At 47.9% G+C, this 108,091-nt stretch carries 114 protein-coding genes, 3 tRNA genes, 1 other RNA gene, 1 pseudogene, 1 riboswitch and 2 other annotated features; of the genes and pseudogenes, 77 read left to right on the forward strand and 42 right to left on the reverse strand.

All coding sequences use genetic code 11. The features are described 5' to 3' along the window. From BUB35_RS02460 to sleB, 6 genes are all read left to right on the forward strand, one after another. Nucleotides 1-220: transposase (locus BUB35_RS02460; RefSeq protein ID WP_072848781.1), on the forward strand; the 220-nt coding region annotated here is incomplete at its 5' end. 302 nt (nt 221-522) lie between these two features. After that, nucleotides 523-1,980 carry a spore germination protein gene (locus tag BUB35_RS02465; RefSeq protein WP_242949181.1) on the forward strand — a complete coding sequence of 486 codons (1,458 nt, stop codon included), beginning with the start codon at nt 523-525 and terminating at the stop codon, nt 1,978-1,980. Further along, the gene (locus tag BUB35_RS02470) at nt 1,980-3,092 is read left to right on the forward strand and encodes a GerAB/ArcD/ProY family transporter (protein ID WP_072848782.1); all 1,113 of its coding nucleotides are present in this window, start codon (nt 1,980-1,982) and stop codon (nt 3,090-3,092) included. Before BUB35_RS02465 ends, BUB35_RS02470 begins: the two co-directional genes overlap by 1 nt. After that, nucleotides 3,079-4,149, forward strand: a complete 1,071-nt coding sequence (locus BUB35_RS02475; RefSeq protein ID WP_072848784.1) for a Ger(x)C family spore germination protein — start codon at nt 3,079-3,081, stop codon at nt 4,147-4,149. The genes BUB35_RS02470 and BUB35_RS02475 overlap by 14 nt, the downstream gene beginning before the upstream one ends. Before the next feature lie 69 nt (nt 4,150-4,218). After that, nucleotides 4,219-4,887 carry a stage II sporulation protein R gene (gene spoIIR, locus BUB35_RS02480; RefSeq protein WP_084730527.1) on the forward strand — a complete coding sequence of 223 codons (669 nt, stop codon included), beginning with the start codon at nt 4,219-4,221 and terminating at the stop codon, nt 4,885-4,887. A gap of 51 nt (nt 4,888-4,938) precedes the next feature. Then, complete coding sequence (gene sleB, locus BUB35_RS02485; RefSeq protein ID WP_330391053.1) at nt 4,939-5,622, forward strand: spore cortex-lytic enzyme; 684 nt, start codon at nt 4,939-4,941, stop codon at nt 5,620-5,622. 53 nt (nt 5,623-5,675) lie between these two features. Here the strand turns inward: sleB and BUB35_RS02490 are convergent, their stop codons facing one another. The 17 genes from BUB35_RS02490 to rsxC all read right to left on the reverse strand — a co-directional run bounded on the left by BUB35_RS02490 (nt 5,676) and on the right by rsxC (nt 20,858). Next, on the reverse strand, nt 5,676-5,981 hold the full coding sequence (locus BUB35_RS02490) for a DUF1294 domain-containing protein (protein ID WP_072848804.1): 306 nt from the start codon (nt 5,979-5,981) through the stop codon (nt 5,676-5,678). A 1-nt stretch (nt 5,982) separates the two neighbouring features. Then, a complete protein-coding gene (locus tag BUB35_RS02495) occupies nt 5,983-6,375 on the reverse strand; it encodes a methylglyoxal synthase (protein ID WP_072848806.1) in 393 nt (130 codons plus the stop codon). Beyond that, the gene (gene rodA / locus BUB35_RS02500; protein WP_072848808.1) at nt 6,372-7,520 is read right to left on the reverse strand and encodes a rod shape-determining protein RodA; all 1,149 of its coding nucleotides are present in this window, start codon (nt 7,518-7,520) and stop codon (nt 6,372-6,374) included. Before rodA ends, BUB35_RS02495 begins: the two co-directional genes overlap by 4 nt. Nucleotides 7,521-7,618: 98 nt before the next feature. Beyond that, complete coding sequence (gene minE / locus BUB35_RS02505) at nt 7,619-7,906, reverse strand: cell division topological specificity factor MinE (protein WP_022255757.1); 288 nt, start codon at nt 7,904-7,906, stop codon at nt 7,619-7,621. Between the two features lie 27 nt (nt 7,907-7,933). After that, entirely contained in the window at nt 7,934-8,731 is a 798-nt protein-coding gene (gene minD / locus BUB35_RS02510) for a septum site-determining protein MinD (RefSeq protein ID WP_072848810.1), read from the reverse strand. Between the two features lie 182 nt (nt 8,732-8,913). Then, nucleotides 8,914-9,546 carry a septum site-determining protein MinC gene (gene minC / locus BUB35_RS02515; protein ID WP_072848812.1) on the reverse strand — a complete coding sequence of 211 codons (633 nt, stop codon included), beginning with the start codon at nt 9,544-9,546 and terminating at the stop codon, nt 8,914-8,916. Between the two features lie 19 nt (nt 9,547-9,565). Further along, on the reverse strand, nt 9,566-12,406 hold the full coding sequence (locus tag BUB35_RS02520; RefSeq protein WP_072848814.1) for a penicillin-binding transpeptidase domain-containing protein: 2,841 nt from the start codon (nt 12,404-12,406) through the stop codon (nt 9,566-9,568). Nucleotides 12,407-12,436: 30 nt separating this feature from the next. Continuing rightward, the gene (mreD, locus tag BUB35_RS02525) at nt 12,437-12,949 is read right to left on the reverse strand and encodes a rod shape-determining protein MreD (protein WP_022255761.1); all 513 of its coding nucleotides are present in this window, start codon (nt 12,947-12,949) and stop codon (nt 12,437-12,439) included. Beyond that, nucleotides 12,946-13,947 carry a rod shape-determining protein MreC gene (gene mreC / locus BUB35_RS02530; protein WP_072848817.1) on the reverse strand — a complete coding sequence of 334 codons (1,002 nt, stop codon included), beginning with the start codon at nt 13,945-13,947 and terminating at the stop codon, nt 12,946-12,948. Before mreC ends, mreD begins: the two co-directional genes overlap by 4 nt. A gap of 32 nt (nt 13,948-13,979) precedes the next feature. Beyond that, nucleotides 13,980-15,008 (reverse strand): rod shape-determining protein, encoded by a 1,029-nt coding sequence (locus BUB35_RS02535; RefSeq protein ID WP_072848819.1) that lies wholly within the window; start codon nt 15,006-15,008, stop codon nt 13,980-13,982. A 209-nt stretch (nt 15,009-15,217) separates the two neighbouring features. Further along, complete coding sequence (locus BUB35_RS02540; RefSeq protein WP_022364474.1) at nt 15,218-15,475, reverse strand: DUF4321 domain-containing protein; 258 nt, start codon at nt 15,473-15,475, stop codon at nt 15,218-15,220. Nucleotides 15,476-15,818: 343 nt separating this feature from the next. After that, nucleotides 15,819-16,730 carry an RnfABCDGE type electron transport complex subunit B gene (gene rnfB / locus BUB35_RS02550; RefSeq protein ID WP_084730529.1) on the reverse strand — a complete coding sequence of 304 codons (912 nt, stop codon included), beginning with the start codon at nt 16,728-16,730 and terminating at the stop codon, nt 15,819-15,821. A gap of 19 nt (nt 16,731-16,749) precedes the next feature. Next, nucleotides 16,750-17,328 carry an electron transport complex subunit RsxA gene (rsxA, locus tag BUB35_RS02555; protein WP_022255766.1) on the reverse strand — a complete coding sequence of 193 codons (579 nt, stop codon included), beginning with the start codon at nt 17,326-17,328 and terminating at the stop codon, nt 16,750-16,752. Nucleotides 17,329-17,341: 13 nt separating this feature from the next. After that, nucleotides 17,342-17,941 carry an electron transport complex subunit RsxE gene (rsxE, locus tag BUB35_RS02560; RefSeq protein ID WP_072848823.1) on the reverse strand — a complete coding sequence of 200 codons (600 nt, stop codon included), beginning with the start codon at nt 17,939-17,941 and terminating at the stop codon, nt 17,342-17,344. Next, nucleotides 17,941-18,480: an RnfABCDGE type electron transport complex subunit G gene (locus BUB35_RS02565; protein ID WP_072848825.1), complete on the reverse strand. Its 540-nt coding sequence runs from the start codon at nt 18,478-18,480 to the stop codon at nt 17,941-17,943. The genes rsxE and BUB35_RS02565 overlap by 1 nt, the downstream gene beginning before the upstream one ends. Then, complete coding sequence (locus tag BUB35_RS02570; protein ID WP_072848827.1) at nt 18,477-19,445, reverse strand: RnfABCDGE type electron transport complex subunit D; 969 nt, start codon at nt 19,443-19,445, stop codon at nt 18,477-18,479. Before BUB35_RS02570 ends, BUB35_RS02565 begins: the two co-directional genes overlap by 4 nt. 18 nt (nt 19,446-19,463) lie before the next feature. Beyond that, entirely contained in the window at nt 19,464-20,858 is a 1,395-nt protein-coding gene (rsxC, locus tag BUB35_RS02575; RefSeq protein WP_022255770.1) for an electron transport complex subunit RsxC, read from the reverse strand. 494 nt (nt 20,859-21,352) lie between these two features. Between rsxC and rpoN the strand changes: the two genes are divergently transcribed. Together rpoN and pdxR are read left to right on the forward strand one after the other, a co-directional pair. Then, nucleotides 21,353-22,711, forward strand: a complete 1,359-nt coding sequence (gene rpoN / locus BUB35_RS02580; RefSeq protein WP_072848829.1) for an RNA polymerase factor sigma-54 — start codon at nt 21,353-21,355, stop codon at nt 22,709-22,711. A gap of 81 nt (nt 22,712-22,792) precedes the next feature. Further along, nucleotides 22,793-24,211: a MocR-like pyridoxine biosynthesis transcription factor PdxR gene (gene pdxR / locus BUB35_RS02585; protein ID WP_072848831.1), complete on the forward strand. Its 1,419-nt coding sequence runs from the start codon at nt 22,793-22,795 to the stop codon at nt 24,209-24,211. Between the two features lie 433 nt (nt 24,212-24,644). Here pdxR and BUB35_RS02590 read toward each other — a convergent pair whose 3' ends face one another. After that, nucleotides 24,645-24,986 carry a hypothetical protein gene (locus BUB35_RS02590; protein WP_072848833.1) on the reverse strand — a complete coding sequence of 114 codons (342 nt, stop codon included), beginning with the start codon at nt 24,984-24,986 and terminating at the stop codon, nt 24,645-24,647. A 6-nt stretch (nt 24,987-24,992) separates the two neighbouring features. Next, on the reverse strand, nt 24,993-25,244 hold the full coding sequence (locus BUB35_RS02595) for a hypothetical protein (RefSeq protein ID WP_072848835.1): 252 nt from the start codon (nt 25,242-25,244) through the stop codon (nt 24,993-24,995). Nucleotides 25,245-25,394: 150 nt separating this feature from the next. Next, nucleotides 25,395-25,619: a binding site (T-box leader), on the forward strand. Nucleotides 25,620-25,688: 69 nt separating this feature from the next. Here BUB35_RS02595 and alaS point away from each other — a divergent pair. Together alaS and BUB35_RS02605 are read left to right on the forward strand one after the other, a co-directional pair. After that, nucleotides 25,689-28,331, forward strand: coding sequence for an alanine--tRNA ligase (gene alaS / locus BUB35_RS02600; protein WP_072848837.1), 2,643 nt, complete (start codon nt 25,689-25,691; stop codon nt 28,329-28,331). Between the two features lie 175 nt (nt 28,332-28,506). Continuing rightward, nucleotides 28,507-28,791 carry a hypothetical protein gene (locus BUB35_RS02605; protein WP_072848839.1) on the forward strand — a complete coding sequence of 95 codons (285 nt, stop codon included), beginning with the start codon at nt 28,507-28,509 and terminating at the stop codon, nt 28,789-28,791. Nucleotides 28,792-28,878: 87 nt separating this feature from the next. Here the strand turns inward: BUB35_RS02605 and brnQ are convergent, their stop codons facing one another. Then, nucleotides 28,879-30,168, reverse strand: coding sequence for a branched-chain amino acid transport system II carrier protein (brnQ, locus tag BUB35_RS02610; RefSeq protein WP_072848841.1), 1,290 nt, complete (start codon nt 30,166-30,168; stop codon nt 28,879-28,881). A gap of 847 nt (nt 30,169-31,015) precedes the next feature. Here brnQ and BUB35_RS02620 point away from each other — a divergent pair. After that, nucleotides 31,016-31,732, forward strand: coding sequence for a helix-turn-helix domain-containing protein (locus BUB35_RS02620; RefSeq protein WP_072848845.1), 717 nt, complete (start codon nt 31,016-31,018; stop codon nt 31,730-31,732). Between the two features lie 74 nt (nt 31,733-31,806). Here BUB35_RS02620 and BUB35_RS02625 read toward each other — a convergent pair whose 3' ends face one another. Then, nucleotides 31,807-32,235, reverse strand: coding sequence for a hypothetical protein (locus BUB35_RS02625; RefSeq protein WP_072848847.1), 429 nt, complete (start codon nt 32,233-32,235; stop codon nt 31,807-31,809). A 16-nt stretch (nt 32,236-32,251) separates the two neighbouring features. After that, the gene (locus BUB35_RS02630; protein ID WP_072848849.1) at nt 32,252-33,001 is read right to left on the reverse strand and encodes a S8 family serine peptidase; all 750 of its coding nucleotides are present in this window, start codon (nt 32,999-33,001) and stop codon (nt 32,252-32,254) included. On the opposite strand from BUB35_RS02630, the gene BUB35_RS02635 reads away from it, so the two are divergent. Next, nucleotides 33,000-33,911: a recombinase family protein gene (locus BUB35_RS02635; protein ID WP_072848851.1), complete on the forward strand. Its 912-nt coding sequence runs from the start codon at nt 33,000-33,002 to the stop codon at nt 33,909-33,911. The two genes, BUB35_RS02630 and BUB35_RS02635, sit on opposite strands and share 2 nt — an antisense overlap. 332 nt (nt 33,912-34,243) lie before the next feature. On the opposite strand, the gene BUB35_RS02640 is transcribed toward BUB35_RS02635, so the two are convergent. Further along, complete coding sequence (locus BUB35_RS02640; protein WP_072848853.1) at nt 34,244-34,918, reverse strand: GntR family transcriptional regulator; 675 nt, start codon at nt 34,916-34,918, stop codon at nt 34,244-34,246. A 481-nt stretch (nt 34,919-35,399) separates the two neighbouring features. On the opposite strand from BUB35_RS02640, the gene BUB35_RS02645 reads away from it, so the two are divergent. Genes BUB35_RS02645 through BUB35_RS02655 form a run of 3 tightly spaced genes read left to right on the forward strand, consistent with a single transcriptional unit; the run spans nt 35,400 to nt 38,367 of the window. After that, complete coding sequence (locus BUB35_RS02645) at nt 35,400-36,566, forward strand: TRAP transporter substrate-binding protein (RefSeq protein ID WP_072848855.1); 1,167 nt, start codon at nt 35,400-35,402, stop codon at nt 36,564-36,566. Between the two features lie 23 nt (nt 36,567-36,589). Continuing rightward, entirely contained in the window at nt 36,590-37,078 is a 489-nt protein-coding gene (locus tag BUB35_RS02650) for a TRAP transporter small permease (protein WP_072848857.1), read from the forward strand. After that, on the forward strand, nt 37,075-38,367 hold the full coding sequence (locus BUB35_RS02655) for a TRAP transporter large permease (RefSeq protein WP_072848859.1): 1,293 nt from the start codon (nt 37,075-37,077) through the stop codon (nt 38,365-38,367). Before BUB35_RS02650 ends, BUB35_RS02655 begins: the two co-directional genes overlap by 4 nt. Nucleotides 38,368-38,572: 205 nt before the next feature. Here the strand turns inward: BUB35_RS02655 and BUB35_RS19765 are convergent. Then, a pseudogene (locus BUB35_RS19765) lies at nt 38,573-38,767 on the reverse strand (hypothetical protein); the annotation flags it as partial. 119 nt (nt 38,768-38,886) lie between these two features. Here BUB35_RS19765 and BUB35_RS02665 point away from each other — a divergent pair. Together BUB35_RS02665 and BUB35_RS02670 are read left to right on the forward strand one after the other, a co-directional pair. After that, complete coding sequence (locus tag BUB35_RS02665; protein WP_143158926.1) at nt 38,887-39,372, forward strand: hypothetical protein; 486 nt, start codon at nt 38,887-38,889, stop codon at nt 39,370-39,372. Beyond that, nucleotides 39,287-39,541, forward strand: a complete 255-nt coding sequence (locus BUB35_RS02670; RefSeq protein ID WP_143158927.1) for a hypothetical protein — start codon at nt 39,287-39,289, stop codon at nt 39,539-39,541. Before BUB35_RS02665 ends, BUB35_RS02670 begins: the two co-directional genes overlap by 86 nt. Before the next feature lie 50 nt (nt 39,542-39,591). Here the strand turns inward: BUB35_RS02670 and BUB35_RS18985 are convergent, their stop codons facing one another. Next, nucleotides 39,592-39,732 carry a hypothetical protein gene (locus BUB35_RS18985; protein WP_159432853.1) on the reverse strand — a complete coding sequence of 47 codons (141 nt, stop codon included), beginning with the start codon at nt 39,730-39,732 and terminating at the stop codon, nt 39,592-39,594. Nucleotides 39,733-39,859: 127 nt separating this feature from the next. Here BUB35_RS18985 and prpE point away from each other — a divergent pair, with 127 nt between their 5' ends. The 16 genes from prpE (at nt 39,860) to BUB35_RS02750 (ending at nt 53,235) form a co-directional block, all read left to right on the forward strand. Next, on the forward strand, nt 39,860-40,651 hold the full coding sequence (gene prpE, locus BUB35_RS02675; protein WP_072849051.1) for a bis(5'-nucleosyl)-tetraphosphatase PrpE: 792 nt from the start codon (nt 39,860-39,862) through the stop codon (nt 40,649-40,651). A gap of 135 nt (nt 40,652-40,786) precedes the next feature. Continuing rightward, nucleotides 40,787-41,212, forward strand: a complete 426-nt coding sequence (locus BUB35_RS02680; protein ID WP_072848867.1) for a helix-turn-helix domain-containing protein — start codon at nt 40,787-40,789, stop codon at nt 41,210-41,212. A gap of 191 nt (nt 41,213-41,403) precedes the next feature. Further along, entirely contained in the window at nt 41,404-41,685 is a 282-nt protein-coding gene (locus tag BUB35_RS02685; RefSeq protein WP_072848869.1) for a hypothetical protein, read from the forward strand. A 15-nt stretch (nt 41,686-41,700) separates the two neighbouring features. After that, a complete protein-coding gene (locus BUB35_RS02690; RefSeq protein ID WP_072848870.1) occupies nt 41,701-42,045 on the forward strand; it encodes a hypothetical protein in 345 nt (114 codons plus the stop codon). 115 nt (nt 42,046-42,160) lie between these two features. After that, entirely contained in the window at nt 42,161-43,174 is a 1,014-nt protein-coding gene (locus tag BUB35_RS02695) for a deoxyguanosinetriphosphate triphosphohydrolase (RefSeq protein WP_072849054.1), read from the forward strand. Between the two features lie 208 nt (nt 43,175-43,382). After that, complete coding sequence (dnaG, locus tag BUB35_RS02700) at nt 43,383-45,161, forward strand: DNA primase (protein WP_072848872.1); 1,779 nt, start codon at nt 43,383-43,385, stop codon at nt 45,159-45,161. A 40-nt stretch (nt 45,162-45,201) separates the two neighbouring features. Next, nucleotides 45,202-46,275, forward strand: a complete 1,074-nt coding sequence (gene rpoD / locus BUB35_RS02705) for an RNA polymerase sigma factor RpoD (RefSeq protein WP_191343683.1) — start codon at nt 45,202-45,204, stop codon at nt 46,273-46,275. Nucleotides 46,276-46,353: 78 nt separating this feature from the next. Further along, on the forward strand, nt 46,354-47,043 hold the full coding sequence (locus BUB35_RS02710) for a tRNA (adenine(22)-N(1))-methyltransferase (RefSeq protein WP_072848897.1): 690 nt from the start codon (nt 46,354-46,356) through the stop codon (nt 47,041-47,043). After that, nucleotides 47,031-48,149 (forward strand): Nif3-like dinuclear metal center hexameric protein, encoded by a 1,119-nt coding sequence (locus BUB35_RS02715; RefSeq protein ID WP_072848901.1) that lies wholly within the window; start codon nt 47,031-47,033, stop codon nt 48,147-48,149. Before BUB35_RS02710 ends, BUB35_RS02715 begins: the two co-directional genes overlap by 13 nt. Nucleotides 48,150-48,173: 24 nt before the next feature. Further along, complete coding sequence (locus BUB35_RS02720) at nt 48,174-49,835, forward strand: nucleoside kinase (protein WP_072848904.1); 1,662 nt, start codon at nt 48,174-48,176, stop codon at nt 49,833-49,835. 33 nt (nt 49,836-49,868) lie between these two features. Continuing rightward, nucleotides 49,869-50,208, forward strand: an RNA gene (gene rnpB, locus BUB35_RS02725) — RNase P RNA component class A. A 122-nt stretch (nt 50,209-50,330) separates the two neighbouring features. Next, on the forward strand, nt 50,331-50,528 hold the full coding sequence (locus BUB35_RS02730; RefSeq protein ID WP_072848906.1) for a hypothetical protein: 198 nt from the start codon (nt 50,331-50,333) through the stop codon (nt 50,526-50,528). Nucleotides 50,529-50,552: 24 nt separating this feature from the next. Further along, nucleotides 50,553-51,116 carry a beta-class carbonic anhydrase gene (locus tag BUB35_RS02735; RefSeq protein ID WP_072848910.1) on the forward strand — a complete coding sequence of 188 codons (564 nt, stop codon included), beginning with the start codon at nt 50,553-50,555 and terminating at the stop codon, nt 51,114-51,116. A gap of 29 nt (nt 51,117-51,145) precedes the next feature. Then, nucleotides 51,146-51,685, forward strand: a complete 540-nt coding sequence (locus BUB35_RS02740; protein WP_159432854.1) for an SOS response-associated peptidase family protein — start codon at nt 51,146-51,148, stop codon at nt 51,683-51,685. Further along, nucleotides 51,682-52,368: an MBL fold metallo-hydrolase gene (locus BUB35_RS02745; RefSeq protein WP_072848917.1), complete on the forward strand. Its 687-nt coding sequence runs from the start codon at nt 51,682-51,684 to the stop codon at nt 52,366-52,368. Before BUB35_RS02740 ends, BUB35_RS02745 begins: the two co-directional genes overlap by 4 nt. Before the next feature lie 3 nt (nt 52,369-52,371). Then, nucleotides 52,372-53,235, forward strand: coding sequence for an N-acetylmuramoyl-L-alanine amidase family protein (locus tag BUB35_RS02750; protein WP_072848921.1), 864 nt, complete (start codon nt 52,372-52,374; stop codon nt 53,233-53,235). Between the two features lie 88 nt (nt 53,236-53,323). On the opposite strand, the gene BUB35_RS02755 is transcribed toward BUB35_RS02750, so the two are convergent. From BUB35_RS02755 to BUB35_RS02765, 3 genes are all read right to left on the reverse strand, one after another. After that, a complete protein-coding gene (locus BUB35_RS02755) occupies nt 53,324-53,944 on the reverse strand; it encodes a CatA-like O-acetyltransferase (protein ID WP_072848924.1) in 621 nt (206 codons plus the stop codon). A 238-nt stretch (nt 53,945-54,182) separates the two neighbouring features. Further along, complete coding sequence (locus BUB35_RS02760; protein ID WP_072848928.1) at nt 54,183-54,557, reverse strand: nuclear transport factor 2 family protein; 375 nt, start codon at nt 54,555-54,557, stop codon at nt 54,183-54,185. Nucleotides 54,558-54,686: 129 nt separating this feature from the next. After that, on the reverse strand, nt 54,687-55,850 hold the full coding sequence (locus BUB35_RS02765) for an AI-2E family transporter (RefSeq protein ID WP_072848932.1): 1,164 nt from the start codon (nt 55,848-55,850) through the stop codon (nt 54,687-54,689). A gap of 193 nt (nt 55,851-56,043) precedes the next feature. Here BUB35_RS02765 and gltX point away from each other — a divergent pair, with 193 nt between their 5' ends. The 3 genes from gltX to BUB35_RS02775 all read left to right on the forward strand — a co-directional run bounded on the left by gltX (nt 56,044) and on the right by BUB35_RS02775 (nt 58,465). Continuing rightward, nucleotides 56,044-57,492: a glutamate--tRNA ligase gene (gene gltX, locus BUB35_RS02770; protein ID WP_072848935.1), complete on the forward strand. Its 1,449-nt coding sequence runs from the start codon at nt 56,044-56,046 to the stop codon at nt 57,490-57,492. 225 nt (nt 57,493-57,717) lie between these two features. Then, a complete protein-coding gene (locus tag BUB35_RS19365; RefSeq protein ID WP_207647553.1) occupies nt 57,718-57,915 on the forward strand; it encodes a hypothetical protein in 198 nt (65 codons plus the stop codon). Beyond that, nucleotides 57,863-58,465 carry a C39 family peptidase gene (locus tag BUB35_RS02775; protein WP_207647554.1) on the forward strand — a complete coding sequence of 201 codons (603 nt, stop codon included), beginning with the start codon at nt 57,863-57,865 and terminating at the stop codon, nt 58,463-58,465. Before BUB35_RS19365 ends, BUB35_RS02775 begins: the two co-directional genes overlap by 53 nt. A 119-nt stretch (nt 58,466-58,584) precedes the next feature. On the opposite strand, the gene BUB35_RS18990 is transcribed toward BUB35_RS02775, so the two are convergent. The 5 genes from BUB35_RS18990 to BUB35_RS02795 form a co-directional block, all read right to left on the reverse strand. Next, nucleotides 58,585-58,758: a hypothetical protein gene (locus tag BUB35_RS18990; protein WP_022255809.1), complete on the reverse strand. Its 174-nt coding sequence runs from the start codon at nt 58,756-58,758 to the stop codon at nt 58,585-58,587. 130 nt (nt 58,759-58,888) lie between these two features. Further along, complete coding sequence (locus BUB35_RS02780; RefSeq protein ID WP_072848939.1) at nt 58,889-60,136, reverse strand: DUF1015 domain-containing protein; 1,248 nt, start codon at nt 60,134-60,136, stop codon at nt 58,889-58,891. A gap of 1 nt (nt 60,137) precedes the next feature. Next, nucleotides 60,138-61,316: a 3-phosphoglycerate dehydrogenase family protein gene (locus tag BUB35_RS02785; RefSeq protein ID WP_072848941.1), complete on the reverse strand. Its 1,179-nt coding sequence runs from the start codon at nt 61,314-61,316 to the stop codon at nt 60,138-60,140. Nucleotides 61,317-61,330: 14 nt separating this feature from the next. Next, complete coding sequence (gene serC, locus BUB35_RS02790) at nt 61,331-62,413, reverse strand: 3-phosphoserine/phosphohydroxythreonine transaminase (RefSeq protein WP_072848943.1); 1,083 nt, start codon at nt 62,411-62,413, stop codon at nt 61,331-61,333. A 446-nt stretch (nt 62,414-62,859) separates the two neighbouring features. After that, nucleotides 62,860-63,729, reverse strand: coding sequence for a LysR family transcriptional regulator (locus BUB35_RS02795; protein ID WP_072848945.1), 870 nt, complete (start codon nt 63,727-63,729; stop codon nt 62,860-62,862). Nucleotides 63,730-63,848: 119 nt separating this feature from the next. Here BUB35_RS02795 and BUB35_RS02800 point away from each other — a divergent pair, with 119 nt between their 5' ends. The 11 genes from BUB35_RS02800 (at nt 63,849) to BUB35_RS02850 (ending at nt 74,730) form a co-directional block, all read left to right on the forward strand. After that, a complete protein-coding gene (locus BUB35_RS02800; protein WP_072848947.1) occupies nt 63,849-64,760 on the forward strand; it encodes a DMT family transporter in 912 nt (303 codons plus the stop codon). A gap of 107 nt (nt 64,761-64,867) precedes the next feature. Continuing rightward, nucleotides 64,868-65,575 carry an N-acetylmuramoyl-L-alanine amidase gene (locus BUB35_RS02805; RefSeq protein ID WP_072849056.1) on the forward strand — a complete coding sequence of 236 codons (708 nt, stop codon included), beginning with the start codon at nt 64,868-64,870 and terminating at the stop codon, nt 65,573-65,575. 46 nt (nt 65,576-65,621) lie between these two features. Further along, nucleotides 65,622-66,875, forward strand: a complete 1,254-nt coding sequence (locus BUB35_RS02810; RefSeq protein ID WP_072848949.1) for a DEAD/DEAH box helicase — start codon at nt 65,622-65,624, stop codon at nt 66,873-66,875. Nucleotides 66,876-66,967: 92 nt separating this feature from the next. Next, nucleotides 66,968-67,276 carry a DUF1292 domain-containing protein gene (locus tag BUB35_RS02815; RefSeq protein ID WP_022255590.1) on the forward strand — a complete coding sequence of 103 codons (309 nt, stop codon included), beginning with the start codon at nt 66,968-66,970 and terminating at the stop codon, nt 67,274-67,276. Nucleotides 67,277-67,368: 92 nt separating this feature from the next. Continuing rightward, nucleotides 67,369-68,634 (forward strand): PI-PLC domain-containing protein, encoded by a 1,266-nt coding sequence (locus BUB35_RS02820; protein ID WP_072848951.1) that lies wholly within the window; start codon nt 67,369-67,371, stop codon nt 68,632-68,634. A gap of 314 nt (nt 68,635-68,948) precedes the next feature. Beyond that, nucleotides 68,949-69,058: riboswitch (TPP riboswitch) on the forward strand. A gap of 93 nt (nt 69,059-69,151) precedes the next feature. Further along, nucleotides 69,152-69,640, forward strand: a complete 489-nt coding sequence (thiW, locus tag BUB35_RS02825) for an energy coupling factor transporter S component ThiW (protein ID WP_072849058.1) — start codon at nt 69,152-69,154, stop codon at nt 69,638-69,640. An 18-nt stretch (nt 69,641-69,658) separates the two neighbouring features. Then, on the forward strand, nt 69,659-70,474 hold the full coding sequence (gene thiD / locus BUB35_RS02830; protein ID WP_072848953.1) for a bifunctional hydroxymethylpyrimidine kinase/phosphomethylpyrimidine kinase: 816 nt from the start codon (nt 69,659-69,661) through the stop codon (nt 70,472-70,474). Nucleotides 70,475-70,689: 215 nt separating this feature from the next. Next, nucleotides 70,690-71,721 carry an LCP family protein gene (locus tag BUB35_RS02835; RefSeq protein WP_072848956.1) on the forward strand — a complete coding sequence of 344 codons (1,032 nt, stop codon included), beginning with the start codon at nt 70,690-70,692 and terminating at the stop codon, nt 71,719-71,721. 100 nt (nt 71,722-71,821) lie between these two features. Continuing rightward, nucleotides 71,822-72,074: a binding site (T-box leader), on the forward strand. 60 nt (nt 72,075-72,134) lie between these two features. Further along, nucleotides 72,135-73,154: a methionine ABC transporter ATP-binding protein gene (locus tag BUB35_RS02840; RefSeq protein ID WP_072848958.1), complete on the forward strand. Its 1,020-nt coding sequence runs from the start codon at nt 72,135-72,137 to the stop codon at nt 73,152-73,154. Further along, nucleotides 73,147-73,806 (forward strand): methionine ABC transporter permease, encoded by a 660-nt coding sequence (locus BUB35_RS02845; protein WP_072848960.1) that lies wholly within the window; start codon nt 73,147-73,149, stop codon nt 73,804-73,806. Before BUB35_RS02840 ends, BUB35_RS02845 begins: the two co-directional genes overlap by 8 nt. A gap of 66 nt (nt 73,807-73,872) precedes the next feature. After that, a complete protein-coding gene (locus BUB35_RS02850) occupies nt 73,873-74,730 on the forward strand; it encodes a MetQ/NlpA family ABC transporter substrate-binding protein (RefSeq protein ID WP_072848963.1) in 858 nt (285 codons plus the stop codon). 176 nt (nt 74,731-74,906) lie between these two features. Here the strand turns inward: BUB35_RS02850 and BUB35_RS02855 are convergent, their stop codons facing one another. From BUB35_RS02855 to BUB35_RS02880, 6 genes are all read right to left on the reverse strand, one after another. After that, entirely contained in the window at nt 74,907-75,389 is a 483-nt protein-coding gene (locus tag BUB35_RS02855) for a GNAT family N-acetyltransferase (protein ID WP_072848965.1), read from the reverse strand. 9 nt (nt 75,390-75,398) lie between these two features. After that, on the reverse strand, nt 75,399-75,833 hold the full coding sequence (locus BUB35_RS02860) for a dUTP diphosphatase (RefSeq protein WP_072848968.1): 435 nt from the start codon (nt 75,831-75,833) through the stop codon (nt 75,399-75,401). A 24-nt stretch (nt 75,834-75,857) separates the two neighbouring features. Then, entirely contained in the window at nt 75,858-76,352 is a 495-nt protein-coding gene (nrdG, locus tag BUB35_RS02865) for an anaerobic ribonucleoside-triphosphate reductase activating protein (protein ID WP_072848970.1), read from the reverse strand. Continuing rightward, the gene (gene nrdD / locus BUB35_RS02870) at nt 76,352-78,469 is read right to left on the reverse strand and encodes an anaerobic ribonucleoside-triphosphate reductase (protein WP_096348607.1); all 2,118 of its coding nucleotides are present in this window, start codon (nt 78,467-78,469) and stop codon (nt 76,352-76,354) included. The genes nrdG and nrdD overlap by 1 nt, the downstream gene beginning before the upstream one ends. Nucleotides 78,470-78,647: 178 nt before the next feature. Further along, nucleotides 78,648-80,129, reverse strand: a complete 1,482-nt coding sequence (glpK, locus tag BUB35_RS02875; RefSeq protein ID WP_072848990.1) for a glycerol kinase GlpK — start codon at nt 80,127-80,129, stop codon at nt 78,648-78,650. 380 nt (nt 80,130-80,509) lie between these two features. Next, nucleotides 80,510-81,118: an MBL fold metallo-hydrolase gene (locus BUB35_RS02880; RefSeq protein WP_072848992.1), complete on the reverse strand. Its 609-nt coding sequence runs from the start codon at nt 81,116-81,118 to the stop codon at nt 80,510-80,512. A gap of 209 nt (nt 81,119-81,327) precedes the next feature. On the opposite strand from BUB35_RS02880, the gene BUB35_RS02885 reads away from it, so the two are divergent. Next, nucleotides 81,328-81,735, forward strand: a complete 408-nt coding sequence (locus BUB35_RS02885) for a hypothetical protein (protein ID WP_072848994.1) — start codon at nt 81,328-81,330, stop codon at nt 81,733-81,735. A 10-nt stretch (nt 81,736-81,745) separates the two neighbouring features. Continuing rightward, complete coding sequence (locus BUB35_RS02890) at nt 81,746-82,147, forward strand: hypothetical protein (RefSeq protein ID WP_072848996.1); 402 nt, start codon at nt 81,746-81,748, stop codon at nt 82,145-82,147. Nucleotides 82,148-82,348: 201 nt separating this feature from the next. Here the strand turns inward: BUB35_RS02890 and gltA are convergent, their stop codons facing one another. Continuing rightward, nucleotides 82,349-83,740 carry an NADPH-dependent glutamate synthase gene (gene gltA / locus BUB35_RS02895; protein WP_072848998.1) on the reverse strand — a complete coding sequence of 464 codons (1,392 nt, stop codon included), beginning with the start codon at nt 83,738-83,740 and terminating at the stop codon, nt 82,349-82,351. 14 nt (nt 83,741-83,754) lie between these two features. Beyond that, the gene (locus BUB35_RS02900; protein ID WP_072849000.1) at nt 83,755-84,609 is read right to left on the reverse strand and encodes a sulfide/dihydroorotate dehydrogenase-like FAD/NAD-binding protein; all 855 of its coding nucleotides are present in this window, start codon (nt 84,607-84,609) and stop codon (nt 83,755-83,757) included. A 189-nt stretch (nt 84,610-84,798) separates the two neighbouring features. Between BUB35_RS02900 and mazG the strand changes: the two genes are divergently transcribed. The 16 genes from mazG to BUB35_RS02990 all read left to right on the forward strand — a co-directional run bounded on the left by mazG (nt 84,799) and on the right by BUB35_RS02990 (nt 94,659). Continuing rightward, nucleotides 84,799-85,590, forward strand: a complete 792-nt coding sequence (mazG, locus tag BUB35_RS02905) for a nucleoside triphosphate pyrophosphohydrolase (RefSeq protein ID WP_242949182.1) — start codon at nt 84,799-84,801, stop codon at nt 85,588-85,590. Nucleotides 85,591-85,616: 26 nt separating this feature from the next. Further along, complete coding sequence (locus tag BUB35_RS02910) at nt 85,617-85,892, forward strand: HU family DNA-binding protein (protein WP_022255567.1); 276 nt, start codon at nt 85,617-85,619, stop codon at nt 85,890-85,892. Nucleotides 85,893-85,974: 82 nt separating this feature from the next. Beyond that, on the forward strand, nt 85,975-86,217 hold the full coding sequence (locus BUB35_RS02915) for an RNA-binding S4 domain-containing protein (RefSeq protein ID WP_072849060.1): 243 nt from the start codon (nt 85,975-85,977) through the stop codon (nt 86,215-86,217). A gap of 51 nt (nt 86,218-86,268) precedes the next feature. Beyond that, entirely contained in the window at nt 86,269-86,550 is a 282-nt protein-coding gene (gene yabP, locus BUB35_RS02920; RefSeq protein ID WP_242949183.1) for a sporulation protein YabP, read from the forward strand. Between the two features lie 14 nt (nt 86,551-86,564). Further along, complete coding sequence (yabQ, locus tag BUB35_RS02925; protein ID WP_072849005.1) at nt 86,565-87,071, forward strand: spore cortex biosynthesis protein YabQ; 507 nt, start codon at nt 86,565-86,567, stop codon at nt 87,069-87,071. Nucleotides 87,072-87,085: 14 nt separating this feature from the next. Next, on the forward strand, nt 87,086-87,379 hold the full coding sequence (locus BUB35_RS02930; protein ID WP_072849006.1) for an FtsB family cell division protein: 294 nt from the start codon (nt 87,086-87,088) through the stop codon (nt 87,377-87,379). 82 nt (nt 87,380-87,461) lie between these two features. Continuing rightward, a tRNA-Met gene (locus BUB35_RS02935) sits at nt 87,462-87,535 on the forward strand. 12 nt (nt 87,536-87,547) lie between these two features. Continuing rightward, nucleotides 87,548-87,619, forward strand: a tRNA-Glu gene (locus BUB35_RS02940). Between the two features lie 33 nt (nt 87,620-87,652). Next, nucleotides 87,653-87,725: transfer RNA gene (locus BUB35_RS02945), tRNA-Val, on the forward strand. A 169-nt stretch (nt 87,726-87,894) separates the two neighbouring features. Beyond that, nucleotides 87,895-88,371: a hypothetical protein gene (locus BUB35_RS18995; protein WP_159432855.1), complete on the forward strand. Its 477-nt coding sequence runs from the start codon at nt 87,895-87,897 to the stop codon at nt 88,369-88,371. A 62-nt stretch (nt 88,372-88,433) separates the two neighbouring features. Further along, the gene (locus BUB35_RS02955) at nt 88,434-88,952 is read left to right on the forward strand and encodes an ECF transporter S component (protein WP_242949184.1); all 519 of its coding nucleotides are present in this window, start codon (nt 88,434-88,436) and stop codon (nt 88,950-88,952) included. A gap of 271 nt (nt 88,953-89,223) precedes the next feature. Next, nucleotides 89,224-89,790, forward strand: a complete 567-nt coding sequence (locus BUB35_RS02965) for a manganese efflux pump MntP (RefSeq protein WP_096348608.1) — start codon at nt 89,224-89,226, stop codon at nt 89,788-89,790. Nucleotides 89,791-89,814: 24 nt separating this feature from the next. After that, nucleotides 89,815-90,366 (forward strand): phosphatase PAP2 family protein, encoded by a 552-nt coding sequence (locus BUB35_RS02970; protein WP_242949186.1) that lies wholly within the window; start codon nt 89,815-89,817, stop codon nt 90,364-90,366. Between the two features lie 99 nt (nt 90,367-90,465). Next, nucleotides 90,466-91,398 (forward strand): AEC family transporter, encoded by a 933-nt coding sequence (locus BUB35_RS02975; protein ID WP_072849016.1) that lies wholly within the window; start codon nt 90,466-90,468, stop codon nt 91,396-91,398. Nucleotides 91,399-91,864: 466 nt separating this feature from the next. Next, entirely contained in the window at nt 91,865-93,844 is a 1,980-nt protein-coding gene (locus BUB35_RS02985) for a sodium-translocating pyrophosphatase (protein ID WP_072849020.1), read from the forward strand. 131 nt (nt 93,845-93,975) lie between these two features. Further along, nucleotides 93,976-94,659, forward strand: coding sequence for a DUF2461 domain-containing protein (locus BUB35_RS02990; protein ID WP_072849022.1), 684 nt, complete (start codon nt 93,976-93,978; stop codon nt 94,657-94,659). Nucleotides 94,660-94,701: 42 nt separating this feature from the next. Here the strand turns inward: BUB35_RS02990 and BUB35_RS02995 are convergent, their stop codons facing one another. Next, the gene (locus BUB35_RS02995; RefSeq protein WP_072849025.1) at nt 94,702-95,355 is read right to left on the reverse strand and encodes an adaptor protein MecA; all 654 of its coding nucleotides are present in this window, start codon (nt 95,353-95,355) and stop codon (nt 94,702-94,704) included. A 203-nt stretch (nt 95,356-95,558) separates the two neighbouring features. Here BUB35_RS02995 and BUB35_RS03000 point away from each other — a divergent pair, with 203 nt between their 5' ends. The 12 genes from BUB35_RS03000 to BUB35_RS03055 all read left to right on the forward strand — a co-directional run. Then, nucleotides 95,559-97,169: a hypothetical protein gene (locus tag BUB35_RS03000; protein ID WP_072849027.1), complete on the forward strand. Its 1,611-nt coding sequence runs from the start codon at nt 95,559-95,561 to the stop codon at nt 97,167-97,169. Nucleotides 97,170-97,390: 221 nt separating this feature from the next. Next, a complete protein-coding gene (locus tag BUB35_RS03005) occupies nt 97,391-98,515 on the forward strand; it encodes a LysM peptidoglycan-binding domain-containing protein (protein WP_072849029.1) in 1,125 nt (374 codons plus the stop codon). A gap of 48 nt (nt 98,516-98,563) precedes the next feature. Further along, a complete protein-coding gene (gene rho / locus BUB35_RS03010; RefSeq protein WP_096348609.1) occupies nt 98,564-99,952 on the forward strand; it encodes a transcription termination factor Rho in 1,389 nt (462 codons plus the stop codon). A gap of 132 nt (nt 99,953-100,084) precedes the next feature. Then, the gene (gene rpmE / locus BUB35_RS03015) at nt 100,085-100,288 is read left to right on the forward strand and encodes a 50S ribosomal protein L31 (protein ID WP_022255551.1); all 204 of its coding nucleotides are present in this window, start codon (nt 100,085-100,087) and stop codon (nt 100,286-100,288) included. A gap of 132 nt (nt 100,289-100,420) precedes the next feature. Continuing rightward, the gene (locus BUB35_RS03020; protein ID WP_072849032.1) at nt 100,421-101,332 is read left to right on the forward strand and encodes a DUF1385 domain-containing protein; all 912 of its coding nucleotides are present in this window, start codon (nt 100,421-100,423) and stop codon (nt 101,330-101,332) included. Next, entirely contained in the window at nt 101,319-102,188 is an 870-nt protein-coding gene (gene prmC / locus BUB35_RS03025; protein WP_072849034.1) for a peptide chain release factor N(5)-glutamine methyltransferase, read from the forward strand. Before BUB35_RS03020 ends, prmC begins: the two co-directional genes overlap by 14 nt. Beyond that, on the forward strand, nt 102,181-103,257 hold the full coding sequence (gene prfA / locus BUB35_RS03030) for a peptide chain release factor 1 (RefSeq protein WP_072849036.1): 1,077 nt from the start codon (nt 102,181-102,183) through the stop codon (nt 103,255-103,257). The genes prmC and prfA overlap by 8 nt, the downstream gene beginning before the upstream one ends. A 33-nt stretch (nt 103,258-103,290) precedes the next feature. Further along, the gene (locus BUB35_RS03035) at nt 103,291-103,845 is read left to right on the forward strand and encodes a chromate transporter (protein WP_072849037.1); all 555 of its coding nucleotides are present in this window, start codon (nt 103,291-103,293) and stop codon (nt 103,843-103,845) included. After that, on the forward strand, nt 103,846-104,418 hold the full coding sequence (locus tag BUB35_RS03040) for a chromate transporter (protein WP_072849039.1): 573 nt from the start codon (nt 103,846-103,848) through the stop codon (nt 104,416-104,418). It abuts the gene before it with no gap. Between the two features lie 295 nt (nt 104,419-104,713). After that, the gene (locus BUB35_RS03045; protein ID WP_072849041.1) at nt 104,714-105,178 is read left to right on the forward strand and encodes a hypothetical protein; all 465 of its coding nucleotides are present in this window, start codon (nt 104,714-104,716) and stop codon (nt 105,176-105,178) included. Between the two features lie 141 nt (nt 105,179-105,319). Continuing rightward, a complete protein-coding gene (locus BUB35_RS03050; RefSeq protein ID WP_072849043.1) occupies nt 105,320-107,767 on the forward strand; it encodes a glycogen/starch/alpha-glucan phosphorylase in 2,448 nt (815 codons plus the stop codon). 203 nt (nt 107,768-107,970) lie between these two features. Further along, nucleotides 107,971-108,091, forward strand: a 121-nt coding sequence (locus BUB35_RS03055) for a transposase (protein WP_200777562.1), incomplete at its 3' end; no start/stop codon positions are given.

The following is a 108,091-nucleotide window of genomic DNA, read 5'->3' on the forward strand; positions in this document are numbered from 1 at the left end:
CTTAAAAGGAAAAAGTGCAATGATGATATTCAATCGTCATGCAAATCTGAAGTATAAATTCGGAAATAGGAATTTCTGGGCAACAGGATATTATGTAAGTACAGTCGGTTTAAATACAGCAACGATTCAAAAATATATCAGAGAACAGGAAAAACAAGATCAAATTGAAGATAAGTTGAATACAAAAGAGTATGAAGACCCTTTTAAGGGTAGCAGATAATCATACCACCAAGGCTTGAACGAAGTGAAAGCCAGCGTCATTTAGGCGCTGGCTCTTAATAAGCCCTTATAGGGCTAGTGCAAACCACGTCTTTTAGGCGTGGTTATGATTAGCATCTTTATAAGAAAACAAAGAAAGCCAAAATTCTTATCATCACAAAGGATTTTGGCTTTCTTGCTTTATGCAGATTTTATTTGTTATGTTTTCTGAATGGGATATTGCTTTTTTGCGTCTTTTTGGAAAAAAGGTATAATCCGCCTGCCTTTCAGCAAGACTATAGGAAAAAGGCAGGTGAGCGGATTTTGGAAATCGGGAAAAATCTGGCGGCAAACCGAGCTGCCATGAAAGAATTGTTTGCCGACTGCGGAGATATTGTGTTCCGTGATTTTGCGGCAGCAGAAGGTCAGGGACAGCTGTTTCTGGTCTATGTGGATAATATGGTGAACACCACCGCTGTGGAAGATGCCATCATGACCAACATCATGAACCGCTGTCACGATACAGAAACGGAAGAACGGCTTTTGGGGCTTATGGAAAGCGTCATTGCCAATCGTGATGTGCAGCAGGTGGATACCATTGAAAAAGCCGCTGCCGGGGTGCTGGCAGGGGATACAGTGATTTTTATGGAGGGAAGCTCTTTTGCCTTGCAGGCGTCTACGAGGGGCTATCCCAACCGTGGCGTGGGACATACGGAAACAGAAGTGGTGGTACAGGGTCCCAAGGACGCTTTCACGGAGCTTCTGGCATTCAATCTGGTGCTTATCCGCAGAAGGATACAGGATACACGGCTGAAAGTGGTGCGTACCAAGGCTGGCAGCCGCACAAAGACCGACGTTGCCCTTATGTATTTTTCTGACTTGGTGCGACCGGAAATTCTGCGTCAGGCAAAACGCCAGCTGGAACGTCTCAGAACAGACAGTATTCTGGACTGCGGCTCTTTGGAACAGCTTTTGGAAAAACGGCAGTTCTCGCCCTTTCCCCAATTACAAATGACAGAACGCCCGGATAAAGCGGCGGCGGCACTGCTGGAGGGGCGTGTGGTGCTGGTGGTGGATAATACGCCTTTTGTGATTCTGCTGCCGGTGACGCTGAATCTGTTTTTTCAGGCAGCAGAGGATTATTATGACCGCTGGGAGATCATGAGCCTCATCCGTTTCATGCGGTATGTGGCTGCTTTTGTGGCAGTGGCATTGCCGGGGCTGTATTTGGCGCTGACGGTGTATCATCCAGAGCTTTTGCCTACGTCTTTGGCATTGAAAATTGCTACAACCAGACAGAGTATCCCTTTTTCTGTGGCGGTGGAGGTTATTTCTATGGAGTTGGCTTTTGAATTGCTCCGGGAAGCAGGGGTGCGTCTGCCGTCACCCGTCAGTGCCACCATTGGTATTGTGGGTGGCATCATCATCGGTTCGGCGGCAGTGGATGCAGGTCTGGTGAGTCCGGCAGTGGTCATCATTTCCGCTTTGACGGGCATTTGTTCTTTTGTCATTCCCAATATCTCCGTGGTTTCCGGTCTGCGGCTGAGCAAATATCTGGTGATCTTCCTTTCTTCCGCATTGGGGCTGTATGGCTTCTGGGCAGGCATCCTTTTGCTGGTGGTGCATCTGGCTGGGCTTTCTTCTTACGGGATTCCTTATCTTTATCCCTTCTGCTCCGCTTCCGTGAACCACTATCGTGATTTGGAGGACAGCCTGTTCCGCCTGCCTTTGCCATGGCTGAAACGGCAGTCCATTTTCATGAAGAAAAGGGGGGAACGCTGATGTTTTCCGATAACCATAAAATTTCCCTGCGGCAGATGCAGGCGTTGTTCTGTTTTTATTTTCTGGGAACGGCATCTCTGTTTTTGCCTGCGGAATTAGCAGAGGGAAGCGGCAGAGCCTGCTGGCTGGTGATGCTGATCGGCGGTCTGCTGGCGGCGTTTTTCTCTCTGGTGCTGACTCTTTTGGGCAAAAAAGAGCCTACATGGACGGTGGTGGAATGGCTGCGCAATACCTTCGGTGGTGTGCTGGGCAGTGTGCTGGCGGTGTTTATCGCCGGAAAAATCGCTGTGGATGCCATGCTGGAAGTCCGCATTTTTACGGAAATCCTCCGCAGTACCATGCTGCCCCATACGCCCCTGTGGCTCATGGTAGGCACTTTGCTGGCGTTGTCCGCTTTTGGTGTGGCAAGAGGCATTGAAGGGCAGGCAAGGGGAGCGGAAATCCTGTTTTTCTTTGTGTTTCCCCCTTTTGTGCTGCTGCTGTTCGCTGTGGCACTGACGGCTGGGGAGGCGTATTTCCTCCCTGTTCAGCTGCCGAAGCTGGATGGACTGCGGCGGGGAACGGCTTATGTACAGCCCTTGTTTCAGGCAATGATATTCCTGCTGTTTCTGCCGCCTTTTCTGGAAAAACCGGAAAAAGGGCAGAAAAGCCTTTTTGGGGTCTGCCTGCTGACTACATTTCTCATGACGGCGGCAACTTTTCTTTGCCTGACGGTCTATGGAGCGGAATCCCTGTCCCATAAGATTTTCCCTACGGTACAGGTCATGGAGCGTGTGCGGTTTTCCGGCATTTTTCTGGGCAGACAGGACATCCTTCTGTTGTGGTTCTGGATGGTTTCCGCCTTTCTCTATGTGTCTGGGGCGTTGTTTTTCGGCAGTGTTTGCTGTGTGCGTCTGTGCCGCCAAAGTGGACAGGGACGGCGGTACTGGCTGCTGTTGTGGGTGCCTTTGCTGTTTATTGGCGCCATGATTCCACAGGACTTGGCAGCGGCTTATGATTTCCGCAACAAAATACAGCCTATCTTCAGCGCCCTCACAACGGCGCTCCTGCCTCTTTTGGTTTTAGGCGTAAGGATTGTCAAAGAAAGGGGGAAACGTCGTGAAACAGCTTAAATTTGCCCTCATAGCCCTATTGCCGCTGCTTTTGACAGGATGCTGGGACGGCAGAGACCCAGAGGACAGGGCTTATGTCATCACCATGGGCATTGATAAAGGAGAAGATGGCTTGCTGGTGACCTTTGCCCCTGCCAAGACCACCGAAGGAAATGCCCAAAGCGTATATCGGGTAAAGGGGGACACCCTGACGGCAGCCGTGGCAGACGCCGACAGCCGCAGTTCTCGTGAGGTTTATTTGGGGCAGCTGCGGACGGTGGTATTCGGCAAAAGCCTATTGGCAGACAAAGCAGCCTTTGAAGCGGTTCTAGAAGAATTGGAGCGTGGCAATGCTCTATCGGAAAAAGTCATGGTGCTGGGCACGGAAAACGCCGCGGATGCCTGTGTGAATGCCATTGCGGAGGCGGACAGCTCCACCGGGCTGTTCCTCTGGGATTTTTATAAGAATACCGCCCAGGAGGTGGCTGTGACCCGTGGCATGGATTTGGATATGCTCCTGACAGAATTGGGTGAGCAGGGCGGCAGTACGGTTCTGCCCCGTATAGAAAAGACGGAGGAAGGGCTTTCTTTGGACGGCGGCATTGCTTTGGCGGATGGAGCCTATGCTTTTTCATTGCCTGCGGCGGAAGAACAGGCACATCTGCTTTTGCTGGGGGAAGGCAGCGGTGCTGTTATTGAAGGCAACTGGAATGGAACCGTATTGCCTTTGGAAATCCGCAAGGACAAAGTTTCCTTTGATTTTGCCAAAACAGCCGAAGGGCTTTCCTGTCAGGTCAATGTGAAGGTTTCCGGCGCTCTCACAGGCAGCGGCGGACAATCCCTGCTGGATGGAAATACCAGACGGGAACTGGAAAATTTTTTCGGGGACATCATAAAAACAGATTTGGAAAATACAATAAAAAGAGCGAAAGAAACCACCGCCGGGGATGTGTTTGGTCTTTGGGCAGAGTGTCAGCGGCAGGCGCTGGAAGTGGCAAAGTTAGGCGAAAACTGGCAGGATTTGCAGGTTTTGGTGAACTGTGAAGTGAAATTGCAGGATACGGGACGCACCAGATAAAGAGAAGGTATAAAATCCCCAAAACAGGGTCATACTCTCCCCATCAAAAGAGAAAAAGGGTGGGAGAGCATGAAAACATTGGTTTTGTGGGCTTTGCGCATGAAAGCCTTTTGGAAAAAAGAGTGGAAATATGGGGTGACAGCCCTTGCGGGGGGCGTTCTGGTCTGTGTCCTCTGGTCTGGCATTTATGCGGCAAATATCCAGCGGGGCATTGCCGATGGCGTGGTGCGGTTTCATGTGCTGGCAAACAGCGATACCGCAGCAGACCAGAATCTGAAGCTGGACGTGCGGGACGCAGTCCTTGCTTCTTTTGGGGAAAAGCTGGAAGGCTGCTCTTCCAAAGGGGAGAGCATGGCACTTTTGGCAGCATACAAAGAAGAAATCCGTCAGACAGCGGCAGCGGAAATCGCCAGACAGGGGTATGATTATCCCGTTTCCGTATCTCTGGTGCGGGAGGATTTCCCCGAAAAGACTTATGGAAATCTGGTGTTTCCCGCTGGGGTTTATGATGCGGTGCGCATTGAGATTGGCGAAGCAAAAGGGCATAACTGGTGGTGCGTGCTGTATCCTCAGATGTGTTATGTGGACGCCGCATGGGGAGAACCTACGGCGGAAGGCAGGGAACGTCTGCAAAAAAATCTGACACCAGAGGAATACGCAGTGGTTTCCGCGGCGGAACAGACCAACAAGGCACCGAAAATCAAGCTGAAAATCGTGGAAATGTGGCAGGGGGACTAAAAAAGGGAAGGAGCGCAGGCAATGGGGCAAAAGGGCAGGAGAAAATGTGTTTTGGTATGTTTGCTGGCACTTCTGGTGCTGGCGTGGGGCATGGTGGAGAAGGCAAGCCAGCCGGAGGCAGTGACTGTAACCCAATTGGTTTCCTGGGGTACCCGTGGGAATTTGGTGCGCCAAACCCAGGAGAAACTCCGTCAGCTGGGGTATTATCCAGACACGCCCGACGGCATTTACGGCACCAAAACATATGAAGCCATTCGCAAGTTTCAAGCGGATAACGGTTTGAAAGTGGACGGCATTGCCGGCAGCGATACCTTGTCCCGTCTGGGCATTTCCATTGGCACCGGCACCAGCGGCGTAGGAGAAACAGGCACCGATGATTATGATGAGGATTTGTATCTCTTGGCATCTATCATCCATGGGGAAGCCCGTGGGGAACCTTACGAAGGTCAGGTAGCAGTGGGTGCAGTGGTGCTGAACCGGGTGGCAAGCCCAGACTTTCCCAATACCATTGCAGAGGTCATTTATCAGCCCGGTGCTTTCGATGCGGTGGAGGATAAGCAGTTTTACCTGACCCCCAACGAAACGGCGCTGAACGCTGCCAGAGATGCTCTCAACGGCTGGGACCCCACCAATGGCGCCCTGTATTATTGGAATCCTGTCACAGCCACCAGCCGCTGGATTTGGAGCATCCCCATCACCACCACCATCGGCAGACATGTTTTCGGCGTAAAATAAAAAAAGCACGGTATCTTCTTAGAGAAGTACCGTGTTTTTGCATTTTCGTGTTTTTAAGCTGTAAAGGCAAAGGTGGTCATCAGCAGCCAGCACAGGAAAATGTGCATGGCAGCTGTTAAGCCATAAGCTACATAAAAAGAAATATGTTTTGTTTTGTGGTGCTGTGTAAACATGCCAACAAAGCCCCCGATGCTGCCGCCCAAAATGGCCATCAGGAACAATGTTTTTTCAGGCACCCGCCGTCTGCCGCGAATGGCACGTTTTTTATCCAGGGCCATGGCGCAAAACAGCACGATATTGATGATGAGGTAATACCCTGTGATAATCCAGAAGGGTACGGGGTGAAAGGTAAACTGCATGTTATCTCACCACGTTTCTCCAGTCCAGATCGCCTCTGTCCAGCGCCAGCAGCAGCACTTCCGCTGTTGCCAGATTGGTCGCAACGGGAATGTTGTGGGTGTCGCACAGGCGGAACAGGTTGCTGTATTCTTCGTAAGACTGGTGAGAAGCGGGGTCACGCAGGAAGATCATCACGTCCAGATCGTTGTTGATGATCTGCGCGCCAAGCTGTTCAGAGCCCCCCAGCTGCCCAGCCAGATATTTATGCACATTCAAATTTGCAGCTTCACTTACCAAACGACCTGTGGTAGCTGTTGCGTAAAGCTCATGTTTGCACAGGATATGACGGTAAGCGATGCAAAGGTTTTCCATTAGTTTTTTCTTATTGTCGTCCGCAATCAATGCGATATTCATAATAAACCCCCCTCGAATAATGATCTGGTTTCTTTTTTTCGAATATTCAGTACCAGTCCCAGTGCCACCATGTTTGTCCACATGGAGCTGCCCCCGTAGCTGACAAAGGGCAGGGACATGCCGGTATTGGGCACGATGCCCGTCGCAACGCCGGCGTTAACGAAGGTCTGGAAGGCAAACATGCCTGCCACACCCACCACAATGAGCTGGCTGAATGTATCTCTCGTAGATAATGCTATAATGATACAACGAAATACTACAAAGAGCAATAGCCCTAATGTAAATATACAACCCAAAAATCCAAATTCCTCCCCAATTACAGAAAAAATAAAATCATTATGGGGTTCCGGCAGATAACTGAGCTGGTTCAAAGTGCCTTGGAACAGACCTTTACCTGTGAGCTGACCGGAGCCGATGGCATTGATGGATTTTTCTGTCTGGTAATAGAGGTCAGGGTTTGCTGTGGGGTCTACGAAGGACAGGATACGGTTGAACTGGTGGGGTTCAAAGATCTTGTCCATGATCAGGGGATTTTCCCGGCTGACGTCAAAGAGGATAAAAGCAATGAGCGGCACAGCCACAATGGCTACATTCCGCACCCAGATGATGTCGATGCCTGCCACGAATACCAGAATACAGAAGATGGCTACCAGTACAAGACTGGCGGAAAGGGCAGGCTGCTTCAGTACCAGCAGGATAGGGATGCCGGCGATGACGCAAAGCTTCAGGAAGAAATCCAGCCGGTTCATTTTTGACTGATGCAGGGAAATGAACTTGGCTAAGAAGAAAATCATCATGACTTTGGCAAACTCTGACGGCTGAATGGTCAAAGGACCAATGGCAATCCAACGTGTTGCGCCGTTGGACTCGTTCCCCAGCACAAATACCGCTAACAGCAGTACGATGTTGATGAAATAAATGGGGATATAATATTGTGAAAAATATTCGTAGTCTACATTGGCTGCCACCACCATCAGTCCAAGACCGATGATGAAAAAGACAATCTGTTTATAGACTTCGGAAGTTCCTTCTCCCAGATTGAAGTGCAGGGCGCTGGCGATGCAGATGATGCCGAAAACGGCAAGGATGCATACGGCGCCGATGAGATACCAATCCAGGTTTTGGAGCCATTTTTTGCTTTGCATAGGCTACCTCCAGAGGTTGGTTTTATAATACAGCAAAGCCGGTTGAAGCATGAGTCTGGCTCAGGTTCCCCGGCTTTGTTTTTTTGTGTTTGTTTCAATTAGTCCTGGTTGACTTTGCGCATGCTCTTAATGGGAATATTGGCATACAGTACAGGAACGGTACCGTTCTTGTCATCAGATTCGGTCTGGGTGATCTGGATATCCAGTTCTTCATCGTCGATTTCCATGTAGTTGGAGATGACTTTGATGATGTCTGTTTTCAGCATTTCCAGTACCTGAGAGGAGCAGTTGACGCGGTCGTGTACCAGCACCAGTTTCAGTCTGTCTTTTGCCACACTGCCGGAAGGCGGTGCGGATTTTTTCTTAAAAAAGCTAAAGAAATCCATCGTGACACTCCTTTCCAAACCTGGGGATTAACGGCGGAACAGCTTTTTCAGCTTATCCATAAATGTTTCCGGTTCTTCCTCGAAGGTCATCAGAGGTACATCTTCGCCCATGATGCGGCGTACGATGTTGCGGTAAGCCTGTCCTGCGCGGGATTCTTCGTTGCTGACAGCGGGTTCCCCTTTGTTGGTTGCGATAACGATGGTTTCGTCATCGGGAACTACGCCCAGAATATCAACAGCAAGGATCTCTGTTACGTCTTCAATGTTCATCATTTCGCCGCGTTTTACAAGGTCGATACGCAGACGGTTTACGATGAGGGTAGGGTTGTTCAGACCATTTGCTTCCAAGAGACCAATGATACGGTCAGCGTCACGAACAGCGGATACTTCCGGTGTGGTGACTACAACGGCACGGTCAGCGCCGGCAATGGCATTTTTGAACCCCTGTTCGATGCCGGCAGGGCAGTCGATGAGGATATAGTCAAATCCTTCTTCTTTCAGGTTTTCGCACAGTTTCTGCATCTGTTCAGGAGAAACTGCGTCTTTGTCCCGTGTCTGCGCCGCAGGCAGCAGGAACAGACCTTCATAACGTTTATCTTTGATGAGCGCCTGTTTCAGACGGCAGTTGCCTTCTACCACATCTACCAGATCGTATACAATGCGGTTTTCCAGCCCCATGACAACGTCCAGATTACGCAGACCGATATCTGCGTCTACCAAAGCGACCTTTTTGCCCTGAATGGCAAGACCGCAGCCAAGGTTTGCACTGGTGGTGGTTTTCCCAACGCCGCCTTTGCCGCTGGTGATTACAATTACTTCACTCATGGATCATATCCCCCTAGTTTTTTACTTAAATCGAATATGGTTCCTGTCAAAGCGACAGGGACAGGCAAAAGAGCCTCAAATCTCTTTGCCCATACGAAAATATCATATATATCTGTATTTTAACAAATATATCCTGAATTTGCACGAAAATTTTTTAGCAAAAAGTAATTTGTTTTCCCAAATTACGACAAAGCCATGACGAAAATCTGACCGTCTTTGACGAAAGCGTATTCGGGCGGCTTCGGACCGTGTTTGTTTTCTTCAGGAAAACGTGTGATGATGTCCGCAATGCGCAGCTGTACCGGCGCCATGTAAACGGCAGTGACAAAAGCGTCTGTCATGCCTTTGCAGCCAGCATGTGCCATGCCTTTGAGCTGACCCAGAACGATGATGTTGCCGGTCGCCTTGATTTCCGCGCCGGGATTTACATCGCCGACCACCACAACGCTGCCGTCGAATTCGATTTTCTGACCGTTGCGCAGAGAGCCTCTGTGGAATTTGGTCAGGTTGAATGCGCGGATGTCTTTTTCCAGCAGTTCAGAAATCTGCTTCAGTTCGTTATTTTCTGTTTTCACGAATGTGATGCGCATGGTGGTGCGTTCTGCGATGATCTGCAGCAGTTTTTCTTCTTCCTCCTCGGTGAAGCTTCTGCCTTTGAAGGCCAGAGATGTTTTCACATTATCGAAGAATTTCCCTGCTTCTTCTACTTTCTGTTCCAATTGTGTGCAAAGTTCCTCAAAAGGAACGTCCGGCTGAAACAGTACCGTTACGCCGTCCTTGGTTCCTTTGAAGATGACATAGTTTTCCTGATTCATAGTTCCCCTCCTGAAAATATTACTGATCCAATACGGTTTCCATATTGGTGTTTGTCGGTGTGTAATCCAGTCCCAGATATTCCGTGATGATGGCAGATGCAACCTTTGGCGCGGGAGAACCGTAGTTCTCTGCAAAGGGGATCATGACGGTGATGGCGATCTGGGGGTCTTCGTAAGGCGCGAAGCATACCAGCCATGTATGGGAGCTGCGGGACAGGTCTTCCTGAGCGGTACCTGTCTTGGCTGCCACCGTGACGGGCAGATCTTTGAAGGCGGTACGCATGGTACCTTTTTCGCCGTTGGCAACCAGATACATCCCTTCGTAAACGGCTGCCAGATTTTCTTCCTTCAGATCCATCTGGTTTTCGATGACTTCGTCTTTTTCTTCGTATATGGTGCCGTCGGGGTTGACCACTTTGTCCACCAGATGATACTGGTACAATGTGCCGCCGTTTGCCAGTGTGGCAATGTAGCGGTTCATCTGTGCCGGTGTGTAGCTGTTGATGGACTGACCGATGAAGGCACGGATGGTATCCCCGTCTGTCCAGCGAGTCTGGCTGCTGGTGGCGTCGGGGTTATATGTCTTGATGGTGCGTTCCTTGTAGTAAGGAGATGCCATGGTAGGGCCGTATTCTTCCAGTTCAATGCCGGTGACGGAGTTCAGACCGAAGCCTGCCATGTATTCGTTCAGTGTGGCAATGGACTGGGCTGTGGTGGCGTTTTCCGCATTGCCCATGCGGTAACCCAGTTCATAGAAGAAGTAGTTACAGGACACTTCCAAAGCGTGTGCAACATTGATGGAGCCATGGGTACCGCCGTTATTGCTGTAGATCCAGCAGCGCGCCCAGGGAGTACCGGCGTCTTTGAATACCCCTTTGTCCGTGATGACGGTGGAAGGGGTGATGGTGCCGGTTTCCAGACCTGCAATGGCAGAAACCATTTTGAATGTGGAACCGGGCGCTTTTTTCTGTTTCAGCGGACGGTTAACCAAAGGTGTATTGGTGTCTTCCAGCAGCTGGTTATAGTAGCTGTTGTTGAAGGTATTGACCAGCTGGTTGTTGTCATAAGACGGGTAAGTTACCAGTGCCAGCACCTGACCGCTGTCTACTTCGGAAACCACCACAGACCCGGTACAAGGGTCAAGGGCAGTGTCAGCAGGGCTCATTTCGCCGCTTTCCAGTTTACGGATGACGAAGGAAGAAGGGGACAGAGAACCGTTTTTCACAGCTTCTGTTTCTTCCGGTGTGGCAGGCACTCTTTCCTGCTCGATCATGCAGATCAGCAGTTCCTGAGCGGAAACATTGCCGTTTGTGAGCCCATCAGCCAGGAAGGTCTGGAGGATTTCCACGGCGTTTTCCGCATCCACTGAGAAATCAGGGACAGAAGCCTTGCAGCGGTCTACCAGTGATTTTTGTACCGTTCCTTCCTGAGCGGAAAGCATCAGGGAAGAAGAAATATGGTTGGCATTGACCATGGTGGTGAAAAGTTCCGTGGTGGAAATGCCGTATTTCCCGCCGGAAGAAAGGCGGTTGAGCAGTACATCCCGCAAAGCGTTTTCCAAAGAAGTGTAAGCAATGGACTGCAGTTCACTGTCAATGGTCAGGTAAACATCTTTGCCGGGGATGGGATCTGTGGAGCTGATGGTGCTCATACGGCGACCTTCTTTGTCTACTTCGATGGTGATCTTGCCGTCGGTGCCGTTCAGATCCTGTTCGTAAAGTTTTTCGATACCAGCCTGACCGACAATATCTGTGGAGCTGTAAACAGGATTGCCTTCTGCGTCGACGATATCCTGATACAAAGCGATGTCAGACTCGGTCATCTGGCGGATATAACCGATGATTTGTGAAAAATGTTCCCCGTTGGGGTATTCTCGCAGAGAAACGGTACTGATGACCACATTGGGGAATACATCCTGATTTTCTTCTACATAAGCCAGTGTTTTGTCACTGATTTCCGTGGCAATGGTCACAGACTGATATTTCTGATACCGCACTTCGTAAAGGGAATTACGGATGCCCACGGCTTTTCTCACCAGATCGTCAGGCAGGTATTCGGGGAAGCCGAAGAAATCCCGCAGATAATCCAGTGTTTCCAGAGAATCATAGGAAAGCTGTTCATCCTCCATAAGGAAGGAAAGCTTCCAGTTTTCTTCTTTTGTTTTGCTGCCGCCGAACTGGAAGGAATAAGGATATTCCGTATCCAGCGGAATGTCGTCAATGATGGTTTCGCCGAATTCCGTCAGCTTCTGTGCCAGTGTCAGACACATGAGGCTCTTGTCGGAAAGGGTCAGGTCGTAGTAGACATACATGCGTTTTTGCGCAGCGGTGTAGTCTTCGGGCACCTCATATTTTTCGTAGAGATAATTCAGACATTCGTCAGCGGTGTAGTCCATTTGCTTCCGTTCCAGACCGATTTCTGATTTCCATGCTTCTTCCGCTTCTTCCCTTTCTTTTTCATCCCCTTCAAAGGTGAATGTGGCAGGGGTAGATTTGGAAATAGGCAGGGCGTCATTGGCTTCTGTGCCGGAAGCAAAGAGGGTATCCAGCAGGTCACGAATCAGGTCTGCGCGGTAAGCAGTCAGATCCGGTGTGACGCTGTCGTCAATCTGTACGGAATAAGCCACTTTGTTTACTGCCAGTGGTCTGCCGTAGCGGTCGTAGATGTTGCCGCGGGGCGCAGGCACATTGACTTCCTTGGACACGCTGGTGAGCAGTGACTCATTGTATTCCTTCCCGTTGACGATCTGCAAAAGAAACAGACGGACGAGCAATATGAAAAAAAGCAGACAAATCCCGCACAATATGACAAATATTCTGCTTTTGCATAGATCTAAAAAATGTTCCCAATATTTACGCATAGGAACCTCCTTCATGGCAGGCAGGTTTTGTTAAAACAGCCGATACTTGTATTTTTCCTTTAACTCCAGCCATTCATTGATGCCAAAGAGCAGACGGTAAATGGGAATGGTGACAACCGCTGTGTAAACGGCTTCCGGCAGCGCCAGACGCACCAGAAAATACAGCACCGTGGTATTTCCCTGCAGGAAAAAACCGGTGATGAAAATAATGCTTTCATATACGATGGCTGCCAGTGAACAGATGATGATGGGCAGCAGATAATTTTCCCGGTAGAAATCCTTCTGGCTCCGACCAATCAAAAGACCGGCAAGGAGGAAGAGCAGGGTGTAGTACCCAAAGGATGTACCGAAGAAAATGTCAATAGGCAGACCGCTGAAAAAGCCCACAATGGCGCCTTCCGTACTGCCACGGAGCAGGGCATAGGAAACCACGATGATCAGCGCCGTATTAGGCAGAATGCCCCCAATGGAAATATACGGGAGCAATGTGGTCTGCAGTATGAAGTTGACGAAAATAAGAATACCTGTCAATAAAATTCTCAATTTGTGTCAGCCTCCGAATTGCTGTTTGTCTGTGTTTCTTCATCCGGTGGATTGCCGGTGTCAGTGGTTTCGGTTTCATCCGTTTCGGTGAGAGGTTCTTCTTCTGTTTCCGGCTCTGTAGCAGGAATGTCTGTGGAAACAGAGAGATCACCGGGAGAAACGGTACGGGTGTTTGTTTTGTCAATGACCAGCAGGGTATCCAGATGTTTCAGGTCTACTGCCGGTTCGATGATGGCATAACGGGTCAGACCGTTGGTGTCGTTTTTGATTTCTTTCACACGGCCGATGGTCAGTCCCGGCGGATAAACATCGCTCAGATGGGAAGTGACGATTTCATCCCCTACGGCGATTTCCGCCTCTGCGTCGATATATTCCATTTTACACAGCCCGTTGTTCATGAGGGTGTAATCCCCTTTCACAACGCCTAAGTCCCCTGTACGGGCGCTCATGGCAGGCACAGAGCTGCGGCTGTCCAGAATGGACTGCCCTTTGGCATAAGTAGCGCCGCTTTCGATGATCTTGCCCACCAGACCTTCCGGCGCAGCCAGTACCATGTTGGCTTCTACGCCGTCGGAAGTGCCTTTGTCTACGGTGAATATGTCATACCAGCTGCCGGGGTTCTTGGCAATGATGGTGGTACCGAAAGTGTTGTATTCGGGGTATTTCTGGGCAATCTTCAGCAGTGCGGAAAGTTTTGCGTTCTCTTTTTCATAAAGAGAAAGACGGGTGTTGTCTGCTTGCAGGGATGCCACCTGTTCCCGCAGGCTTTCGTTTTCCGCCAGAATTTCTTCCTCTTCCCGGCGTTCAGAGGTGGTGTTTTCCACCCATCTGCCGATGCCGGAAGTAATATCCTGAAAGGGCGTCACAACAAAGCCGAGGGCACTTTCAAATATGGTGGCATTCAGCTTTTTTCCGCTTGTCACCAGTGCCAATACGGTCAAAAGGATGATGGCACCAGTGAATATGAACTTTTTGTATTTTTCAAAAAAGGAAAACAATTGAAACGCTCCTTCACGATGATTTCAGATTCTTAGAACAATGCTTTTCTGGGGGAGATCAATACGTTTTTCAGTGTATCGATGTGTTCCAGCACCAGACCAGTACCCATAGCAACGCAGTTCAGTGGTTCGTTTGCCACATGAACGGGCATGCCTGTTTCGGATGTGATCAGTTCATCCAGACCGCGCAGCAGTGCGCCGCCGCCTGTCAAAGTGATGCCGTATTCCATAACGTCAGCAGCCAGTTCAGGAGGTGTTGCTTCCAGTGTCTGCTTGATGGTTTCGATGATGGAAGATACGGGTTCGCTCAGTGCTTCACGTACATGTACGGAGTTGACTTCGATGGTCTTAGGCAGACCGGAAAGCAGGTCGCGACCGCGGATTTCCATTTTTTCTTCCTGTTCCAGAGGGTAAGCGGAACCGATGGTGATTTTGATTTCTTCTGCGGTTCTGTCACCGATGGCCAGGTTGAATTCCCGTTTGATGTAGCCCACAATGGCGTTGTCCAGAGCATCACCGGCTACACGCAGGGATGTGCTGGTAACGATGCCGCCCAGGGAAATGACTGCCACTTCGCTGGTACCGCCGCCGATGTCTACGACCATGCTGCCGGTAGGTTCTGCAACGGGCAGACCTGCGCCGATGGATGCAGCCATGGGTTCTTCGATGAGGTAAGTGTCTTTATCTTTGGAGCCGGCAGCAATGGCTGCTTCCAGTACAGCTCTTTTTTCTACTTCTGTTACGCCGGAGGGTACGCAGATAACGATGCGGGGCTTAGGGCCAAACATGGAGCGCACATAAGCCTTGTTGATGAAGTAACGCAGCATAGCCTGTGTTACGTCGAAGTCTGCGATAACGCCGTCTTTCATGGGACGGATGGCAACGATGTTGCCGGGTGTACGTCCGATCATTTCTTTTGCTTCATTGCCAACAGCCAGCACTTCTTTTGTCTGCACGTTGATGGCTACAACGGAAGGTTCGTTGACGATGATGCCTTTTTCACGCATATAAACCAGTGTATTAGCGGTACCCAAGTCGATACCCATATCTTTGGAAAACATAAATTCAATTAACCCCTTTCTATCATAAAAAACCAGAATTGATTTTTCTTTCCTGAAAAAGCCTTACATTTTATAATACCTTTTTTTTGCGGAATTTTCAATAAAAAAGCCATTGGAATTAGGAAAAACCAGAAAATTTCCGCGCAAAAAACGACAGAAAAAAACCGTCCTTCCCGTGGCATTTCCCCGAAACAGACGGCTGGATCTGTTTAAATTTTGCGATAAATAAAAAAAGCAAGGACGATACCCAGAATACCGGCGATGGTAAAACGTACCGTAAAAGCAAATTGCAATGTCAGCACGCCCAAATCCAACACCAAAGGAGAGGTAAGCCCGAAGCTTTTGCCATAACCGAGCCAACTCAAGGCAGGGTAACCGCTCAGAAGCTGTGCCAAAAACCCGCCCAGCACAACGCCAGCCAGCAGCAGCAGTATCAAAACCCAAATGTTTTGTGAACGTCCTTTCATGTGATTGTCCTCCTGTGTTATTTCCAAAAGTATATCATATTTTGACAAGGGGGTAAAGGGAACAAAACATAAAAAAACAGGGTGAAAACCGTTGATTTCCTTGAGAAAATGACGAAAGGCGGCGCTTTTTGACAAAGAAAAGGGACGGAGGCAGAACCCTATGGAAAAGGCGGGGCAAGTGGCAGCGGAAAAAAGCAAAGCGGATGTATGGAAAGACAATAACTCTTAAAAATGAAATAGCCGGAACCTGTGTATGTTCAGGGTTCCAGCTTTCGGTTTGGAAGGGGTATAAGGGCATAAAAAAACGGTGAAGTCAAAGACTTCACCGTTTTGCTGTTTTGGATTATTCAGCAGGTTTTTCTTCTGCTTTAGGTGCTTCAGCAGCAGGAGCTTCTGCTTTGGGAGCAGCAGCTGCAGCGGGTGCTGCGGGTTTTGCTTCAGCAGCGGGAGCAGCAGGTCTCTTACCTGTGATAACGCCTTTCGGGCATTTGTTTGCACAGATACCGCAGGATTTACATTTGCTGTAATCGATAACAGCCACGTTGTCGATTACATGGATTGCATCGAAAGGACAGTTCTTTTCACAGATCTTACATGCGATACAACCTGTGGAGCAAACCTGCATTACATTCTTACCAACATCTTTGGAAGAGCACTGTACTTTTACTTTCTTCTTAGCAGGCAGCAGTTCGATGATGTGTTTGGGGCAAGCAGATACGCATTTACCACAAGCTACACATTTATCTTTATCTACTACTGCAACGCCGTCGATGATTTCGATTGCGCCGAAAGCACAAGCTTTTTTACAGCTGCCCAGACCCAGACAGCCGTATGTGCAGCTCTTAGCGCCGCCGCCAGCCAGCTGTACAGCCATGTTACAGTCGTCAATACCAAAGTAGTCGTATTTCATTTTTGCTGTTTCGCAAGTGCCGCCGCATTTTACGAATGCAGCTACAGGTTCGGAAGCGGATGCTTCGATACCCATGATTGCACCTACTTTTTCTGCTACAGCAGCGCCGCCAACAGGGCAAGCGTTAACGGGAGCAGAACCAGCAGCGATTGCAGCAGCACAACCACTACAACCGGGGAAGCCACAGCCACCGCAGTTAGCGCCGGGCAGTACTTCCAAAATCTGACCGATCTTGGGATCTTCGTCTACTTTGAAGACCTCGCCGGCAATGCCAAGGCCTGCACCAAAAACAACACCAAGGCCACCGATACTCAGGATCGGGTATACAATATTCATAATGTCCATTTTTGTCACACTCCTTGCATTACAGTTTGATCAGACCGGAGAATCCCAGGAAAGCGATAGACATCAGACCAGCGGTTACCAGAGCCATGGGGAAACCGTCGAAAGCCTTAGGTGTATCGTTGTCTGCGATTCTTTCACGGATACCAGCGAACAGTACGATTGCCAGTGCGAAACCAGCAGCGCCGCCGATACCGTTGAAGATGGATTCGATGAAGGAATAACCCTTCTGCATGTTCAGTACGGCAACACCCAGTACTGCACAGTTTGTTGTGATCAGGGGCAGGAATACGCCCAGTGCCTGATACAAAGCAGGAGCTGCTTTTTTCAGGAACATTTCTACAAACTGTACCAGGGATGCGATAACCAGAATGAACGCGATGTTATACAGGTATTCGATGTGCAGAGGAACCAGGATCAGGTTATAAACCAACCAAGAAGCTGCACAGGCCAATACGATAACGAAGATTACGGCCATACCCATGCCGGCTGCGGTGTCTACTTTTTTAGAAACGCCGAGGAATGGGCAGATGCCTAAGAACTGGGACAAAACGTAGTTGTTTACGAAGATCCCGGCTAATAATAACAAAATCAGATACATTCTCTACCCCTCCTTATGCTTTTTTCTTGTTTCTGAAGTGATTCAGTGCAGCCATCAGGCAAGCCAGTGTGAAGAACGCACCGGGAGCCATAACGAACAGCAGAGTTCTGGGGAATGCTTCAGGCAGTACAGTGATATCAAACAGAGTACCAGAACCGATGAATTCACGAACCAGACCCAGAACACCCAGAGCGATTGTGAAACCAAGACCCATACCGATACCGTCGAATACAGAAGCGATGGGACCGTTTTTGGAAGCAAAAGCTTCTGCTCTGGCCAGAATGATACAGTTAACAACGATCAGAGGGATATAAAGACCCAGAGATGCGTTCAAAGCAGGAAGATATGCTTTCAGCATAAATTCGATGATTGTAACGAATGTTGCGATAACAACGATGAAGCAAGGGATTCTTACTTTATCGGGAATTACTTTTCTCAGCAGGGATACGAACAAGTTCGCAAAAATCAGTACTGCTGTTGTGGAAAGACCCATACCGATACCGTTGATGGCGGAGCTGGTAACAGCCAGTGTAGGACACATACCGATAACCTGTACAAAGGTAGGGTTTTCATTGATGATACCATTTTTCAGGATTTTGATAGGGTTAGCCATTAGTTAGCACCTCCGTTCGCTGCGACCCAGTCCAAAGCTTCCTGTGCACCAGCACAAACAGCTCTGGAAGTAATGGTGGAGCTTGTGATGGGCACGATTTCGCCGCCGTCTTTTGTAACAGCTACGCTGCCGGATTTGCCAGTGAACTGTTCATAGAAATCGGGTTCTGTTGCTTTTGCGCCCAGACCGGGTGTTTCGGAGTGGCCAGTTACACGCAGACCAGTGATCACACCGTCAGCGCCAACGCCAACCATTGTTTTTACAGCGCCGCCAAAGCCGCCGGGTTCTGTTGTCAGAACATAGCCGCCGTTGTCAGCCTGGTAAACAGCAGTGATTGTGCCTGTCAGTTCTGCATCTGTCAGCTGTTCAAAGCTGGATGCTTCAGGCATAACTGCCTGCATGGATTCGTTCAGTGTTTTTTCGTTCTGCAGTGCGATGGGTTCTGCTGTGATTTCAGATACCGCACCCAGGCAAGCCGCAGCAACTGCGGAAATAAGCAGAAGCACAACTGCGGGTTTTACAACTTCTTTTGTGTTCATGCTTTTTTCGCCTCCTTCACTTTGGGCAGTGCACCGAAGATCTTAGGTTCTGTGAATCTTTCGATCAGAGGTACAGCCAGGTTCATAATCAGAATAGAGTAGGATACGCCTTCAGGGTAACCACCGAAGATTCTGATAAGAGTGGTGATGATACCACAACCGATGGCAAAGATGATTTGACCTTTCGGTGTAACGGGGGAAGATGCATAGTCAGTTGCCATGAAGAAAGCACCCAGCATCAGACCGCCGGTGAAGATTTCATAAACAGGTACGCGCAGACCTTTTCTGCCGATAGCAGCGGTCAGTACGAATACTGTCAGGATGTACAGTACAGGGATTCTCCAGCTGATAACGTGTTTTACCAGCAGGTAGATACCGCCGATGATCAGTGCAACAGCGCATGTTTCACCGATACAACCGCCGATGTTTGTACCCAGGATTACGTCTGTCAGACTTGCGTCGGGCATAGCACCTGTTTTCAGTGTAGCCAGAGGTGTTGCAACAGCAACAGCGTCAGCGCCGCTGAAACCAACAGGAGCTGTCCATGTTGTCATCGCTGTAGGATAGGAAGCCAACAGGAATGCTCTACCAGCCAGTGCAGGGTTGATGAAGTTCTGACCCAGACCACCAAAGAGCTGTTTTGCAAAAATGATAGCGAATGCTGCACCAACGATAGGCACCCAGATAGGAGCGCTTGCGGGCAGGTTCATTGCCAGCAGCAGACCTGTTACAACTGCGGACAGGTCACTGATAGTTACAGGTTTTTTCAGCAGTTTCTGATACAGCCATTCAAAGAATACGCTGGCTACGATGGAAACTGCGATCAGGATCAATGCAGGAATACCGAAGAAATAGATACCCATCGCTGTTGCAGGAATCAGCGCGATGATAACGTCACGCATGATGCTCTGAATGGATTCTTTAGAACGCACATGAGGGGTACCTGATACTACAAAATTAGCCATTCTTTACTCTCCCCCTTCTCAGTTCTTTTCAGCTTTGGCTTTTGCTTCAGCTTCCGCTTTTGCTCTTGCAGCAGCGGCTGCGGCAGCTTTTTTGCCTGCTTCGATTTTCTTAGTTGCGCGGATGGACTGTGCCAGCTGGCGTTTTGCGGGACATTCGTAAGAACAAGAACCACATTCGATACAATCCAGACCATGATGTTTTACGAAACCTTCGCCGTCGCCTTTCAGTGCGCACGCATTCAGCAGGAAAGGCTGCAGACCCATAGGGCAATGTTCTACGCATTTACCGCAACGGATACAGTTTCTTTCTTCAGGAATGAAAGCTTCTTCCTGTGTGAAGCACAGCAGACCAGAAGTGGTCTTAACGGAAGCAACATCCAGAGTATACAGGGTAGGACCCATCATAGGACCGCCGGCAATCAGTTTCACAGGAGCGTTTGCACCTTCGTTGAAACCGCCGATAGCGTCTACCAGATCTCTCAGTGTCATACCGATTCTGATCTTGTAGTTACCGGGGTTTTTGATACCTTTACCGGAAACAGTTACGATTCTTCTCATCAGAGGTCTGCCTTTGCAGATTGCTCTTTCGATAGCAACAACGGTATCAACGTTGTCTACGATACAGCCAGCGCTAGCGGGCAGTGCACCGGATTTTACTTCTCTCTTTGTGATCGCGTAAATCAGGTGTTTTTCAGAACCCTGAGGGAATTTGGTCACCAGAGGCTGAACAGTGATGTTGTCGATGCCTTCACAAGCCTTTGTCATGGATTCGATGGCTTTGGGCTTGTTCATTTCGATACCGATAACGCCTTTTGCACCGGGGTGCAGTTTCAGCATGATCTGCAGACCTTTTACGATTCTTTCGGGTTCTTCCAGCATCAGACGGTAGTCGCATGTGAGGTAAGGTTCACATTCAGCTGCGTTGATGAGGATGTGATCGATCGGTGTGTCTTTGGGAGGGTTCAGTTTTACATGTGTGGGGAAGCCCGCACCACCCAGACCAACAACGCCGGCATCTTTGATAGCTGCCAGAATTTCTTCGTTGGACATGGTTGTGTAATCTCTGCCCTGGTTCAGACCTTCGATTTCTTCCATCTTGCCGTCGTTTTTGACAACGATGGATTTTACAGTTGCACCGCCGGGTACCAGCATGGGTCTAATGTCCACAACTTCACCAGATACGCTGGCAAAGATGGGAGAAGACATGAATGCAGGTGATTCAGCGATTTTCTGTCCTACTTTTACATGGTCGCCAACTGCTACCAGAGGTTCACAAGGAGCCCCGATATGCTGGGACATAGGGTAGAACAACTCAGAGTTTTCTTTGGGGAGTATCACCTGAATGGGCTGCTCTGCGGACAGAGCTTTTCCATCGGGCGGGTGAACTCCACGTTTGAACGTTAAAGCTTGCATATTATCCCCCTCTGTCAAGTGATTTTTGCGTTTACAGCACAAAAGACAAGCATTTGGCTGGAAACGCTTGGTTTGGTTATACTTTATAAAAATATAGCTATATATAACAGCAATATTTTAATACAAAAATAAGAAATTCACAACATTTTTTTGCCAAAAAAACGGGAAAAATGCTTTTTTAAGCAAAATATGTGTTTCGTTACATCAAATTTTAAGATGTATTAAGATGTATTTAATTAGGAAGGAATTGTATTTTATGAAATCAATTCCCAGTTAGTTTGTATCCAAAATATTTTCTTCCCCTAAAGTGTACTATTATTATCTATAATTGTAAATGATAATTTATTACCAACATTTCAGCTGGAAAACTGTAATGTTTTACAAAAAAACTGCCATTGTTCTCACAGAAATGTAAAACAATGGCATAAAACTTGCTACTCAAATTCCCCTGTGTTACAATGAAATCAAAGTATAGAGGGAAGGAGGCGGAGGATATGGATCTTTCGCTGCAAATACAGCAAAAGCAGATTCTTTCCCAGCGGATGCAGCAGTCCGTTGAGATATTGCAGATGAATACTCTGGCGTTATCAGAATACATTCGGGAAGTGGCGGAAGAAAATCCTCTGCTGGACTGGTCGGAGGAACGCCCTCTTTTGCTGGAGGACGAAAAACTGCTGCAAAAACTGGAATGGCTTCAGGAAAGCGATGAGCAGAACAGAGGTTTTTACCAGACAGAAATGGATAACGAAAAAGAACGGGAAGACCTGCACTATGGCAAGAAGGAAGCCCAGAGTCTCAGGGAATACCTGCTCTTTCAGATCCATCTTTTGCCTGTATGTGAAAAGGAGAAAAAAGTGCTGAGTTTTCTGGCAGAAAGCACAGAAGAAAGCGGCTATCTGGAAACAGACGCCTTGGAAGCAGCCATGGAGCGTTATCATCTGGATGAACAGAGGGCAGAGGAGATTTTAGGGCATTTGCAGAAGCTTGACCCGCCCGGCGTAGGTGCCAGAGATCTGAAGGAATGTCTGAAGATACAGCTCATGCAGAAAGGCGCTTCTGTGGCAGCCCAGAACATTGTGGAGAATTATTTGGCGGATATTGCCAAAAACCGCATCTCCTATATTGCCAAGAAGCTGCATATATCTATGGAAGAAATGGCGGAAGCCTTGGCGGAGATCCGCAGCTGTGCACCAAAGCCCGGCAGTGGTTTTGCCAATGACCGCCCGGTGGAATATGTGGTGCCCGATGTGTTTGTGGAACGCAGAGGGGGAGAGCTTTTGGTGAGTGTCAACAGTTCTCTGGTGCCAAGACTGTTTATCAGCCCCTCCTATCGGCAGATTTTGAAGGATGACCCTTCTAAAGATACCAAGGAATATGTTGCCCAGAAACTGCGGCAGGCAGAATGGGCAGTGCAGTGTGTAGGCAGACGAGAATCCACTTTGCTGGAAACGGCAAAACAGATTGTGGCAGTGCAGCGGGAATTTTTCCTTTCTCCCAATGGAGCACTGAAGCCTTTGCGAATGGTGGATGTGGCAGAAAAAATGCAGGTGCATGAGTCCACCATCAGCCGTGCCGTAAAGGATAAATATCTCCAATGCGACAAAGGGGTATTTGCCTTGGGTGATTTCTTCTCCAAAGCCGTTGTCACCGATGGCGCTCAGAGCGTATCTGCCAATAGCGTACAAAAACAGCTGGCGGACATCATTGACGGCGAGGATAAGACCCATCCCCTTAGCGACAGAGAATTGACGGAAAAACTGGTGGCGCAGGGTGTACAGATTTCCCGCAGAACCGTAGCCAAGTATCGGGAAGCCATGGGCATCCCCGGTGCGTCAGGCAGAAAACAGTATTGAAATAGAAAACAGCCGGAAATTTTGGAAGAAAGCAGAAATTTCCGGTTTCTTTTTGGTTTGAGATAGAAAGAAGGTGGAAGTATGGATGAGATTTTTCAGATACAACTGGATAAAACATCAGAAGTGCCGATGTATCGCCAGCTTGCCGACGCCATTGGCGCTTTGGCGGCAGATGGGCTTTTGCCTGCGGATAGCAAATTACCGCCCATTCGGAAAATGGCATCCCATTTCGGCGTCAATACGGTGACGATAGTAACGGCTTATAAATATCTGGAACAGAAGCAGATGGTGTATTCTCGGGTAGGAAGTGGTACCTATATTTCCCCTTTGCCTGTGGAAAAGGTGCCGGAGCCTGTGGCAAGACGAAATCTGCAATTGTTTGAAAAAACACCTGCGCTGGAACATGCCATCAACTTCACATTGTCATCCCTGCCAAACGAACTGTTTCCTGTGGATGCCTTCAAAAAAGCCTTTGATACAGTGCTGGAGCGGGAAAAAGGCGGCGCCTTCCGTTATACGGACAGTATGGGCTATCTGCCCCTGCGGGAGGAACTCTGCCGTTATCTGGCGTCTTTTGGTATCCATACGGCGGCGGAACATTTGCAGATTATTTCCGGTGCCCAGCAGGGTATCGACATCATGTCCAAAGCCATTTTGCGGTATGGAGATGTGGTTTTTGTGGAAAGCCCTACTTTCTATGGTGCGGCAGGGGCATTCCTGTCCAGAGGGGCAAAACTCATCGGCATCCCCATGGAAGCGGACGGCATGGAGATGGAGGCCCTGAAAAACTATCTGAAGCTGTACCATCCTCGTTTTATCTATATGATGGCATATTTCCAGACACCTACAGGTGTTTCTTATTCCATGGAGAAAAAACGCCGCCTGCTGGAACTGGCGGAAAAATACGATACGTATATCATTGAGGAAGATGACTTTTACGATTTCCATTATAGCAGGGAAATCCCGCTTCCTCTGAAAGCATTGGACTATAAGAATCGCGTCATTTACATCAAGAGTTTTTCCAAGATTCTCATGCCCGGTCTGCGTATGGGGTTGATGGTACTGCCAAAGAAAGTCCGTCATGCGGTTATGGAAGCCAAGTATACCACGGATATTTCCACATCTGGGTTCATCCAGAAATCCTTGGAGGAATATCTCCGGGTCAATGGCTGGGAAGCTCATGGAAAACAGGTGCGCCAGTATGGCAGCGGCAAATACCGCAAAGCTGTTTCCATGGCAAAGAAGTATCTTTTGCCAAAAGGTGCGTCTTTCGCTCTGCCCGATGGAGGCGTGAGCCTGTGGGTGCGTCTGCCTGATGGGGTGGATGCGGAAGTGTTCTGCAATCGGGCATTGGAGAAAAATGTGCTGGTTTCTCCCGGCAGTCAGTTCTTCATCGAAGAGGGAACAGGCAGTCATGTGCGCCTCAGCTTCGCGGGACTCACTGACGATAAAATCGAAGTGGGCATGAAGCGTATAGGAGAAGTGCTGGGAGAGTTGTAAGAAAAAAAGAAAGGTTAGTATACATAAGCGAATTTCCTTTAAGAAAACATACCCAATAAAATCTCCGTAAAAATCAAAACCACTAGTAAACTAGTGGTTTGATCAACCCCTAGAAGGGGTATTACGTGCCAACCCCTAAAAGGGGCATCGAAAAATATCATCGCATTTATTTGCACTGCAACCTGTAAACAGGTACTATAATTGAGAATACAGTATGTTAATTTAATATTGCATATCTATCCTTCATTTGATAATTAGTAAATCCATAGTAATTATCATTCAAAAAAAATATACTAAAGTATTTTATTTACCCCTAGTAGAACTAGGGGTTTTGTTAAGCTAAAGCACCCAATAAGAAAGCTGAAATCCTCTGTTAAGGATTTCAGCTTTTTGTTTTCTTATGAAGATGCCCCTTACGTGTACCAGCCTGTTTTTATCGGGAATACGTCAAAAAGCGGAAAAGAAGCTCAATGGCAAGGAATATCACAAAAGATATGCCGCAGAGGATGCTGTCGTTTTTCAGCTGTCGTTGGTATGTTTCCCAACTTTCGTTAGCATCCACCCGAATGTCGATTCCCTTGCGACGGAGAAAAACATCCAGAAAAAGCTGTATGAACATACAAATCATAGAAGCACAAAACAGAATCATTTGCAGTATGCCATCAGGAGCCAGCAACGAAATACCCAAGAGAAACAATCCTGCTTTGATAATTCCCCGGCGCAGTATATTTTTTTGAAAATCAGATGTCTTTTCTAAGGTTTCTTTTGTCAGCATGCGCTCTCACTGTCCTTTCGTTTCTTTGGTGTTCCAATGAAAATAAGCTGCCAGTTCCTTCTGATAAATGATGCCAAGCTCTATGAGCATAGACGCAATGATTACCACAATCAGCGGAATAGGCAGATATCGATATTTTTCCGCCCAGTATGTGCTAGAAAGTGCGTCTGTGTAGGCATGGAGATAGGCAAAACCCCAGATGAGTGTCAGTATCAATAGGTTCAAAGTGACGGCGAGAACACCAGCAATACTTTTCATACAAATCCCCCTTTTCATAAAAAACAATGCCCTTTTTTCGATGATACCATAAGGCGCATAGGCTGCATATGGTGATTTTTACCGGAAAAGGGCGGTTTTTCTTGACAAAGTGACAGGGCATGTCTATAATCTAATTGTATTTTTATATGGAAACAAGCCAAGAAAAGAAGGAGTACGCAAAGGGTGGACGTTTCAGAGAGGAAATCACTGGTGGAAGATTTCCCGCAGCACATTGCCGAAGCAGTCTTTTCGGGTAAGAACCACAGCTCTTTGGCGGAAAGAGAAGTATGTCAAAGCGTATGCCTGCGTTAAAGGCTTCGAGTGACGTCCGCTTGGGCGTAACAAGGGTGGTACCACGGTGAATTCGTCCCTGACTTTTGTCAGGGGCTTTTTTATTTTCCGGGTATCCTGTGAACAGATTGAAAATATTTAAGGAGGTAAGATATGAAATATTTAGGTGTAAACGAAATTCGTGAAGAATTTCTGAAATTCTTTGAAAGCAAAGACCATCTGCGTCTGCCCAGCTTCCCTCTGGTGCCCCGCAACGACAACAGCTTGCTGCTGATCAACTCCGGTATGGCACCCATGAAAGCATACTTTACTGGTCAGGAAATCCCTCCCAGCAAGAGAGTGACAACCTGCCAGAAATGTATCCGTACAGGTGATATCGACAACGTAGGGAAAACTGCTCGTCACGGCACATTCTTTGAAATGCTGGGCGACTTCTCCTTCGGTGATTACTTCAAAAACGAAATCGTGCCCTGGTCTTGGGAATTCGTAACAAAAGTACTGGAAATCCCCGAAGACAGACTGTATGTAACCATTTACGAAGAAGACGATGAAACAGGCAAAATCTGGCATGATGTGGTAGGTCTGCCTTGGGACAGAATCGTAAAACTGGGCAAAGAAGACAACTTCTGGGAACACGGCACAGGCCCCTGCGGTCCTTGTACAGAAATCTACTATGACCGTGGTCCTGAATACGGCTGTGACAGCCCTACCTGCGGCGTAGGCTGTGACTGCGACAGATACATGGAATTCTGGAATCTGGTATTGACCCAGTTCAACGCTGAAGAAGACGGCACATACACAGAACTGGCGATGAAGAACGTAGATACCGGTATGGGTCTGGAACGTATGGCAACCATCATGCAGGGCGTTGACTCTATTTTCGACGTAGATACCGTAAAATCTATCCGTGACGCTGTTTGTGCAAAAGCAGGCGTGGAATACGGCAAAGACCATAAAACAGATGTTTCCGTTCGTGTGATCACAGACCACATCCGTTCTGTAACAATGATGACTGCTGACGGCGTACTGCCTTCCAACGAAGGTCGTGGCTATGTACTGCGTCGTCTGCTGCGTCGTGCGGCTCGTCATGGCAAACTGTTGGGCATCGAAGGCGAATTTTTGGCTGAATTGTCCAAATCCGTAATCGCTTGCAGCGGCGAAGCTTATCCCGAATTGGTGGAAAAACAGGATTACATCTTCAAAATCCTGTCCATCGAAGAAAACAGCTTCTATAAGACCATCGACAAAGGTATGGAAATCCTGAAAGCAGACATGGAAGAAATGAAAGCTGCCGGCGAAAAAGTCATGTCCGGTGAAAAATCCTTCCGTCTGTACGACACATATGGTTTCCCTGTTGACCTGACAAAAGAAATCCTGGCAGAAGAAGGCATGGAAATCGACGAAGACGCTTTCACAGCAGAAATGAAAGCACAGAAAGAACGTGCACGTTCCGCAAGAGCAAAATCCAACTACATGGGCGCAGCAGAAACCGTTTACAACGAACTGCCCGTAGAACTGGAAACAGCTTTCGCTGGTTATGATGTATACGATGTGGCAAACGCAAAAATCGTTGCACTGGTTGCAAACGAAGCCGTTGCAGAAACAGCACAGGCTGGCGATACCGTAGCGGTATTCCTGGATAGAACACCTTTCTACGCAGAAAGCGGCGGTCAGGTAGGTGACCAGGGTGTGATCAAAACAGAAACAGGCGTTGTAAAAGTAACCAACTGCGTAAAAGTTGTTGGCGGCAAGATTGCACACATGGGTGAAGTGACAGAAGGTCTGGTGCAGGTAGGCGAAATGGCTTGCGCAAGCATCGACGTGGAACTGCGTATGGCTTCTTCCAGAAACCACAGCGCAACCCACCTGCTGCACAAAGCACTGCGTACCGTTCTGGGTACTCACGTAGAACAGGCTGGTTCCTATGTAAGCGCAGAAAGACTGCGTTTCGACTTCACACACTTCGCAGCAATGACTGCTGATGAAATCAAAGAAGTGGAAAGACTGGTAAATGACGCTATCTTCGCAAGCTATGATGTACACACAGACGAAATGTCCATCGACGAAGCAAGAAACAGAGGCGCAATGGCACTGTTCGGCGAAAAATATGGCGAAGTGGTACGTGTGGTAGATATGGGCGGCTACAGCATCGAACTTTGTGGCGGCGCTCACCTGAAAAACACTGCACAGGTTGGCTCCTTCAAAATCCTGTCTGAAAACGGCGTAGCAGCTGGTGTCAGAAGAATCGAAGCTGTAACAGGCAAAGAAGCCCTGAAACATTATCAGGCACAGGAAGACGAAATCAAAGAAATCTGCCGTCTGGTGAAATCCACACCTGACAAACTGCTGGCTCGTTTGGAACAGCTGTTGGCAGAACAGAAAGAAACAGCAAAAGAACTGGAAAAACTGAAAGCGAAAATGGCAGGCGGCGCAGCAGACGAAATGCTGAACAGCAAAGTAGAAATCGGCGGCGTTGCAGTGCTGGCAGCGGAAGTGAAAGATATGGACGGCAATGCTCTGCGTACCATGGGCGACCAGCTGAAACAGAAACTGGGCAGCGGTGTAGTGGTACTGGCGAGCGGCAAAGACGGCAAAGTAAACCTGATGGCTATGGCTACAGACGATGTTGTGAAAAAAGGCGTACATGCCGGCAACATCATCAAAGCAGCAGCGGCTGTCTGCGGCGGTGGCGGCGGCGGTCGTCCCAACATGGCACAGGCAGGCGGCAAAGATGCTTCCAAGATCGCAGATGCACTGGAAAAAGCAAAAGCAATGGTTGCGGAACAGCTGGGCTGAACCTTCTGAAACCATAATAGCAAAACGAAATCAAGCTGAAAATCTCTGGAAATCGGAGGTTTTCAGCTTTTTCTTTTTGTATACGTTTTGAGGGATTTTTGTATACAGCTGCCTGTGGTAAAATAACAACTTATCCGAAATGCGGAATTAAGAAAGAGCAAAGAGGAGGCGAACCATGGGATATGGTAGAAGCAGGTTATGGAAATATGCAGCGACGGTAGGCGTTGTGGGACTGCTGCTGATGATGGGAGCCATTTTGGTTGCCGATCGCTGGGAGAATATGTTTGGTGTCGCGGTACTTTTGGGGCTGGTTTGTACCTGGGCTGCATTGCTGATGCTTGCAGGTGCGTGGGTACGGGAACTGTGGCATAGCTTTCGCAGGAAGGATTACCTGACGACAGTCATATGGCTTGCCCTTGGGCTTTTGGTCCTGTTCCTGTTTTGCAGGCGCATATTTTAAAACCATAGAAAAACCCCCTCTGCTTAGCAGAGGGGGTTTTGTTACACTCGATGCAATATGATTTTATTGTCTTTCGCTTTGGTTCAATCAGCTTTTGCTGGGAATGAATTTCCCGATGATACCGCCGACGATAGCGGGGATGATCCAAGCGAAGCCCATGTCAGCCAGAGGCAGTACGCTTACGAAATCGGTAGGCAGACCAAAGCCAGCCAGGATTTCCAGAGCACTTGTGATCATACCGAAGTATGCTGCAAAACGATAGATGTTGTTGTTTTTGATCTGTTTATGGAAGAATGCCAGAATGATCAGTACCAGCAGACCAGGGTAGATCAGGTTCAGCAGAGGTGCGGAAACCTTGATGATTGTAGCTACACCAGCGTTGGATACAAGCCAGCTGAATACTACGATGGCAATAACCAGTGTTTTGTATTTCAGTTTGCCGCCGGAAAGTTCTACAAAGTATTCACTTACTGCGGATGTCAGACCAATTGCTGTGGTCCAGCATGCGAACAGAACGATGATACCCAGCAGAATAACACCGATATCACCAAACAGACCTTTTGTGATAGTTACCAGCAGTGTTGTCTGATCCAGACCCTGATAGTCAGCCAGTGTGCCTGTTGTAGCGCCCAGGTATGTCAGACCGCCGTAGATAACCAGCAGACCAACAGCTGCAACTACGCTGGAGCGGATGGTTGCGCCTGCCAGAGATGCCTGGTCGTTGTAGCCTTTGTCTCTCGCACTGTTAGCAATGATGATGATGAAGATCATGGAAGCGATAACGTCCAGTGTCTGGTAACCGTTGTAAGTACCTTCTCTAACTGCGTTTACAGTTGCTTCGGTTTCGATGGGACCCAGAGGGTTAACGATACCAACGATGATCATGATCAACAGGAAGATTACCAGGATAGGTGTCAGGAACTGACCAACGATGTCAACTACTTTGGAAGGACGAATGGTCAGAACCAATACAACCACGAAGAAGAATGCGGAGAAAATCCATGTGGCAAAACCGGGAGCGTTGGTAAGCAGAGGTGCTACACCAACTTCGTATGTAGTCGCTGCTGTACGAGGGATTGCCAGGAAGGGCCCGATACACAGCGCGCCGATGGCACCGATCACCGCACTGGGAACTTTACCCATAGGACCGGTCAAACCTGTGATGGAGTATTGATTTTTGCTGATCAGCGCAAGGATGGCAACCAGAGCCAGACCTACGTCAAAGATGAAGAAGAACAGGAACCCGATAATCCAGGAAGTACCTGTCTGCTGCCCCAGCAAGGGCGGGAAGATCAAGTTGCCGGCGCCGAAGAACATAGCAAATAACGCAGCGCCAATGACAAGCATGTCTTTTGCTTTAAATTGCTTTTTTTCCATAGAATACAACCTCCTTATTTTTTTTCCCTCTGAAAAAAATGAATGATGACGTGAAGCTTAGTTTTGTACATATTGCATGTGAGAAAACCATAAGCTTAAGATATATTATGCAGAAAAAAACAAAAAAACACAAACAAATCGGAAATACTTTAGTGAAACTTTTTGTTCTAAAAGTTTCTTTAAATTATGCTTTTTAGCCTATTTTTATGTCAAAAAATGAAAATGAAAAATAAAATGAAGCAAAATTCATGGAAATTTGTATTTTGAAGAAATAGACGGCATGTACATGAAGTGTTGAGAAAAACATGTTTTTTTTGAGAAACATTAGGCAAAAACACAAAAGTATTCATATTTTCGGCGGATAATATTTACGAAAGGTGAGCATCTTTGATAAAAAAATCGGAAAAACGGGCAGGGAATTATGAATAAATATTTTCTGTATAAAAGCTTAACATTCTACTTAGAATAAACATCTTTAGGAAAAACACTGAAAAAAATATAGATTTTCCTGTGTTTTGGAAGGCGTTTTCCTCTGGCGCACCCTCTTTTTTGTTCTGATGCAAATACAAAATAAGTCTGTTAATGCCGAAAAGTTTATGGTATAATGTGAACGAAAAAACAAATTTCGTTTTTACAGCCGCTGAAGGAAACTTTTTGAAAAAGATGGGATTTTCAACGGTTATCATGAATTTGCACCAAAAGAAAAAAATGGAAAAAAGATACGACTTGTCTGAGAACATTCGGCAAAAGCTGTCAAAGTTCAGGCAGACAAGCCCCCTGTTGTATGCTTACTGACAAGAAAAAAACAGGGATAAATGGAAGACTGAGAAGCAGGTGATGGGGATTTATGAAGGAAATCAGCATGCATGTGGGCAAACGCATCCGTTTGTATCGTAAAATGAAAAATATGACCATTGAAGTCTTTGCGGGACTTATAAATAAAAGCAAAGCCACCGTATCGAAGTATGAGAACGGGGACATTGCCATAGACATTGAAACATTGTTCATCATTGCCAATGCGCTGGATATTTCCGTCAATCAACTCATTGATTATGACAAAGAGGCAGAAGAAACAGAAACGCGTGTGGACCTTTCCGGCAGACGCCATGGCAAGACAAGGATGTATCTTTATTTCTATGACGGTCGCCGCAGCCGCATTGTCCGCAATGTCATCGATATCCGCGGAACCGGAGAAAATGGCATGTTCAGCGCCGATTTGTATGCAGATGTGGATGATTATTCCAACTGTTATAAATGTAAGTATCTTTATCATGGCACTATGCGGCGCTATGACACATTTACCAATTTTCAGTTTGAAAACCAGAATAACAAAATGGAGCGGGTGTTTCTCTACGCCATCAATTCTTTCAGTCCTGCCGGACGGATGCTCGGCATGTTTTCAGGCTTGTCCATCCAACCGATGATGCCTGCATCCTTTAAATTTGTATTGTCACCGGATGTCATGGAGGAGAATGAGGAACTGAAGGAAACCCTTCGTTTTTCAAAAGAGGATATCCGCACCATGAAGAAAATGAATATGTTTATCATTAACCAGCATTTGTGATAAATGAATATAATATGTCAGACAATTATGTAAGACAAGAACCCCTTGCGCAGAAAGGCACAGGGGGTTCTTTTTTAGATTCGTTCTGTTAAAGAAAGCATCATCAGCAGCCCTGCCATGCGTACCGTTTGGGGAGAGGGGGTGCAGCCTGTTTCTCCTGAACGGTCACGAACAGCAAGCTCATTGCCTTCCTCCAGCGAGTATGCCACGTTTTGCCGAATCTGCCCCATGGTGTGAAAGAGCATCAGACTGCGGCAGGCTTCATCCAGCCGTCGTTTTCCCGCTTCGTCTGTAAAAGCCCCCAGTGCCCGCAGCAGGGTCACTTCCCGCGGCGGATGCTCCACGGCATCTGCCTGTTGGAGGGCTGCGGCAGCCTGTATTTTTTGCAGATAATCCTGTTCCACCCTTGTTTGCATGGCTTGCAGGAAGGTTTGCAGTTCGTTTCTGGCGTTGTCCGTGTTTTGCAGGACTTTTGCCAGATGGAATACATTGTTTTCTTCCATAAAAAGATCGCTCCTTTCATTCAGGCAGACAGGAAGGCTCCAAAAGACCGCCGTTTTTCTCGGCGGCAGCACAGAGGCGTTGTTTCACCTGACTGGGTGTGAGGCTTGGGAATCGTTCCAGCAGACAGGCAGCCATGCCGCTGACCATGGGCGTTGCCATGGATGCGCCGCTCATGGCGATGTAGCTGTGGTCGACGATGCTGCTTTTGAAACGGTTTTGCAGGGAAAAGTTATAGTCCGGTGAGAGAACGGAAATGATATTTTCCCCGTGTGCCCACAAATCTGGCTGACCAACGGATGTGGTCTGTTTGGCAGGAAACCATTCTCTGTCCTCCCATGTGCCTACAGAAAGAATGCTGGGGCTGAGGGATGGCGGCGGCAGAAAATGCGTCCCGCCGTCTGGATTGGCTGCGGCAGCCACCACCACAATGCCTTTGTGCCAAAGGGACTCCACTGCTTCCTGCAGAGGACGATGAACCCTTCTGTCATTGGTGCCTATGGATAAATTGACTACTTTTATATTATATTGTGGAGCGTTGTCCAATATCCATCGCATGGCACGAATGGCACGCAGGGAAGTGCCCTGTCCCATGGCATCCAGGATTTTCAGAGAAATGATGTGCGCCTGTGGGGCAATACCCCGGTATCGTCCGCCGGAAAGGGTACCGTTGCCGCAGGCAATGCCTGTGACATGGGTGGCAGGCGCAAAAGAGGGATACGGGACAGGGAATGCCGCATATTCATAGGCAAAAGGGGGGAGAAACATGGAGCGGGCAGCCATTTATTGCAGATTGTCGGTAGAGGACGCACAGCGACAGGAGGGAAAAGACAGCGAAAGCATTGCCAATCAGAAAGAACTGCTTTTGGCTTACGCGGCGAAGAAAGGCTGGCAGGTGACAGGCATCTATGTGGATGAGGATTATTCGGGACTGCGGGAAGATCGCCCCGGTTTTCAGGAGCTCATTGCCCATGGCAGAGAAGGGCGGTTTTCTGTGATTTTGTGTAAGACCCAATCCCGCTTTACCCGAAATCTGGTGACGGCAGAACGGTATCTTTATGAGTTGTTTCCCTTGTGGGGCATACGGTTTGTGTCCGTGGTGGATGGAGTGGATACGGCTAGACGGGAAAATAAACGGGCCAGCCAGATCAACAGCCTCATCAACGAATGGTACTGCGAGGAATTATCGGATAATATTCGGGCAGTCCTCCGCAGGAAACGGGAAATGGGGCAGTATCTGGGGAATTATGCGCCTTATGGTTATGAGAAAAGTCTGGCTGACCATCATGTGCTGGTGCCTTGCCCCCGACGGGCGCGGGTGGTGGCAGGCATCTTTCGGCTGTATCTTCTGGGATTTTCCTGCACAGGCGTGGCAGAGGTGCTCAATGGCTGCGGCATATTATCTCCGGCTATGGCATTGGCGCAAGAGGGGAAGGATTGCGGCAGAAAGGCGAAAGGCATCTGGACGGCATCCACCATATGCAAAATATTGAAAAATCCTGTATATTTGGGAAATATGGTGCAGGGAAAAACAGAAAAAATCAGTTATAAACAGAAAAAAAGCCGCCCATGTTCCAAAGAACAGTGGACGGTGGTGAAAGATACCCATGTGCCGTTGGTTTCCGAGGAAATGTTTGGGGCAGTCCAAAAGAAAATGGCAAAAAACAGAAAGGCATAGAAAAAACAGCGGAGAAATCTGAAAAACAGGTTTCTCCGCTATTTTTGGGTGCTTTAGCTTAACAAAACCCCTAGTTCTACTAGGGGTAAATAAAATACTTTAGTATATTTTTTTTGAATGATAATTACTATGGATTTATTAATTATCAAATGAAGGATAGATATGCAATATTAAATTAACATACTGTATTCTCAATTGTAGTACCTGTTTACAGGTTGCAGTGCAAATAAATGCGATGATATTTTTCGATGCCCCTTTTAGGGGTCGGCACGTAATACCCCTTCTAGGGGTTGATCAAACCACTAGTTTACTAGTGGTTTTGATTTTGAAAATCAAACCATCTGGTTGACTTTAAAGATCAGTTGGAATGCTCTGCGGGAATTGGAGATGTGGGTTTCAATGGCTTTGCGCAGTCCTTCCGGATCCGCAGCAAGGGCTGCATCCAGAATTGCCTGATGCTCTTCCACACATTCGCAGTCCCGATAATGGGGCTGATTGAAGTATGTACCGGCGGAAAAGGTAAAGGGCTGCAAATCTTTGAGAACTTCCACGGCTTTCTGATTGCCGGAGGCAGTCAGATACAGCATATGAAATTCCAGATCCAGCTGGAAAAAGCCTTCTGCGTCCATGGTGGAATCGTTACAGGAAATAAAGTGTTTCTGTTTTTCCATATTTTCCAGCAGCTGCTGGCGCAGGGTGTTGTTATAGTTCAAAGTGGTGATGATGTCTTTGATGAAAAAGCTGTCCATCATCAGACGGATGTCAAAGGTATCGTTCAGTTCATGAGGCGTCAGTGTGCGCACACTCATGCCTTTGTTGGGGGTATTGACCACCAGTTTTTCTTCTGCCAGACGCTGCAATGCCTGTTTTACAGGCGTATCGCTGACACCATATTTTCTTGCCAGTTCTTTGATATTGATCTTTTCACCGGAAACCAACTGCTTGTTGGTGATTTCTTTTTTTATGTCCGCATAAATCTGATCCGCTAGTGTAATTTTTTCGCTCATGTCTACTTGCTCCCCCTCTGCTTGCAGTGTTCATGCAACTTTTATAACGATTTTATATCTATTGTAAAACCAGTTGTGCAAAAATGCAATAGACAATTTGTGTTCATCCGTTTTCTATTGAGAATGGATACACCTTCCAAGAGAAAAAAAGAAGGATGATTTTTTCAAAATGGGATTTTTTGGAATGGGAAAATGAATAAAAAAGGATGTATACATTTGTAAAAAATGCATAATGATTCAAAATGTTTGTTCTATATGCATAATAACAGTGTTTTTATGTGGCGGATAAATGTTTTTAAATTAGAGGAAATACCAATTGAAAATTAGAATTGGATTAAATATAATCTAATAAAAAGTTTTATCTATCAAAAAAGAAGTTTTATTTATCGATAAAAAATTCGTTTTAATCGTGAAAAAAGAACTTCTTTTAAAAAAAGATGTGCTTTTGGGAGGATTCTAAAGACAAGAGGGAGGAGTATGTATGAAAAAAAGACTCGGTGTTCTGGCGCTGGCAACTGCCATGCTGCTGGGGATGACCGGCTGCGGCAGCCAAAATGAGGAAACCGCAGAAACCACAACACCCGCAGGGTTTGTGGAAAAGAAGGTAGAGCCTGTTACCTTTGAATCAGGCGTGGAACTGCAGGAAGACTGCAGACATTTGATCTATGCCCTGGGCAATGCCCCTGCTACCATCGACGCAGCGAAATTCTTCAAGATGCGTCTTGAGCAGGAAACAAACGGCGCCATGACCGTAGATATCTATACGGACAACGTATTGGGCGGTGAACGTGAACTGCTGGAAAGCTGCCAGTTTGGTGACTACGATATCGTACTGGCAACAAACGCAACAGTAGCTGCTTTCTGTAAAGATATTTACTGTCTGGATATTCCTTGGATTTTTGAAAACAAACAGCAGGTATACGAAGTGCTGGACGGCGAACTGGGCGACTATCTGGGCGATCAGCTCAAAGAAGTTGGCTTCCAGCTGCTGCAGTGGCAGGAAAACTCTTTCCGTACACTGTCCACCACAGATAAACCCATCGAATCCATGGATGACCTGAAAGGTCTGAAGATCCGTATCATGGAAAATGAACTGCAGCTGGCACAGTGGAAAGCTTATGGTGCCAACCCTACACCCATGGCCTTCACAGAACTGTTCACCGCTTTGCAGCAGGGTACTGTAGACGGTCAGGACAACGGCGCAGAACTGACATGGCAGTCCAAATTCCAGGAAGTACAGAAATACTATGTTTATACAAAACACATCTATTCTCCTTACGTAATCCTGATGAGTGGAGAAACATTCAACGGTCTGACACCGGAAGAACAGGATATCATCATGAAAATCTCCGATGAAGCTGTTGCTTATGAACGTGAAAGATGTTCCGAATACGAAGCTGCTGCTTTGGAAAACATCAAAAACTATCCCGGCATGAACTACGCAGAACTGAGCCCTGAAGTGGTGGAAGAAATGAAAGCTGCTTGTGCCGGCATCAAAGATCTGGCTTATGAAAAAGTAGAACATCCTGAAGTGATCGATCTGCTTTACAGCGAAGCCGAAAAAGCGAAAGAAAAGTATCCCGCAGAACAGACGACAGATACACCGGCACAAACAGAAACCGATGTTGAAGCAGCACCTGCGGCGTAAAAATACAGGGGAGGGAAAAAGGTATGAAGTTTTTGAATGAACATCTGGAAGCATGCTTCATCGTGCCTTTGATGTTTTTGATGAGTATTATCATTTTTGTTCAGGTTGTCATGCGTTATGTATTCCATAGCTCTCTGACATGGTCTGAAGAAATGGCAAGATATCTGTTTGTATGGCTGGTTTATTTCTCTGTGGCTTATACAGCGAAAAAAGAAGCCCATATCCGTATCGACGCTGCTATCAATATCTATCCTAAAAAAGCACGTCCTTATGTAGAAATCCTTAGTGAAATCATCGTACTGGCTTTTGCAATCTTCATTGCGGCAACATCCGTTACTGTTTTCCAGAAGATCACAGCCAGCGGCCAGATTTCTCCCGCCCTGCATGTGCCCATGCAGTTCGTATACGCAGCACCTCTGGTTGGCTTCTTCTTGACAGCTATCCGCCAGATCCAGTGCATCATCAAAAAAATCAAAGGATTGCATAATCATGAGGAGGTGCAGGAAGCATGACAACTGGAGCTATTGCAGCAGTCGTATTTATTGCATTGATCATCAGCCTTGTTTTGACTGTTCCCATCGGTTTCTCCCTGGGGATCGCTTCCTTGGCTTATATCTTCGCTACAGATCAGCTGACACTGGGCTTTGTAGCACGTAACATGGTAACTGGTACAGACTCTTTCCCCATCATGGCGATTCCCTTCTTCGTGTTCGCCGGTGAACTGATGGGCGGCGGCGGTATTTCCAAACGTCTGCTGGACGTTGCCAACGTATTCTTCGGCAGAATCCGCGGCGGTCTTGCCATCGTAACCGTTGTTGTATGTATGTTCTTCGCGGCTATTTCCGGTTCCGGTCCGGCAACTGTAGCAGCTGTCGGCGGTATGGTTGTTCCTACCATGCTGGAAAAAGGATATGACAAAAAATTCGTACTGGCGCTGATCGCTGCCGCTGGTTCCATCGGCGTTATCATCCCGCCCAGTATCCCTATGGTTGTTTACTCCGTAACTGTAAACAGCTCCGTAAGCTCCCTGTTCCTGGCGGGCTTCATCCCCGGTATCCTCATCGGTCTGGTACTGATCGTTTACAGCTACGTCTATGCAAGAAAAGCTGGTTATAAAGGCGACACAGAACCTTTCAGCATCGGTCGTGCGCTCCGCGAAGTATGGAGAGGTAAATGGGCACTGCTGTCCCCCGTTATCATCCTGGGCGGTATCTACGGCGGTATCTTCACACCTACAGAAGCAGCTGCTGTATCCGTAATTTACAGCTTGATCATCGGTCTGTTCGTACATAAAGAACTGAACTTCAAACAGATGTTGGATGTAACAAAGAGATCCTGTGAAACAACCGCAACCATCCTGGTGGTAATTGGCTGCGCAACTGGTTTCTCCAAAGTCCTGACACTGGGTCGTATCCCTACAACCGTTGCAACTCTGCTGACAACGATGACAGACAGCAAAGTGCTGATCCTTCTGCTCATCAACCTGCTGCTGCTGTTGGTAGGCTGCTTCATGGAAACAGTATGTGCCATCATGATTCTGGCTCCCATCCTGTTCCCTGTTGTAACAGCGCTGGGCGTTGACCCTATCCACTTCGGTATCATCATGGTAACCAACTTGGCAATCGGCTTCATCACACCTCCTCTGGGTGTAAACCTGTTCGTTGCTTCCCGTGTAGGGGAAACGACGCTGGATGTGGTCATCAGGGGGATCGTCCCCTTCCTGGTGCTGATGATCGCCACACTGATGCTGATCACCTATGTACCGGCAATCTCTATGTTCCTGCCTAATTTGTTAGGTTAAAGAAGGAAGGCGAAAAAAATATGCAGTGGTGTAAAAATGCTTGCAGCCACTTGGTAGATGCTTGCATCATCGTACTGGTAGCATTTCTCATGTTCCAGTAATGAATCGGATAATCTCTAACTCCTACATATAAAGCATTATAGAAAATGGAAGAGGCAGCGCCTGTGTATCAACATGGGCGTTGTTTCTTTTTTTTTGCGCCTGTCACATGGGTCCCGTGTCCGTTATCGTCGTAAGGCGTTGTCCGCCCATTGATGAAATCCCGAAAAGCGATGATGCGGTCTGTTGGTATGGTAAAATCCGCCACAGGAGAGATGCCTGTGTCCAGTATGGCAATGCCGATGCCTTTTCCTGTGGGGAATGATTTTGGCGAAATGGCGGTATCTGTAAAATGCTCCATTTGAAAGACCCCCTTTCTGACAGAGTATGCGGGGGGCAGTTTTTTGGGAATGCGAAAGAAGTTCTTTTTTTCCTTCCGGCTGCATATCTTTTGATGAAGGACAGGATGGAGGGAATACCATGGAGGAAAACCGGAAAACAGAACTCATGCATCTGGCAGGCAGGCTGGAAAGACTGCGCCGGCTCATGGGGCAGGATACACCGCAGGAGGCTTCGCAGTCAGTGCCGGCAATGGAGGAAGGGGAAAAGCAGGAGAACATGCTCATGGCAGCCATTCCGTTTCTGGATCAGGAGTATCAAAGGGATCTGTATGTGGTGGTGCGGCTCATGGAAATGCGGCGGATGCTGACGGGAGGCGTGCTGCAAGCCCGCAGCCGGGATACCCTGCCGCCATCTGTGCGCAGAAGGCAGATGCTGTCCGCCATTCGCCCCTGCCTGTCCCAAAGGGAACAAACAAGACTGGATACCCTCATGCGGGTCATGGACGCAAGGGAAATCCTCATACAAAAGGAGGGATTGGATGGACTGGACAAAGGCACAAATGGAGGCTCTGGGCGAGGAACGGCTGCGGCTGATTCGGGAAGCTCAGGAAAAAAGCAAGGATAAAACAGGACTGGAGAGATTGGATGTTTTTCTGGAATATGGGGAAGCCTTGGCGCAAGGCGGAACCCTTTCCAAAGAAGAACAGAAAGCCCTGCTGGCAGCAGTATCTCAAAATCTGCCGGAAAACGACCGGGCACAGATACAGCAGATTATGGGACTTATGGGATTGTAAAATAGAAAAAATACGGCGTATTTTCCAAAGGGGAAATACGCCGTATCTGTTTACCGGGAAAGCAAATCCAACAGCAGTAACACTGCCGCCGGGGAACAGCCGCCGGAAGCCTGCTTTCTTTGGCTTTTCTGTGGTCTTGCTTTTTGTTTCTGGGGCGCAAAGGGTGCGGGTATCTCTCTCTTTCCATACATACATACCACCTCCTGTCACTACTTTATGCAGTGGGAGGAAAGTTTTTTCACTTTTTTTGCACGGACAGAGGATTTTATGTTATGATAAAAAAGATTGAAAAAACAGAAGTAGAAATGATTGGTGTATATGAAAAAGGAACGACGGGAACGGAACTTCCGTATATTGGAGTTCCGTGAAAATCAATATGATATCATCGGCGATGTCCATGGCTGTTATGACGAGCTCATCCAGCTGGTGGAAAAGCTGGGCTACCGGGAGGAAAAGGGCATTTACGTTCATCCCGATAAACGGCGGCTTATTTCCGTGGGGGATGTGTCCGACAAAGGCCCTGCCAATTTGGCATGCCTGAATTTCTGGATGGATCAGGTGGCTTATAACGGCGGTTTCTGGGTCCACGGCAATCACTGCAATAAGCTTTACCGCTATTTTCTGGGGAACCGTGTGCGGATTTCTCATGGTCTGGAGAAAACCGTGGCAGAACTGGACAAGCTGAGCAGAGAGGAACGGCAGGCATTCCGCATTCGCTATATGCAGTGCTATGAAAGCCAGTGCTATTATCTTTTGCTGGATAAAAAACGTCTGGCAATCGTCCATGGCGGCTTGCAGGAAGAAAGCATGGGATATTTTTCCGGGAAAATACGGGCAGTGTGCCTCTATGGGGAAACCACTGGCGAAACAGACGAAAACGGCAGACCCCAAAGACGGGACTGGGCAGCGTCTTACCATGGAAAAGCCTTGGTGGTCTATGGGCATACAGTGGCAGAACGCCCTGATTTGGTGAATAACACCGTTGACATTGACCAGGGGTGTGTTTATGGCGGTTATCTCACAGCCCTGCGTTATCCGGAAATGGAGTTTGTGCAGGTGCGCGGACAGGTTTATGCCCACTATCGTGGTGACGGCAAAGTGCCGGAATGAAAAGAGAACGGATGAGTCAAGAAGGCTCATCCGTTTTTTGATTGGAAAAATGCACTTCTGGCGTGCCTTTTTGCCCGACAGGTGGTGGAAAGGGCGGCGTGTTTTTGTTACCATGATAAATAAGGAGGGATTTGCATGGATTTGGGAAAAAATATCGCAAAGGCAAGAAAGGATGCCAACATGACACAGGAACAGCTGGCAGAAAAATTGCAGGTGGCAAGACAGACCGTTTCCAAATGGGAAGCAGGCACCACCATGCCTACGGTGCCGGGATTGGTAAAACTGGCTGAGGCTCTGGAAACAGATTGCAACAGCCTTTTGGCAGAAGAAGAAAAACAGCCGGAAATCAAACAGACGGAAACAGGCTATGTGGTGGACTGGACGAAACTCTATCCTATATTGGTGACTTATCAGCAGGAAATGGACTGCACTCCTTACGAAGTCCAGTTTGCTGCTATGATACGGGAAGTCCAGAAAACTTACGGCTATTCCGCCGAAGATGCTATGCTGGCATTGAAGGATATTTTCGCAAAAACATACTTCAAAGAATTCCAGCCGTAAAATTTAGGGGCATCTTCATAAGAAAACAAAGAAAGCTGAAATCCTTGTCATATAGAGGATTCCAGCTTTCTTATTTTTACTGAGATTTTATTTGATATGTTTTCTTAAGGGGAAGTTGCTTTGGCTGGATTTTTTGTATCCATGGACAAGCCCTCTTTTCTCTGCTATGCTGAAAAGAAGGGGGCAGAAAGATGAAAAAGATAGATGGATTTTTTGAGAAATACTGGAGATTTCTGCATTTGATTGTGTGTGTATATTTGGCAGTCAATTATTTCAAGCTTTGGGAAAGATGGAGGGCATACTGGGTGGTGCATATCATCATGGCTGTGTTCTTTTTTGTTTATGGCAGGTTTTGGCTCCTGTCTGCCGGAAAAATGCCAACGGTTAAAGAACGCAGAAACAGAAAGGTCACAGGCATTCTTTGTTTTGGCATTTGTTTCTGCTGTTTGCTTTTGGGCGTTTATATCTTTTGAGAAAGGACGGATATCATGGAAAAACCGAAATTACTTTTATTCTTAGACCGTCATCCCTTCATCCGAAACAATATGCAGAAAGTTTTGACTGTCTGCATGTTTCTGGATTTGCTGGCAGGGGTATTTGAGCAGTACCAGATGACAGGACCTTTGGCGGCAATTTCCGCATGGACAGCGGTATTCTTTGGGCTGTGCGCCCTTTTGTATTGGTGCATGCTGAAAGAGTATCAGCAGACGCAGGACGCATGGCATTGGGCATCAGATGGGTATGAGCGGCAATTGCGATTTTTCGCACTGGCAGGAGCGGCTATGGCTGTTTTCAACGCTGTGAAATGCGCCGCTTATTTCATCGGCAGTTAAAAACGGGGAAACCTTGGATTTTACAGGGTTTTCCCTATTTTTTTACGGAAAAAAAGAGGATTTTTTTGTGAAAGAAGCGTATTTTCTTATTAAGGAAGAAAAAGGAGGGATGAGAATGGAATACCGTTTGTTTCAGGAAGAATTGGAGGAGAAAATATTGAGTCCTCTGGCGGCAAAAAGTGCCGCATCCAAAGGGCGTTTGCGCCCCGAGGAAAAGTGCGATTTTCGCACGGATTTTCAGCGGGACAGAGATCGTATCATCCACTGCAAAGCCTTTCGGCGCATGAAGCATAAGACACAGGTGTTCATCTCTCCCGAAGGAGATCATTACCGCACCCGCCTGACCCATACGTTGGAGGTTGCCCAGATTGCCCGTACCATTGCAAGAGCGTTGCGACTCAATGAGGATTTGACAGAAGCCATTGCTTTGGGGCATGACTTAGGGCATACGCCTTTTGGTCACGCCGGGGAGCGGAAACTGGATGAACTCTGCAAAGACAGAGGGGGTTTTGCCCATAACGAACAGAGCCTGCGTGTGGCAGACCGTCTGGAAAAAGACGGAAAGGGACTGAATTTGACATGGGAGGTGCGGGATGGTATACTGAACCACCGTACCAGCGGACACCCTGCCACACTGGAAGGGAAAATTGTACAGCTTTCAGATAAAATCGCATATACCAACCACGACATTGACGATGCCATTCGGGCAGGCATGCTCCGCCCTGAGGATATTCCGGCGGGATATGTGGCAGTCATGGGGGGAACCTCCAGCAAACGCATCAATGCCATGATACGGGATACCATATTACATAGCACCGGCACCGGCGACATCCGCATGAGTCCGGAAATGCGGGCAACCCTCACAGGACTGCGGGCATTTATGTTCCAGAAGGTCTACCACAGTGACATTGCCACCAGTGAGCATGAAAAAGCCCAGAAAATCGTAGGCGACCTCTTTGCTTACTATCTGGAACATCCACAGGAGATGGAGGGAGAGTTCCGCCGCCTCATGGAAGAAGGGGAAACGGTGGAGCAGACCGTTTGTGATTATGTCGCCTGCATGACAGACCGTTTTGCCGTGGCAAGATTCAAGAAACTCTTTATTCCTGCGGAATGGAGCGTCCTTTGATTTATTGATGGATTTTTGCGAAAAATCGGTCTTTTGCGGTCGGTTTTTGTACAAATATACAAAACGTCGCCAAAAGGGAGGATTTTTCGGGGAAATGTCGAAATCATAGAGTATAGCAGGAGAAAGGAAGTGTAACAGCTTCCTTTCTCCAATGTTTACGGAAATTCCAGAAACGTTGTTTCCAAAAAGATGGAAAGGGGGGAGGACAATGCGGTATCCGAGAGAATTGATTGAGGAAATCCGTATGCAAAATGACATTGTGGATGTCATTTCCCAGTACGTCCCCTTGAAGCAAAAGGGCAGTTCTTACTTCGGACTTTGCCCTTTTCATCACGAAAAGACCCCGTCTTTTTCCGTCAACAGTGAAAAACAGTTTTATTACTGTTTCGGCTGTGGAGCGTCTGGGAATGTATACGGCTTTCTCATGGAAATGGAAAACTGTGATTTTCCAGAAGCGGTGAAAAAACTGGCGGAGCGCGCCAACATCCCTTTGCCGGAGCCTCAAATGACGGGACAGGCTCTCGCCATGGAGCGGCTGAAAACAAGGCTCTTTGAGATGCATCGGGCAGCAGGAAGGTTTTATTATGACACCCTCCAGTCGGACGAAGGCGTACCGGCACGGGCTTATCTGGAGCGGCGGCAATTGAAGCCAAACCTTGCCAGAAAATTCGGTATCGGTTATTCCCCAGACCGCAGACATGCCCTTTTCGACCACCTGAAGGGATTGGGATATTCCGTAGAGGATATGGTCAAAAGCGGCTTAGTCATTCCCGATAAGGAAGGAAGCGGCTACCACGACCGTTTCCGGGGAAGGCTTATGTTCCCCATATTTGACGCCCAAGGACGGGTAGTAGGGTTCGGCGGCAGAATCCTAAGCAAGGGGGAACCCAAGTATCTGAATTCCCCCGAAACCGTACTGTTCAGCAAGAGCCGCAATCTATACGGGCTGAATTTTGCCAAAGCCGCCAGAAAGAAGGAACTTATTCTGGTGGAAGGATATATGGATATGATTTCTGTCTATCAGGCAGGATTCCATAACGTGGTGGCGTCGTTGGGAACGGCATTCAACCGGGAACACGCCATGACATTGAAGAAATACGCCGAGGACGTGATTCTGCTTTACGACAGCGACGAAGCAGGCACAAACGCCGCCCTCCGTGCCATTCCCGTATTGGTGGAAAATGGATTCCATGTACGGGTGACACAGGTGCCAGACGGCAAAGACCCCGACGAATTCATCAAACAAAACGGCTCAGCAGAGTTTTCCAAGCTGCTGGTCAATGCCGTTCATTATATATCGTTCCAGATCGCCTGCATCCGCAGGAAATACGCCCTGGACAACCCGGAACATCGGGTGCGCTTTGCCACAGAGGCGGCGCAGATTTTGACAAAATTGGAAAGCGACATCGAGCGGGATGTATATACCGCCGAGGTCAGCCGTATGACAGGGGTGGAGGAAAGCGCCATCCAGAATGAAATACGGAAACTCCGCCGCAAAGAGGACGAGGCGTTCCAGCAGGAAGCCCAGAAGCGGCAGATACAGATGCAAAGGCAGTACGGCGGCAGAGAAAAGGAAGATAAGGGGCTGTTGGACGCCCAGAAAAGTTTGTTGTATTTTTCTGCCAGCCATCGGCATATATATGAAATTTTACAGAAGGTGTTGGATAAGGACGATTTTCCCACAGAGGTCTACGGCAAGGCATTTGAAGCCATGGGCACTTTATGGGAAGAAGCGGGGAATGTGTTCCCTGCGGAACTGATCAGTTTTTTTGAGGAAGGCGAAGCACAACGGCGTGTCACGGAGATTTTCGCGGCACAACCGCCGGCAGACGATGGGTTTGACCTGCAAAAAGCCGTCAATGAAGCCGCAAAAGTATTGAAGCGGGCAAAGATCGACCGAAAAACGGCACAGGCATCCACCGTGGAGGAAATCCAACAGCTGGTGGAGGAGAAAAGAAAGCTGGAGGCACTGCATATTACCATCTGATATGGTTAGACTATAAGGAACACAGAAAGGGAGGATTGCTTTGAAATCCGTCGAAGAAACCACATTGTTGACCAGACTGGAAGAACTGGTTGCCATGGGCAAAAAGAAGAAAAGCGTATTAGAGTATAAAGAGGTCATGGACCATCTGGCGGATTTGGAATTGGACCCCGACCGCATCGATCGGATTTATGAATATCTGGAAACACAGGGCATTGATATCCTGGGCAATCTGGACGCAGAAGAAGAAGTTGAAAAAGACCTTGACTTGACACTGCCCGAAGGCATCAATATCGACGACCCTGTCAGAATGTATCTGAAGGAAATCGGCAAAGTTCCTCTGCTTTCCGCAGAGGAAGAAGTGGAACTGGCACAGCGTATGGAAGAAGGCGACGAAGCTGCCAAAAAGAAACTGGCAGAAGCCAACCTGCGTCTGGTTGTCAGCATTGCCAAAAGATATGTAGGTCGTGGGATGCTGTTCCTTGACCTGATTCAGGAAGGCAATCTGGGGCTGATCAAAGCCGTGGAAAAATTCGATTACCACAAGGGCTATAAATTCTCCACCTATGCCACATGGTGGATTCGCCAGGCAATCACCAGAGCCATTGCCGATCAGGCAAGAACCATCCGTATTCCCGTACACATGGTTGAAACCATCAATAAACTCATTCGTATCTCCAGACAGCTGCTGCAGGAATTGGGTCGTGAACCGACCGCAGAAGAACTGGCAGTGGAAATGCAGATGCCCGAAGAAAAGGTTCGTGAAATCATGAAGATCGCACAGGAACCTGTTTCTCTGGAAACCCCCATCGGCGAAGAAGAAGACAGCCATCTGGGTGACTTTATCCCCGATGATGATATTCCTGCCCCTGCGGAAGCGGCTGCCTTTACGCTGCTGAAAGAACAGCTCATCGAAGTGCTGGATACCCTTACCGAAAGGGAAGAAAAGGTATTGCGCCTGCGCTTTGGTCTGGACGACGGACGTGCCAGAACACTGGAAGAAGTGGGCAAAGAATTCAATGTCACACGAGAAAGAATCCGTCAGATCGAGGCAAAAGCCCTGCGTAAACTGCGTCATCCCAGCCGCAGCAAAAAACTGAAAGATTATCTGGAATAAGAAACACAAGTGGCAGGCGGCAGGCGTACCCAAAAGGGGTATGCTTGCCGCCTGTTTTGCATAGAAAGGAAACAGGTTATGGATATTTCAAAACGATTGCAGGCAGTGGCAGGACTGGTGACTCGCCGCAGTATGGCGGACATCGGCACCGACCACGGCTATGTGCCTTTGTATCTGTATGAACAGAGGAAAATCGATAAGGCTTTGGCTTGTGACCTGAACAAAGGTCCTCTGGAAAAGGCAAAGGAAAACATCGCCGCCATGGGGGCAGGAAACGCCATCGAAACCCGTCTGGGCAGCGGACTTTTGCCCGTACATACAGGGGAAGTGGAAAGCGCTGTCATTGCAGGCATGGGTGGTATGCTGATATGCCGTATCCTCAAAGAAAGCGAAGATGTGGCAAAAAGCCTGAAAGAATGGATTCTTTCTCCCCAGCATGATCTGGACGCTGTGCGCCAGACGGTGTGGGATTTTGGCTTTGCCATTGACGAGGAAATTATGGTGAAAGAGGACGGAAAGTATTATCATATTTTCCGCTGTGTCCCCGGCGAGGAGAAGGAAAAAACACCTGCCTCCCTTTTCTACGGCGGCAGATTATTGGAAAAACAAGACCCCATTTTGTGGGAAGAACTGACCAGAGAAGAAGCCCAGTATGAAAAAGTGGCAGAAGGTCTGCGCCAAAGCGGCACCCCAAAAGCTGCGGAACGTTTGGCGGAAATCGAGGAAAAACTGGCAGTCATCAAGGAGGCGAAAGCATGGTACAAGTAAAAGATATTATGGCAGTCATGGAGGGCATTGCCCCCAGAAAACTGGCGGAAAGCTGGGATAAACCCGGTTTGGCAGTGGGCGACCCCAACCATGAAGTGAAAAAAATACTGGTTGCGCTGGATGTGACAAAAGAAGTCATTGCAGAAGCGGCAGAAATGGGCGCAGATATGATCATCACCCATCACCCCATGCTGCTGTTCCAGAAATTTGACAGCATCACCACAGAAACTTCTGTGGGCAGCAAAATCATTTCTTTGATTCAGAATAACATTGCGGCATTTTCTGCTCATACCAATCTGGATATCGCCAAAGGCGGCACCAATGATGTATTGGCAGAACTCATCGGCTTGCAGGATTTGACATACTTAGAAGAAACATGGGCAGAGGATTTGAAGAAAATCGCTGTTTTCGTGCCTGTGACCCATGCTGAAGCCGTGCGGAAAGCCATGTGTGACGCTGGTGCGGGAGAAATCGGCAATTATACTTGCTGCACCTTTGGGGCGCCGGGAGAAAGCACCTTCCTGCCCATGGAAGGCAGCAATCCTTTCTTAGGAGAACAGGGCAAGCTGGAACGGGTGGAAGAAGTCCGTCTGGAAGCTTTGGTGCCTGCATCTCAGGCGGCTAATGTCATCGCCGCTATGAAGGCAGCCCATCCCTACGAAGAAGTGGCTTATGACGTATACGCTGTGGAGCAGAGATACAAAAAAGAAGGCATTGGACGTATGGGCGTATTGCCTGCGCCTGTGGCTTTTGCGGACTTTGCCAGAATGCTGAAAGAAAAATTAGGTTTGGATAGTATTCGCCTGACAGGTGATGCACATAAAATGATTCAGAAGGTAGCCCTTTGCACAGGTAGCGGCGCGGAATTTATCATGCCTGCTTATTACGCCGGTGCGGACGCTTATCTGACAGCGGACATCAAATTCCACGAAGCCCAGAAGGCAGTGGAAACAGGCATTTGTGTGGCAGATGTGACCCATTATGCCAGCGAAGTGCTCATCGTACCTGTGATTCAGAAAGCGCTGGAACAGGCAGCGGCAGAAAAGGGCTGGGCGCTGGAAGTGGTTTGCTCAAAAGTCAACGGGCAGACATTCTGGGCACTGTAAGAGGAGAAAAGGAGGAGAAAAGTCATGGAAACAAGACAGATCAACGTCATGGGAAAAATGGTGGAGATTGCAGAGGGGGCAACCTTTGCCGACGTGGCAAAAGATTTTTCCGGCATGGTCAATGGTCCCATTATGCTGGCAAGACAGAAAAATAAATTGCGGGAACTCCATCAGAAAATCCGCACTTGCGATGATGTGACATTTTACGGCATCGAAAACGATGAAGCCATGCGCGTTTATCGCCGCGGTGTGCTGATTCTGATGACAAAAGCTGTTTACGAACTCTGGGGAAGCGAATCTCTGGTGGTGGTGGAACATTCTTTGCAGAAAAATCTCTACTGCGAAATCCGCAAACCGGAAATGGAAATGACAGAAGAAGTGTTGGCAAAAATCGAAGGCAAAATGCGGGAATATGTGGCAGCAGACCTGCCTATCTGCAAACGCACCATGCGGAAAGAAGACGCCAGAGAAATCGCCAGACGACAGGGCATGCCTGATAAGGATGAATTGTTCCGTTATCGCCGGGCATCCAATGTGAATCTTTATGAGCTGGATGGCTTCTATGATTATTTTTATGGATATATGCCCCCTGCTACGGGAAATTTGAAGGTCTTTTCCCTTATGGCTTACGAGAACGGCTTTCTCATTCGTTTTCCTGACCCAAAACAGCCGGAAGTGCTGCGGGAATTTTCCAACCCTAAGAAAATCAGCAGTGTATTTCTGGAACAGATGCACTGGTGTCAGCTTATGGGGGTAAAAAATGTGGCAGAACTGAACCATACACTGACCCAGGGAAAATTTGGCGACCTGATTCGCATCAATGAAGCCCTTCACGAAAAGAAGATTGCGGAAATCGCTGATATGATTCACCAGCGTTTGGATAAAGTCCGTGTGGTACTCATTGCAGGTCCTTCTTCCTCTGGTAAGACTTCCTTTGCCAACCGCCTGTGCATCCAGCTACAGGTATTGGGCATCCAGCCTCATAAAATCTCTCTGGATGATTACTTTGTGGAACGGGATAAAACACCTGTGGATGAAAACGGCAAACGGAATTATGAACATATTCAGGCTCTTGACCTGCCTTTGCTCAACGACGATCTGAAGAAAATGATTGCAGGGGAATTGGTAGACCTGCCTACGTATAACTTTGTTACAGGCAAACGGGAATACAACGGCAACCGTATTCAGGCGAAGAAAGGCGAGATTCTGGTGCTGGAGGGCATCCACGGGCTCAACGATATGCTCACATCTGAAATTCCTGCGGAACAGAAATTCAAGATTTTCATCAGCGCCATGACACAGCTGAACGTGGACGATCATAACCGCATTTCCACATCTGACAGCCGTTTGATTCGCCGTATCGTACGGGATTATCAGTTCCGTGGACGGGACGCGGCAACGACCATTGGGCAGTGGAATGATGTTACCGATGGGGAAGCGGAAAACATTTTCCCTTATCAGGAAAACGCAGATGCCATTTTCAACTCCGCAACTATCTATGAATTAAGCGTCCTGAAGCAGTATGCGGAACCTCAGCTCTTTGCCATTGGGGAAGACCAGCCCGAGTATATCACCGCAAAACGGCTTATCAAGTTCTTAGGCTATTTCCTTGCGGCGCCGGGCACAGAAATCCCCAACAACTCACTCATTAAGGAATTTGTGGGCGGCAGCTGCTTTAAGGTTTGACAAACAGCTCCTTTTTGGAGTATAATAACCCATTGAGTAGACTGGACAGTCGCGCTGGATTCGCTCCAGTGAGGAAAGTCCGGGCTTCATAGAGCAGGGTGCCGGCTAACGGCCGGTGGAGGCGACTCTAAGGAAAGTGCAACAGAAATAAACCGCCTGTCTTTTGGCAGGTAAGGATGGAAAGGTGGGGTAAGAGCCCACCGCTCCTACGGTAACGCAGGAGGCTCTGTAAACCCCACCTGAAGCAAGACGAAAGAGGGCGAAGAGGCTGCTCGTCTCTCCTCGATGAAAAGTCGCATGATGCTGTTGGCAACAACAGACCAAGATAGATGGCTGTCCACGACAGAACCCGGCTTACAGGTCTGCTCACTTTTTTACAGACAGAAAAAATCCGATGTTTTTTGGAAAATGTCGGATTTTTTTATTTCGGAAATTTGATTTCTTTCCTCTGGAATGATAGAATCAGTACAGAGCGGCAGAAAGGAAGGTGCGATTATGAAGGAAACAAGAAAAATCATGCAGGTGGTCACGCTGCTGTATTTGGTACTGGTGGGCATTGGGCTGTATATTGCGGCAAAAGTGCTGCCGGGAGAAACTTTGCTGAATGCCATCCTGCCTTTGGCATTGATTCTGATCGTACTTTGGTTTGTGCTGATCTTTGCCACACTGAAATGGCAGAGCAGAAAGAAGTGAGAGGATACAAAGGAGGGATTCCCCATGAACGACAGCGTGAAAAAAATGCTGGAATATAACAGAGTTTTTGTAGACCATGAAATGTACCAACGATATGCAACCACAAAATATCCCGACCGGAAAATTGCCATTTTGTCCTGTATGGATACCCGTATGACAGAACTCTTGCCTGCGGCGCTGGGCATCAAAAACGGCGATGTGAAGCTCATCAAAAACGCCGGCGGTCAGATCACCCACCCCTATGGCAGTGTGATTTTCTCCCTGTTGGTGGCTGTTTATGAACTGGGCGTGGATACCATTCTGGTCATTGGTCATGACGACTGCGGCGGCAGAGCGCTGGATGCCAAAAAGATGATTGCCAAAATGGAAGAAAAGGGCATTTCCAGAGATGTCATCGACCATGTGGATGCCAACCATAAAAATCTGGAACAGTGGCTCACTGGCTTTGGCGATATTTGCACCTCTGTTCAGAACACGGTGGATACCATCCGCAACCATCCGCTGATTCATAAAGATGTGGAAGTTTACGGTTTTGTCATGGACCCTCATACAGGTGCCATGCGTGAAGTGACATGTGCAGACAAATGATATGGGAATTTTCCCCTGCAAGTAAGCCTATGGTTGCGATTATGAGGGAAATTCTGCGAAAATATCCCAATTGTGAATTTGGCAGGGAACTGTTTCCAGGCAATCCCATTCCCATACTGCGGGTGTCCGGCGGCAAAACAACGGCAGATGTGGCAGACTGGGGGTATCTGACCCAGAAAGGCAAGCGGGTCTATAATGCCAGAAGCGAAACTTTGCTGGAAAAGCCTCTCTTTGGAAAGGACTTTGTCCAGAACCGCTGTGTCATTCCGGTGACAGGTTTTTGCGAGTGGGACGGAGATGGGACAGGATGGGATTTTCTGCCCCAAGAGGAAGAAATGCTGTATCTGGCTGGCGTTTGCCGGAAAAAGGCGGAGGGCTGGGAAGCCACCGTTGTGACGGAACACGCTTCTGGATGTGTGGGAGAGATTCATCACCGCACACCTCTTATATTATCAGGCGAAAATCTGCGGCAATGGCTTTATGACGAAGGACAGGCGCGGCAGTTTCTGGAAGAAGCCAAAGAACGGGTACTGCTGAAACGGAAGAAGATGGAAGGAGAAACTTTATGAATATGACATATCTGCATCACAGCGGATTTCAGATTGAAACAAAGCATTCTGTACTGCTTTTTGATTACTACACCCAGAACGGGATGTTTGACAGAGTGAATGAAGGGGATTTCCCTCATAAGAAGTTTTATATTTTCGTTTCCCACGGTCATGGGGATCACTACGACCCTGCGATCCTGCGGTGGGCAGATCGGGCACATTATATCCTGTCCGATGATGTGGAACTGCCCAAGGATTTCAAAGGGGAAGTGACATGGGTGAAACCTCACCAGAAACTGACTGTAGATGATCTGGAAATCGAAACACTGGCTTCCAACGATCAGGGCGTTGCTTTTGTGGTGAAAGTAGCCGGCAAACGTACCGTATTCCACGCAGGTGACCTGAACTGGTGGCATTGGAACGGCGAAAGCGAAGAATTCAATAACGACATCGCTGACAGCTATCGTCGGGAAATTGACCTGCTCAAAGGCAGAGAAATCGACGTGGCTTGTGTGCCTGCGGACCCTCGTTTGCAGGACAAATATGACTGGGCAGTTGATTATTTCATGGAAACCGTTGGGGCAAAGGTGCTGCTGCCCATGCACTTCTGGAAACATTTCGACATCTGCGAAAAACTGCGTCAAAAGCCTTACGGCGCCCATGTGGCTTTGATCCGCAGAGAAGGAGATACTTTCATCATTTAAGGCATGAAAGGGAGAAACTGGAGAGATTTTGAACCGCCGGAGAAAAGGCGGCGGAAGCCCAGAAGATATGAAGAACCGCCCAGAGGATATGTGGATGTGTACCAGCCGCCAAAACGGAAAAAACGCCGGAGAAAAGGCGGTATCTTCCGTCGTCTGCTGGTGCTGCTGATTCTGTTTGTGCTGGGCTATGGGGGATTCTTTCTGTATTACCGCTATGGCAAGCCCTATACTGTGGCGCTGGACGCAGGTCATGGCGGAGAGGACGTAGGCTCTGTGGGGGTCATTCAGGAAGTACAGCTGACAGAGCAGACAGTGACAGACTTGGAGAAACTGCTGAAAGAAGATGGGCGTTTTCGGGTGGTGCTCACCAGAAAAATGGGTGAAGGCATGTCCATTACCGACCGTAACCGCAAACTTGCCTTTTTGCAGCCGGATTTGATGCTGTCTGTCCATGGCAATGCGGACGAAACAGGGGAAGCATCGGGCTTTGAGTGCTATCCAGCTGTGCCGGGTATGGAAAACCATGAGGCAAGCATGGAATTTGCCGCCCTGCTGGCAGAAGAAATGGAAGCGGCAGGCAGCGAACTGCGAGGCGGCAATGGCATCCGTTTCGGCTATTATGTGAACGGGGAAAAAATGCTGGTGGATTCCACGGATACCACCGTGTATGATTACGATACTTTCGGCGTACTGAAAAATCAGACAGGCGCCGCTGTGCTGGTGGAACAGTGCTTTGTCACCAACGAGAGCGATGTGGCAAACTTCGGTACGGAGGAAGGCCGTCAGAAAGCGGCAGAAGCCTATTATCGGGCAATCCTGCGGTATCTGGGGGCAGACGAAACCACAGAAAATCAAACAGAACCATAACAAGAAGTCTTTTTTGGGGCTTCTTCATCAGAAAACAAAAAAAGCTGAAATCTTTTCGATTACGAGGATTTCAGCTTTCTTATTTTTATTATGGCTGGAATTGGTGCAAGTCCTGCTGGAGGGATTCCACAAAACGGCTCACATGGAACCCATCGCAGACACCATGATGTACCTGTATGGCAAGGGGTATTTTCCAGTGCCCATGGTGTTCCCATGCCTTGCCCAGTGTGAATATGGGCAGGAGATAGTCATAGCCCTTTTGCAGGTGCAGATGGAAGCCCGTGAACGTCGTCCATGGCACCATGGAAACGGGGAAGGTGTTGGGTTTTGCGTCCATATCCAGTACGTTCCCGTAGGTTTCCAGATCGGCTTTGTATCGCGCAAGGAATGTGGAAAAATCCTCGCTGTACTCCGTCCAGAGGTTGGAAAAGGTTTCCTGTTCCTTATGGAAAATGGTGTAGCATGGCTCCATGTTGGAGTAGATGCCCACATTTCCCTTTTCGTCAAAGGCTGTGCGGAACTGCTCGTAGTGGTTCAAGTTTTTGGTCAAGAGATACAGCAGGGCAGGATACAGGGAAACGCCTGTTTTCTTCAGGACGGTGATGTCCAGAGAAACAGTTATGCTGTAGGTGCAGGGAATGTCTTTGTGGTAGTGAAGGAAATAGGGCTTTCTGTGCCATGTTTCCATGTCGATGGGTGTGAATGTCATTGTCTTTGCTCCTTTTCGTGAAAAAAGCCTGCTCTCTTAGGGGCATCTTCATAAGAAAACAAAGAAAGCTAAACTCCTTATCATGATAAAGGATTTTAGCTTTCTTATTTTATGAAAATTTTATTTGTTATGTTTTCTTATGAAAACAGCCGTCGCAATTCCCCTTAAGAAATCAAGAAAAAGAAAAATCAATGTTTTCTTAAGGGGAAGTTGCTTTTGAAAGAGCAGGCAAAAATGTTTATGCGTAAGGTTTGTAATGAGGCAGTTTGCAGTAGAATTCCTGCAATTTCTGGATGCGATGGTCGCCGTCCCATTCTACCAGATAAACCCCTTCGTATTCCCGTTTTTCCCCTTCTTTGTTCACGTTCTGGAAATAGAAAGGTACCAATGTCAGATCCTGATCGTGTACGAAACGACCAACTTCCCATTTTACGACACGGTTTTCGCTGTTCCATGTTTCAAACCAGCGACGGATCTGGTCAATGCCTTCGTATTCCCGTCCCTGAAATTCATAGTAATGCACATCCGGTGTAAAGACTGCTTCCAGCGGCAGCAGTTCCTGTCCCAGCCACATATCCAGCCAAGCTTTGATGATTTCTTCGCGTTGTCTCATATCATACACCTCCGACCTTTAGGGTAGTATTGGATTTGTTTTCATTTTAGCACACGCAGGCAGAAAAAACAAGGAAAGTGTGTAATTTGCATAAAAAAAACTCCTCGATGCGAGGAGTCTTTGACAATATCATGAAATATCCAGTTGCTTTTTCTCAAGACGTTTGACAACATCCTGCCGCAGGAGGGTATACAGCACAGACATGAGGGGAATGAAAATGAGCATACCCACAATGCCCATAAGGCTGCCGCCTACGGTAACGGCCACCAATACCCAGATAGATGGCAGACCAACGGAGCCGCCTACCACGTGAGGGTAGATGAGGTTGCCTTCCAGCTGCTGCAATACCAAAAACAGCACGATGAACGCCAGCGCCTGCATGGGGCTGACCATGAGAATCAGGAACGCAGCTACTACGCAGCCGATGAATGCACCAAAAATGGGAATCAGTGCGGTGATGGCAATGAGTACGCCTACCAGCAGGGCATAAGGGAAGCGCAGGAGTGTCATGGCAACAAAGAACATGGTACCCAGAATGACGGCTTCCAGACACTGTCCTGTGAGGAATTTGGCGAATGTGCGGTGTGTCAGGGACGCGATTTCCAGCACACGTTCTGCCTGCTGTTTTTTCAGATAAGCAAACAGCAGTTTCCGGCACTGTCTGCCCAGTTTTTCTTTCTGAATGAGGATATAGCAGGCAAAGACAAAGCCAATGATAAATGTGGTAACGCCACTGAAAATGCTCTGTACCACGGAGAATGTGGAGCCAAGGATGATGTCAGCGCCGCTCTGGAAAATATTTGTGGCTTTTCTGATGATTTCATCCCAGTTTAAATCCAGATTGGAAAGCCAATAGGAAATTTCCTTGTTGTTGTGGAACAGTTCTTCCAGTTTATCCAGCAGGACAGGGACGTTTGCCTGAATGGTTCTGCCAAGACCGGAAACGGTTCTGCCCAGTTCTGGGAAGATGACCAGCACTGCCAGCGCCAGTACGGCAATGACAAAGACCAGTGTCAGAATCATGCTGAAAGGACGCAGAAATTTTTCCCGTTTTCTCTGCCGTTTTTCGTTGCTGTCTTTGCTGCAAAGCTTGCAGATGGTGATTTCAATGCGGTTCATGGGGACGCTGAGGATGAAGGCAATGGCGCCGCCCAGAATGAAGGGGGCAAGGATGCCGCCCAGAAAAGAAATGGCAGCAATGACTGCTTCCAGCCGCCACAAACCTACGAACACCGCCAGGGTAAAGACGATGAGCAGGCATATTTTTTTCATGTTCTCTTTATCTAAAGACATTTTTCGAAATGCTCCTTTCTCTATTCGGATTCACTTGTGGTTCAGTATAGCATATATCACGGAAAGAAACAAATAAAATCCGCTCCTTTTTCCCGAAATCCCTTTACAGGGCAGGGTTTTCCGTTTAAACTAGAATATGATATTTTGCCGACATTTGGCTTCGGCACAAAAGAAAAAGAAAGGAAGATGAAATATGGAAGTCAGAACCAGATTTGCGCCCAGCCCCACAGGCTATATGCACATCGGGAACTTGAGAACCGCTTTATATGAATATTTGATTGCAAAATCCCAGGGTGGGAAATTCATCCTGCGTATTGAGGATACAGACCAGGAACGTCAGGTGGAAGGCGCTGTAGATGTCATTTACAACACCATGCGCATGACAGGTCTGAAACATGATGAAGGTCCCGATATCGGCGGCGACTATGGTCCTTATGTACAGAGCGAACGTATGGGCATGTACATGGACTATGCAAAAGAACTGGTGGAAAAAGGCGAAGCTTACTACTGCTTCTGCACAAAAGAACGTCTGGAATCTCTGAAAGAAAGCAACGCAGAAGGCGCAGCTTTCGCAAAATATGACCGTCACTGCTTGGGTCTGTCCAAAGAAGAAGTACAGGCAAAGCTGGATGCAGGCGAACCTTTCGTTATCCGTCAGAAAATGCCCGACAGCGGCACAACCACATTCTCTGACGTGGTATACGGCGACATCACTGTAGAAAACACAGAACTGGATGACCAGATTCTCATGAAAGCAGACGGTTTCCCTACTTATAACTTCGCAAACGTTGTGGATGACCACCTGATGCATATCACACATGTAGTACGCGGCAGCGAATATCTGTCCTCCACACCCAAATATAACCTGCTGTACAAAGCATTCGGCTGGGAACCTCCCGTATATGTACACCTGCCGGCAGTTATGCGTGACGCCCACCATAAACTGTCCAAACGTCACGGGGACAAGTCCTTTGAAGATTTGGTAAGAGAAGGCTATGTGGTAGAAGCCATCGTGAACTATATTGCACTGCTGGGCTGGAGCCCTTCCGGCACACAGGAAATCTTCTCCCTGAAAGAATTGGAAGAAAACTTCGATATGGCTGGTCTGAGCAAATCTCCCGCTATCTTCGATATTAAAAAACTGACATGGATGAACAGCGAATATCTGAAAGCGATGGACTTTGACAAGTTCTATGCACTGGCAGAACCCAAGCTGAAAGAAGCACTGGGCGATACAGATCTGGATCTGAAAAAGATTGCGGCTCTGCTCCAGAAACGTCTGGAAACACTGAACGACATTCCCGGTCTGGTGGAATTCTTCAAGACTTTGCCCGAATACGGCACAGAACTGTATACCCATAAGAAAATGAAAACAAACGACGAAATCGCTCTGTCTTCTCTGGAAGCGGCTCTGCCTGTACTGGAAAATCTGGAAGACTGGAACACTACCAGCATCCATGACGCCCTCATGGCACTGGTTGGGGAACTGGGCATCAAAAATGGTCAGCTCCTCTGGCCCGTTCGTACCGCTCTGTCCGGCGAACCTACTTCTCCCGGCGGCGCTATGGAACTGGCAGACATTCTGGGCAAGGAAGAAAGCCTGCGCAGAATCCGCAAAGGCATCGAACTGCTGAAAGGCTGATTTGCGGTTTTGACAAAATAAAAAAGAATCGGTATTTTCAGATCATGGGAAATACCGATTTTCTTTTTTTTGAGAGGAAGAAAAAATGTGTGAAAAAGGGACTTTTCTGCGCAAAAACCCACTTCCTAAGAATTTCCATGGAATATCTTAATAAATTCGACAGGGTTTCGCAAAAGTTCCGTTAAAAAAGTGTGTTATACTGCTTTTGTAATCAGGAACGGGGGCGTGGGCGATGCAGATATTGCGTATTTTGCAAATAGCAATATTGGGTATTTTATTTTTTCTCACAATGGTACAGATTTACTTTCAAATTTTCTCTCCCCGCCGCAGAAAAAACGGCTGGCGGAGAACCCTGATTTATTGCGGGCTGATGTTCGTAATTTTTCTCATTCCTTCTTTGGCGCCGGCTCCCGTTCAATCTGATTCGGTGACCATCAGCAAGTCGGCGGCACATGTGCCGGACTGGCTGGTTTATTACAACCAGACAGACGAACGCTGGGCACATGAGTTATACGGCGAAGTGGACTATATAGAAGAAGCCGGATGCGGTCCCACGGTGCTGGCTATGGCAGTCAGTTCCCTGACGGACACCCAGATAAATCCAAAGGAAATGGCAGACTGGGCAGCAGAAAATGGATATTGTGCGCCGGGTTCCGGCAGTTATCATACCCTCATTGCTGACGGACTGAAACACTTCGGATTGGAGTGCGCCACCACCAATGATGGGGCAGAGGTACAGAAAGCCCTGCAGGCTGGTTATCCCGTCATTGCCCTCATGGGGGAAGGTCACTTCACCGGCGGCGGACATTTCATACTGCTCTGCAACATAGACGCCAGAAACGAAGTCTTTGTGGCAGACCCGAAAAGTGTGGAAAACACAGAAAAGCTGTGGCCGCTGGATACCATATTGGCAGAAGCCAAAACAAGCCCTACCACAAACGGGGCTTACTGGATTATTAGACAACAAGTTTAAATTTCGAATATAGAATCATACCCCTCTCTCAAGAAAACGGAAAAAGGACCGCCGGAAGGCTGGTCCTTTTTCTGTGCAGTGTTTTACGAGAGATTTTCTGGAAATAAGTGTTTTGCCGGTTAGTTTTCCAGCATATTGTCGATCATGTCGTCCATGACTTCTTCGGCTTTGACAGCCATCTTTTTGCCTTTTTTCATCATTTTGCGGTAGGTCTTTTTGTCCTGCATCAGATAGCCAACGCCCATGATGGCAGCAGCGCCGCCCACAAGCATGCCAGTGGTGAATTTGTTCATGTTTTTCCGCCTCCTTTTTCTTTTTTAGTATGAGGAAAAGAAAAAAGAATATGCAGGAGAAAATTGGAAAAATAAAAAAAGAAAACCCCCGATGCAAGGGGAGGCGCAAAGGGGGTTTCTAGCATAAGTTTTATTCGCCCAGATCGTGGATGAACAAGCCGCTGCGTAGCTTAGGTTCAAACCATGTGGATTTGGGGGGCATGGTACGTCCGGCGTCTGCCACTGCCATCAGTTCATCCATGGCTGTGGGGAACATGGAAAATGCAACCTGCATTTCGCCGCTGTCCACTCGTCTTTCCAGTTCGCCCAGTCCGCGGATACCGCCGACAAAGTCGATGCGTTTATCCGTTCTGGGATCACCGATGGCAAGGACAGGCGCGAGGAGAGAATTCTGCAGAATGGACACGTCCAGTCCATCTACAGGGTCGTGGGACAAAATGTGGTCTTTGGCTTCTAAGAGATACCATTTGCCGCCCAGATACATACCGAAGGTATGTCTGCGAGGGGGATGGCAGGGAGAAGCGGGAGCGGGAGAAACCTTGAAGTTTTCGGAAATCTTTTCCAAAAATTCCTGTTCATTCCGTCCGTTCAGGTCTTTGACCACACGGTTGTAATCCAAAATAAAGAGTTCATCCGCAGGGAACAGTACGGAAAGGTAGTAGTTGAATTCTTCGTCGCCGGTGTAATCCGGTTTCTGTTCTCTGCGTTTCAGACCCACTTTCACAGCAGATGCGTTCCGGTGGTGTCCGTCGGCAATATAGAAGTTTTCCACGTTGGCAAAGCTCTGTACCAACATGCCGATTTCTGTATCGCTGTCAATGACCCATACAGTATGTCCAATGCCGTCATCGGAAACGAAGTCATAGACAGGAGGCACTGCCGCTGTATAGCCGTCTATAATGGCTTTGGCGTCAGCATTTTCCTTGTAAGCCAGGAAAATGGGTCCTGTGTTGGCGTTGAGGGTATCCACATGACGGATACGGTCCGCCTCTTTGTCGGCACGGGTCAGCTCGTGCTTTTTGATGGTGTCATTGAGATATTCGTCAATGGCGGTGCAGACAACCAGTCCTGTCTGGCTTCTGCCGTCCATGGTCAGTCGATAGATGTAGAAATTGGGCAGCAGATCCTGTGTGAAGATGCCTTTGTCCAGCATGTCATAAAAGGTGTCTTTTGCCTTTTCGTATACAGCAGGGCTGTAAGGGTCTGTGCCTACAGGCAGATCGATTTCCGCCCGGTCAATATGTAAAAAGGAATAGGGATTTCCCTTTACCATTTCTCTGGCTTCTGCGGTATTCATCACGTCATAAGGCAGGGCTGCCACGTCCTTGGCATATTCAGGCGCGGGACGGATGCCCATAAAAGGTCTGATGGTTGCCATATTATCCCTCCTGATTCAGTACGCGTACTTTTTTAACACTGTGGATGGCATAGAGGTCATCCACCAGTTCGTTGACGTTTTCCGGCAGGTTATCGCAAACGATGATGTTGTAAGCCAGCTCGCCTTTGGAGTTGTTTACCATCTTGTCAATGTTGATATGGTGCTTGGTGAATACGGCACCCAACTGCCCGATCATGTTCACGATGTTGGAGTGGGAAATGGCAATACGAGGTTTGCCGGAATAAGGCACGATACAGCCGGGGAAGTTCACGGAATTGCGGATGTTGCCGTAACGCAGGTATTCCCGCAGTTCCACAGCAGCCATTTCGGCACAGTTTTCCTCGGATTCCGGTGTGGACGCGCCCAGATGGGGCAGAACGATGATGTTTTCGTTGCCCAGCAGGGTTTCGTCAGGGAAGTCTGTGATATATCTTGCGATGATGCCTTTTTCTATGGCGTCTTTCAGTGCTTCGTTGTCTACCAGACCGCCTCTGGCAAAGTTCAAAAGTCTTGCGCCTTTTTTGGTAACGGCAAAGAGCTTTTCGTCAAAGGTGTTTCTGGTTTTGTCATTCAGTGGAATGTGGATGGTGATGTAATCGCTCTTGGATACCAGTTCTTCCAGTGTTTCCGCTTTATCAACGGAAGCGGACAGATGCCAAGCGGCTTCCAGTGTCAGGAAGGGGTCATAGCCGATGACGTCCATGCCCAAGTCCAGAGCGGCATTTGCCACCAGTACGCCAATGGCACCCAGACCGATGACGCCGATGGTTTTTCCCGCGATTTCGGGACCGATGAACTGCTTTTTGCAAGCTTCTACGGCTTTTTCCACGTTTTCATTGCCTGCCAGAGTCTGTACCCACTGAGCGCCGTTGATGATGCGGCGGGAGGATACCAAGAGACCTGCCAGCACCAGTTCTTTTACGGCGTTGGCATTGGCACCGGGGGTATTGAATACGGGAATCCCCATTTCTGTGCATTTGTCAATGGGAATGTTGTTGGTGCCTGCACCTGCGCGGGCTACCCCCAGCAGGTTGTCGTTGAGCTCCATGCTGTGCATGTCGAAGCTGCGCAGAATGATGCCCTCCGGGCGTGCAGCTTCCGGGTCTATGTGAAATTCTGCTTCAGGCAGTTTGCTCAGACCTGCCTGAGAAATCTGGTTCAGTGTTTTGATGGTATACATACGGACATTCTCCTTTACTTGTTTTCTGCTTCAAACTGTTTCATAAACGCCACCAGCGCTTCTACGCCTTCTCTGGGCATAGCGTTATAGATGCTGGCACGCATGCCGCCAACGGTACGATGGCCTTTCAGGTTCACAAAGCCTTTTTCTCCGGCTTCTTTGATGAATTTTGCGTTCAGTTCTTCTGTGGGCAGCACAAAAGGCACGTTCATGAGGGAACGGTCTTTTTTCTGCACAGTGCCGCGGAAAAAGGCAGAACTGTCCAGAAAATCATAGAGCAGAGCCGCTTTTTCTTCATTGCGTTTCTGCAGAGCCGCTACGCCGCCCTGGGCTTTTACCCATTCGAATACACGGCCCATGAAGTAAATACCGTAAGTGGGCGGTGTGTTGTAAAGGGAATTGTTTTTGGCATGGATGTCATACTTGAGCATAGTGGGTGTGAAATCCATGGCATTGCCCAGCAGGTCTTCCCGGATGATGACAACAGTCACCCCGGCAGGACCCAGGTTTTTCTGTGCACCCGCAAAGAGCAGACCGAACTTTGTGATGTCGATTTCCTCGGACAAAATGGAGGAGGACATATCCCCCACCAGAGGAACATCGCCCACATTGGGCAGTTTGGTCCAGCGTGTGCCGTAAATGGTGTTGTTTAAAGTGATATAGAAATAGTCCGCATGTTTGTCAAATTTGGATTCATCCAGTTCAGGGATGCGGTCGAAAGTGGTGTCGGCAGAAGAAGCCACAATGTTGACTTTGCCGTAGCGCGCCGCTTCTTCTGCGGCTTTTTTTGCCCACTGACCTGTTACCACGTAGTCAGCCTTGTTGTTTTTGTTCATCAGATTCAGAGGAATCATGGCAAACTGTGTGGAACCGCCGCCCTGCAAAAACAGGATTTTGTAATTGTCGGGAATGTGCATCAAATCCCGCAGATCTGCCTGAGCCTTTTCCAAAATGCCTTCGAACACTTTAGATCGATGGCTCATCTCCATTACGGACATGCCTGAGGAGCCGTAACAGACAAATTCTTTTTGTGCCTGTTCCAGAACTTCCAGTGGCAGCATGGATGGTCCAGCTGAAAAATTGAATACTCTTTCCATAAATAAGCCTCCCTTAAAGTGTGATAAGTTATGATGTCCCAATTGGGTGGGACGGAAAAAGACCAAGGTCTTTTTTATTTATGAAGTTGATTATAGCACGGCAAGCGGAACCGTCAATAAAAAAGAAGTATTTTTTAAAGTGTAAAAAAAATTTCGGAGGATAGCGCAAAAAAAGTACAAAAAGTTGCCAAAAAAATGTCAATATTAAACAGACAAATGTCCGTGCATAAAATACAAAAATGAATACTGTCTTTTGTATACAGCAAAAAGCCCATAGAAATCAAGCCTTCCCCAAAAAGCGAAAATCCATCTGCCGCTGTATCAGCTTATGGTCTGACAAAAGAAAGGATGACGTTTTTTTGTATTCAAAAGACAAATTCTTTGTTGTGTTCGCACAAAAAGGACAAAAAAGAGCGTTCCTCTATGGAGCGCTCAATGAAAAAACCTTATTTCTCCCCTAGCATTTCACAGGTTAGATCTACGAAAGCCTGCGCCGCAGGGGAAAGCTCCCCGAAGGGCAGAGCGATGCCCATGGAAATGGTGTGGGGCGGGTCTATAGGGAGTTTGACTACATTAGCCGTGTGCCCTTCGGTGATGAGGCGATTCATGATACTCATGCCCAAACCCTGGGCAATCATAGAAAGGGCAGCATGGTTTTCGATGGTTTCATATTTCACTTTGGGGTGGATGTCATAAGCGTGGAACAGCTGGACAACGTCATAATCGGCACCATAGGCAGGCATGATGAAGTCCTCTTGCTGGCAGGCGGAGAGAGGATATATCTTTTCTCCTGCCATGGGATGTTCCGGCGGCAGTACAGCAATCATGGGGTCTTTTCGCAGGGGAATCCATGTGTAAGGACTGTCGGACTTTTCGCTGTAAAGGCAGACATCTACCTGTCTGTTTTCCAGAAAGCTGTCCAGTTCCTGATGGATACCTTCTTTTAATATGATGCGGATGCCGGGATAGGACGCGGCAAAGGCTTTGATGACGGGAGGCAGCCAGCAGGTGGCAATGCTGGTGTAAACGCCGATGGTAAGGCGACCTGTCTGTAAGCCGTTGATGCGGGAGGAAATCTGCTCAAAACGGTTGGCACAGTCTGCCATTTCCCGCAGAACAGGCATCAGCTCCAAGGCGCTGGGGGTGGGAACAACGCCAGTTTTGGAGCGGTACAGCAGGGGAAAGCCCAGTTCCGCTTCCAGATTGGTCATCATGTGGCTGATGCCCGAAGGGGTGTAGTGGAGCTGTTCCGCTGCCTTTGTGAAACTGCCTGTATCAATGGCAGCCAGAAGCGCTTCGCATTTTTTGAAATCCATTTTGTGACCTCCTTATCTTTGACGATTCTTCATAGATAATAGTATAAAACGGCGTTTTACTTTATACAAGAGGGGCGTTATACTGAGGGCAGATATTTCGGAAAGGAAGGCGGTAAGGTATGCAGAAGAAAGAAATGGCAGGGCTCATGGTCATTGCGGCAGGATGTCTTTGGGGTGTCATTGGATTGTTTTCCCGCAAGTTGTCGGCGGTAGGGTTTGATGCCGTACAGATTACGGCGCTGCGCAGTCTGGTGACGGCTGTAGGGCTGTTTTTGCTGCTCTTTTGCAAAGACCGGAAACTTTGCCGCATAGATTGGAAAGACCTGTGGATGTTCTTAGGCACAGGCATTTGCAGCATTGCCGGCTTTAATATCTTTTACTTTGTGACCATCAGCATCACCACATTGTCCGTGGCAGCAATCCTCCTTTATACAGCGCCTTTTTTCGTTATGGTATTGTCTGCGGTGCTGTTTCATGAGAAATTTACTGCCCAGAAGGTGAAAGGGCTTGTATTCGCTTTGGCTGGATGCATCTGCACCACAGGGATTTTCAGTGGCAGTATTCATGTGACGGCATTGGGCATCCTCACAGGTGTTGCATCTGGTTTCTGTTATGCTCTTTATAGTATTTTCGGGAAATTCGCTCTGAAAAAATATACTTCGGAAACGGTGACACTGTACACATTTCTTATGGCATCTGCTGCCATGTTGCCTCTGTCCCATCCGGCGGACATGTTTTCTCTGGCAGTCAGCGATTTTTCTCTGACAGGCGGCATTTTACTGCTGGGGCTGGTGTGTACTCTCCTTCCATTCCTGCTTTATACCAGAGGGCTGTCCCGTATGGATTCGGGAAAAGCCTCTGTTCTTGCCTTTGCGGAGCCCCTGACGGCAACCCTTATGGGGGTAGTCGCTTTTGGCGAAGTGCCGGATGGCTTTGGCTGGCTGGGTGTTGCGCTACTCTTTGGCGCATTGGTACTGCTGCAAATGCCCCAGAAACAAAGAAAAACTGGAAAAATTCCCAATATTTTGTAAGATATTGATTCCCATTTCCTTAGGAAAAAAGACGGTGACGGCTATTTTTGGCACGACCGTCTTTTTTTCCTGTCTAAAACATAAACATGACAGGAGGGGGAATGGATATGGACGAAAAGAAGCGGCGATATTTGTTATGGGCGTGTTGTATGGTCATTTGCCTTTGTGTGCTCCATCAGGGACGGGCGGCGGAAACCATGCTGCCTGTGGCAGAAAAGACCATTGTGCTGGATGCGGGGCACGGCGGCTGGGACCCGGGAAAAACAGGGAAAACCGGTGTGGATGAACAGGAGCTGAACCTTGCCATTGTGAAAAAATTGCAGGCGTATTTGGAGCAGGGCGGCGCAAGGGTTTATGTGACCAGAGGGGACGGCATGGCTTTGGGGCAGAGCAAACAGGAGGACATGCGGGTGCGGAAGGAAATCACCAATGAAAGCGGCGCGGATTTGCTGGTGAGTATCCATCAGAACGCCTTTCCTTCTTCCTCCGCTAAAGGGGCACAGGTTTTTTACCATAGCCAGAGCGAGGAGGGTAAAGCCCTTGCCCAGTGTATACAGGAAAGTCTGCGGCAGAGGGTAGACAAAGAGAACACCAGACAAATCAAGGCAAACAGCGATTATTACATCCTCCGCACCACCCAGATTCCGGCGGCATTGGTGGAGTGCGGCTTTTTGTCAAATCAGACAGAGGAAGCCAAACTCAATGACGATACTTATCAGGAACAGATGGCATGGGGCATTTACTGCGGTATTCTGGACTATTTTGCGGCGAAAGACGGCGCCGGAGGTTTACAGCTTGCGGAAAAGCGGATATAATGGGAAAAACGACGAAAGGCTTTGATTATTAGGAAGGAATGGAACCATGGAACAGAATTTTCAGACACTGGGACTGTCCGACGCCCTTGTGGCAGGCTTGGTAAAGCAGGACATCACCGTGCCCACAGATATACAGACAAAAATGATCCCTGCCATTATGACAGGGAAAGATGTGGTCGGCAGATCGGAAACAGGCTCCGGCAAAACCCTTGCTTATCTGCTGCCCATTTTCCAGAAAATCGACCCTAACGTAAGGGGCACACAGGCAATCATCCTGACACCTACCCATGAACTGGCGGCGCAGGTGCATCGTCAGGCGGAACTGCTGGCAAAGAATGCCGGTGTCAATGTGGGCTGTGCCCTTATCATCGGCACTGCAAGATTGCAGCGTCAGGTGGAACGCCTCCGCGAAAAACCGCCCATCGTAGTAGGCTCCACAGGTCGTATTTTGGACCTGATCAAACGGAAAAAGATTCAGGCACATCTGGTAAAGACCATCGTGCTGGATGAAGGGGACAGACTGCTGGAGGACGGCAATTTCGCGGCGGTGCAGGCTGTGATCAAAACAACCCTCCGTGACAGACAGCTGGTGCTCCTTTCCGCTTCCGTTGGCGGAGAAACCCAGCAGCGCGCAAAAGAAATCATGAAGGAAGATGCCCTTTTTGTGGAAGGGGCTTCTCAGGTGGGACAGGTTCCCGATACCATTTCCCATTACTTCATTCTGACTGCCCCCAGAGAAAAATTCCTTATGCTGCGGAAGGTGCTGGCAGGGGAAAAACCGAAAAAAGCCATGGTGTTCCTCAATAACCCGGAAAACATCGAGGTCACTGTGGACAAGCTCAATTACCACGGCATCAAGGCGGCTGGCATTTATGGTCAGGTAGGCAAGCTGGACAGAAAAACAGCGCTGGACGATTTCAGAGAAGGTCGTGTGCAGGTATTGGTGGCTTCTGACATTGGTGCCAGAGGTCTGGACATCCCTGACGTGACCCATGTTATCAATCTGGATATTCCCGAAGACCCCACCCATTATCTCCATCGTGCGGGACGCTGCGGCAGACAGGGACAGACAGGCTGTGCCATCTCCATCGTAACCCCTTATGAACGCCGTTGGATTCATAAGTACGAAAAGGTATGGGGACTGCGTTTTGCCCAGAAAGATATGGTTTATGGCAAGCTTACCGACAGCACCAAGACCAAAAAAGACTTGGAGCCTAGAAAATCCCAGCCCAAGGAAAAATCCCAGCCCAAAGGGCAGGCAAAAAGCGGCAAGAAGTTTGTAACAAAAAAGAAAAAATAAATCCCGAAAAAATCATTGTGGAAATCATGGAAATCATGTATCATAAATAAGGAACTTTTAAGTAAAAAACAACATTGCAGGAGGTAGCGAATATGAGCGAAAAATGCGGATGCGGCTGCGGTCATGACCACGAACACGAAGAAGACGTAATGGATCTGGAAACCATGTTCCTGACACTGGACGACGATACAGAAATGGAATGCGGCATTCTGGGCGTATTTGAAGTGGAAGGTCTGGAAGGCAAAGAATATATTGCCCTGCTTCCTTTGGAAGACGAAACCGTTCTGCTGTATGAATACAAAGAAGTTGGCGACGAAATCGAACTGAACGTTATCGAAGATGACGACGAATTCGATAAGGTTTCCAACGCTTTCTACGACATGTACGAAGACGAAGAATAAACCGAACACAACAAGGGGCAGGGCATGGGGAGACCATGCTTCTGCCTTTTTGTGTCTGAAGAATATTTTACCAGAATATGGAGTGTGATGAGATGAAAGGAAAAAGACTGAGCGCTATGGCAGTGGCAGCCATGCTGGGGGTATTGCTGGTGCCTGCCAATGCGTATGCGGCAAACGCGGACTGGACTGCAGGAAATCCCCTCATTGCCCACGCTTTAGGGGAATATGACGGAAAAATCGAAACCAACTCCCAGGAAGCCTTTATTTCCTCTTGGGAAAACGGCTACCGTGTCATGGAGGCGGATTTTATCTATACATCTGACGGGGCACTGGTGGTGCGCCATGACTTCGACGCTGACGGCAGTTATTACCGTCTGGAAATCGAGCCCGGCAGCAATCTGGTCATGGATAGCAATACTTTCCAGAATGAGAAAATCATTTATGAACAGACCCCTATGACAGCTGTAGACCTGATGTATCTGATGACCACTTACACAGACGTGTATCTGGTGACAGATACAAAGGATACAGATAAGGCTACCGTTCAGAAACAGTTCCAGGATTTGAAGAATATTGCCAACAACATTGGTCATCCGGAAATTCTGGACCGCATCATCCCACAGATTTATAACGAGGAAATGCTGGGTTGGATCAAGGAAATCTATGACTTCCCGCAGTGGATTTATACCCTGTATTTGCAGACCAACGTAGACTATGCGGAAACAGCGGATTTCTGTGCCAAAAATGGCATTGGCGTTGTGACCATTGAAAAAAGCCGCCTGACTCAGTCTATCGTGGACACTTTCCAGGCGAAAGATGTACAGGTTTATGCCCATACAGTCAACCGTTACTTGCAGTTTGAAGACCTGCTGGCAATGGGTGTCAGCGGTATTTATACAGACAGCATCAAGCCTTATGAACTGGATTGGGTAGGTCTGGAAAACGCGAGAAAACTCTCCGTAGAACCGGTGAACATGGGCAGCAACAACTATACCCTCCATACCGTGGACATCATGGGCACCAAGTATGTGAAACTCCGTGACTATGCGGCAATGCTGTCCGCAAATGGCGGATTCTCCGCACAGTTTGATGTTGCTACAAACACACTGGCGCTGAAAAACAGCGGCACTTTTACCACACTGGGCAATGAACTGCTGCTGAAAGAAAGCGACCGCCTCATTACCAAAAGAGCGGAAAACAAACTGACTTATAACGGCACAGAAGTGACCCTCACAGGCTACACCATCGACGGGGACCTGTATTATCCTTTGCAGGGCATGCTGGATTTGACCGGACATGCGCTGGAAACAAAAGACGGCGTCACAACGGTGACAAAAGCGGCAAAAACAGAGAAATAAAAAAGCGAGAAAAGAAAGCAACTTCCCCTTAAGAAAACATTGGTTTTCCGTTTTATTAATTTCTTAAGGGGAATTGCGACGGCTGTCTTCAGAAGAAAACATACCAAATAAAATCTCAGTAAAAATAAGAAAGCTGGAATCTTTTGTTTGATGAGAATTTCAGCTTTCTTTGTTTTCTTATGAAGATGCCCCTATGGCTGTATCCTTGAAAAATGAAGGGTTACAGCCTTTTTATTTCGGGAAAAAGTACACCTGAACTCGTTGACAGAAAATACAAACAGTGGTATGCTGTGGACAGAAGAACAACAAATTTTTACATTTGCTGGGGGTGCCGCGCAAACGGCTGAGAATCGGTAATGGGTCCGATACCCTTATTTCACCTGATCTGGATCATGCCAGCGTAGGGAAGCGGAATCTTGCAGAACAGGCACAGCAAAGCGGCTGTGCTTTTTTTATGCAAAGGATGCCCACCTTTTCCAGCAATGTAAACGGACTGAGAAAAAAGGAGAGAGGCACTATGAAAACAAAGAAAATGGCAATTTCGGCAATGTTCATTGCAGTGGGCGTTCTGGCTGGGAATATCATTTACATCCCTGTGGGGGCATCCAAATGCTTCCCCGTGCAGCATACCCTGAATATACTGGCGGCAGTATTTCTGGGACCTGCTTACGGCGTCATCAACGCTTTCTGCATTTCCCTGCTGCGCAACTTCATGGGCACAGGCTCTTTGCTGGCATTCCCCGGCAGTATGGTAGGGGCGTTTCTGGCAGGGATGATGTATAAAATGACAAAGAACAATTGGGCAACGGCAGCTGCGGAAGTGGTTGGCACAGGGGTTCTGGGCGGTCTTTTGGCAGTGCCCATGGCAATCCTTTTGATGGGTCAGGAAGCCGGCGCATTGGCTTTTGTGCCTTCTTTCCTGCTCAGCTCCTTCGGCGGCAGTGTCATTGCCATGATTTTGCTGAAGTCTGCCCATTTTGTGCAGGCAGCAAAAAAGAGTATTTGAAAACAGGAGGAATGAAGTATGAAACATGTATTGACCATAGCTGGTTCTGACACCTGCGGCGGCGCTGGCATTCAGGCGGACCTGAAAACATTTTCCGCACAGGGCACTTATGGTATGAGCGTTATTACAGCGGTAACTGTCCAGAACACACAGGGCGTATTCGGCTGCCAGGACATCGACCCTGAAATCATCAAAGGTCAGATTGACGCCATTTTTACAGACATTGAAGTAAGCGCTGTAAAAATCGGTATGGTATCTCAGATTCCTACCATCCACGCCATTGCAGACAAACTGGAACAGTATCAGCCCAAGAATGTTGTGCTGGACCCTGTTATGATTTCCAAGAGTGGTTTTGACCTGATGCAGCCCGAAGCCAAAGAAGCACTCATCACCAGACTGATTCCTCTGGCTTATGTCATCACTCCCAACCTGCCGGAAGCAGAAGTCATCACAGGTCTGAAGATCAACGACCTGGCTTCTATGGAACAGGCAGCAAGAGCCATTCATAAAATGGGCGCCAAAAACGTGCTCATCAAAGGCGGACATCTGGAAGACGACGCTACAGACCTGCTCTTTGACGGGGAAAACATTGTGACACTTCATTCTGACCGTATCAATACAAAGAATACCCACGGAACAGGATGCACCATGTCCTCCTGTATTGCGGCAAATCTGGCAAAAGGCAAAACTGTGGAAGAAGCAGTGCGCATTGCCAAAGATTATATCACAACAGCCATTGCCCATTCTCTGGATATTGGCAAAGGCGTAGGTCCTACCAACCATTTCTATGAACTCTATACCAAAGCTGGTATCTGGGACGAAATCAAAGATTGATTCTCTTTCGGAGCATGTTTTTCTGGACATGCTCCTTTTTTTTATGCCGAAATTTGTCTGAAAAAAGGTCAATTCAAACATTTTTCATTGTCTTTTGTCGAAAAGGGCGATATAATGTAAAAATGCTGTGCTATGCCCTCGGGCACCAGTGGAACAGAAAAGATGCCCTTTTGGGGGGGCAAAACATAAAAATTTTGCAGACGGAGGCGGCATGTTTGAGTAGAAGAAGAAAAAACAGATTGCGCAGATTGTTTTTTAAGACATTGTTTATTACCATGGCCATACTGATTGCCCTGATGCTGGCAGCTTATGGCGTATTCGCATATTTGCTGGGGGGACTGAACCGTACCACACTGGATGAAAGCAAATTGTCTGTAACGGCAGGGCTTTCTCAGAACGGAAAAATCACCAACATTGCTCTGTTTGGGCTGGACTCCCGAAACCATGACTACGAAGGTCGTTCCGATGCCATCATGGTGGCTTCTGTCAACGGGAAAACAGGGAAAATCAAACTGGTTTCCATTGCCCGTGACACTTATGTGAATGTACCCGGTTATGGAGAAACAAAAATCAACCACGCTTATGCTTACGGCGGTGCGGAACTTGCCATCCAGACCATCAACGAAAACTTCAATCTGGATATCACAGACTATGCGGCAGTAAACTTTGACTCTCTGGCAGATGTCATTGATGCCATGGGCGGCATCGACTTGGAGGTAACAGAGGAAGAACGCTACCAGATCAACGCGTACCTGCTGGAAGGCGAACCTCTGCGGGAAAGCGGCATGGTACATCTGAATGGACCGCAGGCAGTAAGTTATGCCCGTATCCGTAAGATTGACAGCGATACCATGCGTACGGAACGCCAGAGAAAGGTACTGGAATGTCTCTTTGAAAAGGCAAAAAACATCAGCCCTCTGGAATACCCTTCCTATATCCGCAAATTCGCGCCTATGATCGAAACTTCCCTGACCAATGAGGAAATTCTGGAACTGGTATCTGTAGGGGCAAACCCGAACCTGACACTGGAACAGGGTGCATTCCCCAATGACTATATCCAGAGCACCGGTCAGACCATCGGCGGCGTATGGTATTACGTTTACGACATCGATCAGGCGGCAGACATGCTCCATGAATTTATTTATAACGATGTACCCTTTGAATACTACGGTTTGACGGAAGAAGAAATCGCTGCACTGGAAAGCGGTGGCACTTCCGAGGGAACGGAAGGAGAAAATGTAGAATAAACTGCATTTTGTCTCTGTTTTGGAGAAAGAACTTTTGTTTTTTTGAAAAAGTGGTTGACAAAGGAAAATATCGCGTTATAATGATGATTAACTGAAAGAGAAAAAGGCTAAGAAAAGAAGAGTACATCTTGGATGGTTTTACAGAGAACCTCTGGTAGCTGTGAAGGAGGAAACGCGGAAAAGATGGAAGATGGTCTTGGAGCCGCGCACCGAGAGGAAATCCTTTAGGCTGCGACGGGTGTGCCCGTGACAGCACTACGATATCGGCAGTTTTGCCCGTACCGGATAAGGTCATCATCGTGAGGTGATGATAAATTAGGGTGGTAACACGAAGCTATGATCTCGTCCCTTGACAGACGGTCAGGGACGGGAGTTTTTTTATGAATCCGTAAGAAGGAAAAGGAGAGAGGAACATGGAGCAGAAGGAAATCATGATTCGGCTCAAAGGAATCACCAAAGCGTTTCCCCAGAAAAAAGGAACGCTGGAAGTGCTTCACGGCATTGATTTGGATATTGAAAAAGGCGAGATTTTCGGCATCATCGGTCTGAGCGGCGCCGGCAAGAGTACACTGGTACGATGCATCAACCTGCTGGAACGTCCTACAGAAGGTCAGGTATTTCTGGATGGTCAGGAATTGACCTGCCTTTCCGAGAAGGATTTGAGACAGGCACGCCGTTCCATGGGTATGATCTTCCAGCAGTTCCACCTGCTCATGCAGCGGACAGCCATGGAAAATGTATGCTTCCCCATGGAGATCGCCGGTGTGAAAAAGGCAGAAGCCAGAGAAAAGGCAAAAGAATTGCTGGAACTGGTTGGTCTGGGCGATAGAATGGAATCTTATCCTTCCCAGCTTTCCGGCGGTCAGAAACAGAGGGTTGCCATCGCCAGAGCATTGGCCACAAACCCGAAAATCCTGCTTTGTGATGAAGCAACAAGCGCCCTGGACCCCAACACAACAGCCGGGGTTCTGGAACTTCTGAAAGACATCAACAAACGACTGGGCATCACCATTGTGGTGATTACCCACGAAATGAAAGTCATTCAGGAAATCTGCAACAGAGTTGCTATTATCAGTGAAGGTAAGATTGCAGAAATGGGCAGCGTACAGGAAATCTTCCGGGCTCCCAAAACACAGATCGGTCAGGAACTGGTATTCCATGAAGGTTCCAACCGAGAAGCTTATGCAGGGAAATTGCCTTACTGCTATCGTGTGGTATTCAAAGGTGGTATTTCTAATGAACCTGTACTGGGACGTATGATGATTGATTGTAACGGTGTGGCAAATATCCTTGCCGGCAACACCAGAAATATTGATGGGGAAGTTTTTGGTCAGATGATTCTGCAGTTCCCCGAAGAAGAAGCCCTGCGGAAAAAAATGATTCAGTATTTGAAAGATCAGGGCGTAGAAGTTGAGGAGGTAGCGTATGTTTAATTCAGAAATGATTTCTTTAGTAGGCGTAGCCTTCTGGGAAAGTATTTATATGACCATTATTTCCTCATTTTTTGCATATGTCATCGGCTTGCCTTTGGGCTTGATTCTGGTGGCAACAGATAAGGATGGTATCGCACCGGCGCCCCTGTTCAATCAGGTGCTGGGGATTATCATCAACATCCTGCGTTCCATTCCTTTCCTGATTTTGCTGGTAGCCATGATGCCTATCACACAGGCAGTTGTGGGCACTGTTATCGGTGCAAAGGCAACGGTTGTGGTACTGGTGGTAGCAGCGGCTCCCTTCATTGCCAGACTGGTGGAATCTTCCCTGAAGGAAGTGGACAAAGGTGTTGTGGAAGCGGCACAGTCCATGGGGGCTTCTCCCTTTGAAATCATGACAAAGGTACTGCTGCCCGAAGCAAAACCTTCTCTTTTGATCGGCAGTGCCATCGCCATGACAACCATTCTGGGCTACTCCGCAATGGCAGGTTTCTGCGGCGGCGGCGGTCTGGGTGCTGTAGCCATCAACTATGGTTACTACCGCAGTCAGAGAGATATCATGTTAGTCATGGTAGTTCTGCTGGTAGTGATCGTGCAGGTATTGCAGGAAGTTGGCCTTCGTATCGCAAGAGGCACAGACAAACGGCTGTAACTCGTTAAGAGTACACATAAAAAAAGAAAACAAATGCTATTCAAATTCTAAGGAGGAACATGTATTATGAAAAAGTTTATTGGTATTTTATTGACAGCAGCTTTGGCATTCGGCGCTGTAGGCTGCGGCGGCACAACAACAGAAACAGCAGATGAAGGCGCAACAACTGCAACAACAGAAGGCACAACCATCAAAGTTGGCGCTTCTCCTTCCCCTCACGCAGAAATCCTGAAAGCTGCACAGCCCCTGCTGGCAGAAAAAGGCGTTACACTGGAAATCGTAGAATTTACAGACTATGTACAGCCTAACCTGGCATTGAACACAGGCGACCTGGATGCAAACTACTTCCAGCATCAGCCTTACCTGGATCAGTTCAATGCTGACAACGACATGGATCTGGTAGCTCTGGGTGCTGTTCACTATGAACCCATGGGCATCTTCGCAGGCAACTCCAGCGACCTGGCTGCTCTGCCTGACGGCGCAAAAGTAGGCGTACCCAATGACGCAACAAACGAAGCAAGAGCACTGCTGCTGCTGGAATCTAACGGTCTGATCACACTGAAAGAAGATGCTGGCGTAGCAGCAACAAAACTGGATATCGTAGAAAACCCTCATAACCTGGAAATCGTTGAAATGGAAGCTGCACAGCTGCCTCTGTCCCTGAGCTCTCTGGATATCGCTGTGATCAACGGTAACTATGCACTGGGCGGCGGTCTGAGCATCTCTGACGCACTGGCAATCGAAGAAGCTGACTCTCTGGCAGCAGAAACATACCAGAACGTTGTAGCAGTTCGCAATGGTGACGAAACAAGACCTGAACTGCAGACACTGATGGAAGTTCTGAACTCTCAGGAAATCGCTGACTACATCAACGAAACATTCGAAGGCGCTGTAGCACCTGTATTCGAAGTAGCAGCTGAATAAAAACAAATTTTGCAAAAGAAAGAAACATGAAAGACGGTTTCCTTAGGTACACAAGATAAAAACATCAATCAAAATAGAAAAGCCGAAATCCTTTGTATATCAGGGTTTCGGCTTTCTTTGTTTTCTTATGAAGATGCCCCTAATTTCCATATGGGAATTTTCTGCTTTTTTTGTGCTTAATCTTCTGCCATATTTTTCAGGGTATCTCCCGCCAGACGGTACACTGTCCAGTCGGACATGGGTTCTGCCCCTAAGGAGAGATAAAACCCGATGGAAGGGGTGTTGGTATCCAGACACCACCATTCCAGTCTGCCGCAGCCTCTTTCTACAGCAATCTGCGCCAGTTTCTGCAAAATGGCTTTGCCGTAGCCCTTGCCACGGTGGACAGGGGACACATATAAATCTTCCAGATAAATGCCAGCTCTCCCCAGAAATGTGGAGAAGTTGTGGAAAAACAGTGCGAAGCCAATTTCTTCGCCGGACTTATCCACAGCCAAAAGCACTTCTGCTTTTTCTTTATCAAAAATCCAGGTTTCCAGAATTTCTTCCGTTGCTACCACTTCAGAAAGAAGCCCTTCATAATCCGCCAGTTCTTTGATAAACCGCAGAATCAGGGGGATATCTTTCCGTTCTGCGAACCGAAAAGTCAGGTCTGTCATGTTATCGCCTCAATTCTTGCCTGTGGAGCCAATGCCGCCACGGTCGTCGTTGCCCAGTGTTTCTGCTTCGTCAAAAGAAATGGCAGGCTGGTGCTCGAAAATACGGAACTGACAGATACGGTCGTTCACATCAATGACGGTGTCACGCATAGCCAGCGCGGGGAAGAACCACTGGTCGTTATCGCCGCAGTAGCTTTCGTCCACAATGCCGCAGTGGTTGGTCTGGATAACGCCAAAGTTCTTGAAAGTAGAGCTGCGGGGCACGATATGCGCTTCATAGCCCTTTGGCAGCTCCATGGCGATGCCCAGAGGAATCAGGCGGAATTCTCCTGCCTTCAGTTTCACTCTTTCTGCTGCCCGCAGGTCGATCCAGTCGGATTTGCCGTCGATGTAACGCAGTTTTTCGATTTTGTCGCTGAGATATTTGATTCTGATGGAAACCATTGATTTCTTCCTTTCTGTATTGCTTTATTCCGCGTGGTAAAGGTACATGGTGCCTTTTTCCAGAGATTTCTGTACGTCGATGATCCGCTGGTTAAAGCTGCCTTTCCAGTGGAGCTGAGGGTCTTTCAGTTCTTCCACAAAACGTCCGTCTACGATAACGTCCAGATAGGGCATGATAGGCAGAGCGCTGACTTCTTCCCAAAGATAGCCGGTGTAGAGCCATGTTTTCTTGTCAGGAAAGGCTTCTTTGATTTCTTTCGCCAGTGCGGTCACATCTTCCCGGTTGCCCATGTATAAGGGGTCACCGCCGCTGAATGTGATGCCGCTGATGTAGTCTTTTTCCAGTTCTGCAAAAATTTCCGCTTTGGCAGCCTCATCAAAAGGCAGACCGCCGTTGGGGTCCCATGTAATGGGGTTCTGGCAGTTTTTGCAGCCGTGGGAGCATCCCGCTACCCACAAAACCACTCGCAGCCCTTCGCCGTTGAGCATATCGTCTTTTGTGATGTTGTGGTAACGCATTACATACTCTTCCTTTCTGCGATTTCTGCCATTTTTGCTTCATTCAGACGAGTATCGCCTTTGACACGGGAGTAAGACAGATATCCATTCATTCTTTCGATTTTTGTCAGGTTTTTGCTGCCACATTTCGGGCATACGTCCATTTCCAGTTCCTGATGACCGCAGTCGTCGCAGTATGCCAGAGAAAGGTTTACCCCTTCATAGAAGCCCATCTTCATGGCACGGCGCACCAGTGTGCGGATGGCGTCCAAATTGTAGTCGATGGGGTATTTTACATACTGAATCTTGCCGCCGTTGGACAAATCCCAAAAACGTTTTTCCAGATCCTGTTTCTGGATAGGGGAAATGTCTTCTGTTACATGGCAGTGGAAAGAGTTGCTTACGTAAGGACGGTCGGATACATTTTCCACTACGCCGTATTTCTTGCGGAACTGTGTTACCTGCAGGCCGCAGAGGCTTTCCGCAGGAGTGCCGTAGATAGCGTACAGATTGCCGTCGGCTTTCTTGAATTCCGCCACTTTATCGTTGATGTGCTGCAATGTGTCGATGGCAAACTGACCGTCTTCTACCAGAGATTTGCCGTTATACAGCTCCTGCAGTTCGTTCAGAGCAGTGATGCCGAAAGAAGCGGTAGCAGCCTTCAGCAAAGGTTTGATTTTGTCGTGAATGCCCAGATGACCGCCGTAGAAGCCGCCTTCGCAGTATGCCAGAGGGTTGGTGGATGCGCGCATTTCGCCCAGGTACGCATAAGTACGGATGTGGAGCTGACGAATCAGTTCCAGATAGTAGTCCAGTACTTCATAGAAAGGCTTGCTTTCCTGTTTTGCTTTTGCGTAAATCATAGGCAGGTGCAGGCTGACAGCACCGATGTTGAAACGACCTACGAAAACAGGTTTGTCGTTTTCGTCAGCAGGTTCCATGCCGCCCCGTTCAAACCAAGGGGACAGGAAGGCACGGCAGCCCATGGGGCTGATGATGGCGCCGTATTTTTTATACATTTCCGCTACATAGCCTTCGCCTGTGAGGGAAAGCCAGTCGGGATACATGGTCTTGGAGGAGCAGAGGATGCCTGCTTCAAAGACATCTTCCAGTTCCTTGCCTTTTCCATGGAGATTTTCGTCATAAAGGAATACCAGTTTGGGGAACAGTACGGGCTTTTTGCAGTTTTTCTTGCCCTGTCCTTTTCTGCGAACGTTCAGCATGGTGATGGATGCCATTTTGGCAAATTTGCCTGTGCCTGTGCCGAATGTCATGGTGATGAAAGGATAATCCCCGCGGCTGGAAGCAACGGTGTTGAATTTGTATTCCCAGCCCTGGAAGCCCTGTTCAAAGTCGTTGAGGATGTCTGCCATAGCTTCTTTGTCCGCAGCCTTAGGTGTCAGACCCATGTCGATGTAACGGCGATAGAATTTTTCATAGCTCTTTTCCGCAAAGGGTTCCAGCAGCAGGTCTACGGAAGGTACCGTAAAACCGCCGTACTGCTGGCTGGCAGCGGAAAGAACGATGTCGCCGATGACGTCAAAGGCAACGTTCAGTGTTTTGGGTTCGTTGTACCACAGGTTGCCCATTTCAAAACCGCCAGTCAGTACTTCTTTTACGTCGAACAGGCAGCAGTTCATGGTGTCACGTCTGGCAGACATATCATGGATGTAGATATAACCGTCACGGCATGCCTGGAGTTCTTCTGTGGTCATGAAGAATTTCTGGTACAGTTCTTTGTTCAGCTGATTGAATACCAGAGAGCGTTTTGTGGAAACCAGAGCGCTGTCGGTGTTGCTGTTTTCCTTGTCGCCGATATACATGATGGACTGGCTTTTTTTGTAAACCTCGTCCAGCATTTTCACAAAGTCCTGTTTGTAGTTGCGGTAATCACGGTAGCTTTTTGCAACTTCAGGCTTTACCTGTTCCAGTGCGCCTTCGACGATGTTGTGCATTTCCGCAATGGGGATGCCTTCTTTGCCAAGGGATTTCGCTTTTGTTTCTACGAAATCACAGATGAAATCCAGTTCTTCCTGTGTGAATTTCACCAGAGCGCGGTAAGCGGATTTGTTTACGGCAACTACAACTTTCTGCACATTCCACGGTTCGTGGGTATTATCTTTCTTAATCACATACATGATGATATCCTCCTTCATTCTCGGCAAGCGAGATACAATACATAGTCATTTGCTGTATCATAATGTACCACATACGGCTATATATTGCAATCAAAAATATAGACAACACAAGATATTGTGAAAACTTAGAGAAGTTCATCCGATTTTTTTCTGAAATTTTGTTAAGGTTATTTTTATTTTATTTTGTCAAGGTCTGACGCACTGCTTTTTGCCAGCCTTCCAGTTTTTCTGCCGCTTCTTCCTTGGATGCTTTGGGAGAATAGGCGTGAGAAACGCCCCAGTTCCGGCGGATTTCCGACAAATCTTTCCAGTAGCCCACTGCAAGACCTGCCAGATACGCAGCACCCAATGCAGTGGTTTCCAGTGTTTTGGGACGGAGCACAGGAACCCCTGTGATGTCCGCCTGGAATTGCAGCAGGAAGTTATTTGCAGCGGCGCCGCCATCTACACGAAGTTCCGCCAGTGGAATCCCTGCGTCCTCCTCCATGGCGTGGAGCACGTCATAAGTCTGGTATGCCATGGATTCCAGTGCCGCGCGGGCAATATGGTTCCGGTTGGCACCGCGGGTAAGCCCTGTCAAAATACCTCTTGCGTAAGGGGCCCAGTAGGGCGCACCTAGTCCCACGAAAGCGGGTACCAGATAAACGCCGCAGGTATCAGGCACAGACATGGCAAGTTCTTCTGTTTCCGGCGCGGAACCGATGAGCTTCAGTTCGTCACGAAGCCACTGAATGGCAGCCCCAGCCACGAATACAGAGCCTTCCAGTGCATAGGTGACTTTTCCATCCAGTCCCCATGCAATGGTGGTCAGAAGCCCGTTTTTAGAGGCCACAGGGGCATCCCCTGTGTGCATCAGCAGGAAACAACCAGTGCCGTAGGTGTTTTTGGCAGAACCGGGTGTGAAGCAAGCCTGTCCAAAAAGGGCAGACTGCTGGTCGCCAGCGGCTCCGGCAATGGGAATGGGTGCGCCGAAGTGGAAGGGAAGTGTCTGACCGAATACGCCGCTGGAGGGCATGACTTTAGGCAGGATAGAAGGGGGAATATCCAGAATGTCCAGAATTTCCGTATCCCACTGCAAAGTATGGATGTTGAACAGCATGGTACGGGAGGCATTGGAGTAATCGGTGGCATGTACTTGTCCTCCTGTGAGATTCCAGATAAGCCATGTATCTACGGTACCGAACAGCAGATTGCCTTCTTCAGCCAGTTTTCTTGCCCCTTCTACATGGTTCAATACCCAACGGATTTTTGTTGCGGAGAAGTATGCGTCCAGCAGAAGCCCTGTTTTTTCCCGGAACAGGTCAGTGTAGCCTTTTTTCGCCAGTTCTTCGCAGTCCTCGGCCGTCCGGCGGCACTGCCATACAATGGCGTTGTAAATGGGCTTGCCTGTGCGCTTGTCCCAGAGAATGGTGGTTTCTCGCTGGTTGGTGATGCCGATGGCGGCAATGTCAGCGGCAGTGAGCCCTTTCTGTTCCAGAGCCTTCTGTGCCACTTCCAGCTGGCTTTGCCAGATTTCCATGGGGTCGTGTTCCACCCAGCCGGGCTGGGGATAGATCTGACGGTATTCCTTTTGGGCAGTGCTGACAGCTGCGCCGTTTTTGTCAAAGAGGATACAGCGAGAGCTGGTGGTTCCTTGATCCAAAGACATGATATACTGCATACAAATCCTCCTTTTCATGTGAAAAGCCCCAAAGGGGGCTCAGACTGTAGATAAAGTAATTTTTATACTTTTTGCATGAACGCAGAAGGGCTTGGGGAACAAAGGGGTCAACACATTTGCTTCGCAAATGCCAGCCATAAATGGCTGTCCGCATCTCTTGCGGTGTGGGGTTCCCCAACTGGAATCCACAGTCGGAATTCATTTCCGACGAGGAAAAACCGGAGTTTCGAGGCTTTTGAACTGATGGATACTCTGCACCCCGAAGAAAACGGGGACAGCGAAGCTGGCTTTGCGGAGCAAAGTGCTTGACCCAACGGTTTTATACTTCTGTCTACTCGTCAAAACCTTGAATGAAATGAGGTTTTGACGACAGCGTTTCGTTACATATAAGGGTTCATGCGGCGTTCGATTTCCAGCGTAGTGGAAGGACCGTGACCGGGATATACATTGTAATCACCGGGCAGGTTCCGCAGACGTTTCAGAGAAGCGATGATCTCGCCCCAGTTGCCTGTAGGCAGGTCTGTACGGCCGCAGGAGCCCTGGAACAGGGTGTCGCCGGAGAAAATGTTGTTGCCGATGAGATAGCATACACTGCCGGCTGTATGACCGGGTGTTTCCAGTACGGTAAATTCCAGATCGCCAACTTTCACAGCGTCGCCTTCCTGTACCCATACGTCAGCGGAAAGAGAAGTAGGACCGCTCATGTAAAGAGAGCAGTTCAAGGCAGGGTCTGCCAGCAGAGCTTCTTCTTTTTTGCAGGCGTAGACGGGACAGCCGTATTTTTCTTTTACCATCTCCACAGCGCCGATGTGGTCGTCATGACCGTGGGTCAGCAGGATATGGGTGGGTTTCAGGTTGTTTTCTTCGATATAGCGGAACAAAGGCTGGGGATTGCCGTCGCAGTCGATGATGGCGCAGATGCCATTGTCGTCAGAGATCACATAGCAATTGGTGCCGATGTTGCCGATTTCCAGTGTTTGTATTTTCATGGTGCAAAAACCTCCTTGTGTTTCGATTTTTACAGGCATTTTTTTCTGCCGTCTGCACTATTATAGCAGAAAAGACCACCAGCCGCCTAGTCTTTTTACAGGAAAGTTTCCAAACGCCGGAAAAAGCTGGACAAGAAAGAGAAAGGGGAGTAAGATGGAACAAACAACGAATAGAATCAGGCGGATACCGCCGGAACGGAGGAAGTTTTTTGGAAGAGAGAAGGAAACAGCAGCTCATGGAGGGCTGTATGAGAATCAGAAAAGAAATCGCCGCATGGCTGCTCATGGCATTGTGGGTGATTTTTAGTGTGAAAATTGCTGAAGTGCTGCTGGGAGAAAGCCTGCCGGGGTGGGTAGAAATCGGCGGCATGATTCTGTGCGGCGTGCTGGCAGTGGCATCCCATCTGGATAACCCTCTGCGCCACGGATATAAACTGCGCCGTCCCAGACGGTATTTGCTGGGGGCTTTGGTGATTCTTATCTGCGCTGTGCTGTTCTTTGTATGGAAAGCGGAGTGGGTGCAGGGCATGCAGGCACTTGTTATCCCTGTGGTATTTATTTGGAACCCTATTTGTGTTTGGCTGGAATGGAAGGAAGAATTGGGTCAGGCATCATAAGGAGGCGGCTATGGAGTACCTTTCGGATGTACAGCTGAAAAGATGTATCGCATGGATGCGGCTGGAGCTGCTGGCTTGGCTCTGCCTTTGCGCCGATGCGCTGGTGAGCGTTTGGGCGCCCAGTGTGTGGGATACGGGGCATATCTACGGACTTTTTGTAGTGGTGGTGCTGGTATCCGGTCTGGCGGCAGTGGTTTTGTCTTGGGTGCGTAACCCCATGCGCTGGAACTTGACAGGACTTGGACGGAAATTTTTCTGGGGCAGTCATGGAAGCTGTATGGCGGTGAGCGTCATACTGGTTTTCTGGGTGCCGGAGCTGTCCATTGGTCTTTTGTTTGTGTGGAATTGTATTTATATGCTGGTGGCATACGAGAGGGAACTGCGCCGAAGAAAAAAGAAAGAGGAATCCTGAGAAAATGACGGTATGGCTTAAACACCATACCGTTTTTGTTTGCAAAAACGTATCTCAAACTGCTATGATTTCTTCCCTTCGTTCATTTCTCGGTGAGATTCACTGTTTTCAGAAGAAATAAAAATAAGAAAGCCAGAATCCTTTGTATTTTAGGGATTTTGGCTTTCTTTGTTTGCCGTACTTTTTCTATTTCAAAAAAGATTATTTGTTTTTCAGATATTCATCAATGGCTGCGGCAGCCTTTTTGCCTGCGCCCATAGCCAGAATAACCGTTGCAGCCCCTGTAACAGCGTCACCGCCGGCGTAAACGCCTTCTCTGGTGGTCTGGTTTGTTTCTTCGTTAACTACCAGACAGCCTTTCCGGTTGGTTTCCAGACCCTTTGTGGTGCTGCGGATGAGAGGGTTGGGGGATGTACCGATGGACATAACGACTGTATCAACGTCGATAACGTAGTTGGAGCCTTCCACAGGTACAGGACGTCTTCTGCCGCTGGCATCGGGTTCGCCCAGTTCCATTTTCAGACATTCGATACCGCATACCTGACCATTGCCGTCATCCAGAATCTTCACAGGATTGCGCAGCAGGTGGAATTCAATACCTTCTTCTTTTGCGTGATGGATTTCTTCCAGACGCGCAGGCATTTCTTTTTCGGAACGACGGTAAACGATGTAAACTTTTTCTGCACCCATTCTTTTTGCGCATCTTGCAGCGTCCATGGCTACGTTGCCGCCGCCTACAACAGCAACCGCTTTGCTATGACGGATAGGTGTATCATAATCAGAAATATACGCTTTCATCAGGTTGATACGAGTCAGATATTCGTTAGCGGAGTAAACGCCTACCAGCGCTTCACCGGGGATGCCCATGAAGGAAGGCAGACCTGCACCAGTGCCGATGAATACGGCATCATAACCCATATCGTCAATGATTTCGTCGATGGACAATACTTTGCCGATAACCATGTTTGTCATGACTTCAACGCCCATAGCAGACAGCTTGTCGATTTCTTTCTGTACGATAGCTTTCGGCAGACGGAATTCGGGGATACCGTAAACCAGTACGCCGCCGGCTGTGTGGAATGCTTCAAAAATAGTCACTGCATAGCCTGCTTTTGCCAGGTCACCAGCACATGCCAGAGAGGAAGGACCGGAACCGATAACAGCCACTTTTTTGCCGTTCTGGGCAGGTTTTTCGGGCATTTCATCGCAGTTTGCCATGTACCAGTCAGCAACAAAACGTTCCAGACGACCGATGGCTACGGCTTCGCCTTTGATGGCACGAACGCATTTGGATTCGCACTGGCTTTCCTGCGGACATACACGACCGCAGACAGCAGGCAGAGCGTTTGTGGAGGTGATGATTTTATAAGCTGCCATAAAGTCGCCTTTTGCCACTTCCGCGATGAATTCGGGAATCCGTACGTTTACGGGACAGCCGCTGACACAGGGTTTGTGTTTGCAGTTCAGACAGCGGGTAGCTTCTTCCATGGCCATTTCCGCTGTGTAGCCCATGGCTACTTCTTCAAAGTTTTTATTTCTCACATCAGGTGCCTGTTCAGGCATTTTGATTTTTTCCAAGCTCATGTTTGCCATTGTTTCCGTCCTCCTTAGTGAATCAAGTCGTGTGCCATTTTGTCCATGCGGCAGATATGTTTTTCAGCCAAATCCGCTTCTTCTTTCTTGTAAACGGAGTTGCGGTTCATCAGTTCGTCGAAGTCTACCTGATGTCCGTCGAAGTCGGGACCGTCTACGCAGGCAAATTTGATTTCGCCGCCAACGGTGACACGACAGCCGCCGCACATGCCTGTGCCGTCGATCATGATGGGGTTCAGGCTGACAATGGTTTTGATGCCGTAAGGTTTTGTAGTAAGGCTGACGAATTTCATCATGGGGATGGGACCGATGGCAATGACAGCGTCGTACTGGTTGCCAGCTTCGATGAGGGATTTCAGCTTGTCTGTAACGAAGCCTTTTTCACCTTTTGTGCCGTCATCGGTCATCAGGTAGTAGTTGTCGGAAACAGCGCTCATTTCGTCTTCCAGAATGACAATTTCTTTGTTTCTAAAGCCTGCAATGACGTCTACTTCTACGCCCAGTTCGTGCAGGGCTTTTGCCTGAGGATAAGCGATGGCACAGCCTACGCCGCCGCCCACAACGGCAACTTTCTTGAAGCCGTCATATTCTGTGGCAACACCCAGAGGACCTACAAAGTCGCGGATGGAGTCGCCAACTTCTTTGGCTGCCAGCAGTTTTGTGGACAGACCAACTTTCTGGAAGATGATGGTGACGGTGCCTTTTTCTCTGTCATAATCAGCGATGGTCAGAGGGACACGTTCGCTGAATTCATCTACGCGGAAAATAATAAACTGCCCCGCTTTGGCTTTTTTTGCCACAAAAGGGGCTTCGATTTCAAGCAGTGTCACAGCACTGTTTAATTCTTTTTTATTGACAATGCGAAACATGTTTGCAACTTCCTTTCTTCTTTGGACTTTCTTTTGCAGGTGATTTTTGTTAGAATTATCATAACATAAATTCAGGCGGTGGGATATGGATAAAACGCCGTTTTTCTGGAAGTACAATGAAGAAAAGTTTATGGTTTTTGAATAAAATGTGGGACAAAAAACGTCCCAATTAAAAAGGAGGAAATGAACGTGCAGAAAAAATATACTTTTGACGACTTACGGGACATCATCGAGCAGCTCCGCAGTGAGAATGGGTGTCCTTGGGATAAGGTCCAGACCCATGAGAGTTTGCGGGCGGATATGCTGGAGGAAGCCTATGAAGCCGTCGATGCCATTGATAAAGGTGATATGGACAACTTGAAGGAAGAACTGGGGGATGTGCTTATGCAGGTTGTATTCCATTCTTCCATCGAAGCCCAGAAAGGCGGCTTTACACTGGATGATGTCATTCAAGGCATCTGTGAGAAAATGGTTTATCGCCATCCTCATGTGTTCGGGGAAATTTCCGTGGATACGGCGGAACAGGTGCTGGTGAACTGGGAAGCTTTGAAGAAAAAGGAAAAACATATGCAGACCCAGACATATGTCCTCAAAAGTGTGCCGGATGCCCTGCCTGCTCTGACCCGTGCCAGAAAGGTGCAGAAGAAAGCCGCAGACGTTGGTTTTGATTTTTACGAAGCCGGCGGCGCCATGGAAAAAGTGGCAGAAGAAATCCGGGAGCTGCAGGAGGCTGTGGAACAGCCAAACGGCAATATAGAGGAAGAATTCGGTGATATTTTGTTCGCACTGGTGAACGTAGCAAGGTTTTTGAAAATAAATCCCGAGTTTGCCTTGACAAAAGCCACCAAAAAGTTTATAAATAGATTTGAGTATGTTGAGAATTCAGCCCTTTCAGAGGGAAAGCAGCTTTCCACAATGACTCTGGAGGAAATGGATTTGCTCTGGGATCAGGCAAAAATTGCCTTATCCAAGAAATTTTAATAGATTTATTTAGGAGGACTAACACAATGAACAAATCTGAATTAGTAGCAGCGATTGCTGAAAAGGCGGAAATGAGCAAAAAAGACGCTGAAAAAGCACTGAAAGCTTTCGAAGATGTTGTAACAGAAGAACTGGCAGCAAACGGCAAAGTACAGCTGGTAGGCTTCGGTACATTCGACGTAGCTGAAAGAGCAGCTCGTGAAGGCAGAAACCCTCAGACAGGCGAAGCAATGCCCATCCCCGCTTCCAAAGCACCCAGATTCAAAGCAGGTAAAGCTTTGAAAGATGCGATCAACAAATAATTTGATTTGATTGTTTTTGAAACGCTTTCTCGTCCTGAGAAAGCGTTTTTTTGAAAGAAAAAACAGCAAAGGGGAAATGAACATGCGTATTGATAAATTCCTGAAGGTATCCCGTATCATCAAGCGCAGAACTGTAGCCAACGAAGCCTGCGACGCGGGACGTGTGTCCCTCAACGGCAAAGTGGTGAAAGCTGGCGCGGATGTGAAGGTCGGCGATATCATCGAAATTCAGTTCGGCAATAACGTGACAAAGGTGGAAGTGCTGAATCTGCAGGAATCCACTAAAAAAGAAGATGCTGCCGGCATGTATCGCGCAGTGGAATAATGTCCCAAAACCTCTCATATACTGTAAAAACAGTATGGGGAGGTTTTTTTGTTGGGGGAAGAAAAACGGAATTTGCGACAGCATACCATTCGTATGACAGACAGAGAACGGATCGAGATTGGCGGCGTGACGGACGTCCTGCGTTTTGATGAGGAAGGTGTGGCAGTGGATACTACCTGCGGATTACTTATCATCAAAGGGGAAGGACTCCATGTGGGGCGGCTGAATCTGGAAGAAGGGGAAGTGGCAGTGGAAGGGCGCATGGACGCACTGACCTACGCGGAGAATATGGGCGGTGGCAAACAATCTTTCTTTGCCAAGTTGTTCCGCTGAAAGGAGGCAGGCAGGTGGACATTCAGGGACAGGGAAGTTTGTTTTTGTGCTGCCTGCTGCTGGGCGTCGGTATGGGATTGGTTTATGACGGTATGCGTCTTGCACGGCGGATATTGCCCCACGGTGTCTGGGCAGTACAGATAGAGGATGGCTTGTACTGGGCAGCGGTGGCGCTGGGTGTCTTTGAGGTGTTGCTCCAGGAAAACCATGGGGAAGTCCGCTTTTTCCTGCTGGTGGCTATTTTTGGCGGCATGGGGCTTTATGGAACCCTTGCCAGTCCCTTGGTCATGGGCGTAGGAGAAAAGGTGCTGAAAGTCATTGGAAGACTGGTTATGTTATTGTTGACCATAATTTTGACACCCTTTCGTTTGCTCTATCTTGCCTTTGGCAGACCGGTGGGGAATTTCGTCAGATTTTGCGGTAGAAAATCCAAAAAACACTTGCAATTATGTAAAGTATATGTGAAAATAAAAAAAGACACATTACGGCGGGATATTCGTTTTTTGCGTCGAAAACCTTAGGAAGGGTGACTGCCATGGGAAAAAGAGCCAGAAAGAAAAAATCCGGTGGATTATGGATCCATCTTTTTTTGGTAGCTTTCTGCGTGTTCGTTGTGGCAGGGGTGTACTGGCAGTATCGGGAATATCGCCAGCTGAAAGTGGAACTGGCTGATGTACAGCAGCAGATTGCCGATGAACAGCAAAAGACATTGGATTTTCAGGCAAAAAAGGATTACTATAACAGCGACAGCTATATCGAACAGATTGCCAGAGAAAAACTGGGGCTGGTCAAGAGCAATGAAATCCTGTATATCAACCGTGAACAATAAAAGTTTTCAAAAAAAGACAATTTTTTGAAAAAAGGTATTGACAAATAGACAATATGACTATATAATGAACTAGTCGACTTGAGGCGGAGTAGCTCAGTTGGCTAGAGCATGCGGTTCATACCCGCAGTGTCGGGGGTTCAAATCCCTCCTCCGCTATTTTTCTTCTTTGGCCCGTTGGTCAAGCGGTCAAGACGCGACCCTCTCACGGTCGAATCAAGGGTTCGACTCCCTTACGGGTCAACTTTTGAGTGATAATTGAATTGTTAAAAACATGGGAGTTTAGCTCAGCTGGGAGAGCATCTGCCTTACAAGCAGAGGGTCACAGGTTCGAGCCCTGTAACTCCCATTTTTTTATGTCCAAAAACAAAAAGAAAAACAAGGGAGAAAGGTGCAACTGGGGAGAGTTATGCACCAACGTGCAAGAGGACACGAGGTAGAGCCTGAGAACTCCCATTTTTTTATGTCCAAAAACAAAAAGAAGCAAAACAAGGGAGAAAGGCGCAACTGGGAGAGTCATGCACCAACGTGCAAGAGGACACGAGGCAGAGCCTAAGAACTCCCATTTTTTATGTCCAAAAACGAAAAAGAAAAACGAGGGAGAAAGGCGCAACTGGAGAGAGCATGCACGAAGGTGCAAGAGGACACGAGGCAGAGCGCAGTCACTCCCATTTTTTATGCTCACAACAGAGAAAAATTACAATCAGAGAATCATGGGCTTTATACGCAATATTATGAGGAGATATGTACGCATATCTTCTTTTTTTGTGCAAAAATGCGGAGAGGAAAAGAGAAATCTGCGCCCGATTCAAGGGAGAACAGAAATGCTGCGTTTGTACTTCTATTTCTCTGGAAAAATTGATTGGAAAATAAAGGATATTTTTCTGAAAAAAGAAAATCTAAAAGGACTTTCTACCTATATTTATGGCGAAAAATATTGCCTGACATGTAAAATTGTATGGGTACAATTTAAAACAGTGTTGCGGCGGCAATAGCAGAGGCACAGAAAATATGATATGCTGTTTTACAAAGGAAGCTTTGAAACGGGGGTATGACAATGAAGACGAAAGAAATATGTTTGCGTGGACTGATGATCGCTCTGGTCACAGTTTCTACCATGGTGCTGCAGATTCCTGTGTCTGCTACCAATGGTTACATTCATTTGGGGGACAGTATGATATTGCTGATCAGCGTATTTTTTGGCTGGCGTTACGGCATGGTAGCCGGCGGTGTTGGGGCTGCGTTGGCTGACCTGCTCAGTGGATATGCCCATTGGGCACCCTTTACCCTCATCATCAAAGGGGTTATGGGCTTATTGGTAGGCAAGATCGCACATTATACACCGGCAGAAAAGCACTTTTTCGGTCTGCGGAATCTGGCTGGTTCCGTTGTGGGCATTGTGTGGATGATTATTGGATACTACTTCGGTGGTGCTGTTTTGCAGAAAAGCTTCACAGTGGCTCTGACTTCCATTCCCGAAAACTTGGTGCAGGGCGGTGCAGGCTTTGTGATTTTCCTGGTGGTAGGCTATGCTTTTTATAAAGCAAAAATCTATAAATATGTTTCCGCAAAATAAGTTTAGCAGATGGGGACTGCTCCATAAGAAATAAAAATAGCTGGAATTCTTGCATTTAAAGGATTCCGGCTATTATATTTTATAGAGACCATTTTCAAAAATGTTTTCTTGCGGAAAATGCGGCTTTGATTTTCCGTCTTTTTTGATGAAAAATAGTTGAATTTTGGAAAATGATGGATTTTCATTGACCCTTTTTCTCATTGCGTGGTATAGTATAAAAGTTATGGGACTATACTGAAAGAAGGGACGAGAAGGAACAGGAGGAATTCATTTGGAATTTGTAACCATATTACTGATTGCAGTCAGTTTAGCCATGGATGCTTTTGCCGTTTCCATTTCCAATGGCGTTTCTGTCAAGGGATTTGGAAAGAAACAAGCAGCTACCCAGGGGTTATATTTCGGTGGTTTTCAGTTTTTGATGCCCGTCATTGGCTGGGTTTTGGGCAGCAGTGTGAAAACATATATTGAGTCTATCGACCACTGGATTGCCTTTGTACTGCTTGCCATCATCGGCGGGAACATGATCCGGGAAAGCTTTGGCGATGACGAGGAAGAAAGCGGACAATCCGTTCTGACAGCAAAAGTACTGCTGCTTCAGGCAGTAGCAACCAGCATCGACGCATTGGCAGTGGGTATCAGTTTTGCCATTCTGGATGTGAATATCTGGTGGGCAGCTGGCATCATCGGTGTGGTATCTTTTGTGCTTTCTTTCTGCGGCGGTATGCTTGGCAAAGGTTTGGGGAACTTTTTGCAGGCAAAGGCAGAATTTGCCGGCGGTGCCGTACTGATTCTCATTGGAATCAAAATTCTGGTAGAGCATGTTTTTCTGGGGGGCTGACGTAAAGGAGGAAAGCCTTTGGAGATGATACAACAGTTAGATGCACAGATCATACTGTGGATACAGGAACATGTGGTGTGTGATGGGCTGAACGCCCCCATGCTATTCATTTCAAAAATGGGCAATGCAGGCTGGTTCTGGATTTTGCTGGGGATTTTGATGCTGTTATATGGCATCAAAAACAGGAATTTTGCCAGATGCGGTCTGACTCTGTTGTTATGTCTGGGGACGACAGCGTTGGTATGCAATGTGACTTTAAAGCCTATGGTGGGCAGAATGCGACCCTATGACTTGTTGGGATTTTCCATTCTTGTGCCGCCTCTAGCGGATTTTTCCTTCCCGTCGGGACATACCTCCTCATCCTTTGCAGCAGCGACAGCGATTTACGCCATGAATCGCAAATGGGGCATTGTCGCTTATGTTTTTGCAGTGCTTATGGGGATTTCCCGTCTGTATCTTGGAGTGCATTTTCCCACGGACGTTTTGGCGGGGGCAATCATTGGTTTTGTCATGGCAAGATTGACTTTATGGGCCTTAGGCAAGATCAATGTCGGTTTTCAATTTCAAAACAGATGATTTGTTTTGAACAAAAGGGGTACAATTTTTTTTCAATTGATGTGAAAGAAACCATACATTACTTGAAGGAAGAAGTAAAGAGGAAGAAGGGAACAAAAATTGGCAATACCGGTAATTTACCAGCTGCTGACCATGGTTCTTTTGATGGTGGTCGGTGTAATTTTGAACAAAAAGAAGTTTTTGACGGAGAGCAATGCGAAAGGGCTTTCCATTGTGCTGACCCGTGTGGCAGTACCTGCAAACATGATTGTATTGATGCAGCGTCCGTTTTCTCATGAGATTCTCATTGGATTTCTAAAGACCTGCGGCGGCACGTTTCTGATGTGCTCTTTGGGTGCAGTGCTGTTTTTCATCATCGGGAAAGCCATGAAGATGCAGTTTCCAGAACTGGGGCTATTCTCCGGCGGCGGTGTCTACAGCAATGTTATCTTCATGGGGCAGCCTTTGATTATGGCCATGTACGGCGAGGATGGGCTGATCTTCTGCGTGGCAGTCATGTTCACCTGCAACGTGTTCCTGTTCACCGTATGTTCTGTGCTCTTTGCCATTGGCAGTGGAAAACGCAAAACAGTAGGCAGAATGCTGCGGGAGGCGTTTTTGAATCTGATCTGTATTTCAGCAGTCATTGGTGTATTCTGTTTCGTGAACTCCATTTCCCTGCCTCAGCCTATTTATGACGCATTAGAGTTCTCTGCAAATACAACGGTTTGCCTGTCTATGATTTATATTGGTACACTGTTGGCAGTGGCAAATATCAAAGAAATTTTCAAAGACAAGAAAGTCTATGTATTCAGTTTTGTGACACTGATCATCATGCCTTTGTTTACAAAGGCTGTGGCAAGCCTGTTCCTGGATGGCATTGCCCTGAGCGTGCTGGTGGTGCTCATGGGTACGCCTGCGGCGGCAGCCCTGCCTTCTTTTGCGGAAATTTACGGCAATGATGAAAAACGGGCTTCGGAATACGTTTTCGTTTCCACCATTTTCTCTGTTGTCACATTGCCTTTGGTGGCACAGTTTTTGTGCATTTCCTGACAAGCAGTTACGACCTGCGGTTTTTGCCGCAGGTCTATTTTTTGTAAAGATTGTGAAAAAAAGGACAGTTGTCCATGGGAAAGACGAAAATTTGCCGGGAAGAAAAATGGGTTTTGTTCGACAATATAAAAATTTTTTTTCAAAAAAACCGTATCCCTTTGTATAAAGATACCAAAAATTATTGTGAAATTTAGTGCAGGCAGGCGTGGGGAAAAGCTTGTTTCTTTCTATGGTTTCGTATATACTATGAAGTGGGACGGAATATGGCTATCTCATTTTGGAAATATACAGAATACACGCTACCGGTGCCGAAGCAGAAAAACAGGGCTTTTTGCGGTGGGGCGCAGGGTGTGTATTTGTTTTTTTCGAAAAAAGACAGCCTGTTGGTTTTTTGTTTCACAAAAAAACAGCAATTATATTCTGATTATCTGTATTATCACCAAATTTATGAAACAGGGGGATTATTATGGAAAATTTGATGTATTTGGCGCCGGTGCTGGGCATCGTTGCGCTGCTCTTTGCCTTTGTCCTGGCTTCTAAGGTAGGCAGAGAAGAAGAAGGTACAGACCGTATGCATGAAATCTCTTCTGCAATTCGCGATGGCGCAAACGCTTTCCTGAAAGCAGAATATAAGATTCTGGTTATTTTCGCGGCTGTACTGTTTGTATTGATCGGTTTCGGTGTAGACTGGAAGACAGCTATCTGCTTCGTCATTGGTGCTGCTTTCTCCACACTGGCTGGTTATTTCGGTATGAATGTTGCAACCAAGGCAAACGTAAGAACTGCAAACGCAGCGAGAGTTGGCGGTATGAACAGAGCCCTGTCCATCGCTTTCAGCGGCGGCGCAGTTATGGGTATGTCCGTAGTTGGTCTGGGTCTGCTGGGTGTAGGCGCTGTGTATGTGATCACAAAAGACGCCAACATTCTGTTCGGTTTTGGTCTGGGTGCTTCCTCTATCGCACTGTTCGGCCGTGTTGGCGGCGGTATTTATACAAAAGCTGCTGACGTAGGTGCCGACCTGGTAGGTAAAGTTGAAGCTGGTATCCCTGAAGACGACCCTCGTAACCCTGCCGTTATCGCCGACAACGTAGGTGACAACGTAGGTGACGTTGCTGGTATGGGTGCCGACTTGTTCGAATCCTATGTTGGTTCCATCATTTCTGCTATCACACTGGGTATCGTTTACTACTCTGTAGAAGGCGCTGTATTCCCTCTGGTTCTGGCAGCTGTTGGTATTCTGGCTTCCATCATCGGTACATTCTTTGTAAAAGGCGACGAAAACTCCAATCCGCATAAAGCCCTGAAAGCAGGTTCTTACTCCTCCGCAGTGCTGGTGATCATCGCATCTCTGGCTCTGAGCTGGGTATTCTTTGGCAACATGAACGCTGCCATCGCTATCATCGCTGGTCTGATCGTTGGTCTGATCATCGGTGTTATCACAGAAGTTTATACTTCCGGTGACTACAAATCCGTTAAGAAAATCGCGGACCAGTCTGAAACAGGTCCCGCAACTACCATCATCAGCGGTCTGGCAGTTGGTATGGAATCCACAGCGATTCCTATCGTGCTGATCTGTGTAGGTATCTTCGTAGCTTATGCAGTATGTGGTCTGTATGGCATCGCTCTGGCAGCTGTAGGTATGCTGTCCACAACAGGTATCACTGTAGCCGTTGACGCATACGGTCCTATCGCCGACAACGCCGGCGGTATCGCTGAAATGAGTGGTCTGGATCACTCCGTTCGTAACATCACAGATAAACTGGACGCCGTTGGTAACACAACAGCAGCTATGGGTAAAGGTTTCGCTATCGGTTCCGCTGCCCTGACAGCACTGGCTCTGTTCGTATCTTACGCAGAAGCTGTTAAACTGACAGAAATCTCCATTCTGGAACCCAGAGTTATCATTGGTATGCTCATCGGCGGTATGCTGCCTTTCCTGTTCTCCGCACTCACAATGCAGTCTGTAGGTAAAGCAGCCTTCCAGATGATCGAAGAAGTAAGACGTCAGTTCCGCAGCATCCCCGGCATCATGGAAGGTACTGCAAAACCTGACTACAAAAAATGCGTAGAAATCTCTACCACAGCAGCTCTGAAAGAAATGCTGGTTCCCGGTATCATGGCAGTAGCAGCTCCTCTGGTTGTAGGTATCCTGCTGGGTACTTCCGCTCTGGGCGGTCTGCTGGCTGGCTCTCTGGTAACAGGTGTTCTGATGGCAATCTTCATGTCCAACGCCGGCGGCGCTTGGGACAATGCGAAGAAGTACATCGAAGAAGGCAACCATGGCGGCAAAGGCAGCGAAGCTCATAAAGCAGCCGTTGTTGGTGACACCGTAGGTGACCCCTTCAAAGATACTTCCGGTCCTTCCATCAACATCCTGATCAAGCTGATGACAGTTGTATCTCTGGTATTCGCACCTCTGTTCATGTCTATCGGCAGCCTGCTGTAATCTTTACAGGCATTTGATACAAACACAAACACGGAATTCTCCATGGCACATCATGGCACGGATTCCGTGTTTTTTTGTCTTTTATTTTTCCCAGTTTTACGGTATGATAATAGGCGAGAGGAAGTGATATTATGACAGACTTTACGGGTTTTACCCCCGAAACCATAGATTTTCTTTGGGAACTGCGAATGAATAACAATAAAGCGTGGATGGAGGAGAATCGGGAACGGTACCGCACGGTACTGAAAGAACCTTTTGACGCTCTTTCAGCGGCGCTGACGAAAAAATTCCTGGAAAAGAAAAACGTACCCCAGATGGACTTTTCCATTTCCCGTATCAATCGGGATGTGCGTTTTTCCAAGGATAAAAGCCCTTATAAGGCAAGAAAATGGATGGTACTGAAAGAGCCTATGACAAAAGCGGAACAGTGGAAATTCCGTCCAGCGTTTTACTTTGAAGTGATGCCCGAAGGCTATGAATATGGCATGGGATTTTATGAAGGCAGACCGGCTTATATGCAGGCATTTCGGAAAAAAGTGGACGCTGCGCCTGACGCCTTTGAACGTCTGGTAAAGGATACGGCAAAAATGAAGGAATTCGTTCTATATGGGGATTCCTATAAACGCCCCATGGGCAAAGGGGATTATAGTCCTGCCGTCATGGATTGGTATCAGCGGAAAAGTCTGGGACTGACCGCAACCAGAGAAATTGACGATTTGCTGTTTTCTCCTGAACTGGTGGATTTCGTTGTGGAAGGCTGGGAAAAATTGCTGCCCATGTATAGATTCCTCCGGGAGATTCATGTGGAGGAATAAAATAAAAAAAGCTGACATTTCGTAAGAAATGCCAGCTTTTTTTTACGCTTTCCCAAAACTCAGCGCCAATGCCTTGATGGCTTTTTCGCCGATGATGGTTTCCCCATGCTCTGCCAGATAATACTTGGAAAGCAGTGTGGAAATGTGTTTCTGTCCGTATTCATCCAGAATGGTTTCCAGATCGTCGATGGTTTCCTCGGTGGTGTATGTATTGCCCTGCATCACCAGGAAATATCTGCCTTCGTTTTTGTACAGAGAAGAAGTGCCGTGGAACAGGGGTTCCAGCCGGATGGACAGGTCGATGACGTCATCCAGTTTGCTGAAGGAGTAAACCAGCAGGTCGTCGTCCTCTTTGGCTTCCACTTCTTCTGTTGCCAGTGGTTTTTTCTTGAATCGGTGCAGATCTTTTGCCTGATGGAACAGCTCCGTAGGATTGCTGTTTTTGTCTTTGCTTTCTACCTTTGTGACGATGATCATGATGCCGTCCAGACCAACGGGTACGGCTTCCACCATCAAAGGTGTGTTTTCTGTGATGAAATCGCATTCTTCCATAGCCTGTTCCATGATGTCACGGAACAGCTGCTGTGTTTTTTCGCCGGGGCGGATGAGGTCTTCCAACTGGATATCCCGTTCTGCCAGATCGGCTTTTGTCAGCGTCAGTTTCAGTTGTGTGTCGCTTACACGTTCTATTTTCATATATATCACGTCCTTTAACAATATGTGCTTTCTGCACGCGATTTTGTATCTGGTCTATACTATACAATTCTCTGGAAATATAGTATAGTATAATGAATTGCGGGGGATATGTAAAGAGGAGAATCCTGAGAAAAACAACAAAAAACCCAAAAAAATAGGATTTTGCCCCGAAAATCATAAAAATCCGAGAGGAGTGGCATGAATTGAAAAAAAGCAAGTGGATTCCGCTGCTGTTGACGCTGATCATCTGGGCGGGAATGTATTATTATTATCTGCCGCCGCTGAATATTCACAGCAATGAAAGCTGGATGTTCTTCGTGGCAATGATCGTTGTGGCATTGGTTATCAATTTCTGGACCATTGCCAAGACATTGTTTTTCCACAAAGAAAGTCAGTGGGAAAGCAATCCGTTACTGAAAAAACTGCTCTATATCCCTTTGGCGCTGGTTGTCATTTATGGGGTAGGGGTGCTGCTGTCTTCTCCCATTCTGCGGGCATCTGCATACAGCTCTTTGCTGACAGTGCAGAATGGTGATTTTGCGGAGGATATCCATGAAGTTAACTATAGCCAGATTCCCATTCTGGACAGCGATTCTGCGGCGAAACTGGCAGAACGTGAAATGGGTTCCATGGTGGATATGGTTTCCCAGTATGAAGTCAGCGATTACTACAACCAGATCAACCTGAACAGCAAGCCCGTTCGTGTGACACCGCTGGAATACGGCGATATCATTAAATGGATTACTAACCGCGACACAGGTATTCCTGCTTACATGAACATAGACATGACCACACAGGATGTGGAACTGGTGAAGCTGCCAGAAGGACAGGGCATCAAGTATTCTCCCTTTGAACACTTCGGACGGAATCTGTATCGTTATGTGCGTTTCCGTTATCCCACAGCCATGATTCGCAGCAGCAATTTTGAAGTGGATGATAACGGCGTGCCTTACTGGATATGTTCCGTGGAAACAAAGACCATTGGTCTTTTTGGTGGTACAGACATTCAGGGGGCAATTCTGGTGAACGCTGCCACAGGGGAACACGCTTACTACGACGTGGCAGATGTGCCCCAGTGGGTGGATAAGGTTTATGACGCGGAACTGCTGGTGGAACAGTATGATTATTACGGCACTTTGCAGAACGGCTTCATCAACAGCAAATTTGGGCAGAAAGGCTGTTTGCAGACCACAGAAGGTTATAACTATGTTGCCCTCAACGACGACGTTTGGGTATATACTGGTGTGACTTCTATCGGCGGCGATGAATCCATCGTTGGTTTTGTTCTCATGAACAGCCGCACCAAGGAAACCAATTATTATCAGATTTCCGGTGCAAAAGAAATCTCTGCCATGGCTTCTGCCGAAGGGGAAGTGCAGCATCTGGGCTATACGGCAACATTCCCCATTTTGCTGAATATTGCCGATGAACCTACTTATTTCCTTTCTCTGAAAGACGCGGCAGGTCTGGTAAAGAAATACGCCATGGTCAATATCGAGAAATATCACATTGTCGCCATTGGGGATACGGTGGCAGAGTGTGAAAAGGTTTACCGTAATCTTATGGCAAACAGCGGCATCAATGTGACACCTTCGGGAAGCGGCACAACAGCGGAGGGGAAAATCACACTGCTGAAGGACATCGTTGTGGACGGCAATACCTATTACTACTTGATGCTGGAAGGCAGAGAGGAACTCTTTGCCGTGAAAGCCGCTGACCATCTGGAAGTTTTGAAAAAACAGGTGGGCAGTACCGTGAAACTGGAATATGTGACAGAAACGGACGGCACTTGTACCGTAACGAGTCTGCAATAAAAACGGGGAAAACAGGAGGGGCTTATAAAAATAGCTGTCTCCTGTTTTTTTATAGTGTGGACAAAGGTGCGCATGTTAAAGAAATCCTTACAAATCACTGAAAATTCAACCCTTTTGTTGACACTTGCCCCGGAAGAATGTAAAATGAATAAGATGTAAAACAACAAAGTAGAAAACTCGTATGCAAAAAAACAGGAAAAAACTGTCTTTGGAGGTATCATATGGAAGAGAAAGATAAACTGGAAAATGGCAGCCAGGGCCGCAGTATGAGCGATGCGGATAAAGAGTATTACGCAGATTTGTATAATGACCTGCCCAAAGAAGTGCAGGATATTTTGATGCAGACACATCCTCTGATGGGTCGTGCCAATGAGGATACAGAAGCGGCAGCATACCGCACAAGACGTCCTCAGCGGGAAGATGTGGAAGAAGTGAAGGAAGCAAGAATGCAGCAGGTAAGCTCCGAAATCAATGAAATCAAACGGGCACCTCAGCAGGAAGGCGACCCTACCCGCTATGTATCCCGCCGTGCAAGAAGCATGGAAAGCGAATATGCCGAAAGCCCCAGAGGTTCCATGGCAGAGGATGATTACAATGAGGATATCCAGTATGTGAGCGTCATGCCCGCACGGAAAAAATCCAGAATCATGGAAGAAGTGACCATCCAGACATCTGCACCTCAGAAATCCGGCATGAAGAAGAAAAAACAGAAAAAAGAACGGGAAGAAATGCCCTTCTCCGATATGGAACGTTCTGGCGATCGTCCCCGTTATGAAGACATCGACTTTGAAGAACGTGCAAAACAGGAACACTTGGACAGCCTGTACGGCGATGGTTACGATGACGACTACAGAGGCGGCGGAAGAAGCAAACTGCCGCTGATTCTGGGCATTGTTGGTCTGGTACTCATTGTGTTCCTGATTTTCAAGACTGTGACACTGTCCAGCCAGCTGGAAGAAGCACAGCAGAAAGTAACAGAAACACAGGATCTGAACGAAAAATATGAACAGGTTCAGCTGGAAAAAATGCAGCTGCAGGAAGAACTGGATGCTTTGCAAAATCCTGATGGCGCGGCAGCGCAGGAAAATACAGAGGGCAATGCCGATGATTCCGAAACGACAACAGGCGATTCCACATCCGGCAGCGATTCCAATACTTCCAGCAGTTCCAGCGGCTCCAGCAGCGGTACTACAGAATATACGGTACAGCAGGGAGAAACACCTTGGAGCATGGCACAGAAATTCTATGGCAACGGTGCGGAATATACAAAGATTCTGGAAGCAAATGGCTTGCAGGAAGGCGACAACATTCAGCCCGGTGATGTATTGAAAATCCCCGCAGCTTAATGCAGTGAAGTATGCGTTAGCGTTGCGGAAAAAAGGAGTCAGGTGAAAATGGAAAAGGAAGCACTGGAACAGAAAACCCTGATGGAACTTAGAAAAATGGCAAAGGAAATGGGACTTGGTCCCATTTCCGCCTTAAAAAAAGGCGAGCTCATCGCAAAAATCGCAGAAAAACAGTCACAATCCGCGGCGAAAAATGTCGAAGATGTGGCTGTTTGTGGTTTTTCTGAAGAAACGGCAGAAGTGCCCAGAGAAGAAGCCCATCAGCAGGAAAGCGGTGAACGCCCCCAGCGGGAAAATCAGGAGCAGGGCGAAGGCATTCTGGAGGTCATGACCGATGGTTTTGGCTTTTTGCGGACGGAAAACTTCCTGCCCGGCACAGGGGATATTTATGTTTCTCCCTCCCAGATTCGCCGTTTTCGGCTGAAAACAGGGGACGCTATCAAAGGTATTCTCCGTCCGGCAAGAGAAGGGGAGAAATTTGGTGCCTTGATTTTTGTAAAGACCGTCAATGGCGACCGCCCGGACGTGGCAGCCAGAAGACCTAATTTTGAGGAATTGACCCCCATTTATCCTGAGGAAAAACTCTGTCTGGAAACAGGAGCAGAGGAACTGACGGGACGCATCATCGACCTTATTGCCCCCATTGGCAAAGGTCAGAGAGGTATGATCGTTGCGCCGCCAAAAGTGGGGAAAACCATGCTTTTGACACAGGTGGCAAACGCCATCACCCAGAACCATAAGGAAGTCCACCTCATTGTGCTGCTTATCGACGAACGTCCAGAAGAAGTGACGGATATTCAGCGTTCCATCGAAGGGGAAAACGTGGAAATTGTTTACTCTACCTTCGACCAGCAGCCAGAACACCATAAACGGGTGACGGAAATGGTGCTGGAGCGGGCAAAGCGTATGGTGGAACAGGGGAAAGACCTTGTGATTCTCTTGGACAGTTTAACAAGACTTGCAAGAGCCTATAACCTCACCATTCCTCCCAGCGGCAGAACATTGTCCGGCGGTCTTGACCCGGCAGCCTTGTATATGCCAAAGCGGTTCTTCGGTGCAGCCCGGAATATCGAAGGCGGCGGCAGCCTTACCATTCTGGCAACGGCATTGGTGGATACAGGCAGCAAAATGGATGAAGTGGTTTTCGAGGAATTCAAAGGCACCGGCAATATGGAACTGGTGCTGGATAAAAAACTGGCGGAACGCCGCATTTTCCCGGCGGTGGACATCATCAAGTCCGGTACCAGACGGGAAGATAAGCTGCTCAGCTCCGCGGAAATGGAATGCAACTACACCCTGCGGCGTATGGCGGCAACCATGACGGCAGTGGAAATGACACAGGGCTTTTATGACCTGATGCATAAAACAAAAACAAATGCGGAATTTGTGGAACGTCTGCCCATCTGGGAAAAACAGCTGGGCAGAGGGGACGCTTAAAAAAACAGCGAAAAATGGCGGTATTTTCAGGAAAAGCTGTTGCAATCCGGGAAAAACTATGCTATAATACCCACGTTGTCTTTAAATAATTTCGGATTATTGATCAACAAATTAGAGAATGAGGTGAAAAAAATGAGAGAAGGAATCCATCCCGATTACAAACAGGTGACAGTAAAATGCAACTGTGGCAACGAATTCGTAACAGGCTCCACAAAAGATGAAATCAGAGTCGAAGTTTGCTCCAAATGTCATCCTTTCTACACAGGTAGCCAGAAAATGCTGCTGGAAGCAGGCGGCCGCGTAGAAAAATTCAACAAAAAATACGGCAGAAAATAATCAAGAAACACGTAAAAGGGCTGGGCAAATTTGTCCGCCCTTTTTTTCGCAACATGGCAAATTTTCGTCGTTTGCCCTGCTGCGAAAGGAAGGGGTTTTTGCGTGTCTTTTTGACAGAAAGGAGGAAAAACCATGAAACGAACGAATATCGGCGGTCAGGCTGTTATCGAAGGCGTTATGATGCGCGGCAAGAAGATGTATGCCATGGCTGTACGCAATCCCGAGGGCGGGATTACCATAGAGAAAAAAGAATTGGGCGGTCTGGGCAGAAAAGGGCTGTTCCGTTTGCCTATTTTCCGCGGTGTGGCGGCTTTTGTGGATTCATTGGTGACAGGTACCCGCATTTTGATGCGCTCAGCGGAAATCGCTGGGGAAGATTGGATAGAGGAAGCGGAGCCTTCTAAGTTTGAGAAATTTTTGCAGGAGAAGCTGGGTGACCGCATGAATGACATCATCATTTATTGCAGTGTGGGCTTTTCCCTGATTTTGGGTATGCTTCTGTTTTTCCTGCTGCCTGTGTGGCTGGGAAACTTTTTCAAAACCATGGTGCCTACCTGGGCGCTGGGTGTCATTGAAGGGCTCATCCGTATTGCCATTTTCCTGCTGTACCTGTTTGGCATCTCCCGTATGAAGGAGATTCACCGGGTATTCCAGTATCATGGCGCGGAACACAAAACCATCAACTGCTTTGAAAGCGAAAAAGAACTGACAGTGGAAAATGTACTGCCCTGCACCAGACTCCATAAACGGTGCGGCACCAGTTTCCTGCTGTTCGTTATGATCATCAGTATGGTGGTATTTTTCTTTGTGCGGACAGACGATTTCCTGCTGCGTCTGGTGACCAGAATCATTCTGGTGCCTGTCATTGCAGGGCTTTCCTATGAAGTCATCCGCTGGGCAGGCAATTCCAACAGCAAATTGGTGGCGCTCATCAGCTATCCTGGTTTGTGCCTGCAGAAAATCACCACGGCAGAGCCTGATCCGGATCAGATCGAAACGGCAATTGCTGCCATGAAAGGGGTTCTGGAAGATGAACCAGAATAAGACGGTCAGCCAGTGGCTGCGAACAGGAAAAGAAATGCTGGAAGCGGCAGGCAGAGAAAATCCCCGGATGGATGCGGAACTGCTGCTGGAAAAAGTCACAGGTATGAACAAAATCCAGCGTATGACAGAAGGACAAACCATATTGGACGAAAAAGCGGCGGAAGAATACGCCGCTTTTCTGGATGAAAGAGCAAAAGGACGCCCCCTCCAGTACATTCTGGGGGAATGGGAGTTCATGGGACTGCCTTTTTCCGTAGGCGAAGGGGTGCTCATTCCCCGGGCAGATACGGAAATTCTGGTGGAAACCATATTGGAAACAGGGGAAAAAGAATCCCTCCGCCGAGGGCTGGACATCGGCACCGGAACGGGATGCATCCCTATTTGTCTGGAAAAGCTGGGACATATGGATATGACTGCTGTGGACATCAGCCCCAAAGCCCTGGCTTTTGCCAGAGAAAACAACGAAAAGAATCAGACCCATGTGGACTTTGTGGAAAGCGACTTGTTTACGGCTTTGCCGGACAGTCTGTTCCCCTTGGACTTTATCGTGTCTAACCCGCCTTATATTCCGGCAGCGGACTGCGAGGAGCTGATGACAGAAGTTCGGGACTTTGAGCCCAGAAACGCTTTGGACGGCGGAAAAGACGGTCTGGATTTTTACAGAAAAATCGTAGCAGAAGCCCCTGCACGCCTGCGGGATGGGGGCTGGCTGTTTTTTGAAATTGGATATGACCAGCGGGAAGCGCTGTTTGCCCTGATGGAGGAAGCGGGATTCGTTTCCGTGGCATGCCGTCAGGACTTGGCAGGGCTGGATCGTGTGGTCTTTGGACAGAAGAAGGAGGAGCCTCATGTTTGACCGATTGGCGGAAATTGAACAGAAGTATATGGATTTGGCAGATCAGGTCAACGACCCGGATATCATTGCCAATCAGAGCCAGTGGCGGAAACTGATGAAGGAATACAGCGATATGACCCCCATTGTGGAGGCATATCGGGAATACGAAAAAGTGAAAGCATCCATTGCGGAGGAGCTGGAACTTTTGGAAGATAAACTGGACGACGATTTCCGGGAACTGGTGAAGGAAGAACTGGCGGAAAACAAAGAACGTCTGGAAGAACTGCAGAAGGAAATCACCATTTTGCTGATCCCCAAAGACCCTAATGACGAGAAAAACGTTATTGTGGAAATCCGCGGCGGTGCAGGCGGTGACGAAGCGGCACTCTTTGCGGCAGACCTGTTCCGCATGTATACCCGTTACGCAGAACGGCGGAAATGGAAAATCGAAGTCATGAATGCCAGCGAAAGCGATTTGGGTGGCTATAAGGAAATTTCCTTTATGATTACCGGACAGGGGGCATATTCCCGTCTGAAATACGAAAGCGGCGTACACCGTGTACAGCGTATCCCTGCCACCGAAAGCGGCGGCAGAATCCATACGTCTACGGTTACTGTAGCGGTGCTGCCGGAAGCGGAAGAAGTGGACGTGCATATCGACATGAACGATGTCCGTGTGGATGTGTTCCGTGCATCCGGTAACGGCGGTCAGTGCGTCAACACCACAGACTCCGCTGTTCGTATGACCCATATCCCCACAGGTATCGTGGTATCCTGCCAGAATGAAAAATCTCAGATGAAGAATAAAGAACAGGCGTTAAAAGTGCTCTATGCCCGTGTTTATGAACGGGAACGTCAGGCGCATGACGCGGCTATCTCGGCAGACCGCCGTTCTCAGGTGGGTAACGGTGACAGAAGTGAACGTATCCGCACTTATAACTTCCCTCAGGGGCGTGTGACAGACCATCGTGTGGGGTTGACACTCCACCGAATTGATGCCATACTGGATGGGGATTTGGATGAGATTATGGATACCCTCATCACCACAGACCAGATGGAAAAACTCAAAGCGGAAAATCCCGATGCATAAACGATCAAAAGAGAAGAAATCAGGTGACAAAAGATGAAAGAACTCATATCATTGTTTCTGACCTTTGCGCGGATTGGGGCATTCACCTTTGGCGGCGGTTATGCTATGCTGCCTATGCTCCAAAGAGAAGTGGTGCAGAGCCGGAAATGGGCAACAGAGGACGAAGTGCTGGATTACTTTGCCATTGGGCAGTGTACCCCCGGCGTTATTTTCGTCAATACGGCAACATTCATCGGATATAAAAGAAAAGGGATTCCGGGAGCGATTTTTGCCACAGCCGGCGGCGTGTTCCCCTCTCTTTGCATCATCATGGTCATTGCGGCAGTGCTGACCAATTTTGCCCATCTGCCTGTTGTGCAGAACGCATTTGGCGGCATTCGTGTAGTGGTAGGTGTTTTGATTATCAATGCTGTTTCCGGCATGTGGAAGAAATCCGTTGTGGATAAACTGGGGATTATTCTTGCTATCATTTCTTTCGTGGTGGCAACTTTTGTGGATATTTCCCCTGTATGGCTGGTGCTGCTGGGCGCAGTCATCGGCATTGTGGTAAAATCCTTTCAGGCAAAAGAGAAAGGAGGCGCCAAATAAATGCAGTTGTTGATATTATTTCTGGAATTTTTCAAGATTGGGCTGTTCTCTGTAGGTGGCGGTCTGGCAACACTGCCATTCCTTTATGATCTGGCGGATAAATACCCTTGGCTCAGCGCATCACAGATTCCCGATATGATTGCCATTTCCGAGTCCACACCAGGTCCTCTGGGCGTTAATATGGCTACTTATGCGGGCTTTCACTGCGCGGGACCTTTGGGCAGCGTCATCGCTACAGCAGGTTTGGTAACACCTTCTGTCATCGTTATCATCATTGTTTATAAATTTCTGGAACGCTTCCGTCAAAGCACATTGGTGGAAAACGCCTTTTATGGTCTGCGTCCCATTGTGGTGGGGCTCATTGCCTCCGCAGGCTTTGGCGTGATCGTTCTTTCCCTGTTCAACAAAGAAGCGTGGAACGGCGCCGCTACCCAGTGGGGAAGCTTGTTCCAGTGGCGAGAGTGGATACTGTTCCTTGTGATTCTCTTTGCCGCGAGAAAATGGAAAAAAGTCCATCCCATTGTGCTGATTTTGGTAGGTGCGGCAGTGGGTATTGTGTTCCAAATGGCATAAGATGGAAAGTCGCAATCTTTGCATGAGGGACTTTTTCATCAGAAAACAATCATAGTCGGAATCCTTAGAAAAAAGGATTTCCGGCTATTTTCTTTTTTATCTGCATGGTATGAGGTATGTTTTCTTCTGAAGAAAGTCATCGCAGTTCCCATTCAGAGATCAAGAAAAAGAAAATAATGTTTTCTGAATGGGAGACTGCTGAGAGATTTCGGCTTTTTTTGTGCCCGTCTGCTTCTGTTTTCCCCTTTGCTTCCATAAGCTGAATAACAGGAGAAAAATCGGGAGGAGGGGGAACATGTCTGTTTCCTTCTGGACCATGTTTTGTGTGGTTTATGGCGGTGTGCTGTTTTTGTCCCTGAAACGAGGCGCTTTTGCTTTGGTACTGGGGTTTTTGTCGGGCTTGGGGGTGGCCTTTTTCTGCCTGCGGTATCTGCCGGGGGTCTTTACATCTCAGGCGTTTTACGCTGTGGCGGCAGGGGTGCTTTGCGGCGTGGCATTAGGGACTGTGGCGGAAAAACGCAGATTGCCGGGTACGGTCTTTTTCTGGCTGGGAGCGTTGCTCTGGGGGTGCAGCGGCGGTCTGGTTTCCATGGATGTGCTGACGGCACTCTTGGCTGCCATTACCGGAGGGGTCTGTCTGTATCTGGTCTGCGGCGCCGTTTTGCCGGAGGAAGTGGGGGAAAAACAGTTCCTGCTGCGTGCCGCCGGCGGGCTTTTGGGCTTCTGGCTGGGGGTATGGCTGGATTTTTGGCATATTTAACCCGGATTTTACAGGAAATCCCGGGGAATAATTGCATTTTCTGGCATTTTTGTGGTATAGTGGAATACGGGACTGCAAAAAATACAATGGGTGGGCGAAAAAGCCTGCGCAGTTCTCAGTACACATTATTGGGGGTTTTTTATGAGTCAGTTATTGGATAAAGAAACATTGAAAAAAATGATTCGGGAAAACGTCAAAACTTTATACCGTAAAACATTGGAAGCAGCCTCTGCCGAGGAAGTTTACCAGGCTGCCGTGTTTGCAATTCGCGACGTTATCACCGACAAATGGATGAAAACACACGATGAATATTACGAAAAAGACGTGAAGGTGGTTTACTACCTGTCCATGGAATTTTTGATGGGCCGCTTTTTCGGCAACAGCCTGATCAATCTGGAAATGTATGATGAGGTCAAAGAAGTTCTGGAAGAACTTGGCATTGATTACAATATGGTAGAGGACGCGGAACCTGATCCGGGTCTGGGCAACGGCGGTCTGGGGCGTCTGGCTGCATGTTTCCTGGATTCCCTGTCCACATTGCAGCTGCCTGCTTATGGCTGCGGTATCCGCTACCACTACGGTATTTTTGAACAGAAAATCGAAAACGGTTATCAGGTGGAAGCGCCCGATAACTGGCTGGAAAACGGCGACCCTTGGGGCATCAAGAGAAATGAATACGCTGTAGAAGTTAAATTCGGCGGCAATGTTCGCGCTGTGCCCAAAGGCAACGGAGAATACCGTTTCGTACAGGAAAATTATCAGTCTGTTATCGCTGTGCCTTATGACTATCCTGTTATCGGCTATGGCAATAACACCGTCAATACACTGCGTCTGTGGGAAGCACGGGCGAAGAATAAACTGGATTTGAAATTCTTCAACGAAGGCAATTACCAGAAAGCAGCCGAAGAAGAATTGCTGGCAAGCACCATGACAGACGTGCTGTACCCTGCCGATGAACACATTCAGGGGAAAGAACTGCGTCTGCGTCAGCAGTATTTCTTCATTTCCGCGACCGTACAGCGCGTTGTGGAGCGTTTCAAGAAACACCACACCAATTTCCACGAACTGCCTGATAAAGTGGCGTTCCAGCTGAACGACACCCATCCGACTGTAGCAGTTGCAGAATTGATGCGTGTGCTGGTGGATGAAAACGATGTGCCTTGGGATGACGCTTGGGAAATCACCAGAAAGGTATGCGCTTACACCAACCATACCATCATGGCAGAAGCGCTGGAAAAATGGCCCATGGAACTGTTTAGCCGTCTGCTGCCTCGTATCTATCAGATTGTGGAAGAAATCAACCGCCGCTATTGTCTGGAATTGCAGGCAAAATACGGCATGGACCCTGAAAAACTCCGTCGTATGGCAATCATTGCCGACGGTCAGATTCGTATGGCATACCTTGCCATTGTGGGCAGCCATTCCGTAAACGGTGTTGCGGCGCTCCATACAGAAATTCTGAAACATCAGGAACTGAAGGACTTCTATGAACTGTATCCTGAAAAATTCAATAATAAAACAAATGGTATCACCCAGAGAAGATGGCTCCTCCATGCCAACCATGGTCTGGCTGGGCTCATCTCTGAAACCATTGGCGATGGCTGGATTACAGAATTGACAGAACTGGAAAAACTCCTGCCTTACGCAGAAGATGAAAACTTCCGCCGTCGTTTCATGGAAATCAAGAAAGCAAACAAAGTTGCACTGGCGAAGTATATCAAAGAAACAAAAGGCATCGACATCAACCCCGATTCCATCTTTGATATTCAGGTAAAGCGTCTGCATGAATACAAACGCCAGCTGCTGAACGTGCTGCATATCATTGGGCTGTATAACCAGCTGAAAATGAACCCCGGCATGGATATGGTGCCTCGTACATTCATTTTCGGTGCCAAAGCAGCGGCAGGCTATCGCCGTGCGAAACTGATTATCAAGCTTATCAACGCTGTTGCTGATGTAGTCAACAACGACCCTACCATCGAAGGCAAAATCAAAGTGGTATTTATGGAAAATTACCGCGTATCTCTGGCAGAACGCTTGATTCCTGCGGCTGATGTCAGCGAACAGATTTCCACAGCTGGTAAAGAAGCATCCGGTACCGGTAACATGAAATTCATGCTCAACGGTGCACTCACCGTTGGTACCATGGACGGCGCGAACGTGGAAATTTACGAAGAAGTGGGCAAAGACAATATCTTTATCTTTGGTATGTCTGCCGAAGAAGTACAGGCAAAATACCACGACCACTATGACCCTTGGTTCATTTACAACATGAATCAGGAAGTGCGCATGGCTCTGACCAGCCTCATCGACGGCACATTCGACCAGAATACAGACCTGTTCCGTGAACTCTACGACGCACTGCTCAATGGCTGCGGCGGTAGAGCAGACGAATATTTCGTACTGGAAGACTATGCGGATTACGCAAGAGCACAGTGGGATATTGACAAAGCATATCGTGACCAGACAAAATGGGCGAAAATGGCAATTGTCAACGTGGCTAAGAGCGGTAAGTTCTCCAGTGACAGAACCATTCGCCAGTATGCGGAAGAAATCTGGGATTTGAAACCTCTGCATATTGAAGATTGATTGAAAAATTGATTTCATGGCAAATAAAAAAGTCGGAACTTTTATGATAAAGTTCCGACTTTTTGTTGGGTGCTTTAGCTTAACAAAACCCCTAGTTCTACTAGGGGTAAATAAAATACTTTAGTATATAAAACCTCCTGATTATAATTTTAGAATGAAGGTTTGGCGACCGCATTACTAAAACAAATCAGGAGGTTTTTGACATGAAAAATGAAATAAAAAATACAGCACATTCTAAATACAGATGCCAATATCATATCGTATTTGCACCGAAATATAGAAGAAAAGTGATATACAAAGAATTAAGAGCAGATATAGGACAAA

Origin of the sequence: Anaerotignum lactatifermentans DSM 14214, assembly GCF_900142265.1 — a bacterium.
GTDB classification, from domain to species: Bacteria; Bacillota; Clostridia; order Lachnospirales; family Anaerotignaceae; genus Anaerotignum; species Anaerotignum lactatifermentans.

Excerpts from the sequence above, each read along its gene's own strand:
- BUB35_RS02470 (WP_072848782.1), top strand. The coding sequence starts at position 1,980 with ATGTTTTCCGATAACCATAAAATTTCCCTGCGGCAGATGCAGGCGTTG.
- spoIIR (WP_084730527.1), top strand. The coding sequence starts at position 4,219 with ATGAAAACATTGGTTTTGTGGGCTTTGCGCATGAAAGCCTTTTGGAAA.
- BUB35_RS02490 (WP_072848804.1), bottom strand. The coding sequence starts at position 5,981 with ATGCAGTTTACCTTTCACCCCGTACCCTTCTGGATTATCACAGGGTAT.
- BUB35_RS02495 (WP_072848806.1), bottom strand. The coding sequence starts at position 6,375 with ATGAATATCGCATTGATTGCGGACGACAATAAGAAAAAACTAATGGAA.
- rodA (WP_072848808.1), bottom strand. The coding sequence starts at position 7,520 with ATGCAAAGCAAAAAATGGCTCCAAAACCTGGATTGGTATCTCATCGGC.
- minE (WP_022255757.1), bottom strand. The coding sequence starts at position 7,906 with ATGGATTTCTTTAGCTTTTTTAAGAAAAAATCCGCACCGCCTTCCGGC.
- minD (WP_072848810.1), bottom strand. The coding sequence starts at position 8,731 with ATGAGTGAAGTAATTGTAATCACCAGCGGCAAAGGCGGCGTTGGGAAA.
- minC (WP_072848812.1), bottom strand. The coding sequence starts at position 9,546 with ATGAATCAGGAAAACTATGTCATCTTCAAAGGAACCAAGGACGGCGTA.
- BUB35_RS02520 (WP_072848814.1), bottom strand. The coding sequence starts at position 12,406 with ATGCGTAAATATTGGGAACATTTTTTAGATCTATGCAAAAGCAGAATA.
- BUB35_RS02535 (WP_072848819.1), bottom strand. The coding sequence starts at position 15,008 with ATGTTTTCCAAAGATATGGGTATCGACTTGGGTACCGCTAATACACTG.
- BUB35_RS02540 (WP_022364474.1), bottom strand. The coding sequence starts at position 15,475 with ATGAAAGGACGTTCACAAAACATTTGGGTTTTGATACTGCTGCTGCTG.
- rnfB (WP_084730529.1), bottom strand. The coding sequence starts at position 16,730 with ATGGACATTATGAATATTGTATACCCGATCCTGAGTATCGGTGGCCTT.
- rsxA (WP_022255766.1), bottom strand. The coding sequence starts at position 17,328 with ATGTATCTGATTTTGTTATTATTAGCCGGGATCTTCGTAAACAACTAC.
- rsxE (WP_072848823.1), bottom strand. The coding sequence starts at position 17,941 with ATGGCTAACCCTATCAAAATCCTGAAAAATGGTATCATCAATGAAAAC.
- BUB35_RS02565 (WP_072848825.1), bottom strand. The coding sequence starts at position 18,480 with ATGAACACAAAAGAAGTTGTAAAACCCGCAGTTGTGCTTCTGCTTATT.
- BUB35_RS02570 (WP_072848827.1), bottom strand. The coding sequence starts at position 19,445 with ATGGCTAATTTTGTAGTATCAGGTACCCCTCATGTGCGTTCTAAAGAA.
- rsxC (WP_022255770.1), bottom strand. The coding sequence starts at position 20,858 with ATGCAAGCTTTAACGTTCAAACGTGGAGTTCACCCGCCCGATGGAAAA.
- rpoN (WP_072848829.1), top strand. The coding sequence starts at position 21,353 with ATGGATCTTTCGCTGCAAATACAGCAAAAGCAGATTCTTTCCCAGCGG.
- pdxR (WP_072848831.1), top strand. The coding sequence starts at position 22,793 with ATGGATGAGATTTTTCAGATACAACTGGATAAAACATCAGAAGTGCCG.
- BUB35_RS02590 (WP_072848833.1), bottom strand. The coding sequence starts at position 24,986 with ATGCTGACAAAAGAAACCTTAGAAAAGACATCTGATTTTCAAAAAAAT.
- BUB35_RS02595 (WP_072848835.1), bottom strand. The coding sequence starts at position 25,244 with ATGAAAAGTATTGCTGGTGTTCTCGCCGTCACTTTGAACCTATTGATA.
- alaS (WP_072848837.1), top strand. The coding sequence starts at position 25,689 with ATGAAATATTTAGGTGTAAACGAAATTCGTGAAGAATTTCTGAAATTC.
- BUB35_RS02605 (WP_072848839.1), top strand. The coding sequence starts at position 28,507 with ATGGGATATGGTAGAAGCAGGTTATGGAAATATGCAGCGACGGTAGGC.
- brnQ (WP_072848841.1), bottom strand. The coding sequence starts at position 30,168 with ATGGAAAAAAAGCAATTTAAAGCAAAAGACATGCTTGTCATTGGCGCT.
- BUB35_RS02620 (WP_072848845.1), top strand. The coding sequence starts at position 31,016 with ATGAAGGAAATCAGCATGCATGTGGGCAAACGCATCCGTTTGTATCGT.
- BUB35_RS02625 (WP_072848847.1), bottom strand. The coding sequence starts at position 32,235 with ATGGAAGAAAACAATGTATTCCATCTGGCAAAAGTCCTGCAAAACACG.
- BUB35_RS02635 (WP_072848851.1), top strand. The coding sequence starts at position 33,000 with ATGGAGCGGGCAGCCATTTATTGCAGATTGTCGGTAGAGGACGCACAG.
- BUB35_RS02630 (WP_072848849.1), bottom strand. The coding sequence starts at position 33,001 with ATGTTTCTCCCCCCTTTTGCCTATGAATATGCGGCATTCCCTGTCCCG.
- BUB35_RS02640 (WP_072848853.1), bottom strand. The coding sequence starts at position 34,918 with ATGAGCGAAAAAATTACACTAGCGGATCAGATTTATGCGGACATAAAA.
- BUB35_RS02645 (WP_072848855.1), top strand. The coding sequence starts at position 35,400 with ATGAAAAAAAGACTCGGTGTTCTGGCGCTGGCAACTGCCATGCTGCTG.
- BUB35_RS02650 (WP_072848857.1), top strand. The coding sequence starts at position 36,590 with ATGAAGTTTTTGAATGAACATCTGGAAGCATGCTTCATCGTGCCTTTG.
- BUB35_RS02655 (WP_072848859.1), top strand. The coding sequence starts at position 37,075 with ATGACAACTGGAGCTATTGCAGCAGTCGTATTTATTGCATTGATCATC.
- BUB35_RS02665 (WP_143158926.1), top strand. The coding sequence starts at position 38,887 with ATGGAGGAAAACCGGAAAACAGAACTCATGCATCTGGCAGGCAGGCTG.
- BUB35_RS02670 (WP_143158927.1), top strand. The coding sequence starts at position 39,287 with ATGGACTGGACAAAGGCACAAATGGAGGCTCTGGGCGAGGAACGGCTG.
- BUB35_RS18985 (WP_159432853.1), bottom strand. The coding sequence starts at position 39,732 with ATGTATGGAAAGAGAGAGATACCCGCACCCTTTGCGCCCCAGAAACAA.
- prpE (WP_072849051.1), top strand. The coding sequence starts at position 39,860 with ATGAAAAAGGAACGACGGGAACGGAACTTCCGTATATTGGAGTTCCGT.
- BUB35_RS02680 (WP_072848867.1), top strand. The coding sequence starts at position 40,787 with ATGGATTTGGGAAAAAATATCGCAAAGGCAAGAAAGGATGCCAACATG.
- BUB35_RS02685 (WP_072848869.1), top strand. The coding sequence starts at position 41,404 with ATGAAAAAGATAGATGGATTTTTTGAGAAATACTGGAGATTTCTGCAT.
- BUB35_RS02690 (WP_072848870.1), top strand. The coding sequence starts at position 41,701 with ATGGAAAAACCGAAATTACTTTTATTCTTAGACCGTCATCCCTTCATC.
- BUB35_RS02695 (WP_072849054.1), top strand. The coding sequence starts at position 42,161 with ATGGAATACCGTTTGTTTCAGGAAGAATTGGAGGAGAAAATATTGAGT.
- dnaG (WP_072848872.1), top strand. The coding sequence starts at position 43,383 with ATGCGGTATCCGAGAGAATTGATTGAGGAAATCCGTATGCAAAATGAC.
- BUB35_RS02710 (WP_072848897.1), top strand. The coding sequence starts at position 46,354 with ATGGATATTTCAAAACGATTGCAGGCAGTGGCAGGACTGGTGACTCGC.
- BUB35_RS02715 (WP_072848901.1), top strand. The coding sequence starts at position 47,031 with ATGGTACAAGTAAAAGATATTATGGCAGTCATGGAGGGCATTGCCCCC.
- BUB35_RS02720 (WP_072848904.1), top strand. The coding sequence starts at position 48,174 with ATGGAAACAAGACAGATCAACGTCATGGGAAAAATGGTGGAGATTGCA.
- BUB35_RS02730 (WP_072848906.1), top strand. The coding sequence starts at position 50,331 with ATGAAGGAAACAAGAAAAATCATGCAGGTGGTCACGCTGCTGTATTTG.
- BUB35_RS02735 (WP_072848910.1), top strand. The coding sequence starts at position 50,553 with ATGAACGACAGCGTGAAAAAAATGCTGGAATATAACAGAGTTTTTGTA.
- BUB35_RS02740 (WP_159432854.1), top strand. The coding sequence starts at position 51,146 with ATGGTTGCGATTATGAGGGAAATTCTGCGAAAATATCCCAATTGTGAA.
- BUB35_RS02745 (WP_072848917.1), top strand. The coding sequence starts at position 51,682 with ATGAATATGACATATCTGCATCACAGCGGATTTCAGATTGAAACAAAG.
- BUB35_RS02750 (WP_072848921.1), top strand. The coding sequence starts at position 52,372 with ATGAAAGGGAGAAACTGGAGAGATTTTGAACCGCCGGAGAAAAGGCGG.
- BUB35_RS02755 (WP_072848924.1), bottom strand. The coding sequence starts at position 53,944 with ATGACATTCACACCCATCGACATGGAAACATGGCACAGAAAGCCCTAT.
- BUB35_RS02760 (WP_072848928.1), bottom strand. The coding sequence starts at position 54,557 with ATGAGACAACGCGAAGAAATCATCAAAGCTTGGCTGGATATGTGGCTG.
- BUB35_RS02765 (WP_072848932.1), bottom strand. The coding sequence starts at position 55,850 with ATGTCTTTAGATAAAGAGAACATGAAAAAAATATGCCTGCTCATCGTC.
- gltX (WP_072848935.1), top strand. The coding sequence starts at position 56,044 with ATGGAAGTCAGAACCAGATTTGCGCCCAGCCCCACAGGCTATATGCAC.
- BUB35_RS02775 (WP_207647554.1), top strand. The coding sequence starts at position 57,863 with ATGTTCGTAATTTTTCTCATTCCTTCTTTGGCGCCGGCTCCCGTTCAA.
- BUB35_RS18990 (WP_022255809.1), bottom strand. The coding sequence starts at position 58,758 with ATGAACAAATTCACCACTGGCATGCTTGTGGGCGGCGCTGCTGCCATC.
- BUB35_RS02780 (WP_072848939.1), bottom strand. The coding sequence starts at position 60,136 with ATGGCAACCATCAGACCTTTTATGGGCATCCGTCCCGCGCCTGAATAT.
- BUB35_RS02785 (WP_072848941.1), bottom strand. The coding sequence starts at position 61,316 with ATGTATACCATCAAAACACTGAACCAGATTTCTCAGGCAGGTCTGAGC.
- serC (WP_072848943.1), bottom strand. The coding sequence starts at position 62,413 with ATGGAAAGAGTATTCAATTTTTCAGCTGGACCATCCATGCTGCCACTG.
- BUB35_RS02795 (WP_072848945.1), bottom strand. The coding sequence starts at position 63,729 with ATGGATTTCAAAAAATGCGAAGCGCTTCTGGCTGCCATTGATACAGGC.
- BUB35_RS02800 (WP_072848947.1), top strand. The coding sequence starts at position 63,849 with ATGCAGAAGAAAGAAATGGCAGGGCTCATGGTCATTGCGGCAGGATGT.
- BUB35_RS02805 (WP_072849056.1), top strand. The coding sequence starts at position 64,868 with ATGGACGAAAAGAAGCGGCGATATTTGTTATGGGCGTGTTGTATGGTC.
- BUB35_RS02810 (WP_072848949.1), top strand. The coding sequence starts at position 65,622 with ATGGAACAGAATTTTCAGACACTGGGACTGTCCGACGCCCTTGTGGCA.
- BUB35_RS02815 (WP_022255590.1), top strand. The coding sequence starts at position 66,968 with ATGAGCGAAAAATGCGGATGCGGCTGCGGTCATGACCACGAACACGAA.
- BUB35_RS02820 (WP_072848951.1), top strand. The coding sequence starts at position 67,369 with ATGAAAGGAAAAAGACTGAGCGCTATGGCAGTGGCAGCCATGCTGGGG.
- thiW (WP_072849058.1), top strand. The coding sequence starts at position 69,152 with ATGAAAACAAAGAAAATGGCAATTTCGGCAATGTTCATTGCAGTGGGC.
- thiD (WP_072848953.1), top strand. The coding sequence starts at position 69,659 with ATGAAACATGTATTGACCATAGCTGGTTCTGACACCTGCGGCGGCGCT.
- BUB35_RS02840 (WP_072848958.1), top strand. The coding sequence starts at position 72,135 with ATGGAGCAGAAGGAAATCATGATTCGGCTCAAAGGAATCACCAAAGCG.
- BUB35_RS02845 (WP_072848960.1), top strand. The coding sequence starts at position 73,147 with ATGTTTAATTCAGAAATGATTTCTTTAGTAGGCGTAGCCTTCTGGGAA.
- BUB35_RS02850 (WP_072848963.1), top strand. The coding sequence starts at position 73,873 with ATGAAAAAGTTTATTGGTATTTTATTGACAGCAGCTTTGGCATTCGGC.
- BUB35_RS02855 (WP_072848965.1), bottom strand. The coding sequence starts at position 75,389 with ATGACAGACCTGACTTTTCGGTTCGCAGAACGGAAAGATATCCCCCTG.
- BUB35_RS02860 (WP_072848968.1), bottom strand. The coding sequence starts at position 75,833 with ATGGTTTCCATCAGAATCAAATATCTCAGCGACAAAATCGAAAAACTG.
- nrdG (WP_072848970.1), bottom strand. The coding sequence starts at position 76,352 with ATGCGTTACCACAACATCACAAAAGACGATATGCTCAACGGCGAAGGG.
- nrdD (WP_096348607.1), bottom strand. The coding sequence starts at position 78,469 with ATGTATGTGATTAAGAAAGATAATACCCACGAACCGTGGAATGTGCAG.
- glpK (WP_072848990.1), bottom strand. The coding sequence starts at position 80,129 with ATGCAGTATATCATGTCTTTGGATCAAGGAACCACCAGCTCTCGCTGT.
- BUB35_RS02880 (WP_072848992.1), bottom strand. The coding sequence starts at position 81,118 with ATGAAAATACAAACACTGGAAATCGGCAACATCGGCACCAATTGCTAT.
- BUB35_RS02890 (WP_072848996.1), top strand. The coding sequence starts at position 81,746 with ATGGAGTACCTTTCGGATGTACAGCTGAAAAGATGTATCGCATGGATG.
- gltA (WP_072848998.1), bottom strand. The coding sequence starts at position 83,740 with ATGGCAAACATGAGCTTGGAAAAAATCAAAATGCCTGAACAGGCACCT.
- BUB35_RS02900 (WP_072849000.1), bottom strand. The coding sequence starts at position 84,609 with ATGTTTCGCATTGTCAATAAAAAAGAATTAAACAGTGCTGTGACACTG.
- BUB35_RS02910 (WP_022255567.1), top strand. The coding sequence starts at position 85,617 with ATGAACAAATCTGAATTAGTAGCAGCGATTGCTGAAAAGGCGGAAATG.
- BUB35_RS02915 (WP_072849060.1), top strand. The coding sequence starts at position 85,975 with ATGCGTATTGATAAATTCCTGAAGGTATCCCGTATCATCAAGCGCAGA.
- BUB35_RS02930 (WP_072849006.1), top strand. The coding sequence starts at position 87,086 with ATGGGAAAAAGAGCCAGAAAGAAAAAATCCGGTGGATTATGGATCCAT.
- BUB35_RS18995 (WP_159432855.1), top strand. The coding sequence starts at position 87,895 with ATGCACCAACGTGCAAGAGGACACGAGGCAGAGCCTAAGAACTCCCAT.
- BUB35_RS02955 (WP_242949184.1), top strand. The coding sequence starts at position 88,434 with ATGAAGACGAAAGAAATATGTTTGCGTGGACTGATGATCGCTCTGGTC.
- BUB35_RS02970 (WP_242949186.1), top strand. The coding sequence starts at position 89,815 with ATGATACAACAGTTAGATGCACAGATCATACTGTGGATACAGGAACAT.
- BUB35_RS02985 (WP_072849020.1), top strand. The coding sequence starts at position 91,865 with ATGGAAAATTTGATGTATTTGGCGCCGGTGCTGGGCATCGTTGCGCTG.
- BUB35_RS02990 (WP_072849022.1), top strand. The coding sequence starts at position 93,976 with ATGACAGACTTTACGGGTTTTACCCCCGAAACCATAGATTTTCTTTGG.
- BUB35_RS02995 (WP_072849025.1), bottom strand. The coding sequence starts at position 95,355 with ATGAAAATAGAACGTGTAAGCGACACACAACTGAAACTGACGCTGACA.
- BUB35_RS03005 (WP_072849029.1), top strand. The coding sequence starts at position 97,391 with ATGGAAGAGAAAGATAAACTGGAAAATGGCAGCCAGGGCCGCAGTATG.
- rho (WP_096348609.1), top strand. The coding sequence starts at position 98,564 with ATGGAAAAGGAAGCACTGGAACAGAAAACCCTGATGGAACTTAGAAAA.
- rpmE (WP_022255551.1), top strand. The coding sequence starts at position 100,085 with ATGAGAGAAGGAATCCATCCCGATTACAAACAGGTGACAGTAAAATGC.
- BUB35_RS03020 (WP_072849032.1), top strand. The coding sequence starts at position 100,421 with ATGAAACGAACGAATATCGGCGGTCAGGCTGTTATCGAAGGCGTTATG.
- prmC (WP_072849034.1), top strand. The coding sequence starts at position 101,319 with ATGAACCAGAATAAGACGGTCAGCCAGTGGCTGCGAACAGGAAAAGAA.
- prfA (WP_072849036.1), top strand. The coding sequence starts at position 102,181 with ATGTTTGACCGATTGGCGGAAATTGAACAGAAGTATATGGATTTGGCA.
- BUB35_RS03035 (WP_072849037.1), top strand. The coding sequence starts at position 103,291 with ATGAAAGAACTCATATCATTGTTTCTGACCTTTGCGCGGATTGGGGCA.
- BUB35_RS03040 (WP_072849039.1), top strand. The coding sequence starts at position 103,846 with ATGCAGTTGTTGATATTATTTCTGGAATTTTTCAAGATTGGGCTGTTC.
- BUB35_RS03045 (WP_072849041.1), top strand. The coding sequence starts at position 104,714 with ATGTCTGTTTCCTTCTGGACCATGTTTTGTGTGGTTTATGGCGGTGTG.
- BUB35_RS03050 (WP_072849043.1), top strand. The coding sequence starts at position 105,320 with ATGAGTCAGTTATTGGATAAAGAAACATTGAAAAAAATGATTCGGGAA.